Here is a 110,955-nt window from a genome sequence, read left to right as displayed (position 1 = left end):
GGGCTCGGCCCTGCTGGTCGTGGCCCTCGGGGCGTGCGGGCTGCTCGTCTGGATGCTCGTGCCGCTGCTCCTCGTGGTCGGCGGGCTCGTGGTCCTCGCCGCGGTCGCGGTCGAGAACCGGTGGGACCTGCGCGACGCCGACCCCGAGGAGGGCCTCGGCTGATCAGCTGAGGATGGCCCGGGTCACCGCGACCTGCTCGGTGAGCACCCCGCTGATCACGGTCTGCGTCTCGTTGATCTTGTCGACGGTGCCGCGGATCTGGTCGATCGAGACGATCACGTCGTCCACCTGGGACTGGATCGCCTGGATCTTCGCCGTGACCTCGGTGGTGGCCTGCGCCGTCTCGTTCGCGAGCTCCTTGACCTCGTTGGCGACGACGGCGAACCCGCGGCCCGCCTCGCCCGCGCGGGCCGCCTCGATGGTCGCGTTGAGCGCCAGGAGGTTGGTCTGCGCGGCGATGGACTGGATGACCTCGACCACCTTGCCGATCTGGACGCTCGACTCGCCGAGCCCCGCGACCTCGCGGTTGGCGTTCTCGGCCAGGCGCTGCCCCTCGGTCGCGACCGTCGTGGCCGAGAGGACGTTGCGCTCGACCTCCTCGATCGAGATGACCAGCTCCTTGCCGGCGGTCTCGAGGCGGTCGGCCGACGCGAACCGCTCGAGGGCCTGTCCCACGAGGAAGGCCGTGTTGCGCAGGGCCTGCTCGCGGCCGTCGGTGAGCGCGATGGTGTGGGTGACGAAGAAGTCCATGGTCCCGACCACCTGCCCGCCCACCACGATGGGCAGGCACACGCCGGACTTGACCCCCGCCCGTCCGGCGGCGGGGGCGCGGACGCAGTCCGTCACGTCGGCGAGGTCCGGCACGAAGAGGAGGTCGCGCGAGCGCCAGGCCCGGCCGGCCAGGCCCACGCCCTCCGCGAAGGAGGCCGTGCGGGTCACGCGGCGGAACTCGTCGCCCGCGTCGCCCGACTCCTGGACGAAGTGCAGCGCGCGGTCCTGGTCAGAGATCGCCCAGTACGAGCCGTAGGCCCAGCCGAACCCGGCGCGGATGGTGTCGAGGGCGGTGCCCAGGGCCTGCTCCCGGGTGCTCGCGGTGCTGAGGCCGCGGAGCACGGCCGCGACGGCGGCGGTGTCCTGGGCGGCCTCGGCCTGGCGCTCGCCGGTGGAGAGGCGCTCGATGGCCTGGGAGACGAGCACGCCGATGCTGCGCAGGGCGTCGAGGCGTGCGGCTGAGGGGTCCAGGGTCTCGGTGGTGAAGAAGTCCATGGTCCCGGCGACGGCGCCGTCCTCGTAGAGGGGGAAGCACACGCCCGAGCGCACGCCGGCACGCTGGGCCGCGGGGGCGCGGACGCAGTCGGTCAGGGTGCCCAGGTCGGCGACGAAGACCAGCTCGCGACGGCGCCAGGCGCGGCCCGACAGGCCGACGCCCTCGGCGAAGGACGCCTCCTGGGTGACGCGGCGGAACTCCGCGCCGGCGTCGCCCGACTCCTGGTCGAAGCGCAGGGTCTTGCCGTCGGCCGAGATCCGCCAGTACGAGCCGTACACCCAGCCGAAGCAGCGGCGGACCGTGCTCAGGGCCGTCGCGACGGCCTCGTCGGCGGTGGTGGTCGAGGCGAGGGCCACGACGACGGCGTTGATCGCCTCGAGGTTCGCGTTCGCCTCGGCGAGGGCGACGGTCTGCGCGGCCTGAGCGGCGGGACGGCGGGAGAACATGGGAGCTCCTGGGGGGGGCGGGGACGTCAGGCAGGGGGGTGACGACGAGCCACGTGGAATCTGGATCGACTCCGGTCTGCGGGAGATGAGGGGTATGTCCGGAGTTCACCCGTGCGGCCCTGCTGCTGGTGCTCGGCCTGGGCTGTCGCGAGGTGCGGCGCTCCGGATGACGCAGCTCGCGGGCGTGGGCCGGGGCCGCCGGAACGACCGTCGGATCCTCCAGGCGAGAGAGGGATTCGCCCATGTCGGTCGCCGAGCGCAGCGCCTAGCGTCGTCCGGGAACGACGCCGGTCGCACCTTCGCAGGCCGGCCCTCGCTGACCACGACTCAAGGGAGCAACGATGCTTCGCAGGTCCCCCCAGCCCCGCCGCTCGAGGAGGGTGGCTGTCGGCGCAGCCGCCGGTGCCCTGGTCCTCGTCCTGGCGGCCTGCTCGTCCGATGATCCATCCGACGGTCCCGCGCAGGAGGACGGGACGTCGTCGGGGGAACCCGTCGAGCTCACCTTCCAGTCCTGGGTGCCCAACATCGACCAGGCGGTCGACGCCTTCAACGCCGCCCACGACGACATCCACGTCGAGCTCGAGACCATCACGGCCGGGCCCGACGGCGGTTACGCGACGATGATCTCGGCCGTCGAGGCGGGCAACGCCGCCGACGTCGCCCAGGTCGGGTACAGCTCGGTCGCGGACTTCCTCCTGGCCGACGCCCTCGAGGACATCACCGAGGACACGGCCGACCACGCCGACACCTTCACCGCGTGGCAGTGGCAGACCGGGGTGTTCGACGAGCGGGTCTACGCCGTGCCGCAGGCCGCGGGTCCGCTGGGCATGTTCTACCGCGAGGACATCTTCACCGAGCTCGGCCTCGAGGCCCCCGAGACCTGGGACCAGTTCTACGATGCCGCCCAGGTCGTCCGTGCCTCCGACCCCGACCGCTACATCGCGGCCTTCGCCTTCAACCAGTCCCCGTGGATGACCGGCCTGGCCCAGCAGTCGGGGGCCCAGTGGTTCACGGTCGAGGGGGACGCCTGGCAGGTCGACCTGACCGACGAGAGCACCACCCGGGTCGCCGAGCTCTGGCAGCGCATGATCGACGAGGACCTCGTCAAGATCGAGGCCGACATGTCGAGCGAGTGGAACGCGGACATCCAGAACGGGAACGTGCTGAGCTGGATCTCGGGCTCCTGGGCCGACGCGATCGTCCGGGGCACCGCCCCGGAGACCGCGGGCTCCTGGGGGGTCGCGCACGTCCCGCAGTGGGAGGAGGGCGGCGAGCTCGTCTCGGCCACCTGGGACGGCGGCTCCTCGAGCGTCGTGCTGCGCGGGACCGAGCACCCGGCCGAGGCCGCCGAGTTCGCGCTGTGGCTCAACAGCGACCCCGAGAGCGTCAGCATCCTCACCAGCGTGGGGGCGGGGTGGCCCGCGATCGCCGACACCTCGCAGATCGACTCGCTGCAGGACGACCCCGAGGTCTTCGACTTCTACGGCGGGCAGAACATCTGGGAGGTCTTCGCCGAGGCCGACGCCGCGGTGGACACGTCCTGGACCTGGCCCCCGCTGGTCTCGACCCTCTACGCGAGCCTGACCGACAACGTCAGCACCGCGGTCGAGGACGGGACCGACCTGACCGAGGCCTACGCGGCGACCGAGGCGGACATGCGCGCCGCCCTCGAGCAGCGCGGCATCAACGTCGCGGACTGAGGATGACCGCTGCACCCGTCGCCCGCCGCCGTGGTCGCGCCCAGCGCCACGGCGGCGCGGCGGTGACCCTCATCGGCCCCTTCGTCCTGTTCTTCCTGGCGTTCTTCGTCGCCCCGATCGGCTACGCCCTCGTGGACAGCTTGTTCACGAGGCGCAGCAGCGGCCTGGGCCTCGGCCCGCCCGAGCGGGTCTTCGTGGCCCTCGACAACTACGTGCAGGCCCTGAGCACCCCGGTGTTCGTCGAGAGCCTGGGCCGGCTGCTGCTCTTCTCGGTGATCCTGGTGCCGATGATGGTCGGCACCGCCCTGGGGCTGGCACTGCTCCTGGAGTCGGGCAAGGCGCGGTTCCCCCGGGTGTTCCGGGTGGTCTTCTTCATGCCCTACGGGGTCCCCGGCGTGATCGCCGCCCTGCTGTGGGGCTTCCTCTACATCCCGGCCACGAGCCCGGTGCTCCAGGGCCTGCGCGGCGTCGGCATCGACCTGACCCCGCTCAGCTCGGACACCGTGCTCTTCGCGATCGCGAACATCGCGCTGTGGGGGTTCGCGGGCTACAACATGCTGATCCTCGTCGCGGCCCTGCAGGCCGTCCCCGCCGAGCTGTACGAGGCCGCCTCGATCGACGGCGCGGGGGAGTGGCAGACCATCTGGCGGATCAAGCTCCCGCTGCTGCGGCCCTCGATCATCCTCGTCACGGTCTTCACGATCATCGGGACCCTGCAGCTCTTCGTCGAGCCGCTCATCCTGCGCCCCCTCACCACGGCCATCAACTCCGACTTCACCCCGAACCTGGCCGCCTACAACCAGGCCTTCTCCTACGGCAACGCGAACCTGGCGGCAGCCATGGCGGTCATCGTCGCGGTGATGGCCTTCGTGGCCTCCTTCGGGTTCCTCCGGCTGGTCAACAGGAAGGGCAACCGAGCATGGTGACCACCCAGGCGCCACGTCCTCCCCAGGCCCCTCGGGACCCGCGGGCCACCCGTGGCCCACGGCGCCCGCGTCCCCCGGCCGGCACCCCGCGCACCGCATGGCTCGGCTCGACCGCGGTGATGGCTGTGCTCATGCTGGCCGCCGTGTACTTCATGCTGCCGATGGTCTGGGTGCTGCTCTCGGCGACCAAGAGCCCGGGGGACCTGTTCTCGACCTTCGGGCTGTGGTTCTCCGACAGCCCCCAGCTGGGGGCCAACCTGAGCCGCCTGATGGGCCAGGACGGCGGGGCCTTCCTGCGGTGGCTCGGCAACAGCCTCGTGTACTCGGGGGTGGGTGCCCTGGTCGCCATGGCGATGAGCGCCGCCTGCGGGTATGCCCTGGCGATCTACCAGTTCCGGGGCAAGGAGCTGCTGTTCGCGACGATCCTGGGCGGGGTGCTGATGCCCGCGACCGTGATCGCCCTGCCGCTGTACTTCCTGCTCAACACGGTCGGCCTCACCGGCACGTACTGGAGCGTGCTGCTGCCCAGCATGGTCAGCCCGTTCGGGGTGTACCTGGGACGCATCTACGCGACCAGCGCGGTGCCCGAGGAGGTGATCGAGGCCGCACGGCTCGACGGCGCCGGGGAGGTCCGCATCTTCCTCACGATCGCGAGCCGCATGATGACCCCGGCCCTGGTCACGATCTTCCTGTTCCAGTTCGTCGCGATCTGGAACAACTACCTGCTGCCCCTGGTGATGCTCAACGACACCCGGACCTTCCCGGTGACCCTGGGCCTGACCCTGTGGAACTCCCAGATCCAGCGGGACCCGAACTTCTACACGCTGGTCGTGACGGGCTCGGCCGTCTCGGCCCTGTTCCTGGTCGGCGTGATGGTCTCGCTCCAGCGCTTCTGGCGTGCTGGACTGACCGCCGGCGCGACGAAGGGGTGAGCATGACCGGCAGCACGCGGTTCCTCGGCTCGGGGCACGAGCCCGGACCGGCCACCACGGGCCTGACCGGGCCGGTCCCCGACCACCTGCCCGGTCGGCTCACGGTCTGCCTGTGGGACTTCTCCTGGTACACCCGCGCCGCGCCCGGCGAGCCCTACCGCGACCTCGACGAGGCCTTCGCCCAGACCGTGCACCGCGGCTACAACGCGGTGCGCATCTGCGCGGCCCCCGTGCTGCTCTTCGGTGACCTCGGTCTCGACGGGCTCGCGACGGACCTGCCGGTCGAGGGCCTGGGCACCTCGCCGGGGTACGGCAGCTACGGCCAGGGCACCCGCTGGTACGACGCCGCGGGGGGATACCGCCTCGACCTGCGGGCCCGCTTCCTCGAGCTGGTGGCCACCGCACGCCGGCACGGCGTCGTCGTGATCCTCGCGAGCTGGGAGTACCAGCAGTCCCCGGCCTTCGCGGCCGACCCCGCGTGGTTCGAGGCCCTCCACGCGGTACCCCTCGAGGAGCGCTACGCGGTGCTGGGCCGGGCCACGAGCCGCATGCTCGAGGTGCTCGCCGAGCACGGCCTGGCCGACGCGGTGGCTTTCACCGAGATCCACAACGAGGTCGACTTCTCCCTGCTGCCGGCCCTCGCCGGGGCCGGGGAGCGGGCCGTCGAGCAGGTCGCGGACGAGCACCCGGGGCAGCTGGTGACGGCGAGCTACGGCAAGCCCCCGCACCTGGACATGGCCGCGGCCAGCCCGACCCTGCAGGTCGCCCAGTTCCACGTGTACGCCTACGGGGTGCTCGACGCCCTGCAGCAGCAGATCGACATCCGCGGGGCGGGGGACGAGGGCTTCCCGAACGCCACGCTGCGCGGACTGCTGCGCCAGGACGCCCCGAGCCTGGCCGAGTACGGCCGGCCCGCGGCGTGGAAGCTCGAGGCCACCGTCGTGACCGACCAGATGGTCTACGGCTACGACTGGATCGACCCGCGACGGTGGGACGGCTGGCTCTACGCCCACTACGGAGAGCACCGGCTCGCGATGCAGCGCGAGATCACCTCCCGCGTCGTCGCGGTCACCGCCTGGGCCCGACGGCGTGGGGTGCCGACCGTGATCGGCGAGGGCTGGGTGGGCTACACCCCGCGCGACGGCCAGTTCGAGGAGGGCCCGGTGGGCACCGACCTCGCCGAGCTCGGGGTCGCCACGGCCCTCGAGCACGGGGTGTGGGGGATGGTCCTCTCCTCCAACGCCGCCCCGCACCACCCGATGTGGGCCGACGTCGCCTGGCAGCAGCGGGTCACCGGGGAGATCCTGCGCGCCTGAGGCGGCAGGTCAGCCCTTGTGGTGGGCGCGGTACTGCGAGGGGCTCTCGCCGTGGGTGCGGCGGAAGAGCCGCGAGAAGTAGAAGGGGTCGGTGTAGCCCACCTCGCGGGCCACGACCCTGACGGCCTGGTCGGTGGTGTCCAGCAGGTGCCGGGCGCGGGCCATGCGCAGGGCCGTGTGGTGGGCGATCACCCCACCGCCGGTCGCGCGGTGGACCAGGGCGCTCAGGTGCGAGGGCGAGACCCCGACCAGGGCCGCGAGGTCCGCGACGGTGATGGGGCTGTCGAGACGCTCCGCCAGGTAGCTCATCGCGCGCTCGAGCGGGTCCCCGCGCACCCCGGTCAGCTGGTCGGTGGCGAGCAGGGTGAGCAGGTTCCACGCCACCCCGGCGGTGCCGAGCAGGCGGGCGGGGGACTGGTCCCGCTCGAGGTTGCTGACGATCTCGTCGAGGAGGGCGACCGCGCGGTCCACGGCACGCAGCGGGATGACCGGGCGCTCCGTCGTCGCCCCCGTGCCGGCCACCAGCTCGCGCAGGTCCGTCCCGCGCAGGTGGCACCACCAGATCGTCCAGGGCTCGATCTCCGAGGCGCCGTAGGCGTGCGGCTCGCCGGCCGGGATCAGCAGGGCGTTCCCCGCCCCGATCCGGTGCCGCGCCCCGCCCAGGTGAGCCCAGCCGGCCCCGGCCATGCACACGATGACGATCGTCTCCTCGGTGCCACGCGGGCGCTCGCGGGCGTGGTCAGCCGCTCGCGGGAACCAGCCGGCGTCGCTCACCACGAGCCGCCGGGTGATGGGCCGGGCCAGGGCCGCCGTCACGAGCGGGCGGGGCACCACGCACAGCCGTTGGTTCTCGAATCCGTCGCGCAGGGCCATGGTCGGGACCGTAGCAGCAGCGGATCGTCCAGGGCGGGTGGATGACCGACCATTCCGCACCGCCGGGCCCGCGCCTAGGTTCGACCTCGTGGACGACAGCGTTGACCTCCTGCCCGACCCTCCTGCCGAGCTGCGCGAGCGCCTGGCCGCGGGGGGCGCGGTGGCCTGGCGCCAGCCGGTCACCCTGCCGACCTACGCCCCGGCCGAGCCCGAGCGCTACCCGATGTTCCTCGAGCGCCGGGTCTACCAGGGGGCCAGCGGCCGGGTGTACCCGCTGCCCTTCGTCGACGGGGTGGCGGACCGCGCCGAGCCCCGCGCCTGGGAGGCCGTCCACCTGGAGAACCGCTGGCTGCGGCTCGTGGTCATGCCCGAGCTCGGCGGGCGGGTGCACGTCGCGTGGGACAAGGCCGCGGGGTACGACCTCTTCTACCGCAACCGCGTGATCAAGCCCGCGCTCGTCGGGCTCGCGGGGCCGTGGATCTCGGGGGGCCTCGAGCTCAACTGGCCCCAGCACCACCGGCCGACCACCTTCCTCCCGGTCGCCACGCAGGTCGAGGAGCACGAGGACGGCGCGGTGACCGTCTGGTGCTCGGACCACGACCCCTTCGCCCGGATGAAGGGCATGCACGGGATCCGGCTGCACCCCGACCTCGCGACCCTCGAGCTCGTGGTCCGGCTGCACAACCGCACCGAGGACGTCCAGACCGTCATGTGGTGGGCCAACGTCGCGGCCCGGGCCCACGACGGCTACCAGTCCTTCTTCCCCACCGACGTGCGGTACGTGGCCGACCACGCCCGCCGCGCCATCACGGCCTTCCCCCGTGCCGACCGGCCGTACTACGGGATCGACTACCCGGCGAGGGTCACCCCGGAGGACCCCGAGGCGGACCGCCTCGACCTGTTCCGGAACATCCCGGTGCCGACCTCTTACATGGTGCTCGAGACCCAGGACGACTTCTTCGGCGGGTACGACCACCACGTCCAGGCGGGGTTCGTGCACTGGGCCGACCGCCGCATCGCCCCCGGCAAGAAGCAGTGGACCTGGGGCAACGCGGGCTTCGGGCAGGCCTGGGACCGTCAGCTGACCGACGAGGACGGTCCCTACGTCGAGCTCATGGCCGGGGTCTTCACCGACAACCAGCCGGACTTCTCGTTCCTGCGGCCCGGGGAGACCAGGACCTTCTCGCAGCACTGGTTCCCGATCCACCGGATCGGGCCCGCGCACCAGGCCACCCGGGAGACGGCGGTCTCCCTCGCGGTGGCCGACGGCGTGGCCCGGGTCGGGGTCGCGAGCGCGCGGGAGCTGCCCGGGGCGACGGTGCGGCTCGAGCGGGCCGGGCGGGAGGAGGCAGCTCCTCCGGGCGCGCGGCCCGAGGTGCTGGCGACGTGGACCGTCGACCTGGCCCCGGGGGACCCGCTGGTCGAGACCTGCTCGGTGCCCAGCGGGTCCACCGCGCGGGACGTGGTCCTCGTCGTCGAGCACGCGGGGCACGAGCTGCTGCGCTGGACCGAGCGCGCGCGCCCCGGTGACCACCCCGAGCCGGCGGCCGCGACCCGGCCGCCCGAGCCCGTCGACGTGCCGAGCCAGGACGAGCTGTACCTGACCGGTGTGCACCTCGAGCAGTACCGCCACCCGACCGTGGACCCGCGGTCCTACTGGCTCGAGGGCCTGCGACGAGACCCGGGGGACGCGCGGATCAACGTCGCCCTCGGCGCGGCCCTGCACCGCGACGGGGACTACGCCGGGGCCCTCGAGCACCTCGACGCCGCCCTCGCCCGGCTCACCGCGCGCAACCCCAACCCGGCCGACGGCGAGGCCTCCTACCGTCGCGGCCTGGCCCTCGCGCGGCTCGACCGGGCGGAGGATGCGTACGACTCCTTCGCCAAGGCCGCGTGGGACGGCCGATGGGCCCACGCCGCGCAGCTGCAGATGGCCTTTCTCGACGCCGGCGCGGGCCGGGACCGCAGGGCCCTCGAGGTGGTCGCGACGGCACGCCGGCTCGACTCCGAGGACCTGCGCGCCCGGGCCCTCGAGGTCGTCCTCCTGCGTCGGCTGGGCCGCGAGGAGGAGGCGGCCGCGCGGCTCGCCGCGACCCTCGCCCTGGACCCCCTCGACCCGTGGAACCGGGACCTCGCCGACCTCGAGCCCTCGGCCGACGCCCGCGTCCTGGTCGACGTCGCCCTCGACCACGCCGCGAGCGGGGAGACCGAGCGGGCGCTGGCCCTGCTGGGCCGGGCCGCCGCGGTCCCGGCGGGGCCTGCGGGGAACGCCGCGCCCTGCGCCCACTACCTCGCGGCCCTGCTCCTGGACCGGGCGGGTCGGGGGGCCGAGGCCGCGGACCGTCGTCGCCTCGCCCGTGAGGTCGAGGACCGCTACGCCTTCCCCGCCGGGCTCGGCGACCACGACGCGCTGCTCGCCGCGGTGCAGGCGGACCCGACCGACCTGCGAGCCCTCGCGCTGCTGGGCATGTGGCTCTACGACCGGCGTCGACCGGTCGAGGCGCTGTGGCGGTTCCGCCAGGCCCTGGAGGGGGCGGCCCTCGCAGGCGGGTCCGGCGACCCGGTGCTGCTGCGCAACGCCGCGGTGGCGCTGGTCAACACCGGCGGGGACGAGGCCGAGGCCGCAGACCTCTACGACCGGGCCGTCGAGCTCGCGCCGCAGGACGCCCGGCTCTGGGTCGAGCGGGACCAGCTGGCCCGGCGTCGCGGGGTAGGGCCCGCCGAGCGGCTCGCCGCGCTCGCCGGGGCGGAGCGCCACCTGGCAGCCCGTGACGACCTGCTCGTCGAGCGGGCCGAGCTGCTCACCGCCGTCGGGCGCGCCCGCGAGGCCCGTGCTCTGGTGACGGGCCGGCCGCTGCACCCCTGGGAGGGCGGCGAGGGCAGGGCGCTGGGGGCCTTCACCCGGGCCTGCCTCGCGATGGCGCGCGCAGGGCTCGAGGTGGGGGACACCGCGCTCGACGACGCCCTCGAGGCTGCCGACGCGGCCCTCGACCCGCCCCTCTCCCTCGGCGAGGCTCGGCACGCCCTGGACTCGGTGGCCGAGGTGCACCTGGTGCGGGGGGACGTGCTCGCCGCTGCCGGGCGGGGCGAGGAGGCACGGGCAGCGTGGCAGGCCGCGAGCCAGGACGTCGCGGCCCCCGACGTCACGCCGTCACGTCAGGCCGACCGGGGTACCTGCTTCGTGGCTGTCGCCGAGGTCCGGCTGGGGGAGGAGGAGCGGGCCGAGCGCGCCTGGGCCGCCGTGCGCGCGCGGGTGGCCCGGCTCGAGGCCGCCCGCCCGACGACGGACTACTTCGCGACCTCGCTGCCCGCGATGCTCCTGTTCGTCACGGACCCGGCCGACGCCGTCGACCACGAGCTCGCCGACCTCCGCTCCCTCCTCGAGCACCGGGCTTGAGGAGGGCGCGGGTCGGCAGGTGGTGCGGCCCGCAGGCTCAGGCGCGCTGGGCCGTGCCGTGCCAGGCGGTCCAGGACTCGGGGGCCAGGGTCACGGTGAGGGAGGGCGTCGTGCCGGCGGCGGGGCTGGGCACCGGGGCCTCGAGCTCGCTCCAGCACCCGGCCGCGACCTTGGCCGCGTGCTCGGGGCCTTCGACCGCGGGCTCGTGGTCGGCGACCATGCGGTACCCGCCTGCGAGGACCACCGACAGGCCCGTGTGGTCCACCGTGACCTCGACCGGCTCGGCCGTGCGGTTGGTGAGGAACAGGGCGAAGGCCCCGGACTCCTCGTCCCAGGTCGAGGCAGCCGTGACCGTCGGGACCTCGCCGTGCCGTGCCGTCGTCGTGGTGGGGGAGTCGACGCGCAGGTCGAGGGCGGTGCCCTGGGCCAGGCGGGCGGTGGTCGCGAAGGGGTGGAAGGTCGGCTGGCGCCAGGCCTCACCGCCGGGCTCGGTCATGATCGGGGCGATGACGTTGACCAGCTGGGCCAAGCAGGCCACGGGCACCCGGTCGGCGTGGTTGAGCAGGGTCACCATGAGGTCGCCGACCACCACGGCGTCGAGCCCCGAGTAGACGTCCTCGATGATGCGCGCGGGAGCCGGGCGCAGCGGGATGTTGGCCTCGCCCTCGAACCGGGTCTGCAGGTACCAGACGTTCCACTCGTCGAAGGAGATGGTGATCTTCTTGTCCGAGCGGCGGCGGGCACCGACCGCGTCGGCCGAGGCGACCACGCGACGGATGAACCGGTCCATCGAGGTGCCCGAGCCGAGGAAGGAGGCGCGGTCGCCGCTGTGCTCCTCGTAGTAGGCGTGCATCGAGATGTGGTCGACCAGGTCGTAGGTGTAGCCCAGGACCGTCTGCTCCCACTCGCCGAAGGTGTCCATGTCCATCGAGGAGGAGCCGCACACGACGAGCTCGATCGAGGGGTCGACCAGCTTCATGGCCTTGCCGGCCTCGGCGGCGAGCTTGCCGTACTCGTGGGCGTCCTTGTGGCCGATCTGCCACGGGCCGTCCATCTCGTTCCCCAGGCACCAGAGCTTGACCCCGTAGGGCTTCTCGCGGCCGTTGGCGATGCGCAGGTCCGCCCAGCGCGAGCCGGCCTCGCCGTTGCAGTACTCCAGCAGGGCCGCGGCCTCGGCCACGCCCCGGGTGCCGAGGTTGACGGCCATCATCGGCTCGATGCCCTCGCGCTCGGCCCACTGCAGGAACTCGTCGGTCCCCACGGTGTTGGGCTCGATGGTCCGCCACGCGAGGTCGATGAAGGGCTTGCGGTCCTCGACCGGCCCGACGGCGTCCTCCCACACGTAGTTGGAGACGAAGTTGCCACCCGGGTAGCGGAGCATGGTCGCGCCGAGCTCGCGGGTGAGGTCGGCGACGTCACGGCGAAAACCGTGCTCGTCGGCCGTGGCGTGGTCAGGCTCGTAGATGCCGGTGTACACCGCCCGACCGAGGTGCTCGACGAAGGACCCGAAGACGCGGCGGTCGACGGGGCCCACGGTGTAGCCGGGGTGGAGCAGGACGCGGGCGTGCGACGTCGTCATCGGTTCCTCGGTGTGCTCAGCAGGATCGGGGTCGTATCGATCTAATGATGGATCTACATCGTTGTCAAACACCGTCGCCCTGTAGGGTTTGCGGCATCCGGAAGGCGCTTTCCGACGTGCCTCGAGACCTCACGACCAAGGACGCGCGTGATCCATCCAGCACAGCCAGCCCCGACCGCCCAGCCAGCACGACCGGCCCCCGCCTCCGGCCGACGCAGGTACGCCGTGGCTGGGACCGGCCACCGGGCGTGGATGTACGTCGACGCGATCCTCGGGGCGCACGCCGAGGTCGCCGAGCTCGTGGCGTGGTGCGAGCCCAACCCGACCCGGGCCGAGTACTACGACACCCAGGTGGCCCAGCGCGGAGGCCCTGACCCGCTGCCGCGCTACCTCCCGGCCGACCTCGAGCGGATGATCGCCGAGCAGAGGGTCGACGTCGTGATCGTCACGGCCCCCGACCACACCCACGCCGACCTGGTCTCCCGGACGCTGGCCGCGGGGGCCGACGCCGTGGTCGAGAAGCCGCTGACCATCGACGCCGACGGCTGCCGCACCATCACCGGCGCGGTGGCGGAGACCGGCCGCGACGTCGTCATGACCTTCAACTACCGGTACGCCCCGCGGAACAGCTCGCTGCGCGAGGTCATCGCCTCGGGGGCCATCGGCACCCCGACCTCGGTGCACTTCGAGTGGGCCCTGGACACCGTCCACGGGGCGGACTACTTCCGCCGCTGGCACCGGCGCAAGGACCTCTCGGGCGGGCTGCTGATCCACAAGTCGAGCCACCACGTCGACCTCGTGAACTGGTGGCTCGACGACGTGCCCGAGCGGGTCTACGCGAGCGGCGCCCTGCGCTTCTACGGCGACGAGGCCGCGGCCTCCCGCGGGATGACCGACCGGCCCGAGCGCGGCACGGGCCACGCCGAGGACCACTGGTGCCTGGACCTCGAGCAGGACCCGCGGCTCAAGGCCCTCTACCTCGACGCCGAGCACCACGACGGCTACCGCCGCGACCAGGACGTCTTCGGCCCCGGCATCACCATCGAGGACACGATGGCCGTGCTGGTCGACTACCGCGGCGGCGCGACCCTGACCTACTCCCTCAACGCCCACGCGCCCTGGGAGGGGTACAAGGTCACCGTGAACGGCACCGAGGGGCGGGCCGAGCTCGAGGTCGTCGAGCGCGGCTCGGTCGAGTTCGACGAGGAGGGCCGCGCGGTGCTCGACCCGAGCGCGACCCCCGAGGCCTTCGCGGGGGACTCCCTGCGCCCGGTCGGTGACCGGCTGCTGGTGCAGCGGCACTGGGAGCGGGCCACCGAGCACCCCATCCCCGAGGGCATCGGCGGGCACGGTGGCGGGGACGCGATCCTGCTGGCCGACGTCTTCCGCGGGCCGGGGCAGGACCCCCTCGGTCGCCCCGCGGGGTACCTCGACGGTCTGCGCGCGGTCGCCGTGGGCATCGCGGCCAACGAGTCGATGCGGACCCGCCAGGCCGTCGCGATCGCCGACCTCGACCTGGGGGTCGACCTGTGAGCCGTCGTCGGACCCTCATGATCGGGACCGGGGCGATCGCCGGGGCTCACGCCGGCGCGGTCGCCGCCCACGCCGACCGGGCCGTCGTCGGGCACGGGGTGGACCTCGACGCCGGTCGAGCCCAGGGCTTCGCCGAGCAGCACGGGCTCGCGAGCTGGGGCACGGACCTGGCCGCAGCGCTGGCCGGGGGCGAGGACGGGCCGCCCGACCTCGCGCACATCTGCACCCCGCCGGGCTCCCACGTGCCCCTCGCGGTGCAGTGCCTCGAGGCCGGGGTGCCCGTGCTCCTGGAGAAGCCGCCCGCGCTGAGCCTGGCCGAGGTCGACGAGCTGCTCGCGGTGAGCGAGCGCACCGGGGTCGACGTCGCGGTCGTCTTCCAGCACCGCTTCGGGGCGGGGGCCGAGCGCGCGCGCCGCCTCCTGGCCGACGGCGTGCTGGGCCGGCCCCTGGTCGCGACCTGCCACACCCTGTGGTTCCGCGACCCCGAGTACTTCGCCGTCCCGTGGCGGGGCAGGTGGGAGGTCGAGGGCGGTGGCCCGACCATGGGCCACGGCATCCACCAGATCGACCTGTTCCTCGCGCTGCTCGGGCCCTGGGAGGAGGTCAGCGCGATGGCCGGGCGCCAGGCCCGGGACACCGAGACCGAGGACGTCTCGACGGCCCTGGTGCGGTTCGCCGACGGGACCCTCGCGACGATCGTCAACTCCCTCGTCTCGCCCCGGCAGACCTCCTCGCTGCGCATCGACACCGAGCACGCGACCCTCGAGGTCGACCACCTGTACGGCTACACCGACGCCGACTGGACCTTCACCCCGGCCCCCGGCAGCGAGCAGGTGGCCGAGCACTGGGTGCCTGACCCGGACGCCCCGTCCAGCAGCCACACCGGCCAGGTGGGGGTGCTCCTCGACGCCCTCGACGCCGGCACCCCGCTGCCCGTCACCCTGCGCGAGGCCCGGGACACCCTCGAGCTGGTCGCCGCGATCTACGCCTCGGCCTTCACCGGGAGGACCGTGCGACGCGGCGAGATCGGGCCCGGGCACCCGTTCCACTCCAGGATGGACGGCACGGGGGCGCCCTGGATGACGACGACCACCACCACCACCACTGAGGGGGACCACCGATGACCACCGACCACGACGACGCGACCCCGCGGCACCTGACCGTCCGGCACGACCTCGACCGCTCGGTGCAGGTCTCCTGCGACGGGCAGCCGCTGCTCACCTACGTCTACGAGCCCGACGACGTGCAGCTCGAGTCCCCGCGGCCCTACTTCCACCCGTTGCACACCCTCGGCGGGGACCTGGTCAGCCTGTTCCGCCCGCACGACCACGTGTGGCACAAGGGCATCGCGTGGTCCCTGCCGAACGTCGGGCCGCACAACTTCTGGGGCGGGCCCAACTACGTGCACGGGCAGGGCTACGTCCAGCTCGACAACGACGGCTCGATGGACCACGAGCGGTTCACCGCCCTCGAGGTCGACGAGGACGGCGTGCACGTCGCGCACGACCTCGTCTGGCACACCCAGCCCACCGAGGGGCGCGAGGTCGGCACCGCCGTCGTCGTCGAGCAGCGGGCCTTCGGTGTCACGGCCCCGGCCGAGGACGTGTGGGTGCTGACCTTCTCCTCGACCCTGCGCAACGTGAGCGAGGAGGACCTCGACATCGGCTCGCCCACCACCAAGGGCCGCGAGAACGCCGGGTACGGCGGCCTCTTCTGGCGTGGGCCGCGCTCCTTCACCGGCGGCACCATCCTCGCCCCGGGGCACGCGGGCGGTGAGGAGGTGCGCGGGACCAGGGCCGAGTGGATGGGCTTCACCGGGCAGCACGACGAGACCGCCCGGCACTCGACCCTCGTCATGGTCGACGACACGGCCAACCCGCAGCACCCGCCGCAGTGGTTCATGCGCAACGAGTGGTTCGCGGGGGTCAACCCGGCGCCCTTCTTCAGCGAGGAGGTGCCCTTCCCGCCCCAGGCGGAGCTGACGTTCCGGTACGCGGTGGTCATCGCCGACGGCGCGGCCGACCCCGACCGCGGCGAGGAGCTGGCCGGGCTGGGGCGCGCGGCGCTCACGGCATGGTCCGCCGGTCGCGAGGGCTGAGGCGATGGGCGGCACCGGTGCGCCGCTGCCCTTCCCGGGCGGCACCTCGGTCAGCCGGCTGCGGGTGTACGACTGGCCGGCCCCCGACGGCGCCGGGCTGGTCGGCAGCGGGACCCCGCACCTGCACACCGCCTCGAGCGAGGGCTACGTGGTGCTCGGCGGCACCGGGTCCGTGCAGACCCTGAGCGCCGAGGGGTTCACCGAGACGCCGCTCGAGGCCGGGGTCGTGGTGTGGTTCAGCCCCGGGGTGGTGCACCGGCTGGTCAACGACGGCGGGCTGGACCTCGTGGTCGTCATGTCCAACGCGGGGCTGCCCGAGGCGGGGGACGCCGTGCTGACCTTCCCGCCCGCGGTGCTCGCCGACCCTGAGCGCTACCGCGAGGCCGTGACCCTGCCCGTTCAGGACGAGGGCACCGAGGACGACGACGTGGTCGCGGCGGCGGCCCGGGCGCGGCGGGACCTGGCCCTCGAGGGGTACGCGGCCCTGCGCGCGCGGGTCGAGGGCGACGGTGGGGCGGGACTGGCTGAGCTGCACGCGGCCGCAGCCCGGCTCGTGAGCTCCCGGGTGCCGCAGTGGCAGCAGATCGTCCGCGACGGGGTCGAGGCCTCGACCGCGCGGACCGTCGAGGCCCTCGCGGGCCTGGCCGCGGCCGATCCGACGCACCTGGCCGGTGCCGCCATCAGCGCGACCGGACCGCGGCCCGGACCGCGGCGCTACGGCATGTGCGGGCGGCTGCAGACCTGGGAGCTGTAGCGCGGGCACCCGGCAGGTCGTAGCGCTGAGCCGGGTATCGCGCTCGGGGCCTGTGGTGGAGTGGGCGCCATGTCGACCGCGGAACGGTTCCAGGGCGTGCTCGTGGCGCTCGCGGCCGGCGCCGGGCTGCTGCTCGGGTCGGTGTTCCCGGTGGGCGACGCCGCTGGTCGGGTCGTGCTGCCGCTGCTCCTGGCGATGCTGGTCGCGGTCTTCCTCCAGCTCGACGCCGGGGACCTGCGGGACGCCCGCCGTGCGCGGGGGGTGCTCGGCGCGAGCCTCGTGCTCAACTTCGTGCTCACCCCGGCCCTGGCCTGGGCCCTCGGTGCGGGGCTGCTCGGCGGGCAGCCCGACCTGAGGATCGGCCTGCTGCTCCTCCTGGTCACCCCGTGCACCGACTGGTACCTGGTGTTCACGGCCGTGGCCCGCGGGCACGGCGGCATCGCGGCGGCCCTGCTCCCGGTCAACCTCGTGCTGCAGCTGCTGCTGCTCCCGGTCTACGTGCTGCTCCTCGGCGGGGAGGCCGCGATGGTCGATGCGGGGACCCTCGTCGAGGCCGTCCTCGTGGTCCTCGTGGTGCCGCTGGTCCTCGCGATGACGGCGCGGCTGGTCGCGGTGCGGACGCGGGGGGAGGCGTGGCGGGAGCGCGTCGTCGTCGGGCCGGCGAGCAGGGTCGTGCTGCCGCTGCTGTGCCTGGCGGTCCTGGCGATGGTCGCCTCGCAGGCCCGCACGGTGCTCGACCACGGCACCGCGGTGCTGCTCCTGCTGCTGCCCCTCGGGATCTTCTTCGTCCTCGCGCCGCTCGCAGCGCTGGCCGCCGCCCGGCTCCTCCGGCTCCCGGCCGACCAGCGCGTGACCCTCGTGATGACGACCACGGCGCGGAACTCGCCGATCGCGCTCGCGGTCGCGGTGGCGGCCTTCCCGGACCGGCCCCTCATCGCCCTGGCCCTGGTGCTCGGGCCGCTGGTCGAGCTGCCGGTCCTGGCCCTGCTGGCGCAGGTGGTGCGGGCGCCGCAGGGATCGCGGCCACGCTAGCGACGGCCCGGCGGGACTGCGCGACGGCGACCCCCGCGAGGACGATCAGCCCGCCGACGGGCTCGTGCCAGGAGATGCCCTCGCCCAGCACCGCGATCCCGACGACGGCCGCGACCAGCGGGGTCAGGTAGGTGACGGTGCTCGCGGTGCTCGGGCCCGCCTGCTTGATCACGTGGAAGTTGAGGACGAAGGCGAAGCCCGAGCCGACAGCGCCCAGGGCGACCATCGCCCAGACCACGGTCGCGGTGACCGGCGCGTGCGGCGCGACCCCTGCGACGAGCAGCACCGGCACCATGAGCAGGCAGCCCATGGACACCTGCCCCGTCGCGAGGGCCACGGGCCCCTCCCCGGAGCCGGTCAGGTGGCGCCGGGAGTACGGCAGCCCGATGCCGTAGCAGGTCACCGCCCCCAGGCAGGCCAGCACCCCCGACCACTGGCCGGCCGCGAACCCCTCCCAGACACCGAGGACGACGGCCACCCCGAGGAACCCCATCAGCAGACCCAGCACGCGCCGCCGGGTGGGCTGCTCCTCGGGGTAGGCGGCGAGGATCACCGCGAGGGTGGTCAGCGGGGTCGCGGCGTTGATGATGCCCGCGAGGATCGAGGACACGTGCTGCTGCCCGACGGCGAACAGCGTGAACGGCACCGCGTTGAGCACCGCCCCGACGACGAGGAGGTGCCCCCAGGTGCGCCGTCGACGGGGGAGTCGTTGGCGCAGCACCGCCGAGAGCAGGAGCAGGGCCAGGGCGCCCAGGAAGAGCCGGCCGAAGGCCACCTGGACCGGGGTCAGCGAGCGCAGCCCCACCTGGACGAAGGCGAAGGAGCAGCCCCACACCACGGCCAGCACGAGGTACGCCAGCACCCAGGTGGGCGGACGGCGGCTCATGCGGACCGCTCGGCGGGGTGCTCGGCTGCCTCGGTCTCGGCCGCCTCGGTGGCGAGGAGGCGTTGCTTGACCTCGAGGCCCCAGCGGTACCCGCCCAGGCTGCCGTCGCTGCGCACCACCCGGTGGCACGGGATCACCAGGGCGACGGGGTTGGCCCCGCAGGCGCTCGCGACCGCACGGACCGCCGTCGGGGCTCCGATCGCCTCGGCCACCTCGGTGTAGGAGCGCGTCTGGCCCGCGGGGATGCGGCGCAGGGCGTCCCACACCCGGGCCTGGAAGGCCGTGCCGTGCAGGTCGACCGGCAGGTCGGTGCCCGGGCTGTCGCCGCGGGCCAGGGCGCGCAGCCCGTCGGCGAGCTCGGCCAGCCCGGCGTCGTCCTGCTCGAGGTGCGCGGCCGGGAACTCCTGCCGCACCTGCTCGAGGAGGGGGCCGACGTCGGGCCCGATGCGCACGGCTGCGAGCCCGAGGTCCCCCGCGACGGCGAGCACCTGGCCGAGGTCGGTGTCCACGGTCGTCCAGCGCAGGGCCTGGCCCGGGGCCCCCGTGGCGTACTGGCGCGGGTTCATGCCCAGGGTGGGGCTCGCCGTCTCGTAAAAGGAGCGGACCGAGCCGAAGCCCGCCGCGAAGATCGCCTCGGTGACCTGCTCGTGCTCGCGCAGCAGCCGCCGCACCTCGCCCGCACGCACCGCCTGACCGAAGGCCCGCGGGGTCGTGCCTGCGTGGGCGGCGAAGAGGCGGACGAGCTGACGCTCGCTGCACCCCGTGAGCTCGGCGAGCTCGGCCGTGGGCACCGGACCGCCGGCCTCGACCATGGCGCGGCAGGCCCGGACGACGCGGTCCAGGCCGAGGGGTGCGGCGGGGGTCGCGGTCGGGTCGGTGGTCATGGGGTCGAGGCTACGGAGCCGTGGGGGGTGCGGGCACTCCGGTTCCGGCCATCCTGGGGCCAGTTCCGGCCAGGGACGGCGCGCGTCGGGGCGGGCGCGCGCCTAGCATCCCCGGATGACCTTCACCCCGTGGGACGTCCTCGACTGGCGCCGCCAGGTCGCCGACATCTACCGCAGCGTGCGGGAGGCGCCGTCCCCCGCCGTCGGGCACGCACGTTGGGTGTCGGCCCGGGCCACGCTGCTGCTCGAGCACCCCGCCTCCCCGGTGCCGGCCGAGGCCCGGACCTCGTGGGCGGGGCCCGTCGTGGCCGAGTACGACCCGGCGCTGCGGTTCGTGGTGCTCGTCGACCGCGAGGTCGAGCCCGCACGGCGCGAGGTGCCCACCGGGACCGACGGGGTGGTGGGCATGGACCGGGTCGGGCGGGTCGAGCTCGGGGACCTCGGCGGCCTGGACCTGTGGTGGCTCAGCGGGTACGGCGGCGGGCTGTTCCTGCCGGTCAAGGACCCGGCCGAGGGCTCCTACGGTGGCGGGCGGTACCTGCTCGACACCATCAAGGGGGCGGACCTGGGCGGAGGCGCGGGGCGTGGGGATGGCCCGAGCCACGGTGGGCTCGAGAGGGCCGGGGCCGAGCTCGTCGTCGACCTCAACTTCGCCTACCAGCCCTCCTGCGCCTACGACCCTGCGTGGGCCTGCCCCCTCGCCGGCCCCGGCAACACCCTGGCTGCGGGGGTCGAGGCCGGCGAGCGGTACGTCGCGGTCTGAGGCAGCGGCTCAACGAAAGTGCCGGGCGACGACCTCGGCCCCGGTCTTGCCGTACATGCAGTAGTCGTCGTTCTGGGCTGCCTCGTGCGCCGGGTAGAGGTGCGCCGGCCAGTCCCAGAGCGCCACGCCGTCGACCCACGGGGTGCCCAGCGCGGCGGTGAGCATCTCGTCGAGGTAGGCGGCCTGGGCCTCCTGGTCCGGTGCCCCGACGAGGGACCAGTCGTTCGGCCGGTGAGGTGACCCCGTGCGGCTCGGGCAGCCGGCCTCGATGAACAGGAAGGGCCGGTCGTGGCGCGCGACCACCGGGGCGATGCGCGCGAGGTGCTCGGTCCAGGTCCCCGTCGGGTAGTAGCCCGAGGAGCTGATCACGTCGACCGCGTCCCACCAGCGCAGCCGGTCCTCCTGGTACTTGTCGCAGTTGTAGGTGATCGGGCCGCGGTAGACGGCGCGGACCTCGGCGGCCAGCCGACGCCACCGCTCCTCGCAGGCGTCGGCACGGACCATCTCGCACCCGATGCAGAACAGGTCGACGCCGAGCTCCTCGGCCAGCGCCGCGTGGTGCAGGACGTACTCGGCGTACGCGTCGAACCACGCGTCCCAGGTCGGCTCGCCGGGGACGTCCTCCGCGAAGAAGCCGATGTGAGCGCGCCACGTCCCGTCGGCGCAGTTCACCGTGGGCTTGAGGCAGACCCGCAGGCCCAGGGTACGGGCCTGGGTCACGGCGGCCCGGATCTCCTCGTCCGCCAGGGCAGGGGCCTCGCGCCAGTGGATCTCGGTGGACTGCGCGGTGTCCTGGAGCGCCGCGTAGGCCAGCACCACCCAGGTGGGACCGAGCTCGGCCATGGCCGCCATGGAGTCCTGGGCGTCAGGAGTGGTCCAGGTGCCCCGGGTCCCCGTCCACCCCCAGGTGATCGCGTGGAACGGTCCGGGTGGGAGCGGGCGCGGAAGAGTGGTCGTCGTGGTCGGCATGGGGCGGTCCTCTCGGGGGGTGCGGGTCTGTTCTGCCGGTGGGTCGTCGAGCGGCTCGGACTAGGGTGTGGGAGCCCCGCAGCCGGGGGGGCGCGGACGTGGCGGAGGTGGATCGATGGCTGGACGCCGCGGCGGGTCGAGGCGCCCGACGATCGCCGACATCGCCGCCCGGGCCGGCGTGTCCTCCGGGGCGGTGTCGTACGCGTTGAACGGTCGTCCGGGCGTCTCCGACGACACCCGCGCCCGCATCCTCGAGGTCGCGCGCGAGGCGGGCTGGGTTCCGAGCGCCGCCGCGCGGGCGCTGACGGGCGTGGGCTCGGCGACCGTGGGGCTGGTCATCACGCGAGAGCCCGCCGTCCTGGGGATCGAACCCTTCTTCATGGCCTTCGTCGCGGGTATCGAAGAGGTGCTCTCCGAGCGCGGCTACGCGCTGCTGCTGCAGGTGACGCCCCGGCCAGATCAGGAGGTCCAGACCTACCGCGCGTGGTGGTCGGCCGGGCGGGTCGACGGCATCTTCCTGACCGACCTGCGCTCGCAGGACCGTCGGCTCCCCCTCCTGGGGGAGATCGGTCTGCCGGCAGTCGCCGTCGGGGACCCGTCCGCGGCGGGCGACCTGCCCGCGGTCTGGAGCGACGACGCGCATGCCGCGGTCGAGGCCGTCGAGCGCCTCGCGGCCCTCGGTCACCGCCGGATGGCGCACGTCACCGGTCCCGCTGAGCTCGTGCACACCCAGGTCCGGTCCGCGGCGATGCGCGAGGCCTGCGCCGAGCGTGGTCTCGAGCCGTTGGTCGAGGTGCGCACCGACTACACCCTCGACTCCGGGGCGGGGGCCACGCGTGCGCTCCTCGAGGCCTCGCGGCGCCCGACGGCGATCGTGTTCGACAACGACCTGACCGCGCTCGCGGGGGTCCGCGTGGCCGAGGAGCTCGGGCTGCGGGTGCCCGGGGACGTGTCGGTCATCGCGTGGGACGACTCGCCGCTGTGCCGCCTGACCAACCCGCCCCTGAGTGCGCTCAGCCGGGACGTGTCGGCCTACGGTGCCGCGGCGGCCAGGGTGCTGCTCGACCTGGTGCGTGACGGCGTGGCGGCGTCGGACCGAAGCTCGGTGCCGGCGCTCGTCGACCGCGGGAGCATCGCCCCGCCGCCCATCTGACGGCTCCTCCCGGCGCCCCGCAGGCGGCGCGGGCCGCAGCGCCCGTCGCTGGATCGACCGGATCTGCATCAGTCCTCCTCGACTGTTGACCCTTCGCATCTTAAGCGCTTAAGTTCCTTTTTGTCGCACTCGCGACCCGCCGCAGCGTCGCTGCGGGCGTCGAGACGGAGAAGGAAGAGCCATGCGCAAGCGCACAGCGTCCACCACAGCAGTCACGACCAGCCTCGTCCTCGCCCTGGCCGCGTGCGGCGGGGGTGGCGACGAACCCGGTGCCACCCAGGACGGCGAGATCGCCGGGGACATCACCGTCCTGACGCAACGGACGGACATCGTCGACACCGTCTTCGCCGAGTACAAGGAGGCGTTCGAGGCCGAGTACCCGGACGTCTCGGTGACCTTCGAGGCCATCACGGACTACGAGGGGGAGGTGACGACCCGCATGAGCACGACCGACTACGGCGACGTGCTGCTCATCCCCAACTCGATCAACCCCACCGACCTCCCCGACTTCTTCGAGCCCCTCGGGACCGTCGAGGAGCTCAGCGACACCTACCGGTTCGTCGCGACCGAGCAGGCCTACGGCGGGCAGGTCTACGGGATCGCGATCACGGGGAACGCCCAGGGGATCGTCTACAACAAGGCCGTGTGGGAGGAGGCCGGCGTCACCGAGGTGCCCACCTCGCCCGAGGAGTTCCTCGACGCGCTCGAGGCGGTCCAGGAGGGCACCGACGCGATCCCGCTCTACACGAACTACGCCGACGGCTGGCCCCTGACCCAGTGGGAGGGGCACCGGGGCACCGTGACGGCCGATCCCGAGGCCGCCAACGCCCTGGCCCACACCGATGCGCCCTGGGCCGAGGGCGAGGAGCACTTCGTGATCGACTCCCTGCTCTTCGACGCGGTGGAGGCCGGGTACACCGAGCCCGACCCCGTCACCACGAACTGGGAGGAGAGCAAGGGCCTGCTCGGCCGCGGCGAGGTCTCGGCGATGGTCCTGGGCTCGTGGGCGATCGTCCAGATGCAGGCGGCCGCCGAGAACCCGGACGACATCGGCTACCTGCCCTTCCCGTACCAGGTCGACGGGACCTTCCACGTGAACACGGGCGGGGACTACAAGAACGGCATCAACGTCAGCTCGGAGAACAAGGCTGCCGCTCGAGCCTGGATCGACTGGTTCGCGGACGAGTCCGGGTACGCGACCGACGAGGGTGGCCTGTCCCCGCGTCTCGACGGTCCCGACCCGGACACCCTGAGCGACTTCGAAGGGCTCGACCTCGAGTACATCGAGCTCGCCCCGGCCCCCGACGGCGAGGAGGGCCTGGTCAACGAGATCGACTCGCAGGCGCAGATCGGGTTCTGGTCACCCGACTACCGGCAGCGGATCGTCGACGCCGCCCGTGGTGCCTCCGGGGAGTCGAAGGAGGAGATCTTCGCCGACCTCAACGACCGGTGGGCCGCGGCCCGGGCTGCCGTCGCCGACTGAACCGGTGTGGTGCGCCTGCCGCGGGCGACACCGCGGTGGGCGCACCCGACCGCGGGACGAGACCCGTCCCGCCGCGCTCGGAGGAGATCCTCATGACCGGTCTGGCCACAGATGCACCTGCTGCTGCAGGTCCCCGCCGGCGCCTGGCGTCCCCCGGGGAGCCGAGCCCGCGCCGTCGTCGGCGCGGCAGCGCCACCCCCTACGTGTTCCTGCTCGTCCCGCTGGCTCTGCTGATCACGTTCACGTACGTGCCCGTGGTCAACATGGTGCTGTACTCGTTCACCGACTGGAACGGGATCAGCCGCACCAAGGAGCCCGTGGGACTCGACAACTACGTCGCGATCTTCGCGCGCCCCGAGTACTTCCGGGTGTTCTTCGTCAGCCTCTACTACTTCGCGGCCTCGTTCGTGCAGATGGCCCTGGCCCTCTACTTCGCCACGATCCTCAGCTTCAGCACGAGGTTCCGAAACCTGTTCAAGGGCATCCTCTTCTTCCCCTACCTGATCAACGGGGTGGCCATCGGCTTCACCTTCGTCTACTTCTTCCGGCCCGGGGGGACGCTGGACACGACCCTCGTGGCCCTCGGTCTGGAGGGACTGACGCAGCAGTGGCTCGGTGACCCGAGCATCGTCAACATCTCCCTCGCGAGCACGTCGGTGTGGCGGTACATGGGGCTGAACTTCGTGCTCTTCCTCGGTGCGATCCAGTCGATCAACCCGAGCCTGTACGAGGCCGCAGAGCTCGACGGCGCGAACCGCTGGCACCAGTTCCGGTGGATCATCCTGCCGTCGATCCAGCCCATCGTGAGCCTCTCGTTCATCCTCGCGATCTCGGGAGCTCTGGCGGTCTTCGAGATCCCGTTCATCATGACCGGCGGTGCCAACGGGTCGACGACCTTCGTCATCCAGACCGTGACGACGGCCTTCGAGTTCCGCCGCGTGGGACTCGCCTCCGCGATGGCGGTCGTGCTGCTCCTCTTCGTCCTGCTCATCACGTGGATCCAACGACGGATCGTTCCCGACGAGAGGGTCAACCTCACATGAAGCGCGTCGCGGCCAGCACCGCCAAGTACACCTCGCTCGTCGTCGCGAGCATCGTGACCCTGCTGCCCCTGGTCGTCATCCTCATGGCGTCCCTCAAGAGCCGCGAGGAGTTCCAGACCTCGGGGCTGTTCGACCTGCCGAGGTCGTTCCAGCTCGACAACTACGTGACGGCGTTCACCAGCGGCCGCATGGCCCTGGGGTTCATGAACACGATGATCATCCTTGCGGTCGCCATCACGGGCACGGTCCTGATCGGGGCGATGACGGCCTACGCCATCGACCGGTTCGAGTTCCGGCTCAAGAAGGCAGTCGTCGTGGCGTTCCTCGTCGCGGTGCTCGTGCCAGGGGTGACGACCCAGGTGGCGACGTTCCAGATCGTCAGCGGCCTCGGTCTCTACAACACCCGCTGGGCCGCGATCGCCCTCTTCCTCGGTACGGACATCGTCTCGATCTACATCTTCCTGCAGTTCGTCCGGGCGATCCCCAAGGAGCTCGACGAGGCGGCGAAGCTCGAGGGTGCCAGCCACCTGCGCATCTTCCGCAGCGTGATCCTGCCCCTGCTGAAGCCCGCGATCGCGACGGTCGTGATCATCAAGGGCTTCGCCTCGTACAACGAGTTCTACATCCCGTTCCTCTACATGCCGTCGCGGGACCTGCCCGTGCTGTCCACCTCGCTGTTCCGCTTCACGGGGCCGTTCGGGGCCCAGTGGGAGGTCATCGCCGCGGGAGTCGTGATCGTCATCATCCCGACGCTGCTGATCTTCGTCGTCCTGCAGCGCTACATCTACAACGGATTCACCTCAGGAGCCACCAAGTGACGCACCATCCCACCGTCCTCGACACCGCTGCCGGCCAGGCGGTGCGCCGCGAGGACCTGACGAGCTGGCGGCTCAGGCTCGGCAGCGAACGGTCCGCGGCGCCCCCCAAGGTGCTCGACCGTCTGGTGGCCGGGTTCGAGGTCCAGGTCCCGGAGAGCGTGCTCGCCTGCCTGGTCCGCCACGGGGTCCTCGACGACGTGACGGTCGACGGGACCGAGGAGGACGTCGCGTGGGCAGCCGACTGCTCGTGGTCCTACCGCACGGCGGTGCAGCGGCACGGCGACGACGCGCACGTCCGGTTGATCCTCGAGGGGGTCGACACGGTGGCGACCGTCCGGGTGGACGGCCAGGAGGTGCTCCGCACCGACGACATGTTCCATCGCTGGGTCGTAGACCTCGGCGTCGACGACTCCGCAGGCGTCTGGGAGGTCGAGGTGCTTGTCCACCCGGTGCTGCCGGTGGCCCGGGCGGCCGAGGCCCAGCGGCCGTTGCCCCGGGCGGACATCTACGAGCTGCCCTACAACCAGGTGCGGAAGATGGCCTGCTCCTTCGGGTGGGACTGGGGCCCCGTGACGGTCACCGCGGGGCTCTGGCGGCCCGTGGTGGTGGAACGCTCCCTCGCGGGACGCCTCGACCGGGTGCTCCTCTCCCCGGGGTGGGACGGCCAGGCCCTGCTGCGCGGGTCGGTCCGCGCGGACGGTGCGGTCGCCCGAGCGCGGCTGCGGGTGAGCACGGTCGGCGCCGATCCTGCCGTCCTGGCGGAGGTGATCGCGGAGGTCGTCGACGGTGAGGCGTCGTTCGATGCCGTGGTGCCCGGGGCCGAGCGGTGGGACGTCGTCGGGCACGGGGTCCAGGTGCTTCACGAGGTCGAGGTCGAGGCGGTCACGGCGGACGGAGCCGTCCTCGATCGTGAGGTCCGTCGGGTGGGCTTCCGTGACGCGGAGCTGCGGCAGGAGCCCGACGCCCACGGGCGGAGCTTCGAGATGCTCGTCAACGGCCAGCGGGTCTGGGCACGAGGGTTCAACTGGATCCCCGCTGACGTCGCTCCCGAGCGCCTGGCCCGCCGCCACGTCCGCGCTCTGGTCGAGGACGCTGTCGCTGCCGGCGCGACGATGCTGCGCGTCTGGGGTGGCGGGGTGGTCGAGTCGGAGGACTTCTACGACGCCTGCGACGAGCTCGGGGTCCTCGTCTGGCAGGACTTCTCCTTCGCCTGCGCGGCCTATCCGGAGGACGACCAGCAGGTCGAGCGCGTTCGCCGGGAGGTGGCCGACGCCGTCCGGCGCGTGGGGCACCGCGCCTCGCTGGTCCTGTGGTGCGGGTGCAACGAGAACCTCTGGGGGCACGAGGACTGGGGCTGGAAGGAGGCCTTGGGGGACGGGCCGTGGGGAGCGCGCCTCTACCACGACGTCATCCCGGCGGTGCTCTCTCGCCTCGACCCGGACCGTGCCTACGTCCCGGGCTCGCCCTTCTCGCCGGCGTCTGGCGCGCACCCCAACGATCCGACCCAGGGCCCGACCCATCACTGGGACACCTGGAACGAGGTGGACTACGCCGCGTTCGAGGGGAAGTCCTCGCGGTTCGCCGCCGAGTTCGGGTGGCAGGCGCCCGCGTCCTGGCCCACGCTCGTCGACGCGCTCGGCGGGGAGCCGACGGGTGCCTCGGACCCGCGTCTGGCTCGGCTGCAGAAGGCGTACCGGGGCATGCAGAGCCTGGCTCGAGGGGTCGCGGAGCACCTGCCGCACCTCCCCGAGGACGGTCGAGGGTGGTACCTCGCGACCCAGCTCGTCCAGGCCCGCGCCGTGCGGGCCTCGATCGGCAGGTTCCGCAGCGTGCACGAGACCTGCTCAGGGGCGCTCTGGTGGCAGCTCGACGACTGCTGGCCGGCGCTCTCCTGGTCGGTGGTCGACGTGGCGGGTCGTCGGAAGCTCGGGTGGTGGGCCTGCGCGGAGGTCATGGCCGCACGCACGGTCCTGCCTACCGCCGACGGGGTGGTCGACGGCCTGACGCTGGTCAACGACCTGCCGGGCCAGTGGTCGGCGCGCGGGTCGCTGCGGGTGCTGACCGAGGGCGGGGAGGTGCTGCTGACCGAGGAGCTCGAGACCGTGGTCCCGCCGGACGGGCACGCGGTGCTGCGACCCTCGGAGCTCCCGGCGGGTGCGGACGTCGTCGTCGTCGACCTGGACGGGCGACGCGCGGCGCGGTGGCTCACCGCGGACGGTGGGCTGACGCACGCCCCGGCGCGGGTCTGCGTCCGTCTCGGTGCGGTCGAGGCGGGGCGCGCGGTCATCGAGGTCGAGGCCGTCGACCTGGTACGCGACCTGGTGCTGCTCGCGGAGACGGCCCCTCAGCTGCGAGAGTCCCGCGTCGACCGGCAGCTCGTGCTGCTCCTGCCCGGGGAACGGGTGGTCTTCACGGTCACCGGGCCGGGCGTGGCCGAGCTGGCGCCGGACGCGTGGCCCGAGCTGCTCGGGGCCGGCGTCGAGCTCACGGTGCTCCCCGGGGCGGAGAGCTAGCCACCCCGGCCCCGGCCCCTGCCCCGGCCCCGTTCGCCTCGCAGCCCGGGCGTCGGCCGGTCCCCTCAGACCGGGGGCGATCAGGGTCACGATGCGACCGAAGTCGACCCCGATGAGCACGGGGCGAGGGGAGGGCGGGGGAGCGGGGTCGATCGAGGTCACGATGTGACCCGTATCGACCCCGTCGTTCGTGGGGAGCTGGACGGGGGGCACGCCGCGGGGGCCGCGTGCTGGTCGGACGTGGCGCTCGGACCGGTCGTCGTCGTAGGCTATGAAACGTTTTAAAGGACTCGACGAGGAGTATCGATGACGACGACGGCTGGCGGCTTCACCCTTCCCGGTGAGGCCGGGCACGAGGACCTCACCCTGGCCCTCGCGGAGCGGTGGGGGGCCGACGTCATCCGGGACTCGGACGGCACGAGCCTCTCGCGGGAGATCCTCGACTCGGGGCACGGCATCTACTCGACCCTGTGCCTCATCCGTGAGGACAACGACTGGGCCAAGGCCAACCCGGACAAGCTGCAGCAGAACTTCCTCATGACCACCCCGGTCACGGCCACCGGCCCCGAGGTCACCATCGAGCTGCTCGCGGGCTACTCGCGGGACCAGTTCGTGGTCAACGACTGGGACGGGCTCGAGTTCTGGCAGGTCTTCGACCGCACCACGGGGCTCGAGGTGCCGCGCGAGCGGTGGGAGCTCGTCGAGGGCGGGCGCGTGGTGGTGCGCGGGGTCGAGCCGTGGCACAGCTACACGGTGAACTTCCTGGTCACACGGATCTGGGAAGAGATCTCGATGTACAACCACGTGACCAACGACTGGGGGGACCGCGAGCACCTGCGGGCCGTCGAGCCGCGCCACCCCGAGGTCCGCGAGCACCTGCTGGCCTGGCTCGAGCAGTGGTGCGTGGACCACCCCGACACCACGGTGGTGCGGTTCACCTCGTTGTTCTACAACTTCGCCTGGTTCTGGGGGGACGACCCTGCCCTGCCGCACGTCTACGCCGACTGGGGCTCCTACGACTTCACCGTCAACCCGATCGCGCTGCGCGAGTTCACCGCCGCCACGGGCATGACCATCACCTCGGAGGACTTCGTCAACGCGGGGCGCTACACCTCGACCCACAACCCGCCGTCCGAGGTCTACCGCGCCTGGATGGCCTTCACCCAGGACTTCGTCCTCGAGCTCGGCAAGGCCTGCGTCGACGTCGTGCACCGGCACGGCAAGAAGGCCTACGTCTTCTACGACGACTCCTGGGTCGGCCTCGAGCCCTACTCGGGGCGCTTCACCGAGTACGGCTTCGACGGGCTGATCAAGGCCGTGTTCTCCGGCTACGAGGCGCGCCTGTGCGCCGGGGCCGACGTCCCGACCCACGAGCTGCGCCTGCACCCGTACCTGTTCCCGATCGACCTCGAGGGCAAGCCCACCTTCGCCGAGGGCGGGGACCCGACGTCGGACGCCCGCGCGTACTGGACCACCCTGCGCCGGGCCCTGCTCCGCGCCCCGATCGACCGCATCGGCCTGGGCGGCTACCTCAGCCTGACCGAGCCCTTCGGCGACTTCCAGGACTACATCGCCCAGGTCGCCGACGAGCACCGCCTCATCCGCCAGCTGCACGCCGACGGCGCCCCGCACACCTCGCCCGTGCGGGTCGGCGTCCTGACCGCCTGGGGCTCGCTGCGAACCTGGACCACCTCGGGCCACCTGCACGAGAACCCCGAGCTCACGCTGCTGCACGTGCTGGAGTCCCTCGCCGGGCTGCCCCTGCAGGTCACCTTCCACTCCCTGGCCGAGGTCGCCGCGGGCGGGGTCCCCGAGGACGTCGACGTGCTCATCAACGCCGGGGACGCCGGCTCGGCCTGGTCCGGGGGAGAGGCGTGGGCGAACCCTGCGCTGGTCACCGCCGTCACGGCCTTCGTCGCGCGGGGCGGCGGGCTCGTGGGTCTCGGACAGCCCTCGGCCACGACCTTCTCGACGCGGTTCTTCCAGCTCGCCGACGTCCTCGGCGTCGACCAGGACACCGGCGACCGCATCCGCCTGATGCGCCGCACCTTCGACCTCGCCGAGGGCCACGCGGTCCTCGCCCACGGGGCCGACGACGCCGGGCTCGGCGTGCAGCCCGGGGTGTTCCTGACCCGCAGCGACGCCACGGTCCTCGCGGCCGACGGCGGCACCCCGGTCGCGACGGCGGCCTCCTTCGGCGCGGGCCGGGCCGTCTACCTGGCCGACCACCGGCACGGTGCCGGCGCGACCCGCCGTCTGGAGAACGCGATCCTCTGGGCCGCGGGGGCCGAGCGCACCGGCTGGTGGTCGACGGACCCGCGGGCCGAGGTCGCGGCCTTCCCGGCCTCGGGGCGGCTCGTCGTCGTCTCGACCACCGACGAGGCGATCACCACGACCGTGCACGGCGGGACCGACCGCGAGGTCAGCCTCGAGCCGGGCGGGATGGTCGTGCTGAAGATGTGAGCCTCGTCGGCACCGTGATCTCTCCGGTCGGCCCGGCCGACGGCCAGGTCACGAGAGGGGTGCTGTCCCCAGTGCGCCGTAGGCAGCGACGAAGGCGCCTGCGACGGCAGCGGTCCCGACCACGGTGAGCACCACCAGGACGGCGCCGCGGATGCGCCGCAGCAGCATCCCCACGAGGAGTCCGAGCCCGATCACCCCGATCAGGATCCAGTAGACGGGGCTCGTCGTGTCCGCGACGGCGGTCAGCCCGAAGACGGCCTCGCCGAGACCGATCCCCGCCAGCAGCGCTGTGCCTGCGGCGGCCCGCCACCCGGACTCTGCCCGCAACCAGCTCGTCGCCACCCCGATGAAGGGACCGACCACGACACCCACCACCACGAACAGCGTCGGGTCGTAGTACAGGCCCTGCATCTGGGCCGAGACGGAGTACCCCACGGTCAGCAGGGCGAAGCTCGCGACCCCGAGCACCGCCGAGAGTGCTGTGGACACCCGGGCCCACGCCAGCAGGAGCACGGTCACGAGGGTCCAGCCGGACGCGGAGTTCGCGAAGGAGGTCAGGGCGCCGGGAAGGAGCCCTTGGGCGAAGAAGGTCGCCATCCCGCCCAGAAAGCTCGCAACGACGACCACGGCGACGCGCGCCCACGTCCCTGACAGCCGCTCAGTCCGTGTCACGGCGCGAGCATAGGCGCTCGCCGCCCCCGAGGCCCTCGACCACCGTGGGTTCCGAGAGTCGGCGGCGTCCCCAGACGCGCCCTCGTCCGTCGGCGGCCGGTGCCTCGAGGCTCCTGGTGCCGGCGCGGTGCCGCTGGCCCTCTGGTACCGGTGACCGGTACTCGAGGTGGAGGCGAGGGGAGCGCGCGGTGGCGATGCTGATCCTGTGATCTTGCTCAGCGACCCCAGGGTCTCCGCCGTTCCTGTCCTCGAGTGTGCCGAGCCGTTGGTGGAGCTGGGACCCGAGTTCGGACCGGCCGGTGCGCTGGTCCGTTCCGGGGTCGCCGACCGGCTGGCCGCTGCGCGAGCAGCGCTGCCGGCCGGGCTGGCCCTCCGCGTCCAGGAGGGCCACCGGCCGGTGGCCGAGCAGCGCGCCATCATCGCGACCTACGCTGCCGAGGTCGCGGTGGCCCACCCCGGTGCGTCAGCCGCCGAGCACGAGCGGCTGGTCAGCCGGTTCGTGGCCCCCGTGGCTGTGGCACCGCACGTCGCGGGAGCGGCCGTGGACCTCACCCTGACCCGGCCCGGGGGCGCCGACCTGGACATGGGCACACCCATCGACGCGACGCCGGAGGCCTCCGGTGGCCGGTGCTACACCGCCAGCCGCGAGATCGGGACCCCGGCGAGGATGCTGCGCGAGGTCCTCGGACGGGTGCTGGGTGACGCCGGCCTGGTCAACTACCCCACGGAGTGGTGGCACTGGAGCTACGGCGACCGGTACTGGGCGCTGATGACCGGCGCGCCAGCCGCCCGGTACGGCCCGGTCGCCGCCGCCGGGTCGTCGGTCGGGACCGCGCCGTCGGTCGGCGCCGCAGCGATGTCCGGGGTGGACAGGTGACCCGCCCAGCCACGCTCCCGGTACCGGTCACCGACCGCGGCGAGCACGGTGCTGATGCTGCCGAGCTGCGCGTCGATCTGGACTCCGTGGCGGCGAACTGCCGGGTGCTGGCCGCGCAGGTGCGCGGGGACCTGATGGCCGTGGTCAAGGCCGACGGGTTCGGGCACGGCGCGGTCGACGTCGCGCGGACCGCGCTGGCCTCGGGCGCCACGTGGCTGGGCGTCACCGCACTGAGCGAGGCGTTGACGCTGCGCGACGCCGGGCTTCGCGCACCGGTGCTGAGCTGGCTGAACCCGGTCGGCGCGGACTTCGGTGCGGGGGTCCGGGCGGGGGTGGACCTGGCGGTGCCCTCGGTCGCCCATCTCGCTGCCGTGGCCGGTGCCGCGGGCGACGGGCGGTCAGCGCCGGCGCGGGTCCACCTGCACCTGGACACCGGGCTGGCCCGCGACGGTGCGGCACCCGAGGAGTGGCCCGCCCTGTGCCGGGCGGCCCGGTCGGCCGAGCTCGACGGCCGGGTGCAGGTGGTCGGCGTGATGGGGCACCTGGCCCTGGCCGACCTCGGCGGGCCCGCGCCCAACGCGGCGGGCCGGGCGGCCTTCGACCACGGTCTCGACGTGGCCCGGGCGGCAGGCCTACGGCCTCGGCACCGGCATCTCGCCGCCACGGCCGCCACGCTCACCGACCCGGCCGCGCACCACACCATGGTCCGGGTCGGTGCGGGACTGGTGGGCATCGACCCGTCGGGCTCGACAGCCCTGCACCCGGCGCTGACACTCACCGCTCCGGTGGTCTCGGTCCGGCAGGTGCCGGCCGGGACCGGCGTGGGTTACGGGCACGCGTGGACGAGCTCGCGCGCGACGACCCTGGCGCTGCTCCCCGTCGGCTACGCCGACGGACTCCCGCGGGCGGCCACCGGCCGCAGCGAGGTGCTGCTCGGGGGGCGACGGCACCCTGTGGTCGGGCGCATCTCCATGGATCAGCTGGTCGTCGACCTCGGCCCCGGCTCCCCGGTCCGCCCGGGCGACACGGCGACCGTGGTCGGCACCGGGGACGACGGGGCGCCCACCGCCGCCGAGTGGGCCCGCTGGGCCCAGGCCCTGGAGCACGAGGTCGTCACGGGGCTGGGCTCGGCCCCCCCGCGCGTCCGCCGTCGCGTCACCACCCACCCCACCTGGAGCCCGTCATGACCCCCACCACCTCCCCCCGGGTCGCCGTCGTGGGCGGCGGTACCAGCAGCGAGCACGAGGTCTCCCTCGCCTCCGCGGCCGCCGCCGCGGACGCCCTCCGTGGCGGCGCGTGGGACCTCGTCCCCCTCACCATCGCGCGTGACGGCACCTGGTACTCGGGTGCCTCCGCCGCAGACGGGCACCCGCTCGATCTCGCCGACGCGGTCGGCATCCTGGGCGGCTGCGACGTGGTGCTGCCGCTGGTGCACGGCCGCGGAGGTGAGGACGGCACCCTGGCCGCTCTGTGCGACCTCGTCCGGGTCCCCCACGTCGGGTCGGGCGTCGGTGCGGGGGCGGTGGCGATGGACAAGTGGACCACCAAGCTGGTCGCGGGCGCTCTCGGGCTCCGCGTGGCCCCGGGCAGGATGCTGACCCGCGCCGACCAGGCCCCTGACCGTCTGACCTCGCCGGTCGTGGTCAAGCCCGTCTCGGCCGGATCGAGCCACGGCGTCACCCTGGTGCGTCGTCGTGAGGATCTTGATGGCGCGCTGGCGGCTGCCTTCGCCCTCGACGACCGCGTGCTGGTGGAGGATCTCGTCGTCGGCCGGGAGGTCGACGTCGCCGTCCTGGGGCGCCCCGACGGGGCTCGGGTCGTGGCGCCGGCCCTGGAGATCGTCTGCGACGGGGTCTTCGACGCCGGCACCAAGTACGGCGGTCATGCCGACTTCCGGGTGCCCGCCATCCTCGACGCCCGGCAGCGGACCGAGCTGGAGGACGCCGCGGTCCGGGTCTACGACGCTCTGGGGTGCCGAGGCGTCGCGCGGATCGACTTCTTCCTCACCGCGACGGGCCCGGTGCTCAACGAGGTCAACACGATCCCGGGGTTCACCCCCGCCTCCCAGGTGCCCCGCATGTTCGCCGCCGCCGGCACCAGCTACGCCCGGCTGCTCACCATGCTGCTGGAGGACGCGCTGCTCGAGGCCGGTCGGCCCGTCGCCGTGCTGCAGAGATGACCGCCACGACGGTCCAGCACGCGCGGATCGACGGCCTGGACCTCGTCCGCGGCCTCGCGGTGGCCCTGGTCATGGCCCGGCACGCGCTGCCCGACGTCGCCCCCGGGGCCGGGGTGGTGGGCGTGGTGGCCTTCTTCACCCTGTCCGGGTACCTGATCACGGGCCTGCTGGTCCAGGAGCACACCCGGTACGGCCGGGTCGACCTGCGCCGGTTCTACCGTCGGCGGGTGCGGCGCCTGGTCCCGCCCCTCGTGGTGCTCCTGGTGGCCTACGCGCTGGTCACCGCCACGCTGGACCCGCTCGACGACCGGGCGAGCCTGCTGCGCGACCTGGCGGTGGCCGCCACGTGGACGGGGAACCTGCCCCACCTGGTGCCCGGTGGTGCGACGTTCCACCTGTGGACGCTGGCCACCGAGGAGCAGTTCTACCTGGTGTGGCCTGCGCTGCTGGTGTTCTGCCTGAGGGCCGGCCGGCCCCCTCTGGCGGTGGGGACGGCGACGGTGGTCACCGTGGCCGCGTTGCTGGCCACCGTCTGGTGGTCTGCCGATGCGCCGGAGATCGCCTACGCCCTGCCCACCAGCTGGGCGCCTGCGTTCGTGATCGGTGCGACCGCCCGGCTGCTGGCGCCTAAGGTGCACCTGGGGGTACCTGCAGCTGCCGCGGCCACGGCCGGGTTGCTGCTCCTGGCCGTGGTTCCCTTGCGCGGACACCCGTGGACCTATCTCGCGGCGGGTCCGGCGATCGCCGGGTTGACCGCGGTCCTGGTCCTGGCAGCGGTGCACTGGAGGGAGGTGACGGGATGGCCCCTGAGGTGGCTGGTCGCGCTCGGCACCGTCTCCTACGCCGCCTACCTGTGGAACTACCCGCTGACCCTGTGGCTGCGTCCCCTCCCCTTCGGCCCGGCGCTGGCGGTGCTGGCCACGGTCGTCATGGCGGCCCTGAGCTGGCACCTGGTGGAGCGGCCGTTGGCAGCGCGCTGGGCGAGAACCAGCCGGTGAGCGGGTGGGCGCGGGCGCGACGGTCGCTGGCCGACGTGGGCCCGGACGTCGCCCCGGCGCTGGTCGTCACCACGGTGGGGCTGCTGGAGGTGCGCTCCGCGGCTGCGGAGGCGCCGGGGGCCGTCGGCGAGCTGGTCGTGCTGGTCATGGCGACGGCAGTGGCCGTGGGGCTGTGGCGACGGGCGCCGACGGCGGCGCTGGCCGTGGTCTGGGTGACGGTCCTGGCACAGGTGGCCGCGGACATGCCGCCGCTGCTCACCCAGGCATCGGTGGCCCTGGTCGCGTACGGGACGGCGCGCTGGGGCCGGCACGCCGTTCTCGTGGCCGCCGGGGTCTCCCTCCCGCTGGCCGTCCTGGCCGGGCTCGTGGTCCTGCAGTCGGGGCTCTACCTCCCTGCGGCCACGGGGACCGTGGGCCAGCTCGCGGTCCCCCTCGGCCAGGTGGTCCACACCCTCGAGGTCGACGCCGTCGGCGTGACGACGGTGCTGCTGGCCACCACCGGGCTGCTGGTCATCGGCCTGCCCTGGGGTGCCGGCGTCATCGTGCGCAGCCTGGTGCGGGCGCGCCGCTCCCAGGAGACGGCCCGGGCCGCGGCGACCCGAGAGGCCGAGACCGCGGAGGTCGCGCTGCTGCGCAGCCAGCAGGCGCAGCTGGCCGCCGACGTGCACGACGTGGTGGGCCACTCCCTGGCGGTGATCCTCGCCCAGGCGGAGTCCGGCCAGTACCTGCCCGACGACGACCCGGCGCGGCTCAAGCGGACCCTGTCGGTCATCGCGACCTCCGCCCGGGCGTCCCTGGTGGACGTGCGCGACGTCCTGCGCGTCGTCCACGACCCCGCGACCGGACCGGGGAGGGCGCATGCCGGCGCTCTGGACGAGCTGGTCACCGGTGTGAGGCGCAGCGGACACCCGGTGGTCCTCGCTGAGACCGGACGGCCCCGACCGATGGCCCCGGACGTGGCCGATGTCGCCTACCGGGTCCTGCAGGAGATGCTGACCAACGCGCTGCGGCACGGACGTCCAGGTACTCCCCTCCAGGTGCACCGCGCCTGGGGCGACGAGCTGCAGATGGCGGTCACGAACCAGCGTCCGTCCTCGGAGCCGACGGACCCGGATCCTCCGGCACCGGCTCCCGGCAGCGGCCAGGGCCTGCCGGGGATGCGGAGACGTCTGGCCTCGGTCGGCGGTCGGCTGGACGTCGCAGCCAGTGCCACCACGTGGACCACCACTGCTCACCTGCCGGTCCGCGAGTGACCGGGGGAGCAGGCGGCGTCCCCTCGGACGCCCCGTCGTCGATCAAGGTGCTGCTCGTCGACGACCAGGAGCTGTTCCGCGAGGGCGTGCGCGTCATCGTCGACGCCCAGCCCGGCATGCACGTCGTCGGCGCGGCAGCCGACGGGCACCAGGCCGTCCGGATGGCCGCCGAGCTGCACCCCGACGTGGTCCTGATGGACCTCCAGATGCCGGTGGTCGACGGCGTGGAGGCCACCCGGAGGTTGTTGGCACCGGATCTGGTCGGGGGCAGGGCTGCCCCGCTCCGGGTCGTGGTGCTGACCACCTTCGACCTCGACGACCGCGCGGCCACGGCGATCCGCCACGGGGCCAGCGGGTTCCTGCTGAAGTCCACCACGCCCGTGCAGCTGGCCGACGCGATCCGCACGGTGCACGCCGGCAACGCCGTCCTGGCCCCCAACGACCTCATCGCCCTGCTCGACAGTCACCGCGCCCCCCGTGACGAGCTCCCCCTCAGCTACCAGCGGCTCACGGAGAAGGAGCGCGACGTCCTCGTCGCGGTGGCGCGCGGCCTGTCCAACGCCGAGATGGCCCACGAGTTCTTCCTCGCCGAGTCCACGATCAAGACCCACGTCGGTGCGGTGCTCCGCAAGCTGGGCCTCCGCGACCGGGTTCAGGTGGTCGTCTTCGCCCATCGCCACGGCCTCACCTGACACGGAGCACCGGTCAGGCGGGATGGTCGTCCTGGAGATGTGAGCGCGGGGCGGGCCTGAACCGTGCGCCATGAGACGGGCATGAGGGTCCTCTCATCAGGCATGCACTCGCGCCGTGGCCTTGCGACGGTGGAGTCAGACGCGGGATCCCCACACCCCGCGAACGAGCCGGTGACCGCACCTCGATGCTGGAGAGTGCGAGAACGGGAGCCTCCCGAGCCGGCGAGGAGGACGAACCCCATGCGCACCATGCGACGCCCCGCACTTCTGCTGCTCGCCCCGGCCACCGCCCTCGCGCTCACCGGCTGCACGCCGGGCGCCGAGGACACCGACCTGGGTGACGCCCCGGTCGTGGGCAGCCCTGCGACGGAGGAGCCCGAGGGGGCTGACCCCGAGGGCGCGGACGAGGCCACGCAGGCCGACGGCGACGGGGCTGCCGCCTCCGGGGACGGGGAGTGGCTCGAGGTCCGCGACGGGACCTGGACGGTCGGTGAGGCCGGCGAGGTGGAGTTCCGCGTGGCCGACGGCGCCCTGGAGCTGGTCGACGTGCGCCCGGCCGACGGCTGGACGGTCACCGACGAGGAGGTCTCGACGGACGAGATCGAGATCGACCTCGAGCAGGGCGAGGTGGAGTACCACGTCGAGATCCAGCTCGAGGGTGGCACCCTCACGATCGAGATCGACCAGGACATCGACCCCGCTGAGCCTGGCCGGTATGAGGTCGGGGTGGCCGGTGAGGTCGAGTGGGCCGTGTCCGCGGACGGTGGGCTCGAGCTGGTCGAGGTCGTCGCCCACGAGGGGTGGACGGTCGTCGAGCAGGAGGCGGATCGCGACGACATCGACGTCGAGCTCCGCAACGGTCCGGCGACGTGGCAGTACGACGTCGACCTCGACTCCGACGGGTCGACCGAGGTCGGCGTCGACTACGAGATCCAGGGCCCGTTCGAGGGCTGAGCGGTTCGACGTGGCACGGCCCGGTGAGCAGGACGCTCACCGCGCCGTTCGCCGGTCATCGCAGGACGGTCAGGTCCCTGACCGTCGGAGGCCCCTGGTCACCTCGTCAGCTGGAGGAGCATCTCGACGGTCCCGGTGTCCTCGACCTTGACGAAGCCGAGGTCAGGGGCCTCGACGCCGTAGTCGGCGAAGGTGACGGGGATGGTGCCGGAGACCTCGACGCCGCTCGCGGTGGTCTGGGCCTCGAGGTCGACGACGACCGGGGCGGTCTCGCCCGCGATGGTCAGCTCGCCCTCGGCCTGGACGGAGGTGCTGCCGCCGGCGATCGCCGAGATGTCCACCGGCTCGGTGAGGGTGAACGTGGCGGTGGGGAACTCCGCGGTGCGCAGGATGCTGAGGAACTGACCGTCGCGGCTGCTGCTGTCGGTGGTGATGGTCGTCATCGACACGGTGACGTCGGCCGCGGCGAGGTCCGTCCCGTCGATGACGACCTCACCCTCGACGTCCTCGGTGCGGCCCACCACGGTGACGTCCTGCCCGTTGAGCACCTCGTCGACCCGGTACCCCGCCTGAGAGCCCTCGGCGACGGTCCAGGTGCCGGCCAGGTCGCCGGCCTCCGTGGGCGGGGTGGTCTCGTCGGCCGCGGCCGCGGCCTCGTCCGACCCACCGCCGTCTGCGCCGTCCGCGGCGTCGTCCTGCTCGGAGAGGGCGAGCTCTTCGGGGGCGCGGTCGTTCTGGATGCTGGCGTAGATGGCGGTCCCGCCGAGGACCACCCCGGCGATCGCGAGGACGGCGACAAGAGCGATGATCAGCTTCTTCTTCATGGTGGATCCCGTCGTGCGGTGGTGGGGCCGAGCCTGTCGCCCGGGTGGGCTGTCGTGAGGAGAGACGGGGCAGGCTGGTGGAAGGTTCAACGACCCGACGACGGGACCGCGGGGACGTGTCTCTCGCCGCGTAGCGTGGCGCCGTTGAACCTTTCCGGCCCCTGCCTCGTCTCGTCATCGACGGATCCGATGGATGAGGCCGACGAGCGAGGAGCTCTGGGTGCGTAGGCGACGAGCGGGAGCCACCCCGGTCACGGCGTGCTCCGTCGCGGGCTGTGCCTGATGGGCGCCGAGACCGACGCCCTGCTACGGCGCATCCACGACGAGTACGCGGACATGCTCTGGCGCTACGTCGTGCGCATCCCCTACGACGCCGAGCTCGCCCGGGACGTCGTCCAGGAGGCGCTGCTGCGCGCGTGGAAGGACGGGTCGATCCTCGAGAAGCCCGACCCCGTGGTGCGGGCATGGCTGGTGCGGGTGGCGCGCAACCTCGTCCTGGACGACCTGCGCAGCGCCCGTCACCGCAGGGAGGTGGCCGACGGCGTTCTTCCTGATCGCAGGCAGTCCGACGGCGGGCGGTCCGACGGCACCCAGCGGCTCCTCGACGCGTGGCTGGTCACGGACGCCCTGGCGACCCTGACCCGTGAGCACCGCGAGGTGGTGGTGGGTGCCTACTACGGCGGCAAGACCGTCGCCACCCTCGCTGAGGAGCTCGGGATCGCGCCGGGGACGGTCAAGTCACGCATGCACTACGGGATCAGAGCGCTGCGGCTGGCGCTGCAGGAGAGAGGTGTCACCGCATGAGCAACGAGACCGACCCGTTCGCGGACTGGGACGGCGCCTACGTGCTCGGGGCCCTCAGTGCCGGCGACCGCCGTGAGTACGAGCAGCACCTCGCTGTCTGCGACCGCTGCGCACGGGCCGTGGGTGAGCTCGCTGGCCTGCCCGGGGTGCTCGGCCTCGTCCCTGCCGAGGAGGCGATGGCGATCGAGCACGGGCACGCCGAGCCTAAGGCGATAAGCGACGACGGCGGCTCACCCCCGCCCATCTCCCTGCTAGCCCGGCGCGCTCGGGCGGTGCGGACCCGACGTCGGGTGCTGATGAGCGCCGCCGCCGTCGTCCTCCTGCTCGCCGGCGGCTCGGTCGGGAGTCTCCTGACCCAGACCTCCGCCCCGCAGACCCCTCAGGTGGTCGCGGCCGAGGCGGAGCGGGTCCAGCTGGAGCCGGTAGACGCGAGCGGTGTCAGCGCCGACCTGACCATGGAGCAGGCCGCCTGGGGCACGCGGCTCGAGTGGACGTGCAGCTACCCGCCCGGCAAGGCCGTCGACGGCCGCGAGTACGAGCTCACCCTCGTCGACCGCGCCGGGGAGCGCGTCCGGGTCGCGACCTGGACCGGCGGGGCCTACCGCACCGCGTACGGGCTCACCGCGACCACCTCGCTGACCCCGGAGGAGATCGCCGGCATCGAGATGTCCGTCGCGACGATGCTCACCCCGTTGGCCTCGATCACCCGGTAGGTGCCCCTACCCTTCGACCATGGTGGTCAACCGGAGCCGTCGGGCGCGCTACGCCCGGCGCCGCAGCCGTCGGGTGGCCGCCGTCGTGAACGACCTCAGCCCTGAGCAGTGGGAGGCGCTGACGACGGCGTGGGGCGGGTGCGCGTACTGCGGGGCCACCGGGGTGCCGCTGCAGCGCGACTGCGTGCAGCCGATCTCCCGCGGTGGGCGGTACACCCTGGACAACATCGCGCCGGCCTGCGCCTCGTGCAACGCGAGCAAGTGCAACGACGAGGTCACCGGGTGGCTGCGCCGCAAGCGGCTCGACGAGCGGACCTTCCTCGAACGGCACGTCCAGATCCAGGCGGATCTCCGCGTCCGCTACGGCGTCGCCCCCGCCCCCTGAGGTCAGTGCGGCCGCAGCCCGGGAGGACCGGCGCACCGGCCCGGCCCGGGCTTGCCCGCGTGAGGCGGGGGACCGGGCTTGCCCGCGTGCGGGGGCGGGCCGGGCGTGCCCGCGTGGGGCGGCGGACCGACGCAGGGCCGCGGCGTGCCCGGCTCCTCGGGCTCCTCGGTCTCACCGCTGACCGGCGGGAGCAGGATGATCTCCGTCGGGTCGGGGTTCGCCTCGAGGCGCGCCCCGGTGTCCGCCGGGGCCTGGTCCGTCAGCTCGAGCAGCCCGTGCATCTCGACGCTGCCGTCCGCGGCGATCGAGGGGCGCAGGTCGGTGTCCAGGCTGGTGAACCATTCGTCCTGGACGTGGACGCCCTCGCTGTTGCGGCTGGCGTCCCGCACCCCGCCCCCTGCCACGGTGAGGTAGTTCGACGGGTCGGTCCGGATGACGTCCTCCTGGTCGCGCAGGCCGATCTGGTCGGCCTGCTGGGCCACGTAGGACAACACCCCGGTGGCCCGGTAGTGGGTCACCGCCGCGCTGGTGGTCAGCTGCAGGTTGTTCCCGGCTGCCGAGGCGTCCACCAGGCCGCTGAGGTAGGCGGTCACGTCCTGGACCCGGACGTCGGGCCCCGAGTTCGACGTGATGCCCTTGGCGTAGTTGTCGAACGCGACGGAGTTGCGCAGCACGTGCTGGCCGGGCATGTTCTCCCCGCCCAGCTTGAAGCCGTTGCCCTCGCCGATGGTCGTGCGCTCGACGTCGGCCTCGAGCCACCCGTTGCGGTAGGTCACGGAGTCCTCGACGACCACGGCGCCGATGGGCCCCTCGGTGGACTTGGCGTACAGGTCCCACCCGTCGTCGATGTTGTGGAAGGCGATGCAGTACCGGAACACGTTGCCGTCCCCGACGGTCAGCTTGGCCGCGAAGCCGTCGGCGTCGTTGGCCAGGGGGTCGGCGTTGTTGTGGGCCACGCTCGACAGCACCAGGTTGTGCGAGGGCCACATCTCGAAGGGCTCGGTCGCGTTGCCCGAGATCTGCACGCCGGTGTCCCCGTTGTGGTGGGACTCGATGCGCTCGACCACGTTGTGGTTGCCCTGGATGAGCAGCGGCTTCTGGTAGCCCCGGCCCTTCGTGATCTCCAGGTCGTGCAGGTGCCAGTGGTCACCGCGCAGGTGGATGCCGCCGGACACGGACTCTGACAGGTCGAGGGTCGCGCGGCTGCCGGGCTCGGACATGAGGGTGATCGGGGCGTCTGCGGTCCCGTCGTTGCCCCGCCCGATGACGACGGCACGCTCCGGGAGGTAGGTGCCGCCCGCGAGCACGACCTGCTGGCCGGGCTGGGCGAACGCGACGCCCGTGTGCAGGTCGAGCGGGTTGTCGGGGGTCCCGTCGCCGTCGGCCGTGCCCTCGGGCGCCACGTGGATCGCCTGGCCCGGGGTGCCGTACCGCTGCACCTCGACGGTGATGGGGACGGTGAGCGTCTCGTAGGAGCTCAGGTCCTCGTACTCGCCCAGCTGGGTCTGCTCCTCGCGGGGTGCGGGGGTCAGCTCGGCGACCAGCTCGTTGGTGCCGTCCTGCAGCGGGGCGGTCACCACGGCGCGCTCGCCCGGGGTGAGGGTCGCCGTCCCGACGGCCTCGCCGTCACCGTCGCGCAGCACGGCCTCGCCGTGGACGTTCGTGACGAGCGGCACGTCGATCGAGGTGTGCGGGGTGGTGCGGGTGACGTCGGAGACCAGCGACGGGGTGACGTAGGTGATGGGCCGCTCGAGCGGCTCCTCGTCGTCGTCGGGGTGGATGGTCGTGAAGGTGATGTCGCTGGCCGTCACGGCGATCCCGCGCGCGGCGAAGACGCCGACGTAGAGCGCGTCGGGGTCCTGCCGCTCGACCAGGTCCCGCTCGTAGTGGATGACCTCCTGCACCTCGCCGTCGTGCACCCAGGTCGAGTGGTAGCCGGTGTTGGAGCGGCGCAGCGTGTACTCGTAGACGTCGCCGTCGAGGAACTTGGGCGGGTTGAGGTTGGAACCCTCGGTCAGGTCCGCCCGGTAGTCCCAGTCGAAGGGCTGGGACTGGTTCAGGTCGCGGGCCTGGGTCGAGACCGTCGGGGCGGCGGTGTAGCCGTCGACGATCTTGCCGCCGGGGATGCCGTAGCGGTACTCGAGCCCGCCGTCGACCACGCGCTGGTACTTGGCGCTCATGGTCCCGGCCGAGTTGAAGTACCGGGCCGCGCGGTCGTTGGGGATGAAGGTGTCCACGGCGATGAGGCCGAAGCCGGACTGGTTGTCCTTGCCGCTCGCGTCGTCGACCGTGAAGGTGGCCGAGAGCGTGAAGTTCTCGGTCCCGGGGTCGATCTGCGTGTAGTGGTAGAGGAAGCCGTCCTCGGAGTCGGCGATCTTGCCGTTGTTGCCGCGCATGTCGAAGTGCAGCGAGCCGTCCTCGTCCTCGGTCATCGTCCCGCCGCTGCTGACCCCCGCGTGGGCGGTGAGCCAGCGCTCCACGACGTCGGCCACGGTGACCTCGAGCGGTGCCGAGGTGGTCGACTCGTCGCCGCGGGTCGTGGTGACCTGCAGCTCGTAGGTGGTACCGGGGACGAGGCCCTCGATGTCGGCCCTGGTCGTGGTGGTCGACGGTCCGGGGACCCAGTCGGTGGCGCCCAGCTCACGGTGGGAGAGCTGGTAGCCCTCGGCCTCGGGGACCGCGGTCCACTCGGCCGTCACCGTGGCCTGGCCGTCGGCGACCGCCGAGGTCAGCGCCGTGTGGATCTCCGCAGCACCGAGGGGCAGGGTGAAGGGCGGGGTTGCGACCCGCGCGGAGAGCAGGGCGTCCTCCTCGCCGGTGCGGGTCAGGGCGACCTGCACCTCGTAGTCGCCGGTGGCAGCGGGGGTGAGGCTGATGCTGCCCGAGGTGCCGGGGGTCCCGGAGATCGCCGAGGTCACCTCCTCGCCCTGGTCGTCGAGCAGCGTCGCGGTGGCGAGGTCAGCCCCCTCGAACCCCACGACGCCGTCGTATGCCACGACCACGTCACCGCCCGTGACGGTCACGTCGGTCACGACCGGGTCGGCGACGGTCGCCCACGCTGGACGCTCGGGAGCGGCGCCCTCGGCGAGCTCCAGGGCGAAGATGTTGACCCCCGACGACGGCGACGCGACGTAGTAGGTGCCGGCCTCGGGGACGGTCAGGGTCGCCACCGGGATGTCGGTCGGCGCCCCGTAGGCGGGGACCCGGGACAGCTCGGTGCCGTCCATCGCGTACAGGGCCAGGGCGCGGTCGGCGCTCGCGCTCGCGCTGAGCGCGTAGACCGTCACGGTCGCCTCGCTCTGGGTGGTGAGCAGGACCGAGCGACGCTCGGCGGTGCCGGCGCCGTTGAGCTTGAGACGCTGGGTGAAGGACTGGCCGCCGCCGGTGCGGTCCTGCGCGTCGACCTCGACCGCCGCGGTCTCGGTGGCGGTGACGACGAAGCGCCCGACGGCGGTGTCGGTGGTGTAGACCCCGAGGTCCATCTGCGAGGCGTTGAGCACGTGCTCCGAGGGGGCAGTGACCTCGTCGTGCTCGGCGGCTGCCGCTGCGGTCGCGCCGAGACCGGTGGTGGTGAGGGCAGCGGTGGCGAGGGCGGCGATGAGTGGTCGGATCCTGCTCGTCCGTGCGGTGGGCATAGGGCTCCCTAGGCTTCCCCTGGGCCGGTGGCCAGCCTCGCGAGGTACGACGCTGTACTGGAGGACCTGCCGGCCGCGAGAGCACTTTCGGTCGGTGAAACCGGAAAGCGCTTTCAACGTCCGAAAGTAGGTCGGGGTCCGGGTGATGTCAAGAGGTCCACCAGGTCTCGCCGCCCAGGCTGTCGCGTGCGAGGCTGAGCCGCATGACGGCACTCGACAGCGCGCACGTGCTCGTGGTGGGCGCGACGGGTGGCCTGGGTTCGGCGATCAGCCGGAGCCTCGCGGACCGGGGCGCGCGGCTGACGCTGAGCTCACGGTCGACCGACCGGCTCGACGCGCTCGCGGGCGAGCTCGGTGCCGCGGTGCTGGGCACTCACCGCGCCGACATCACGTTCCCCGCGGCCCCCGCCGAGGTGGTCCAGGCGGCGATGGACCAGGGCCAGGTGGACGGCGTCGTCTACGCGGCAGGAGCGGTCGCCTTCGGCCCGGTCGCCGACCTCGACGACGAGGTGCTCGACGCGCTGCTCCTGGTGAACCTCGTGGCCCCGGTGCGCCTGGCCCGAGCGGCCGTCCGTGTGCTGCCCGCCGGCGGGTTCCTGGCGAACCTCAGCGCCGTCGTCGCCGAGCGCCCGACGGCGGGCATGGCCGCCTACTCGGCCACCAAGGCGGGCCTGACCGGGTTCGACGCCGCCCTGGCCCTCGAGCTGCGACGCCAGAAGGTCCGGGTGCTCGACGCCCGCCCGCCGCACACCGAGACCGGGCTCGCCGACCGCCCGCTCGACGGTAGTGCGCCAGCCCTCGGTGCCGGGCTCGAGCCCGAGGCCGTGGCTGAGCGCATCGTCCGGGCGATCGAGCAGGACGACCGGGACCTGCCCGCCGCGGGCTTCGCTGACGCTGGGGCGTAGGGGCGGGTCGAGGGGCCGGCGTCCAGCTCAGGTGCGGAGGTTCCGCAGGATCCCCGGCACGGCGGCCTTCCCGGTGACGGGGCGGAAGGCCTCGGCGGTCGCGCGCAGCTCGGCGACCTCGTCGGCGGTGAGGTCCAGCTCGGCGGCCTCGACGTTGCCCTCGAGCTGCTCGACGCTCGACGCCCCCGGGATGGCCACCACGTTGGGCTGGTGCAGCAACCATGCGAGGGCGACCTGGGCGGGCTTCGCCTGGTGGCGGGACGCGACGTCGCGCAGCACGTCGAAGAGAGGCTTGGCGGCGCGCAGGTTGTCCGGCAGGAACAGCGGGTTGGCCTTGCGGACGGCGCCCGAGGGACGGTTCGACTCGTCGTACTTCGCCGAGAGGAAGCCCATGGCCAGCGGGCTGTAGGCGATGACGACGCGGTCCTTCTCCTGCGCGTAGGGCAGCAGGTCAGCCTCGGGCTCGCGGTCGACGAGGCTGTAGCTCACCTGGTTGCTCAGCACCCGGCGGCCCAGCGCGGCCTCGGCCACCCGCCAGCGGCGCAGGTCGTAGTTGCTCACGCCCACGTCGCGCACCACGCCGTCGTCCTGCAGCGTCTCCATGCCCGCCATGAGGACGGTGTCCGGCGTGACCGGGTTGGCCTGGTGGACCTGGTAGAGGTCGATGCGGTCGATGGCGAGACGGTCCCGGCTGGCGCGGCCGTGCTTCTCGACCAGGCCGGTCGACGGCAGCAGCGGCATGTACTTGGTCGCCACGTACGCCTCGTCGCGGCGACCGGCCAGGGCCTTGCCCACGATGCGTTCGGACTTGCCCGTGCCGTAGATCTCGGCGGTGTCGATCAGCGTGACCCCCAGGTCCAGGGCGCGGTGCACGATCTTCGCCGCGTGGGAGTCGGCGTAGTCGCCGCCGTAGCCCCACTCGCGGGAGCCGAACTGCCAGGTGCCCAGTCCGAGGCGGCTGATGCGGGCGGTGTCGGGGAGCTCGAGGTAGCGCATGGGTTCCATCGTGGGGGCTGGGCGCGTGGCGCGCCTCTGGGCGGCCGGGGATGCCCGTGCATGTCACGCGGCCCCGCCTCAGTCGAGCAACGGCAGCCCGAGGTCGACGGCACAGGGCTCGACGTACGCGTCGTCGTCCGGCGACCGCCACGGGGGACCGGACCTCATGGCGAGGTGCGCGCGGAGCACCAGGTGAGCGCCTGCCGCCGGGCCGATCTGCATGCTCTCGTTGTCGCCGAGGCGTGGGGGCGTCGCCGTGAGCACGCCGAACCCAGCGGCACGACCGCCGTGATCAGGGCGTCAGGTAGGGCCGAGTACCGCGTAGTGCACGTAGACCGCACCGTTGCGGAAGCGCCGCTCGTCCCGCAGCTCGAGGTCGAGCCGCAGCCCCCGCGGCAGCGCTGGCTTGCCACCGCCGACGGTGACGGGGCACAGGAGCAGCACGCACTCGTCGACCAGCCCGTGACGGAACGCCTCGGCCCCGATGGTCGCGCCACCGATGCTCAGGTCCGCGCCGGACGCCTCCTTGAGCCGGCGCACCGCCTCGGGCTCGAACTGCCGCTCGATCCTCGTCCGGGCCGTCGACACGTCGTCGAGCGTCGAGGAGTAGACGACCTTGTCGGCGTCACGCCAGATGCCCGCGTACTCGCGGACGACGGCCGGTTCACCCGCCAACCACTCGTCGTCCTCCCAGACGCGCATCGTCTCGTACATGCGGCGGCCGTAGAGCGAGGTGCCGATGTGACGCTCGTGCTCGTTCCAGAACGCGTGCACGTCCTCGTCGGGCACGGACCAGTCGAACGCGCCGGTCTCGTCCTCGAGGTAGCCGTCGAGAGAGGTGTTGGCTGCATAGATCAGCTTGCCCATGGGTGCCTCCGACGGGACGGGACTCCAGCGTCCAGCGTGACGGCGGCGGCCGCAAGGCCCGGCTGTCGCGTCGGGCTCAGCCCGTCTCAGGCGAGGCGAGCTGCTGCTGGGCGAGGCGCCAGGAGATGCCCAGCGCCGTCCGCGCAAGCCAGCCACGGGTCCTGGGCGCTCGCTCATGCGGACGAGCGGACGCCGCTCCCCGTGGACGAGATCGTCATGACCGCTCAGTCACGCTCGCCACCTGAGACCACCACCAGTCACCCATCAGGGCAGGACTCCTTGCTCAGGGCGTAGGGACGCGGCGGCCGGTGACGCTCGTTCGTGGCAGCCGGCCGGCGCGCGAATGGCCCTCCATGTGGTCTCCAGTGACGATCACCTCGAACTCGAGGTTGAGTCGCATCGGCCTGGTGATGCTCTGTGACCAGGTGACACGTTCACCGCCCGGCCCGGTCTCGACGCGGACGTCGCGAAGCGGTACCTGCTCGTCTCTGCCGGTCGCAACCCCGGTGAGGGTGTCACCGTCGGCGACGAAGTGCATGGTGGCGGTGATGGTGCCGATCGGGGAGCGCATCGCGAGGTCCCAGGTGCCGGGGAGGCTGCTCATGATCATTCGTCTCCTCTCGTGGTGACGGGTGGTTCAGGCAGGTCGTGGCTCAGCGCCGCGTGCCGACCACACGGTCCCGCGGCGCTCGTACTCGAACAGCGTCTCGACGGCGTGCGCGATGCGCGGGCCGTGCGTCCGCTCAAGGAGGTAGAGGGCGAGGTCGAGTCCCGACGTGACACCGCCAGCCGTGACGAGGTCGCCGTCGTCGACGACGCGGGCGCGTACCACTGTTGTCCCGGTCGCCTCGAGGACGTCGTTGCCCATGGTGTGCGTCACAGCGGTGCGACCCTCGAGGAGGCCTGCCATCGCGAGGGCGAGGCCGCCGCCGCAGACCGTCGCGACGATCGTCTCCGGCGCCGCGAAGGCTCGTCGCACGAGGTCTGGCAGGGCGGTCGAGGCGAGGCCCGCGAGGATCACGGGGATGGTGCGCTCCGCGTCGGGGTCGCCGTTCACGGGACCGGAAGCCCCGGGGACGATCACGACGCCGGGTGCCTCGGGGTCGAGGACGTGCGGGGCCGTCAGCTGAAGCCCGCGCGTTCCGCTCGTCACCTGACCCGGGGTGTCGAGCGCCACGAGCCGAACGTCGATCGCTCCTCCGAGCGCGTCGGACCCGGCGCTCAGCACCTCGAACGGCGCGATGACGTCGAGTGGATCGAAGCCCTCGAAGAGAACGATCTGGGCGATCATGACGGGTCCTTCCTGATGACGTGTCGGCCTGCCACGACGACGCTACGAGGAGCGGAAACTGGCAGCGAGTGGCCGATCCGACAGCATGTGCCATGATCCCGCCATGCACCGTGTCGTCGTCCTCGCCCCGCAGGACGTCATCGCGTTCGACCTCGCCACCCCGGTCGAGACCCTCGGGCGGGTAGTCGACGGCACCGGAACCCCGCTCTACCGCGTGCGCATCGCCGGACCGGATGCGACGGTGCGGTCGGGCCCGATCGACATCGTGGTTCCGTATCCCCTGGCAGAGATCGAGGACGCTGACACGATCGTCGTCCCCGGGCGGAACGACCCGACAGCGCCCCTCGACGACCAGGTCCGCGATGCCCTCCGGCATGCCGCACAACGGGGCGCCCGCATCGCGTCGATCTGCGTCGGTGCCCTCGACCTCGCCCAGACCGGGCTGCTCGACGGCCTCCGCGCGACCACCCACTGGCGTGCGGTCGCGCTGCTCCGAGCACGACATCCTCGCGTCGAGGTCGCTCCCGAGGCGCTCTACGTCGACAACGGGCAGCTCCTCTGCTCGGCGGGCGCTGCTGCCGGCATCGACCTGTGTCTGCATCTCGTGGACCGGGACTTCGGCGCCGACATCGCGGCTGACGCAGCCCGCACCGCTGTGGTCCCCCTCACGAGAGAGGCGAGTCAGGCCCAGTACATCAAGAACGACATGCTCGGCGGCACGAGCCTGACCTCCACCCTCGAGTGGATCGAAGCGCACGCGTCCGAGCCGATCACGGTCGCGGACATCGCCGCCGCCGTCCCCGTGAGCACCAGGACGCTCAACAGGCGGTTCCTCGACGAACTAGGGCTTCCGCCATCCCGCTGGCTCATCCGGGCCAGGGTCCGCATCGCGCAAGGGTTGCTCGAGACCACCGACCTACCGATCGACCAGATCGCCTCGCGGTCCGGGCTCGGCTCGCCGTCGAACCTCCGGGCACGGTTCGCCGACATCGTCGGCACGAGCCCCGGCAGGTACCGCAAGGCCCTCACCACCCCGGGGAGTCTGTCCGTGCCCGAATGACGACCGGCTCGCGAGGGAGTCGCGGCGCGCCATGGATCACACGTCGATCCAGTAGCGCCGTACCCGGCCGTCATCGACCTCGATCACCTTCTCCAGGACACCACCGTGTCGTTCGATCGTCCGCACCGATCCCACGTTGTCATCCGCACAGACCAGCAGCACACGGCCCAGACCGGCCGCGCGTGCGTGCGTGAGCACGGCACCGAGCGCCCAGGTGGCGACCCCGCGACCCCGAGCCGAGGGACGGATGCCGTACCCGACGTGTCCCAGGCGCAGCACGACGTCCTCAGGCCCGGTTCGCAGCGCGACACCTCCCAGCACCTCGTCACGATCGACGACCCACCACATCTGAGCATCACGCAGCGACCGGAGCCGACCCACCCACGTGGCGAAGCCTTCGGCACTCACGACGTCATCCTCTGCTCCGACGCCGAACCCGTCCTCGTGGACACCCGGCCCCCACTCCCGGTGGGACGCAAGCCAGGCCGAGTGACGGGTCACGTCGGGCACGACCAGTTCGAGCATCGCTTCACTGTAGGAGACCGGAACGTGCTCCAGGCTGCCTCGAGCAGGTCCTCTGAGGTCCCGCGCCGGACTCGTCCGGTCCCGTGCGGTTGCCGCGAGGGGTCTGCTCCCTTCCGGTGGTGGAGGATGCTCCCGTGAACGACGTGGTGAGGGTTCGGTTCCCCCTGGAGCGGGACGACTTCGGATGGCCCCCCGCTGAGTCGGAAGCGCTGTGGGCTCGCCCTGTCGGGGCGGCAGCCTTCCGCCTCGACAACACCCCGTGGTTCGTCCGGGGGGTTGCGGCCGACGACGTCGTCGAGGCCCGGCCCGATGAGGACGGCGTGCTGTGGTTCGTGCAGCTCCTCGAGCGGGGCGGGCGAGTCGTGGTCCGCGTGATTCCGCGCCACGACGGGCCGCTGCGAGGCGACCGGCAGGCGGTGGTGGATGCCTTCGTCCCGCACGGCGTCTCCGGTGAAGGTATGGCGACCCCGATCAGCATGGTCGCGCTCGACATCGGCCCCGAGGGCCCCCTCGCTGCCATCAAGGGTCTCCTGGACGACGGGGAAGCCGACGGCCGCTGGCACTACGAAGAAGGCTGCGTCACGGAACGCTGGCTGCGCCTCTCCTGATCGGCCGGACACAGCACGATGGCCGCGCCGACGAGTGCCCAACTACTGGCACCGCCTTCTGGGCTGGCGAGGCGGGGAGTGGTCCTGGGAGGACTTTCCACACCGCCCAAGCGACTCAACACCATCGATGCAGTGAGCGCTCGTGCCGCCGTCAGAGAGACCGTGCTTGGTAGCAAGCCTGCCCGCCCCCGCGCAGGTCGTCGGCGCGGTCTCAGTTCCGGCGTCGACCGAAGAAGCGGCGGATGGCGCGGACCACGGCACCGATCACCGTGGGCGGCAGACCCCCGCCGCCCTGCCCGCCCAGGGACTGCCCGCCGAGGAAGCCCGCGTTGGGGTCCGGGCGGCGGTCGAAGCCGTCCCCATCGCCGGGACGTCGGATCGGTGGACCTGGCATGGCAGACCTTCTTCCGGGACGACGGCGACGGCAGGGCTGATGCTACGGACGGTCGCGTGCCGGGTCGACGGGTGTCGATGCGGTGGCGACCCGTCTCTCGTGCCTCAGCGCTGCCCCTCGCCGCCGAGAGCGATGCGGGCGAGCTCCTGCGCGACCTGTGCGGGTGTGCGCTGCTCCGTCGGGACGCGCGCGACCCAGGGTGCGGCCTCGTGGTGGAGGCGGCTGGCGGCCATGGCGCTGCGGCTGAGGTGGGCGATCAGCGCGGAACCGGTCTCGCGCTCGCCCAGGCGCGCTGCGACGACGTCGTCGGGAGCCGTGAGGAGGGCGGCGCGCAGCTCGACGGCCCCACCGAGGGCACGTGTCACCATGGCGTGCTCGAGGACACTCACGGTGTTGACGTAGATGACGCGCCGGTAGCCCACAGCCTCGTAGGTGCGCCAGAGCGCGCGCAGATTGGTCTCGGTCAGCTGGCCGCCGTCGGGGTCGTCGAACGGCTTGGGGTAGGCAGCGCTCAGGTTGTCACCGTCGACCAGGCAGTGCTCTCGCGCCTCCTGCTGCCAGAGCTCGGCGAGGGCGAAGGCCGCGGAGGACTTGCCGACCCCGGAGCGGCCGCCGATGAGCAGGACCTGGGTCGTCGACGAGGGAGAGGGCACGGGACCATCCAGCCATTCCGCGGCACGGGGAGCCAGTGCATTGCGGGTGCTCAGCCCAGGTCGATCGCCGTGTCCTCGTCGCGGTCGCAGGTCAGCACGCCGTCCTGCACGCGTAGTCGCGCGGCCTGGATCACCGACCGGCGCTGGTCGTAGCTGCGGTCCGGGGCGGCGCCGGTGCCGTCGCCGCTGGTCCCGGGGTGGGTGAAGTAGACGACGTACGCGGTCTCGGGGTCGACGACGACGACGTCGGCGTGCAGGCCGATCGTGGCGTCCTCGGGACGGGTGCCGGGCTGGTCGAGGATCAGTCCCTGGCGGGTCCACGTCGTCAGGTCTGCGGACCAGAAGACGCCTTGCCCGCGCCACTCGTCGACGACCATCCAGTACCGCCCGCCGAGCTCGAAGACGTTCGGTCCCTCGTGCGGCCGGTGGGTCAGCACCGGGCCGAGGACGGTCCAGCTGTCGAGGTCGCCCGAGTCGGCGGCCCAGGTGTGGGACTCGTCGGCCTCGTCCTTGTACCAGAGGCGGTAGCCGCCGTCGGGCAGCGGGTGCAGGCAGGCGTCGATCACGTACCTGCTGCTCAAGGGGACCTCGCCGCGGTAGGCCCAGGCCTCGAGGTCGGGGCTCGCGTAGTGCCGGATGACCCGCTCGTGGCCGGCCCACTGCTCGGGGACGCCCTCGATGTGGCTGACGAACATGTGGAACTCGCCGCGCTCGTGGACGATCTCGGGGGCCCAGAAGGTGTCGCGGCGCCCGGGCTCGAGGTCCAGGCCCTCGATCACCCCGCGGTACTCCCAGGTGCGGCCCCGGTCGGTCGAGACCGCGACGCCCAGGTCCGAGCCGTGCACCCAGGCGACCCCGGGCTCCTCGACCCTCGCCCGACGCTGGGTGTAGACCAACCACCACTCCTCCCCGCGGCGGACCAGCACCGGGTCGGTGCCGCCCCCGTGGACCGGGTCGACGAAGAGCGGAGCGTGAATCACGCCGTCGGGCCTGCGGCAGGACGCAGGTCGGTGACCTCGGCCCGCAGATCGCTGCGGAACTGCGCGTCGGCGTCGAGGGACTCGTGGGTGATCGCGCGGCCGTGAGTGGCCGAGGCGTAGATCGCGGTGACCAGCTCGAGGGGGCGGCGGGCGTAGGTGACCAGGTCCGGCATGGGCTCGCCGGCGACCAGGGCGTCGACGACGGCGCGCACCAGGGGCTCGTGCCCGCTCGGCTCGTCCTCGGCGGGGAAGGCCCACGCGGCAGTCTGGTCCTCGCTGACCCCGCGCGCGGGGGTGATCCGCCACGAGTCCCCGCTGTGCCCGTAGAGGTGCTCGACCTCGACGGTCGCGAGCTCGGTGTCGATCCGCACGTAGCTCGTCTCGCGCGGGGCCAGCACGCTCGAGACGGCGGTCGCGATCACCCCGTTGGCGAAGCGGATGGTCGCGGTCGAGGTGTCCTCCATCTCGATGTCCCGCGCGAGGCGCCACAGCCGGGCGTCGACCTCGGCCCAGTCGCCCAGCAGGTGGGCGAGCAGGTCCATCTGGTGGATGCCGTGGCCGAGCGTCGTCCCGCCGCCCTCGCCGTCCCAGGTGCCGCGCCAGTCGACCGCGTAGTAGTCGTCCTGCCGCAACCACAGGGTCTGGCACTGGGCGAGCAGCGGCCGTCCGAGGGCCCCGGTGTCGAGCAGGTGCTTGACGTGGGCCGCGGCCGTTCCGGTGCGCTGCTGGAAGACGATCGCGAAGGCCAGCCCTGCGGCGTCGGCGGCGGACTGCATGTCGTCGAGCTCGTCGAGGGACAGGGCCGGGGGCTTCTCGCACAGCACGTGCACCCCGGCCGCGTAGGCGTCGAGGGTCTGCTCGCGGTGCAGGTCCGGCGGGGTGCAGAGGATGACCAGGTCGAGCTCCTCGGCCGCGAGCAGCTCGGTGTGCGTCGCGTACCGCCCGCGGACCCCGTACGTGTCGGCGAAGGCCTCGCGGCGCTCGGTGCTGCGGTTGCTCACCGCGACCAGCTCGACCCGCGGGTCGGCCGCGACGGCCTGGGCGTGCAGGTGCGCGACGGCACCGGTTCCGACGATCGCGGCCTTGAGGGTCACGGGGGGCTCCTTCGCTCCAGGGAGGGGTCCGGCTCGTGCTGCTGGGCCGACGCTAGCGCGGGGAACGGGTGCCTGTAAAACGATTCAATCCGAGGGGCGCGCGAGCGCGGCGGTCGGGTCGACCAGGGGTCAGCGAGCCCCGCCGGAGGACGCCCGCACCACGAGCTCGGGCTGGAACTCGATGCGCTGCGGCGCGGCCATGCCCGGCCCGGCGGCCTTGAGCAGCAGGTCGGCCGCGACCTCGCCGAGCTGACGGGTGGGCTGGCGTACCGAGGTCAACGGCGTCATGAGCATCGACGCGAAGTTCACGTCGTCGTACCCGACCACGGCCATGTCCTCCGGGATCGCCAGGCCGTGCGAGCGCAGGGCCCGCATCGCGCCCAGGGCGGTCAGGTCGTTGACGCAGAACAGGGCCGACGGCGCGGTCCCCGCCGCGAGCAGCTCGGTCACCCCGGCCTCGCCCCCCTCGGCGTTCAGCGAGGAGACCGTGATCTCGACCATCGCCTCGTCGGGGTCCAGCCCCGCGGCCTCGAGGGCCCGGACCATGCCTGCGCGCCGGTCCACGCACTGGGCGATGCTCTGCGGCCCGTTGATGAAGGCGATGCGGCGGTGGCTGAGGCTGAGCAGGTGCTCGACGGCCATGGCGGCCCCCGCGACGTCGTCCACCGCGACCGAGGAGAGCTCCTCGGCGGGGGAGGTGCGGTCCAGCAGCACCACGCCCACCCCCCGGCGCGACAGCTCGAGCAGCGGCTCGAGGTCGGTGCTGGCGGGGGTCACCAGCATGCCCAGCACCCCGTGCTCCTCGAAGAGCCGCAGGTAGCGGGCCTCGCGCTCGGGGTCCTCGTCGGAGCTCGCGAGCATCAAGGTGTGGTCGGCCTGGGCGAGGCGGTCCTCGATGCCCCGGGCGACCTCGGTGAAGAACGGGTTGGCGATGTCCAGCAGGATCGCGCCCACGGTCGTGATGGTCCCGGCGCGCAGCTGACGCGCCGAGCCGTTGGGCACGAAGGACAGGTGCTCGATCGCCGCGAGCACCTTGGCCCGCGTGGTGGGGGAGACGCGGTCGGGGCGGTTGAGCACGTTCGAGACCGTCCCGAGGGAGACCCCGGCCTCCTGCGCGACGTCGCTGATGCTCGCGCGCCGGGGACCGCGCTGGGGTGCGCGTCCTGCTGTGGTGACCACCGGTTTCCCTTCGCTGCGCGACCGGCGTTGACGCCCGCCGAACCGCCTCCTAGGTTCATTCTGCCTGTGAACCGATTCAACGACGACACGGCGCGCGCGGGGGACCGTGGCGCGGCAGGAGGACCCGTGGCCCGAGTCTGCTTCATCTCCCGCATCCGCCCCGACCAGATCGAGACCTACCGCGCCCGGCACGCCGAGGTGTGGCCCGAGATGCTCGACGCCCTGCACGAGACCGGCTGGCGGGACTACACCCTGCACCTGGCCCCTGACGGGCTGCTCGTCGGGGTGGTCGAGGTCGACGACTTCGACGCAGCCCGCGAGGCCATGGCCGCCCGCGAGGTCAACGCCCGGTGGCAGGCCGAGATGGCTGAGCTCTTCGGCAGCGACGGCCCGCCCGACGAGGGCTTCGTCCAGCTCGAGACCGTCTTCGACATGGACGCCCAGCGCGCAGCCCTCGGCCGAGGGTGAGCGCGCCACCCGCCACCCGCCACCCGCTGAGATGTCACTTCTTGCCGCATGGGTATCGGGCCGTATCGCCAAGAAGTGACATCTCGACGCTGGGCAGGGGGTGGCGCGGGGGCGGCCTGCCAGTGCGGGTCGGGACCCAGGTGCGCTGCGGGCAGTGGTTGACCGGGGTTCTGGGGCGGGGGTAGCGTGCCGTCTGAAACGTTTCACAGGGCCGTGGGACGTCAACCAAAGGTGATGTGAGGGACAACAACGTGAGCACGGGGACGACGACGTCGGGCACTGCGGACCGGCGAGCAGCGGCGCTGGGGGCGCTCGCACAGCAGACCATCGAGCTGCCTAGCTGGGCCTTCGGGAACTCGGGCACCAGGTTCAAGGTCTTCGCCCAGGAGGGCGTGCCGCGGGACCCGTTCGAGAAGGTGGCCGACGCCGCCCAGGTGCACCGGTACACCGGTGTCGCCCCCCGGGTCTCCCTGCACATCCCGTGGGACAAGACCGAGGACTACGCCAAGCTCTCGGCCCACGCCGCCGAGCAGGGAGTGACGATCGGCGCGATCAACTCCAACCTCTTCCAGGACGACGACTACATGCTCGGGTCGCTCACGCACCCCGACGCCCGCGTCCGCGCCAAGGCCGTGGCCCACCACCTCGAGTGCATCGACGTGATGCGCGCCACCGGGTCCACCGACCTCAAGATCTGGCTGCCCGACGGCCTCAACTACCCGGGCCAGGACAACCTGCGCGCCCGCCAGGACCGCCTCGCGGAAGGGCTCGCCGAGGTCTACGCGGGCCTGGACCCCGAGCACCGCATCATCCTCGAGTACAAGTTCTTCGAGCCGGCCTTCTACTCGATGGACGTGCCCGACTGGGGCACGTCGCTGCTGCACTGCCTGGCGCTGGGCGAGCAGGCCATGGTGGTCCTGGACACCGGCCACCACGCGCCGGGCACCAACATCGAGTTCATCGTGGCCCAGCTGCTGCGTGCCGGACGCCTAGGGGCCTTCGACTTCAACTCGCGGTTCTACGCCGACGACGACCTCATGGTCGGCTCGGCCGACCCCTTCCAGCTGTTCCGGATCATGCACGAGATCGTCAGCTCCGGTGCCCTGGCCCCCGACTCGGGGGTCAACTTCATGCTCGACCAGTGCCACAACATCGAGCCCAAGATCCCCGGGCAGATCCGGTCCGTCATGAACGTCCAGGAGGCCACCGCCAAGGCCCTCCTCGTGGACGCCGACGCCCTGCACGCGGCCCAGCAGTCCGGGGACGTGCTGGGTGCGAACGGCCTGCTCATGGATGCCTACAACACCGACGTCCGCCCTCTCCTCGCCGAGCTGCGCGAGTCCCAGGGCCTGGACGCCGACCCGATGCGCGCCTACGGCGCCTCGGGCTACGCCGAGAAGATCAAGGCCGAGCGCGTCGGTGGCGCGCAGGCCGGATGGGGAGCCTGAACCGATGAGTCAGCAGAGCGCGACATCTGCCACCAACCCGGCCGCCGCGGACCTCGTCGGGCGGTCCAACCGCCTCGGCCAGGACCCGCGCAACACCAACTACGCCGGGGGCAACACCTCGGCCAAGGGCACCGAGATCGACCCGGTCACCGGTCAGCCCGTCGAGCTGCTCTGGGTCAAGGGCTCGGGCGGTGACCTGGGCACCCTGACCGAGAAGAACCTGGCCGTGCTGCGCCTGGACCGCATGCGCGCCCTGGTCGACGTGTACCCGGGGGTGGACCGCGAGGACGAGATGGTCGCGGCCTTCGACTACTGCCTGCACGGCAAGGGCGGCGCCGCCCCGAGCATCGACACCGCGATGCACGGCCTGGTCGACGCCCCGCACGTGGACCACCTGCACCCCGACTCGGGCATCGCGATCGCCACCGCGGCCGACGGCGAGGCGCTCACGCGCGAGTGCTTCGGCGACCGCGTGGTGTGGGTGCCGTGGCGCCGCCCCGGGTTCCAGCTCGGGCTGGACATCGCCGAGATCAAGAAGGCCAACCCGCAGGCCATCGGCTGCATCCTCGGTGGGCACGGCATCACCGCCTGGGGCAGCACGAGTGACGAGGCCGAGCAGCGCTCCCTGGACATCATCCGCACCGCCGAGGCCTTCATCGCCCGCCGCACCGAGGAGCTCGCCACCGCGGGCAAGCACCCGTTCGGCGCCGTCGTCCCGGGTCGTGAGGCCCTCGCCGAGAGCGAGCGTCAGGCCAAGGCCGCAGCGCTGGCCCCGACCGTCCGCGGCATCGCGAGCGCCGACAAGCCCCAGGTCGGTCACTTCACCGACGACGACGTCGTCCTGGACTTCCTGGCCCGCGAGAGCCTGGGCCGTCTGGCCGAGCTCGGGACCTCCTGCCCGGACCACTTCCTGCGGACCAAGGTCAAGCCGCTCGTGGTGGACCTGCCCGCGGACGCCGAGGTCGAGGCCGTGGTCGAGCGCCTCGCCGAGCTGCACGCCGCCTACCGCGAGGACTACGCGGGCTACTACGACCGCAACAAGACCCCCGACTCCCCGGCCATGCGCGGGGCAGACCCCGCGATCGTGCTGGTGCCCGGGGTCGGCATGTTCTCCTTCGGCAAGGACAAGCAGACCGCCCGCGTCGCGTCGGAGTTCTACATCAACGCGATCAACGTGATGCGCGGGGCCGAGGCGATCAGCACCTACGCGCCGATCGACGAGGCGGAGAAGTTCCGCATCGAGTACTGGGCCCTCGAGGAGGCCAAGCTCCAGCGGATGCCGGCCCCCAAGCCCCTGGCCACCCGCGTCGCCCTGGTGACCGGGGCCGGCTCGGGGATCGGCAGGGCCATCGCCGAGCGCCTCGCGGCCGAGGGCGCCTGCGTGGTCGTCGCCGACATGAACATGGAGGGAGCGCAGGAGGTCGCTGCCCAGCTGGGCGGGCCCGACAAGGCCGTCGCGGTGCACGCGGACGTGACCGACGAGGCCGCCGTGAGCGCCATGATCGACGCCGCGGTCCTGGCCTTCGGTGGCCTCGACCTGGTGGTCAACAACGCCGGACTCTCCATCTCCAAGCCGCTGCTCGAGACCACGGCCAAGGACTGGGACCTGCAGCACGACGTCATGGCCCGCGGGTCCTTCCTGGTGGCCCGTGAGGCTGCCCGCGCGATGATCGCCCAGAAGCTCGGTGGGGACATCGTCTACATCGCCTCGAAGAACTCCCTGTTCGCCGGACCCAACAACATCGCCTACTCGGCCACCAAGGCCGACCAGGCCCACCAGGTCCGCTTGCTCGCGGCCGAGCTCGGGGCCCACGGCATCCGCGTCAACGGGGTCAACCCCGACGGGGTGGTGCGCGGCTCGGGCATCTTCGCCGGCGGCTGGGGCGCGCAGCGCGCCAAGACCTACGGCGTGCCCGAGGAGGAGCTGGGTGCCTACTACGCCCAGCGGACCCTGCTCAAGCGTGAGGTGCTGCCCGAGCACGTCGCCGCGGCGGTCTTCGCGCTGACCGGCCCCGACCTCGTCCAGACGACGGGGCTGCACGTCCCGGTCGACTCGGGCGTGGCCGCGGCCTTCCTGCGGTAGGCGGGCGGCGTGGGTACCTTCGCGGCGGTCGACCTCGGGGCGTCCAGCGGCCGGGTGGTCGTGGGGCGGGTGCTCGGCGCGGCCGGTGAGCAGCGCGTCGAGCTGCACGAGGTCAACCGCTTCCCCAACGGCCCGGTCGCGCTCTACTCGGGGGCCGTGGGGGAGCGTCGGCTGCACTGGGACGTCCTGGCCCTGTACCGCGGCATCCTCGACGGGCTGCGTGCCGCGACCCGGGAGGCCGGGCGCCTCGACGCGGTCGGCATCGACTCGTGGGCCGTGGACTACGGCCTGCTCGACGCCGACGGCGTGCTCCTCGGCAACCCCGTCAACTACCGCGACGGCCGCACCGCCGGGATGTCCGAGCGGGCCTTCGCCGTCGTGCCCGCGACCGAGCTGTACGCGCGGACCGGTCTGCAGGTGCAGCCCTTCAACACCGTGTTCCAGCTGCTCGCCGAGCAGGGTGGTGCCCAGCTGGACGCCGCCCGGCAGCTGCTGCTGATCCCCGACCTGCTCGGCTACTGGCTGACCGGCAGCCGAGGGGCTGAGGTCACCAACGCCTCGACCACGGGTCTGCTCGACGCGACCACCCGCACCTGGACCGTCGACCTCGCCGAGCGTCTGGGCATCGACCCCGGGCTGCTGCCCGCTCTGCGTGAGCCGGGCGAGGCCCTCGGCCCCGTGCTGCCTGCCGTCCGCGAGGAGATCGGCCACCACGCGGAGCTGCCCGTCGTCGCGGTCGGCTCCCACGACACGGCCTCGGCCGTGGTCGGCGTCCCGGCCGAGCAGCCGGACTTCGCGTACGTCTCCTGCGGGACGTGGTCCCTGGTCGGGCTCGAGCTCGACCGGCCGGTCCTCACCGAGGCCAGCCGGGCCGCGAACTTCACCAACGAGCTCGGCGTCGACGGCACGGTGCGGTACCTGCGCAACGTCATGGGCCTGTGGGTGCTGCAGGAGTCCATCCGCACCTGGAGCCAGGCCGGGCTGCCCGCGGACCTCGCCGACCTCCTGGCTGCCGCCGCTGAGGTCCCCGCCCTGACGACCGTCGTGGACCTGAACGCCGCCGCGTTCCTGCCGCCGGGGGACATGCCCGCCCGGATCGCCGCCGCCGCGACCCGCACGGGCCAGACCCCGCCGCAGTCCCAGGCCGAGACCGTGCGCTGCATCCTCGACTCCCTGGCCCTGGCCTACCGCGGGGCCGTGCGCGAGGCGACGACCCTGGCCGGGAAGGACGTCGGCGTCGTGCACGTGGTCGGGGGCGGTGCGCGCAACGAGCTGCTCTGCCAGCTCACGGCCGACGCGACCGGACTCCCCGTGATCGCGGGCCCTGTCGAGGCTGCGGCCCTGGGCAGCGTGCTGGTCCAGGCCCGCGCCGTCGGGGTGCTCAGCGGTGGGCTCGCCGAGCTACGCGCCGTCGGCGCCCGAGGTCAGGAGCTGCGCCGTCACACCCCGGGACGCCTCGTGCCCGACGACGCCCAGTGGGTCGCCGCCGAGCGCCGGCTCGGGCTCGCCGCTCCGTGATCGACGAAGACCTGGAAGTCAGGTGCTCAGCGCCGGTGCGGGGAGCGGCGGGTGTGGCGGGGCGTGATGCGAACGGGTCGCGGCGGGGTGCGCTCCACGATCCGAGCCGCCGTGGCCAGGACGACGGCGTCCTCGACCAGGCCTGCGCGCAGGTCGGGCTGGAGCCACTCAGGTCCCTCCTCGGCCGCCCACCGGCGCCACTCGACCCCCGCGTAGGAGCCGGCCCAGGCCCCCGCCGCGCCGGCCACCGAGGCGAGCACGGCCTTGGCCGCCGAGCGTCCCTCGCTCAGGGCGAGGCCGAGGCCTCCGAGGGCCCCGCTCGCGACGCGGGCCCCGAGCACCGGGGCGTCGGTGCGGCTCGGGATGCCCGGCATCTTGTCCCCGACCAGCTCCCCGAGCACCGCGAGGCGCACCGACCCGCGCAGCAGCGCAGGGCCGACACCGCGGCGCCCGCGGGTCGCGGCGAGCACCGGGACGGCCACCCCGAGCGAGGACCGGCCGCCGACGGCCAGCCCGAGGACGGTGGATCTCATCAGTGTTCCCATGGGACGGGTCTACCTGGTCGTCGGGGTTCCGGCCATCGGGGCGGGCCGGAGGGGCGCCGGTGACTCCGGAGGAGCAGGGGACCCTCGTCCCCTCGCGCCCGGGTGCACGCACGCGAGAGGGTGTGGACGTCCAGAGGAGAGGTGGTCGTGTGGGCAAGGCACGGATCGGTGACGTCGCGGCGCTCGCGGGTGTCTCCGTCGCGACCGTCTCGAACGTCCTCAACCGACCCGAGAAGGTCACCCCACCGTTGGTCGACCGGGTTCGCGCCGCGATCGACGAGCTCCAGTACGTCCCGCACATGCCGGCCCGTCAGCTGCGCAGCGGGCGCAGCGCGACCATCGGCATCAGCGTCCTCAACGCCGCGAACCCCTTCTTCGGCGAGATCGTCTCGGCGGCCGAGCTCGCCGCCGTCGGGCGGGACCTGTCCGTCATGGTCGGCAGCAGCCACGAGTCGCCTACCTCGCAGGACAAGTACCTCGACGTGTTCGAGCAGTTCCGCTTCGCCGGGATCATCGTCACCCCCGTCTCGCAGGACCTCGAGCGCCTCCGGCGCCTGCACGCCCGCGGCATCCCCGTGGTGCTCGTCGACCAGGAGGACCCGACGCGGGTGCTGCCGTCGGTCTCGGGGGACCACCTCGCGGGCGGTCGGCTCGGAGGCGAGCACCTCGTCGCGGCGGGCTGCACACGGGTGACCTTCGTGGCCGGGCCGCTCGCCGTCCCGCAGATCGCCGAGAGGCTCCAGGGGTGCGAGGAGGCGGTCGGAGACCATGCGGGCGTCGAGCTCACGGTGCACTCGGGGCCCGGCATGGACATCGACCTCGGCCGCGTCGCCGGGGAGGAGATCCTCCGCCTGCCCGCGTCCCGGCGGCCCGACGGCGTCTTCGCGGCCAACGACATGCAGGCCATCGGCATCATGCAGGCCTTCCTCGCGGCCGGTCTGCGGGTGCCCGAGGACGTGCGGATGCTCGGGTACGACGACATCGCCTTCGCCGCGGTCGCTGCCGTCCCGCTGACGTCGATCCGGCAGCCGAGCCGTGAGATCGGCAGGACGGCGGCGACGCTGCTGATGGACCCGGCCGCCGCCCAGGACGTGCCCGCAGCACGGGTCCGGTACACCCCCGAGCTCGTGGTGCGGGAGAGCACCGCCGGGGCCGGGGTTGCGCGGGTCGGTTCTCCCCTCCCGGCTGGCTGACCGGCGTCGACCGTGGTGCGTCAGGCCTCGTCGCGCATCATCCGCGTGTCTGGTCGGGACGGGGAGCCTGCGGGGGCGGCTGCCACTCGTCCTCGTCGCTGATCGCCCGCGTGATGCGTCGACTGATCTCACGCAGCTGCCGCGCCTGAGCCCGGGTCAGCCGGTCGAGGACGAGCCGACGCACCGTGCGTGTGTGCCCCGGGGTGGCCTCGCCGACCTTGCGCTGCCCTTGCTCGGTGAGGACGGCCAGGGTGTACCGGCCGTCGGTGGGGTCGGGGGTGCGTCGCGCCCACCCCTTCGACTCGAGGCGCGACGTCGCTCGGGACAGCCGAGACAGCGAGCTGTTCGCATAGCCGGCCAGGACGCTCATGCGGAGCGTGTGGTCCGGAGCGTTCGCGAGCGCGAACAGGACCCCGTACTCGAAGTGGGTCAGCTCTGCGTCGCGCTGCAGCTGGGCGTCGAGCGCCGGCGGCAGCCACTCCAGGACCGTGGCGAGGGCGGCCCAGGTCTCGAGGTCCTCACCGCTGAGCCCTGCGGAGGTGTGCGGGTCTGGCATGACGACAGAGTACGTGCACGGACACCCCGGTGGTGCAACTTTTACTTGACAGGGAAAGTGAAGCCACGTAGCTTTCACTTGCTTGAGCAAGTGAAGGATGCCGCTGCCTGCGGTGTCTCCTGACGGATGGGACGGGGAGAGATGGATCTGCAGCTGTCGGGCAAGACCGCCTTCGTGAGTGGTTCGACGCAAGGGATCGGCTACGCGATCGCCGAGGCTCTCCTGGCCGAGGGAGCATCGGTGATCATCAACGGGCGAGACGAGGGCCGGCTCCGCGCTGCCACGGACCGCTTGACCGCCGCCGTCCCGGGCGCAGTCGTGACGGGGCTGGTCGCCGACTTCGAGGACCCAGCCCAGGTGCGAGGCCTCCTGGACGCGCTGGGTGACCTCGACATCCTGGTCAACAACGTCGGCCTGTTCGAGGTCAAGCCCTTCGCGGAGATCTCTGACGAGGACTGGCAGCGCTACTTCGAGGTCAACGTCATGAGCGGCGTCCGGCTCTCGCGGCACGTGCTCGACCAGATGCTCGCCAAGAACTGGGGGCGGATCATCTTCGTCGGCAGCGAGTCAGGCGTGAACGTCCCCGCCGACATGGCCCACTACGGCCTGAGCAAGGCGGCGATGCTCGCCCTGAGCAACGGTCTGGCAAAGCTCACCCGGGGCACCGAGGTGACGGTCAACACGATCCTTGGTGGGCCGACGTACTCCGACGGGGTGGCTCAGGCCGTGAACGAGATCTCACGGGCGCAGGGGGTCTCGGAGGACGAGATGAAGGCTGCCATCGTGGCCGGGAACCAGACCTCCCTGCTGCAGCGGTTCATCGAACCCGCTGAGATCGCCCACCTCGCGCTCTACCTCGCGAGCCCGCTCTCGTCGGCGACGAACGGCGCGGCGATGCGAGCTGACGGCGGGGTCCTCACGGCGACGACCTGAGGCTCCGCGGCGTCCCTCGGGGGAGGCCTCGATACTCGTCGCTGCTGTCATGAGCCAGCGCCACGCTCCAGGACGGGCACGGCCAGCAGTATCCAGGCGGCTAGGGCCATCCCCGTGGTGGCGACCGGGTAGGCATGGGCGAACGTGAACGCCTCAGGCCAGCGGCGCCGGTAGTCCTTGGCGCGTCCCAGCAGACTGGTGGTCTCCCAGGCGGTGGGGATCCCGGCATCGCTCCAGAGCTCTTCGAGTCGACGTCGGCCTTCTGGTCCTGCGGCGCGCGGACTGCCTCCCGCGACGATCCGCAGGAGAACGGCACCATCCCGGCTGAGCACGAAGGCGAGGAGCGGTGGGCCCCAGAACCCGTTGCGGCCGTAGTCGACATGCGCCAGCAGCACCTGGCTGATCTCGTCGACGCGCAGCTCTCCTGGCACGCCGATGCGCGACCGCCACACCACACGGGTGCCGTCGATCCGGACCTTCCGGACCCCCGCGCGGGCAGCGCGCTGCGGGCGGGCACCGTGGCGTCGATGTGAGGGTCGTTCTCCGACGACGAGCATCTCGAGCAGGTCAGCGATCCCTCGTGGGCTCCACCAGCGGGGATGGGTTTGGGTGTCGACCACACCGCTGTTGTCGGCGCCTGCGCCTCCGACCTTGAGTGCCTACAGCCCCGACCTGCACCACCGCGGCCGGGAGCCTTGGCTGGCGCCTCCTGCCTCAACGCAGGAGAGCGAGATCCCGTCGGATGTAGCGCAGGTGCGCCCACTCCTCCTCCAGGATCACGCGGATGCAGTCGCCGACGGTGGGGTGCCAGTCACCACCGCCCCACGGGTTGTCGCGTTCCTCCGCCAGCAGCTCCGGCGTGACGGTCGCCAGGACGTCGGTCACCAGCTGCTGCCGCTCGGCGCGTACGGCGAGGATCTCCTCGTAGGGCGGTGGGTCCACGCGGAAGATCGACATGTCGAAGCCCATCTGCTCGGCCCCGGTGAAGATCTGCCCGATCTCGTGGAACGGCTGCTCCACCTGCAGGACACCGCCGCGGAGCCAGGCGTCGGTCGCGAGGATCAGGTGCCGGAGGGTCTGGGCCATGGACCACTCGTCCTCGACGTGGGCGTCCACCAGCTCGAGCGGCGTGTCCGCCACCGTCGTCTGCCACGCGGACTGCACGGCGACCCATCCCTCGCGCAGGCCTTCGGGCGTCTGAGCCTTCTGCAGCTCACGGCCCGGGAACTGCCGGTTGAGCTCGGCCTCCACGAGGGGCACCACGTCGACCCCGTTGACGACGAGGCTGCCGAAGAGGAGGTCGTGGCTGTCGATGTCGAGCCCGTCGACGTCGACGCCGCGCATCGTCACGCCGGTGAGGTCGGAGAACCGCAGGGTCGCGCCCTTGAAGCTGGCCCTGACGAAGGACGCACCCTCGAACTCCTTCGTACCCGAGTAGGTCGCCATCGATCCATCATCACACCGCGTCCGGGGCGTGTCAGGACCGACAGGGGCTTTAGAGGTGGAGGAGCCGACGCACGGTGTTCAGGTTCCGGGTGGTGCCCGACACCTCGAGCGCGCGACCGATCGCGGCGTCGTTCATCTGCGGCCGTCCTGCCCCGTTTGCGTAGCGGATGTGGAGCTCTGATCCGATGACCTCCCACCTGTCTGAACCGGTCTCGTAGGTGCGGGCCTTCGCGACGGCCTCGGCGGTCGGCGCTCGCATCAGGAAGGTGATGTGGGAGTAGCGCGCTTCGACGACCTCGAACGGGTGCGCCTGAAGCGCTGCGGCGACCTCGGGGTGCGAGCGGGAGATGACCTCGCGAAAGAACCCGAAGTGCTGCTGGATCTGTGTCTCGAGTGCTCGGTCGAAACCAGGTGGTGCGTCGCAGACCATGTTGCCCGAGGCGATGTAGGTGCGTACGTCGCGCGCTCCGAGGCTCTCGGCGATCCTCCGCAGCTCTGCCATCGGCAGCGTCGAACCTCGTCCGAGATTGATGGCCCTGATGAGGTGGATGCGACGCTCGAGTCCCGGCGCGCTATCCGTCGTCGGCGTACCCATCGCTCACCGCCTCGGGCAGGACATCCGCGGATGCTTTCAGCGGAGCAGGAGGTTGAGGAGCACGGTCAGCACGATCGAGGCGACGACGGAGACCAGAAGCATCACCAGGCAGCCCTTGCCGCCGCCGAGGGGTCTGACCTCGACGTCGCGTCCGATTCTCACGGTAGGCGCCTCAGTTCGGGTGATCGTCGTCGGGCTCGCGGGCGCCGCCGAACTCTGCTCAGCAGTCGTCGTCGCGTCTGGCGACCATACGGTCGACCTGGGGAGGCCGCGCGTCGAGCCGTTATCCCCTTGCTGGGGCCAGTCCGCTTCGTCAGGCTCGGCCCATGACCTCCAGTGATCTGTGGGACGCCGAGACCGCGATGCGCTACGACGACCCGTCGTCGCCGATGTTCAGCTCCGAGGTCCTCGCCCCCACGGTGGACTTCCTCGCCGAGCTCGCGGGGGACGGCCCGGCGCTGGAGCTCGCCATAGGGACCGGCAGAGTGGCCGTTCCGCTGTCCGAGCGCGGGGTGCCTGTCACCGGCATCGAACTCTCTCCGCCGATGGTCGAGCAGCTGCGTCGCAAGGCGTCTGCCGCCGAGATCCCGGTCATCCTCGGCGACATGGCCAGCACCCGCGTCGAGGGCACCTTCTCGCTCGTGTACCTCGTCTTCAACACCCTCGGAAACCTGCGCACGCAGGACGAGCAGGTCGCGTGCTTCCGCAACGCTGCGCGCCACCTCTCCCCAGACGGGCACTTCGTGATCGAGCTGGGGGTGCCCGGCATCCGGCGCTTCCCGCCCGGCCAGACCGCCGTGCCCTTCGAGGTGACCGACCGCCACACCGGTCTCGACACCTTCGACATGGCAACCCAACAGGGCACCTCGCACCACTACTCACGGGAGGACGACGGGACCTACCGGTACTCGACGAGCAACTTCCGGTTCGTCTGGCCTGCCGAGTGCGATCTCATGGCCAAGCTCGCCGGGCTCGAGCCGGCAGGGCGCTGGGCGGACTGGAACCGGTCCCCGTTCACGTCCGAGAGCACCAGCCACATCTCCGCATGGAGTCTGCCCGCATAGCTGAGAACGGCACGAGCGAGCGAGCCGTCGACCGCTCACCGCCGTACCGGAGAGTGCTGTTCAGGTGCTCCGATCTGCCGGAGGATCTCGTCTGCGACGCGCGCGACGGGGCGAGTGGCGTCGATGACCACGCCGGTCCTCGGGATGTCCTCCTTCGTGCGATGCAGCTCGAGGATGGCGTCCTGCTCCTCCGGCCTCCCGCCGGGCTCGTCCTCCGGCCGCGCCGTGAGCCGTCGCTCCAGGGTGTCCGCATCCACCTCGAGGACGAAGACGCCGTCGAAGAGCTCGATGAACCTGGCGAAGTTCCGTGACCCGCCGCAGAAGAAGGTCATCGGGTAGCTCTGGTCGGCTGTGAGGGCTTTCACAGCCTCGACGTCCCAGAGGTGGTTCTCGTGCGCTGCGGTGTCCGTCGGCTCGCCGGTCTCGGGATCGCCCTGGTAGGCCAGGACGCGGTCGCCGTGGATGGCGTGGTGGCCACGCCGTTGGAGCTCGTCGCAGAGGGTCGTCTTCCCTGAGCCGGAGACCCCCTCGACGAGGTAGTTCCTGACGCCCATCGCCGAAGCCTAACGAGCGTCGCGCTTCCTGAGTACGGCTCCCTGGTCGGCCGAACGATGGTCATGCTGCGCGACGGGACGACCGACGATGAGATCGCGGTCGTTTCGGCACGGGCCTTCAGCAGCGAGAAGCCTCCATCTCAGATGCGCGGCCCACGGCAGGAGCGTGTGGCCAGCGGGCACGATCACACGATCAGGCGAGTGCGACGCGGTCGGGGTCGACGGCTCCTGCGGGCCCCGCGGTCTCTGTGGAGTCGACGATCCACAACGGTTCCACCAGTCGGCTGGCGACGAGGCGACCCACCCCGCGATCCATTCCGGTGAGCGACACTCGAAGATCGCGGCCGACATCGCCCGCGGGTCCGGCGACGTGCGATCGGTGAAGTCCCCCCTCCCACTCAACGGGACTGACGTCCACGGGGTAGATGTTCGTCAGCGGTGCCGACGAACCGTCGCAGTGCAGGTGGTCGTCGAGGTGGATGAAGCGAGGATCACCATCGAGGACTTCTCGCACGCTGTCGTAGAGATGCGGGTCAGTGCTCACGACGATCACGGAGCGGGGCACGATCGAAGGCCACCGACGCGTACGTCCGCGGCATGACCAGGTGCCACCGGATTCGAGAGGATCGGACAATGGACGATGCGACAGGGCTTGCAGCGGCGATCCGACCGTTGACGCCTCTGCGTGTGCAGCAGGTGGAGTACAACGCCCCGATGCTCACCGTCGTCGGAGGCGGATGGTCGGTCGCGCTCACCGGCGAGTGGACTTGGTACCGGGGTGATCAGGTTGTGGCGGCCTGGGGTGACGCGAGCGCCGAGGACGCCGTCTGGGACCTGTGCGGGCTGGACCTGCTCGACGTCGTGTTTCCGGATCTAGGTTTCGCCGGCGACTGCGTTTTCGTCCTATCGGACGGTCGGATCGAGGCCCGCTCGGATCGGACTGGGTTCGAGACGTGGGCCTTCGAGCACGAAGCCCTCGACACGGTCTTCATCGGTCTGTGAGGCGAAACCAACTCGAGTCTCCCGCGATGCGACACTCACGCGCGTGAACAACCTGCTGGGCCTCCTCGCGGTGAAGGAGAGCGAGGGCGTCGTGGCGCTCGTTCCGACGGTTGACGGCGCATCGTTGATCGACATGGTGGAGGCCTACGAGTCGCTACAAGGTTTCGCGCCTGCCGGAGGCTACGCCGGTCTGCTCCCCGCTGGAGATCTCAACGACTACTACCGCGGCGTCAGAGCGCGGCACTGGCCTCGCTCCAAGCGGCTGTGGCTGCTCGGATGCGACTGCGGCGAGGTCGGGTGCTGGCCACTCGAGGCCGAAGTGGTCTTGGCCGAGAACTCGGTCACCTGGTCCGGCTTTGCCCAGCCTCACCGCCCGGAGTGGGCGTACACGGGGTTCGGGCCCTTCGTCTTCGACCGGCGTCAGTACGAGGACGCCGTTGCCGCTGCGTCGGCCATCGTCACCTCGTGAGCATCGCCGACGCGGGGCACGGTTGGCGGCATGGCCGGATATCGGCTACCCGGAGTCGCCGTCATCGGAGGCCCGCTGGGACGTACTCGGCCCCCTGCGAACGCGAGAGCCACCCCGCCGTAGGCGCCAGCAGCAGTCCGCCCGTCCGGCTGAGCGCACGCCACAACCGGTGCCACGGCAGCCTCCCGGGGGCGCCCCCAGCGGGCGCCAACGCGGCCGCTGAAGGACCGGTCAACGGCCCTCACCCCGTCGCTGACCGACCCGAAGCCGCCGCACCGCGACGAGCACGATTTCCCAGAATCCGAGCGCCAGGGCGAAGGCCAGACCCGTCAGCGCGTAGGCGGCGGCCCGGTTCTCCTGCACGATCGACGGATCGGTGACCAGCACGACGGCGGTGGTGCCCAGGGCGTAGAGCGCGGCCCTGAGGTGGCGTGACCGCACCTCGCCCGTCGTCTCGGCTCGTGCTCGCGGCCCCTGGCCCCGGCCACTCTTGCCTGGCATGACGCCCCCTCGACGCGTCGGCATCGGACACGACCCACTGTCCCGGCCACCCGCAGTCGCCCGCAACCTGCGACGGGCGTCCCCGATCCCCTCAGCCGATCCAGCCGACGACGAGGTGGCTGAAGAACCCGAACAGCACGCCCCAGGCGACGATCGAGATCCCCATCCACACGTACACGCTGCGGGTCGATGCTCCGATCGCGACCATCGTCGGCCCGGTGAACTGGCTGGGCAGGGCAAGCGGACCGAGCAGCGAGACGCCGGGGACGCCGAACCGCTCCATGTACTTCGCCACCTTCTGCCGGCGCTTGGACGGCGTCGGCGCAGCCGCGCCCTGGCGGCCGTTGACCACGGCAGACCTCGCGCGACCCGCGCCGGCGATGAGCAGGAAGGTCGAGATCGCGTTGCCGACGGAGGCGACGGCGACTGCGACGATCGACTCCATGCCGACGAGGATGCCCATGAAGCTGCCCAGGTAGGACTCGATGAAGGGTATGGCGCTCACCAGGAGGAGCGCGCCGATCTGCTGCCAGGACTCGAGGTTGCCTACGAACTGCAGCAGCTGAAGGAAGAAGTCGCCGATACCATCGAAAAGCACGTTGGATCCTCACTCTCGGACGTGACCGTGACGCCGTCGGTCGAGGGCGTCGCGGAACTGGATGGCTTCAGCCTTCCTCGGCGCGTGCGCGCGCAGGAGTGCCACCAGGTCACCAGCTGGGCATGACACGGCGTCACTGTTGCTCGGCGACGTGGCGGACGGAGGATGGCGGTGCAGACCCGCTCCCAGGCCGCTTCGAAAGGTGCGAGACAGGCGATGACCACACCGGAGGCGCGCCCGCTCACCCGCATGCGCTTCATCACGACCGCCGTGATGGTGGGAACGGTGAGTCTTGTCGGCGGGCTCGCGCTGATCCTCTCGGCCGGGCCCTGGTGGCATCCCGTCGTGGTGGCGCCGAGCTTCGGCCTGGCCGTCTGGCTGGCGAGCAGGTGGCACGACCCTCCCCGCCGCGCGGTGCTGCTCGCCGCTCTGGCACTGGCGCAGGCGACCTGGGTGGCCGCTGTGCTCCTGCGGATCGATGTCCCGGCGGTGGCCCCGGTCGCGATCATCGGCGGCATCGTGGTCGTCTCGTTGACCCGCTCGCGGGCCCCCTGGGCCGTCGCGCTGCTCGCCATGATCGGTGCCACAGGTCTGCTGAGCCTCGTGAACACCCCCGGCTCGACCGTCGGGTACGTGGCAGGAGCCCTCTTCTACGCCACCATCTTCATCGCCACGTTCTGGCTCAACGACATCGCGTGGCGGCTGTTCACCGAGCTCGATGCGATGCGCGCCGCGGAGGCCGAGCTGGCGGTCGTCAAGGAGCGGATGCGGTTCGCCGCTGACCTGCACGACATCCAGGGCCACACCCTGCACGTCATCAAGCTCAAGGCGGCCGTCGCAGCACGCCTCCAGCACGTCGACCCTGAGCGCGTGGCCGCCGAGCTCGCCGAGATCGAACGCCTCACGGGCGAGACCATCGATCAGGCCCAGCACCTGGTCAACTCGACCCGTCAGCTGTCCTTCGCGTCCGAGCTGGCGAACGCGACAGCGCTCCTGACCGCAGCCGGCATGGCCGTCGATGTCGCGGGTGAGGACACGCACCACGAGGCGGACGAGGAGATCTTCGCGCTCGTGCTGCGCGAGGGCACCACCAACATCCTTCGTCACCCGGCGGCACGGAGCGTCACCATCGCGATCACGGATGATGCGCTCACCATCAGCAACGACGGTGCGCCCGCCACCGCTCGGCCCGAACGCGGGCTCGCGGCCCTGCGTGAGCGGGTCGCGCGGTCCGGCGGTGCCCTGAGCGTGTCCCACGACGGCGGCTCGTTCACGCTCAGCCTCGACCTGAGCAGGGCCGCCGCATGACGATCAGCGTCGTGCTGGCCGACGACGAAGGGCTCATCCGCACCGCCCTCGCCACCCTCCTGCCTCTCGAGGGCGACATCGCGGTGGTCGCCGAGGCGGCCGACGGGCACGAGGCGCTCGCCGCCTTCGCGGAGCACCAGCCCGACGTCCTCGTGCTCGACCTGGAGATGCCCGGCCTGGACGGTCTCGACGTCGCCGGGGCTGTGCTCTCCGATCGGCCCGACCAGGCGATCCTCATGCTCACCCGGCACGCCCGGCCCGGCATGCTGCGCAGCGCGCTCCGGCTCGGCGTCCGCGGGTTCCTGGGCAAGCAGTCGGCGCCTGACACCATCGCGGAGGCGATCGCCCACGTCGCCGGAGGTGGGCGCCACGTGGACCCCAGCGTCTCCGCGCAGGCTCTGATCGACGACTGCCCGCTCACCGAGCGCGAGAAGGACGTGCTGCGCGTCGCGAGCGACGGGTACTCGGCCTCCGACATCTCGCGCATCCTCCACCTCGCACCCGGCACGGTGCGCAACTACCTGTCGAGCGCCATCGGCAAGACCCACACGACCACCCGCCACGACGCCGCGCGCTACGCCCGCGAGCAAGGGTGGATCTGAGGGCAGGCGCTCGGCAGGACGTCGGCGCCCGCCCGCCGGACCGCCGACCTCGCCTCCACCACCGAGCAACCCGGGACTGACGTCCCTGGTCCCGCGCCGCTGCTTCGAGGATGCTGGATGAAACGATTCACTCACCCGGGAGAGAGCATGAGCCAGCAGACCGCCACCCGCCCCGGCCTCGCCGACCCGAGGCTCCGCGAGGAGATCCTGTACTACTGCCGCGAGTCGGTGCGCTGCGGCCTCAACTTCAACACCCAGGGCAACATCAGCGTCCGCCTGCCGGGGGTGCTCGACGGCGAGGACGCCGTGGTCATCACCCCGAGCGACGTCCGCTACGACGCGATGCACCCCGAGGACATGCTCGTGGTCGACATGCACGGCACGGTGCTCGAGGGGGACCTGCTGCCCTCGACCGAGCTGCCGGTGCACCTCGAGCACTACCGGCGTCGGCCCGACGCCCAGGCCATCGTGCACACCGAGTCGACCTTCGTGAACGTGCTCGGCGCCCTCGGCCGACGGATCGATCCCGTGCTGCTCAACATGGTGCTCTACGCCAAGGGCCCGGTCCCGATCATGCCCTTCGAGTTCTCGACCAACGCCGACTTCGGTCGACGCAGCGCCGAGCTCATGGGGGACGACGTCAACGCCGTCGTGTGGGCCAACCACGGGCTGCTCGCCGTCGGCGTCTCGCTGAAGCTGGCCTTCAAGGTCGCCGTCGCGGTCGAGGAGAACGCCGAGGTGCTCTTCCAGGCGGAGCGCGCCGGCACCCCGACCGTCCTGGTCTACGACCAGATCGCGATCCCCGAGGGCGCGCGCCTGCCCTGACCTCTGCCAGCGCCCAGGGTGACGCCGCGCCGGGGGTCCTGCGGTCCGGCGCGTCACCTGCCTAGGCTCGAACCATGGAGACCACGGGCACGCTCGACCGGATCGCCTGGCGCGCGTGGGGGGAGCCGGACGCCCCGACGGCGGTGCTGCTGCTGCACGGGGTGACCGACGCGGGGGAGGTGTGGCGCCCCGTCGCCGAGCACCTCGCCCCCCGCGGCGCCTACGTCGTGGCCCCGGACGCACGCGGGCACGGTGGCTCGACCCTGCCCGAGGAGCCCTTCACGATCGCTGCCCTGGCGTCGGACGCCGCGCGCGTGCTGCGGAGGGTGATCGGCCGCCCGGCCCTCGTCGTCGGGCACTCGATGGGTGGGCTCACCGCCCAGGAGCTGACCCTGGCTCACCCAGACCTCGTCACCGGACTCGTCCTGGAGGACCCCGCGTGGGTCTCGGCGTGGCAGGCGGGGGAGCGTGGTATGCCCTCATGGATGCCGCCCGCGCTCGCGGCCTACCGGTCGGCGAGCCAGGAGCAGCTCGTCGCGCAGTCGCGGGCGGACAACCCGGGGTGGGACGAGGCCGTGCACGAGCCGTGGGCCGCCGCCAAGCGCGCACTGGCCCCTGGCCTCACCGACGTCGAGCACCAGTGGGACGCGCGGGACTGGGCCGCGGCGATGGCTGAGGTGCCCCTCCCGGTGACCCTGCTGACGGGGGACGTCGCCCGCGGCGCGATCGTGACCCCGGCCCAGGTCGAACGCGTCGAGGCGCTGCTCGGCCGAGCCCCCGACGGGAACCTCACGCACGTGCCTGTCCCCGGGGTCGGGCACTGCATCCGGTTCGAGGCGCAGGAGCGGGTGCTCGAGGTGCTGGACGAGGTGGTCAGCCGCGCCGCAGATCAGCCCGCAGCAGGTCGGTGAGCTCGGTCCGCTCGATGCACCGGTCCAGCCGGAACGACCGCGCGAGCTCGGCGGCGCCGTCGGCGTCGAGCCCCGTGAAGCAACGGGCGAACTCGTCGACCATCGGCTCGGCGAGCAGCACGTGCCGCACGAGCACCTTCATCCATGGGTGCGGACCCCACGGGAACGGGTCGAAGTCGGGGAACTCGGTGGCGAACAGCCGCTCGATCGGCTCGAGCACGTGCCGGATCTCCGCCTCGCTGCCGCCCCAGGAGTCGGTGCCCAGGCGACGCTTCTTGGCCAGGGCGGGAGCGATGCGCTCGAGGTAGGGGCTGTCCGGTGCGGCGCTGACCAGGCCCTGGGTGCCGATGTCCTTGTAGGTCCACAGGCTCCAGCTCGCGCCGTGCTCGCGGTAGATGTCGAGCTGGTCCTGCAGCAGCCGCAGGGCACCGGCGTCGCGCTCGACGTCGCCGGTGTAGAGCGGCCCGAACTCGCCGACCCAGATCGGTGTGCCGGTCTTGCGCATCACCTCGGTGCGTCGCAGGAACGTCTCGTGCACGACGTCGCGGTCGAAGTGCTTGCCGCGGGTCTCGCCCGGGTAGCGGCTCGGGTTCGCGATGCCCGGCAGGGCGTAGTCGTGCGCGGTCCACACGGCATGGTCGAAGGGTTCGGCGAACATCGAGAAGTCGGTCGAGTAGCGGTTGCCGTCGAGGAAGAGCACGTGGTGGGGGTCGATCGCGCGGATGGCCTTCTCGAGCCGTGCGTAGAACGGTCCGATCACCTCGCCGGTGTGGTCGGCGGGTTCGTTGAGGGGGTTGTACCCGGCGACCCAGGGGTTGTCCTTGTAGCGGTCGGCCAGCACCTCCCACAGGTGGACGACGCGGTCCTGGAAGTGCGGGTGGGTCCAGAAGGTCGCCCAGCCGCTCGGGTTGTCGCTGTGCCAGTGCTGGTTCTGGTAGCCGGGGACCGCGTGCAGGTCGAGGATCGTGTAGATCCCGTGGGCCGCGCAGGCCTCGACAGCCTGGTCCAGGCGCCGCAGCCCTGACTCCTTGATGACGAAGGGAGCGGCGTCGTCCTCGAGATGGAAGTAGGAGAAGGGGACGCGTACGCAGTTCATGCCGAGCGAGGCGAGCAGGGCGGCGTCGGCCTCGGTGAAGAACTCGGTGAGGAAAGCGTCGAAGAAGGCCTCGGCAGCCTCGTCCCCGAGCACCCGGCCCACCGCGCGGCGCATCTGCGACTCGGTCGCGGGGTGGCCGGTGATGAAGTTCTCCATCGTCATCCAGCCGCCGAGCCCGACGCCGCGCAGCAGCACCTCCTGGCCCGAGCCGTCGCGCAGTCGAGGGCCGTCCACGCGGATGCGCGGGTCCATGAGTGCCTCCCCATCGAGGTAACCGGTTACCGCGACCTTAGGTGGGGCGTTGCGTGGTGTCTACCCGGGTCCCGACGGCCGTGACCGTTGCGGTGGCATAGTGACGCCCAGCGTCCGAGGCCGTGGCCCGCCGTGACCTGGCACGGGCGGCGCAGGCCTCATCGAGCACAAGGAGACGACCATGTCCGCGACGATGCGTGACGTCGCGCGCGCCGCCGGGGTCTCGGTCAAGACCGTCTCGAACGTGGTCAACGACTTCCCCCACGTCGCGGCGACCACCCGCTCCCGGGTGCTCGAGGCGATCGAGCACCTCGGCTACCAGATGAACTTCTCGGCCCGGAACCTCAGCCTGGGCCGCACGGGGATGATCACCCTGGCGGTGCCCGAGCTGAGCCTGCCGTACTTCGCGGCACTCTCGGACGAGGTGATCGACGCGGCCTCCGAGCGCGGGTACACGGTCCTGATCGAGCAGACCGGCGGCCAGCGCGAGCGTGAGCTCGAGGTCCTGGTGAGCGCCCGACGCCGGATGACCGACGGGCTGATCTTCTCCCCGCTGGCCCTGCGCGGACCAGACGCCCCCACCCTCGAGGTCGAGTTCCCCGTGGTGCTGCTGGGCGAGCGCTCCCTCCACAGTCGGGTGCCGCACGTCGCGATGGCCAACGTGGACGCGGCGCGGGCGGTCACCGAGCACCTGCTCGCTCTGGGCCGACGCCGGATCGCCCTGGTCGGCACCTTCGACCCGCAGGGGGCAGGCGCCGGGTCGCTGCGGACCCGCGGATTCCTCGAGGCGCTCACGGCTGCCGGGCTCGAGCACCCGCCTGCCCTGGTAGGGCCGGCGGAGGCGTGGACCCGCACCACGGGGGCCGAGGCGATGCGGGGGTTGCTCGACGGGGGCGAGCCCTTCGACGCGGTCTTCGCCCTCAACGACGTCCTGGCCCTCGGTGCGATGCGGGTGCTCTACGAGCGCGACGTCGTCGTGCCCGACGCCGTGGCTGTCGCGGGGTTCGACGACATCGAGGAGGGCAGGTTCGCGCGCCCGAGCCTGACGACCGTCGCCCCGGGCCTCCCGCAGATCGCGCGGACCGCCGTCGAGCTCCTCGTCGAGCGGCTGACCGCCGAGGCCGGGGCCGTGGACGGGCCTGGCCTCGAGGTCGTCGCGGACTTCACGATGCAGCCGCGCGAGTCGACCCTCGGGCGCGCTCCCCGACCGTCGCCCTAGGGGCGAGGCAGTCGCGCACGCGCCGTGCCTTCATCGAGTGGTCACTTCTTGCCACTATCGCTCGCGGTTGTCCGGCAAGAAGTGACCACTCACGCGGCGCGACACCTGGGATGACGGCGAGCGGGCCTGGCCGGGACCGGTGAGGGCGTCCCTTCCCGCAGTGAGCCGGGTGGGTCGCTGACCCCATTGACTGCAGCCGAACCCTCGTGTTCCACTTACACCGGTGTAAACGCCAGTCGGCGCGAGCATCAGGGCGCTTGACCACCACCCACCCAGACGACCGACCTGTGGTGCCGAGGGCCTGTGAATCGATTCACAGGCCCCGCCGAGCTCAGCCGCAACGACGCGGCGGGAAGGAAGACCATGCGATCTGTCCGCAGGACCATCCGGCCGGGAGGCCACTACCCCACGACCCCGGGCCGCGCTGCGCGGCCCCTCGGAGCTGCCGCGCTCGCCACGGCCTTGCTCCTCACCGCGGCCTGCGGGAGCGGCGACGGCGGCGAGGGAGCCCCCGCCGACGACGACGGCGACTCGGCCGCGAGCGACGGCGGCCAGGTGACGCTGCGCTTCTCCTGGTGGGGCAACGACGAGCGCGCCCAGATCACCGACGCCGCGGTCGACGCCTTCGAGGCAGCCAACCCGGGCATCACCGTCGAGACCGAGTCCGTCGACTTCAACGCCTACTTCGACCGGCTGGCCACCTCGGTCGCCGCGGGGGACGAGCCCGACGTCATCACCATGGGCGGCGCCTACCCCCGGGAGTACGGGGGCCGCGGGGTGCTGCTCGACCTCAGCACCGTCTCCGAGGAGCTCGACCTGAGCGCCCTGGACGAGGGGGCCCTGGCCAACGGGTACTTCGACGACACCCAGTTCGGGGTGCCGACCGGGGTCAACACCTTCGGGTTCATCGCCAACCCCGACGTGTTCGCCGAGGCCGGGGTCGACCTGCCCGACGACGAGACGTGGACCTGGGAGGACTTCGTCGACATCGCGAACGAGATCTCCGCCGCGACCCCCGACGACGTCTACGGCACCACCGACCTCACCACGGGTGCGGACATGCTGGACCTCTACACCAACCAGCAGACCGGCCAGGGGCTCTACACCGAGGACGGCGGCATCGCCCTCGAGGCCGACGTGGCCCAGGACTGGTGGGAGATGACCAACGGCCTCATGGAGAGCGGGGCTGCGCCGTCGGCCACGCTGACGGCCGAGCTCGCCGGGCAGCCCGCCCCCGAGCAGTCCCTCATCGGGCAGGGCAAGGCCGCGATGATGCCGGGCTGGTCCAACCTGCTCGCCGCATACAGCACGGCGGCCGGTACGGACATGGTGCCGCTGCTCGCCCCCGGGGAGAGCGGTAACCAGGGGCCGGGCATGTGGCTCCAGGCCTCGCAGCTCTACACGATCAGCGCGAACTCCGATCACCCCGAGGAGGCCGCGCGCCTCGTGGACTTCCTGGTGTCCTCGACCGAGGCGGCGGACAGCATCGGCGCCGACCGCGGCATCCCGGCCAACCCCGAGATCCGTCAGCACCTCATCGACGCCGGCCTGGACCCGGTGCGTGAGGCCGAGTTCGAGTTCATCGAGCGGGTCAGCGGGCACGTCGACGGGGACTTCGTCATCGGCCCGGAGGGGTCCACGGACACCCCGCTCATCCTGACCCGGCTCAACGACTCGGTGCTCTTTGGCCAGATCACCCCGGCCGAGGCCGCCGAGCAGCTGGTCAACGAGATGAACGACGCGGTCTCCTGACCGATCAGCCCGAGCAGGATCTGAGCACGACCCGAGCAGCAGGGAGGCAGGATCGATGACCGTGGACCGCGAGGCCCTCGTCCGCCGGCACGACCCGGTGGCGGACCGGATCGATCCTGCCTCCCCGCTCTCGGTGGGCAACGGCGAGCTCTGCCTGACCGTCGACGTGACGGGCCTGCAGACCTTCCCCGAGCTCTACCCCGTGGCCGACCCCGCCGGAGGGCCGGCGGGCACGCTGCTGGGGACGCAGTCCCAGTGGGGCTGGCACAGCGCACCGGCCCCCGAGGGCGTCGACCTGACCCTGCGCCGCCGCCCCTACCGCACCCCCCGTGGCGAGGTCCTCTACGTCGACGCCGACGCGCTCGCGGGCTCGGACGACACGGCCCTGGACCCGGCGGCCCGGTGGCTGCGCGCGAACCCCCACCGTCTGGACCTGGTGCGCGCCGGGCTGGTGACCTGGCGCGCCGAGGACGGTGGGCGACCCGACGGCGAGGGCGGCACGGCAGGTGTCGTCCGTGGTGGGAGGCGCGCTGCCCGGGCGCCCTCGCCGTCGCAGGTCACCAGCCGCGGTCAGCGGCTCGACCTGTGGACCGGGGTCCTGACCAGCCAGGTCGACGTCGGGCCGTGGGGCCTGGAGGTGACGACCGCCTGCCACCCCGCGCGGGACGTGCTCGCGGTGCGCATCGACGCAGGCCGCGTCGCGCCCGGTGACGGGACGGGTGCGACGCCTGACGGGCAGGACGACGACGCCGGGGTCGGCATCCGTCTGGCCTTCCCCTACGGCTCGACCTCGTGGAGCAACGCCGCCGACTGGGAGCACCCCGAGGAGCACCGCACCGTCCTGGTGCACGAGGGCGACGGCGTGGTCGTCGAGCGGTGGCTGCGCGGGGTCGAGGGCACCGAGGAGCTCACCTACGTGGCCCGCCTGGGCCTGGGGCCGGGGGTCGAGGTCGAGCAGATCGGGCCCCACGAGGTCGTGGTCACGGCCGCGGGCGGGGCCCTGGACCTCACGGTCGAGCTCGCGGCCGACCCCGTCGTCGGCCCGCGTCTCGACGTCGACGCGGTGCTCGAAGCCTCCCGCGCCCACTGGCCGGCCTTCTGGTCGCGGGGCGCGGCCCTGGACCTGTCCGGCAGCACCGACCCGCGGGCGGCCGAGCTCGAGCGTCGGGTGGTCCTCTCGCAGTACCTCACGGCCATCCAGTGCGCGGGCTCCCTGCCTCCGCAGGAGACCGGTCTGACCTGCAACAGCTGGCGGGGGCGCTTCCACCTCGAGATGCACTGGTGGCACGCGGCGCACTTCGCCCTGTGGGGCCGTCCCGACCTGCTCGAGCGCAGCATGGGTTGGTACGTCACGGCGCTGCCCGCCGCCCGCGAGACCGCCCGCATCCAGGGGTACGACGGCGCCCGGTGGCCCAAGCAGATCGCCCCCGACGCGCGCGAGAGCCCCAGCGACATCGGGCCCTTCCTGCTGTGGCAGCAGCCGCACGTGATCCACCTCGCCGAGCTCCTGCGCCGGGCAGGCAGCCCGGAGGCCGAGGAGCGGTACGCCGAGATCGTCGACGCGACCGCCCGGTTCATGGCCGACGTGGCCGAGCCCGGTGCCGACGGCTACGGGCTGGGCCCGCCCCTGGTGCCGGCCCAGGAGTCGTACAACACGGTCCGCGACCGGGCGACCAACCCGCCCTTCGAGCTCGCCGCCTGGGCCTGGGCCCTCGAGGTCGCCCAGCAGTGGCGCGAGCGTGCCGGGCTGCGGCGCGAGCCGCACTGGGACGCCGTCAGGCACCACATGGTCCGGCCGCTCGTGCGGGACGGGAAGTACGAGGCCATCGGCGTCGAGCCGTACACGATCCGCACCGACCACCCGTCGATGGTCTACGGGCTCGGCGTCATCCCGCCGACCGACGTGCTCGACCCCGAGGTGGTCCGCGCGACCCTGCAGGGGGTGCTCGAGGACTGGGACTGGGCCAGCACCTGGGGCTGGGACTACCCGGCCCTGGCCATGACCGCGACCCGGCTCGGTGACGCCACGACCGCCGTCGACGCCCTCCTGCTCGAGGTGCCCAAGAACCAGCACCTGCCCAACGGGCACAACCGCCAGACCGATCACCTGCCGCTGTACCTGCCGGGCAACGGCGGGCTGCTCGCGGCCGTCGCGCTGATGGCGGCGGGGTGGGAGGACGGGCCCGACTCCCCGGGCTTCGGATCGGGGTGGCAGGTGCAGCACGAGGGGTTCGTCCGGGCCCCGGGACGGGCCGCGCGCCCATCAACCACGTGACGACCAGCAGCACGACCCAGGCGAAGGAGCCACGATGACAGTCCCCTCGAGCCCACGGCGCTACGGCGTCGTCGGGACCGGCGCGCGCTCGCAGATGTACGTCGAGGCGATGGTCGGGGAGCACGCCGAGGTGGCCGAGCTGGTCGCGTGGTGCGAGCCCAACCCGGCCCGCATGGACTTCGCCGACCGGCTCGTCACGGCCGCCGGGGCAGACCGTCCCGCGCGATACGCCCCCGCGGACCTCGAGCAGATGATCACCGAGGAGAGGCTCGACGCCGTCGTCGTCACGAGCCCGGACTGGACCCACGCCGAGATGACCTCGCGGGCCCTGCGGGCCGGGGCCGACGTCGTGCTCGAGAAGCCCCTGACCACGGACCTGGAGGGGTGCCGCACCATCCTCGCGGCGGTCGAGGAGACCGGCCGCTCGGTGGTCGTGACGTTCAACTACCGGTACTCCCCGCGCAACGCCGCGCTCAAGGAGGTCATCGCCTCGGGGGAGATCGGCGAGGTGACCTCGGTGCACTTCGAGTGGGTGCTGGACACGATGCACGGCGCGGACTACTTCCGCCGCTGGCACCGCGAGAAGGAGCACTCGGCGGGCCTGGCGGTGCACAAGGCCACTCACCACTTCGACCTCATGAACTGGTGGCTCGACGACGTGCCGGCCTGGGCCTGCGCGAGCGGTGGGCTGCGCTTCTACGGGGACGCCAACGCCCGGGCGCGCGGCCTGGGGGAGCGGCCCGCGCGCGGCACGGTCGACCCGCCCAGCGACGACCCCTTCGCCCTGGACCTCCGTCAGGACCCCAAGCTCAAGGCCCTCTACTGGGACGCCGAGCAGCACGACGGCTACCTGCGCGACCGCGACGTCTTCGCCCCCGGCATCACCATCGAGGACAACCTCTCAGCCCTGGTCGGGTACCGAGGCGGGCCGGTGATGTCCTACTCCCTCAACGCGCACAGCCCCTGGGAGGGGTACCGGGTGTCGGTCAACGGCACGGAGGGTCGGGCCGAGCTCGAGGTGGTCGAGCGGGCCGCGGTCCTCCCCGGCCCCGACGGCCGCCTGGTCCTGGACGCCAGCTCGGTCGAGGACGTCACGGCCGACGACGACGTGCGCCGCCGCGGCGAGCAGCTCACCGTCCAGCGGCACTGGGAGAAGGCGCGCCGGGTGCCGATCACCAACACCGGTGGTGGGCACGGCGGTGGGGATGCTCTGCTGCTGCACGACGTGTTCCGCGGGACGGCTGAGGACCCGTTGGGTCGGCGGGCCGGCTACGACGACGGGCTGCGGTCGGTGGCCGTGGGGATCGCCGTCAACCGCTCCCTCGAGAGCGGAGCGAAGGTCAGCATCGCGGAGTTCGGGCTGCCGATCTGACGGGTGCGCGCGGGAGCTGGTCCCCGCTCGGTGGCTTGTCAGTGCGCGGGTCAGCCCATGCCTTGGTCGACGATGCGCCACGGGGAGTCTCCCGCGTCACGTACCAGGAGGTAGCCCCAGGTGGTGGCCCCCTCGTCCATCGAACCGTCGTCGTGGAGGAGTCGCCACCTCAGGTCGAAGGTGACCGGGACGTTGGCCACCTCGTCGAGCGTCGAGCGGCCCGAGTGCTCGGGAGGCTCCACGTGGTGGTCCCCGACGTCGATGTCCGTCAGCCTCGCGACGTCCTCGCACCACGACGTGGCCTGGTCCCGGGCACCCGCGGCTGTCAGAGCCTCGGCCGTGTCGCAGTCGTGCGCGTTCAGGGCGTCGAGGTACGCCGTCACGACCTGCTCCGGGGTGGCATCGCCCGGGGGTACGGTGACCTCCCCCGTCTGCCGTGGAGGCAGGAGCAGCGCGCCAGCGCCGACGGCAACGGCAAGGGTTGACACAGACCCGACGAGCGCGATCACCCTGCCCGGACGCTTGAGCACGCGAGCAGCCTGGCACCCCGAGCGTCCATCTGTCTGCCTTTTCAGCATCCTCGCGGGGACCTCCGCCGGGACCCGGGGTCGATGAGGATCGTGGAGACGACGACCTCAGCCGCGGCTCGCGACCAGCCCGCCACCGACCCCCGCGAGCACCGTGCCCGTCACGCGGTCCCACCGCCGGCGGACGCGGTCCCGGCGCAGGGCCTCCGAGAGCCGGACCCCAAGGAGCACGACGACGGCCCACGCCACGTCACCCACCGACCTGTGCACCGAGTGCGGCTGCCACCCCCGAGGGCCCACCAGATGATGTCTATCGACCGACGACGGCACGGGGGTCAGACGTCAGCGGGCGGTGCACGGGAGTGGGCTGCCTCGCCACAGTCCCGGGAGTCCTCGACCTACAGGCGCTCGAGCGAGGCGCCGACCAAGACGATCGAGCCCGATCCTGGAGAACCCTGGAGCGGAGGAACGTCCCACGAGATCATGGCGCCGACGTTCCGTTCCACCGGGCTGTCGGGGTCGTACTCGGCCAGGTAGGCATGGGTGCCGCAGCCGATCACGACGCCGGAGGACGAGCGATCGCACTCGAGCGTGAAGCGCGTCAGGTCGGCAGCCGCGAGCGCGGTGAGGAGGTCAGGTCGGACCTCCTCGGGGGGCGCCGAGGTGCGCCAGCAGCGACGGAGCGACTCGTCGAGCTCTGTCGGGCAGAGGATCGGCCGGTACGACTCGGGCATGCTCACGCGCTCCACGGCCTCGACGAGCAGCGGTTCCTGCTCGTTCCAAGCAGCGACGTACTGCGCGTCCTCGTGCCGTTCGTACGCCGCGATGGCGACCTGCATCCCGACGACGAGCGCAGCGCAGCTCCCTATCGCGATGACGACTGCTCTCGTTGCTCGACGCACAGCTTCCTCATCGGCACGAGCGGACCGCCGCTGGAGTCGATCGTGACCCGAGGCGCGGCGTTCCTGAGGGGCGTGTGCGAGGGTGACAGGTACGTCCTCACTGACACCGCCACCGGCGAGGTCCCGGCCACCTCTGATCAGCCTGTGTGCAGCGACACCTTCGCTGAGTCCGCGGCGAGCCGGGCCGCTACGGTGCCGTTCATGACATACGTGAACGTGGGGACGCTCGGGGCCGTACCTGGCAAGCGCGACGAGCTCGTCGAGATCCTGACCCGCCGCAGCGCCGATCTAGAGCAGACCGGCTGCCTGCTCTACGAGGTCGGGGTCGACGTCGATCACCCGGACACGGTGTTCGTCGCCGAGCTGTGGACCTCGGCCGAGGCGCACCAGAGCTCGCTGCAGCTGGAGAGCGTGCAGCGGGCCATCCAGGAGGCTCGCCCGCTGCTGTCCGGCGAGATGGGCGGGTTCCGGTTCGACGTCGTCGGCTCACCCCTCCGGGACTGACTCCGTCGCCCCATGCTGTGTCACCACCGGCTGTGTCACCGCCCTGCTGTGTCACCGCTCACGCCGTGAGCCGCGCCGGGTCCAGCACTGTGCGCCGCAGCAGCTGCGCGTTGAGCGCGACGACGATGGTGGACCCGGACATCATGATCGCCCCGACCGCCGGGGACAGGATGAAGCCGGCGCCCGCGAGCACCCCTGCGGCGAGGGGCACAGCGACCACGTTGTAGCCGGTCGCCCAGGCCAGGTTCTGCCACATCTTGCGGTAGCTGACGCGCGAGAGGGCGATGACGGACAGCACGCCGCGCGGGTCGTCCGACGCGAGGACCACCCCGGCGGACTGGATCGCGACGTCGGTGCCGGCGCCGATGGCGATGCCGACGTCGGCCCGCGCCAGCGCGGGGGCGTCGTTGACGCCGTCGCCGACCATCGCGACCGTGTGTCCGCGTCCCTGGAGCTCGGTGATCTTGGCGTCCTTGTGCTCGGGCAGCACCTGGGCGAAGACCTCGTCGACACCGAGGTCGGCCGCCACGGCGTCCGCCACCTGCTGTGCGTCACCGGTGATCATCGCGACCCGAACCCCTCGTGAGTGCAGAGCCTCCACGGTTCGGCGGGAGTGCTCACGCACCGCGTCCTCCAGGGCGACGGCGCCCAGGACTCGGCCACCGTTCAGCACGTGCAGGACGGACGCCCCGCGCGCCGCCCAGGCGTCGGTCGCGGCACTGACCTCGGCAGGGACCGCCGCGCCGGTCTCGCGCAGGAGGGTCGGCCCGCCGACGGTGACCGTCTGTCCGTCCACCGTGCCCTGCACGCCCCGTCCGGGCAGTGACCGCAGCCCGTGACCCGCCGGGACCTGAGCACCGCCGGACCGGGCCGCGCGCACGAGGGCGCGGGCCACGGGGTGTTCGCTCTCGGCCTCGACCGCAGCGGCCAGGGCGAGCATCTCGTCCTCGCTCACGCCTGGCGCTGTCGCGACGTGGGTCACCGTGTGGCGACCTTGCGTCAAGGTGCCCGTCTTGTCGAAGAGGACCGTGTCGACGTTCCGCATCCGTTCGAGGGCGAGGCGGTCCTTCACGAGCACGCCCGAGCGCGCGGCCCGCTCGGTGGAGATCGCGATCACCAGCGGGATCGCCAGGCCCAGGGCGTGCGGGCAGGCGATCACGAGCACCGTGACCGTGCGGGTCACGGCGTCGTCGGCGCTGCCCAGCAACGTCCAGACGACGGCGGTGGTCAGACCCACGCTGACGGCGAAGAAGAACAGGAAGGACGCGGCGCGGTCGGCCAGGGCCTGAGCCCGCGACGACGACGCCTGGGCCTCGGCCACGAGCCGTTGGATCCCGGCCAGGGCGGTGGCCGCACCCACCGCCGTCACCAGGATCCGGAGCGAGCCGTCGGTCGCGATGCTGCCTCCGACGACCGTGTCGCCCGTCGCGCGCCGGACAGTCCGGGACTCACCCGTGATCATCGACTCGTCGACCCGGGCCGAGCCGTCGACCACCTCACCGTCCACGGGCACGCGTCCGCCTGTCCTGACCAGCACGACATCACCCACGCCGAGGTCGGCGAGGGACACCTCGACGAGGCCGTCGCCGTCGAGTCGCTCGGCGACGTCCGGAAGGAGCGCCGCCAGTGCGTCCAGGGCCCCGGACGCCGCGCCGAGCGCGCGCATCTCGAGCCAGTGGCCCAGCAGCATGACGACGATGAGCAGGGCCAGCTCCCACCAGAAGTCGAGCTCGAACCCGCCGATCCCGAGGGTCGTCGCCCACGACGCCCCGAACGCCACGGTGATGGCGAGGCTGATCAGCAGCATCATCCCTGGGCGGCGACCGCGCGCCTCAGTGATCGCCCCGGTGAGGAACGGCCAACCGCCGTGGAGGAACAGCACCGTCCCGAGGGTGGGGGACACCATCTCCGAGCCGGGGAACGACGGTGGTCTGAAGCCGAGCAGGTTCCCCAGCATCTCGCTGTACACGACGACCGGGACGGCCAGGGCCAGGCTCACCCAGAACCGCGAGCGGAACTGGTCGACCGACCCGGCGTGCCCGGCGTGCCCGGTCACGTGCTGGTGGTCCTCACGCTGAGCCGGGGGCTCCGGATCTCGGTGACCGGGCTGATGCCTCCGGTGGGCGCCTGCCCGCGGCGTCGCCCCCGGGAGGTGGTGCTGCCCGTGGGCCTGCTGCTCCTGCTGGACCATGTCGGCCTCCTGGGGTCGTGGTGTGCACGGGGTGGGCTGCCGCCCTCGCGGCTCACCCCTCGCTCAGGCGAGGCGGCGGGTGCGGCGGCGCCGTACGACCAGCGCCCGCTGCTCGGGGAAGCTCCACCCGAAGCGGATCGCGAGCAGCCGGACCGCCGTGGTGAGGACCACTCCGGCGATCGCAGCATCCACCAGCTCGGCGCCCACCGTGACGAGCAGGACGAGCAGCGCTGCGCCCGCAGCCGCGGCGATGGCGTAGAGCGACCCGACGTGGAGGAGCGCGACGGGGAGGTCGAGGATCACGTCCCGGATCACCGAGCCACCGACCGCCGACATGGCGCCGACGAGCACGGCCGGGACGGGGGGAACGTCGAGCGCGAGGGCTTTCGACGTCCCGATCGCACCGAAGAGTCCGATGGTCAGTGCGTCGAGCGGAAGGATCACGGGTTCGAGGGAGGTGAACAGCCGTTGCAGCCACATCCCGAGCAGGGCGGCCACGGCGGCGACGAGGACGTACCAGGGGCCGAAGATCACCACAGGGGCCTGGCCGAGCAGGATGTCGCGAAGAACGCTGCCGCCGAGCGCGAGCCCGAGCCCCGTGATCACCACGCCGAGCACGTCGATGCGGCGATCCGTGAGCGCGCTGGCGAACAGTGCACCCTGCACGGCACCCAGGCCGACTGCCACCAGCTCGACCCCGAGCGGGATCGCGAACGGCATGATCTGGTGCAGCATGCTTGCTCCCCTCCGGCTGCCGGCGTCGTCCGGCCCCTCCCGCCCCTGAGCGAGGCAGAAGGGGCCGGCGCGATCACACCGGGACTGGTTCAGTGGGACGTCGCGAGCGCGGCCTCGATGATCAGGCGGGCCACGACCTCGGGCTGGGAGACCGTCACCGCGTGCGATGCCTCGATCTCGACGTTGCGCGACCCGGCCCGTTCCCCCATGAACCGCTGGGACTCGGCGGGGACAGCGAGGTCCTGGAGCGTGACCAGGTTCCACGACGGGATGGTCTTCCACGCGCTCCGTGTCGCCTTCGCCTCCAGCGCGTCGGCGATGATGGGTCGCTGCGTGACCGCCATGAGGGCGGCAGCGTCCTGGGGGACGTCGGCGGCGAAGACGTCCCGGAACTTGTCCTGCTGGATGTAGAGGTCGGTCACGTCCTGGCCGTCAGCGGTGGGGAGCGGTACGGCGTTCAGCGCCGGACCGAGCTCACCGCCGGGGAACTTCGCGGCGAGCTCGCCGGTGCTCTCTCCGGCGTCGAGGATGAAGCTGGCCACGTAGACCAGCGCCTTCACCTGGGGATGACCGTCGGCGGCCTCGCTCATCACGCTCCCGCCGTAGGAGTGGCCGGCGATGACGATCGGGCCGCTGACGCTGTTCAGGACGGTGCGGAGGTACTCCGCGTCGGTGTCGAGGCCGCGCAGCGGGTTGGCTGCGGCGATCACGGGGTAGCCCTCGGTCGTGAGCAACGCGATGACGTCGTTCCAGCTGGAGGACTCGGCGAAGGCACCGTGGACGAGGACGACCGTGGGCCGCGTCGGGGTCTCTGGCGTGGTGATGGACATGATGGGTTCCTTTCGAGGTTGCGGCGGCTCGGCCGCCTGGGGGCCCCGCAGCGCGGGGCGATCCGGTCGGCAACGGGTCCCGGTCAGGGACCGATGACCAGCTCGGTGATGACGTCGCCGTCGAGGGTGAAGCGGTAGTCCAGCTCGGCGACACCTCCGGGGAAGTCACCTTCGAGCCGGTTCGTGGCCACCCAGCGCGTGTCGTCGACCTGCCGGGCACCGACCAGCTCGATCGTGTAGCTGAACGGGGCGCCGGCTTCGCGCAGGAAGTCACGGATGGCGCTCGTCCCGCGGAAGGTCTGCCCCTGGTCGACGACGACGGCTCTCGGCCCGAAGGCGCGCAGGGCGGCCTCGACGTCGCGGGCCTCGTGTGCGCTGAGGTAGGCGCGGATCGTGGCCGGGAGCTGGTCCGGCTGGGTGGTGCTGGAGGACATGGGGTCAGCCCCTCTCTGCCGGCCCCGGCGGTACGGGGCACGTCGAGTCACGGCGCGGCCGTCCGTGCCGTGCTTGTCTGCTGCGTCGTGCGAACGATCAGCTGCGGATGAATGCGAGCAGGTCCTGGTTGATGACCGCGGCGTCGATGGTGCACATGCCGTGGGAGAGGCCTGGGTAGACCTTGAGGTGGCCGTCCTCGAGCAGGCGGATCGACAGCTCGGCTGAGTCGCTGATCGGGACGACCTGGTCGTCGTCGCCGTGCATGACCAGCGTGGGCACCCGGATGTGCTTCAGGTCCTCCGTGAAGTCGGTCTCCGAGAACGCCGCGATGCCGTCGTAGTGAGCCTTCGCCCCACCTGTCATGCCTTGGCGCCACCAGTTCCAGATCACTCCCTGGGAGACCTTCGCGCCGGGTCGGTTGAAGCCGTAGAAGGGCCCGGAGGCGATGTCGAGGAAGAACTGGGAACGGTTGGTCGCAACGCCTTCCCGGAAGGTGTCGAACACCTCGATCGGCAGCCCGCCCGGGTTGGCGGCGGTCTGCAGCATCAACGGCGGCACGGCACCGATCAGCACCGCCTTGGCGACCCGGTCGGCGGCGTGTCGAGCGACGTAGCGGGTCACCTCTCCGCCGCCGGTGGAGTGCCCGACGTGCACGACGTCGCGGAGATCGAGATGAGCGACCAGCGCGGCGACGTCCGCGGCGTAGTGGTCCATGTCGTGCCCGTCGGAGGTCTGGGTGGATCGACCGTGCCCGCGTCGGTCGTGGGCGATGACGCGGAAGCCGCGCTCGACGAAGAACATCAGCTGCGCGTCCCAGTCGTCCGAGCTCAGGGGCCAGCCGTGGTGGAACATGATCGGCTGACCCGAGCCCCAGTCCTTGTAGAAGATCGAGATTCCGTCGTCGGTCGTGACGGTCGGCATGGCTGGCCTCCTCGTGTGCTGCCCGTCGGGGCACTGGGTGTTCCACCAGCCTCACCAGGTGTCACCTCAGCAACGTCAGTCAGATGACTGCACATCACCGAGGAGACCGACGCGGTGGATCGATGCCGTCACCGGGCGCTGTCGCTCGTCGGGTCGCTCAGGGCGTCGCGAAGTGCTGCGCGGGCGGTGATGCCGAGCTTGGGGAATGCTCGATAGAGGTGGGCCGAGACGGTGCGAGGGGAGACGTACAGCCGGGTCGCGATCGCGCGGTTGCTCAAGCCGCGTGCCGCCAGGTGCGCGACCTCGAGCTCCTGGGGTGTCAGCGAGGCCACGCCGCCCGCGGAACCGGCGCGGCGGACCGCGCCGGTCGCCCGGAGCTCGGTGGAGGTCCGCTGGGACCACAGCCGCGCTCCGAGACGGTCGAAGCAGTCCCGGGCGGCCTCGAGCTGGATCCGGGCATCGCGGGGACGACGCAGCCTTCGTAGCCGCTCCCCGTAGGCCAGACGGACACGCGCCAGCTCGAAGGGCCACGCCTCCACTCCCGGGAGCGCGAGCACCTCGTCGAAGAGGTCTGCCGCTGCGGCGTCCGGTGCGACCATCGCGTGCGCCGTGGTGCTGATCAGGGCGAATCTCGTGGACAACCTGCCCATGGCGGCGGCGCGCAGCGCTTCGGCGTGGTCGCGGGCCTCGTCGGCTCGGCCGGTGTGCACGGCGGCGTCGACCAGGTCCAGCGCCGACCACAGAGCCTGGGGGTCGTGGGTGTGCAGGGTGCCCGGTCCGCCGACGGTGATGGCGACGGCGTGGACGTACGCCTCCTCGAAGGCTCCGGCACCGAGTGCGGCCTCACCGAGCGCGTGGTGCGCGAAGTCGTCGACGCGACCCAACCGGCGGGGCGCCGCCCATGCGAGCATCGCCTCGCACGCGGCAGCGCACGCCGCGAGGTCCCCGCGGCGGCCGGCGACGAGGGCCACGACGTAGAGGCGGCTCGAGTCGTACAGCCAGTAGCCGAGATCCTCCGCGAGCGCTCCCGCCTCGGCGGCGGTCGTCTCAGCGGCATCCCACCGTCCGGCGTGCAGGTCGTCGAAGGCGATCATGATCAGCGCCATCAGTGCCGACGCGACCGCCCCGCCCTCCCGGCCCTCGATCGCGACGTGGTCCAGTGCACGTCGGCAGCCGGACAACCGGTCGGTGTAGAAGCCGGCGATCGCGGTTCGGATGACTCGTTCCACGTCACGTACGTCGTCGAGCCCGTCGACCTCGCGGTCGAGCTCGTCGAGCGCCCACTGCGGCGTCGTGAGCGGGGCGGCGTGGGCTTCGACGAACATCAGGGCGTCCCTCGGCGCCGTCCCGCCCACGCGGGCGACGAGGTCGTCCAAGCCCTCCCAGTAGTCCACCCGGCCGGCGTAGTGGCACAGGACCACCAGCGTGTAGAGGGCCCGGGAGAGGGCCTCTCGGTCGGGGTCGGTCTCGGCCAGCGCGGACTCGACGGCGATCGTGAGGAGCTGGTACGCCATCTCGACGTCACCGTCGCTGTTGACCAGCATGTAGGCGGTGGCGACCGCTGCATGGAGCGTGGCGGCGAGGGTCGGATCCCCGTCCGTGGCGTCGCGGAGCAGCTGCGACGAGTTCTCGAGCTCGCCTGCGGCGAAGGCCCCGATGAACGCAGCGTGCGCCAGGCGTCGGCTGCGGTCTCTGCGGTCGGGGCTGAGGTCAGCAGCACGCAGCAGGCGGCTGACGCCGCCGACGACGTCTCCGCGCTCGAGAGTGAGATGGGCGCCCCTCTCGACGACCACGGCGACGGTCTCGTCAGGCGCCTCCGCCGCTTCAGCGATGTGGTGCCCTCGTCGCTCGGGCTGGTCCGCGAAGATCTCCGCCAGCCGTTGGTGCGCCTCGCGCCTGTCGTCATGGGTCGAGATCTCGACGAGTGCAGACTTCACGATCGGGTGCCGGAACGAGATCACGCCCGATCGCTCGTCGACCATGACGAGGTGGTCACGTTCCGCCGCGCCGAGATCCGACAGACCTGCCGTCCCGCTGGCCTCGGCCAGGGTCGTCAGGCTGCCCGAGCCGTCGAGCGCGGCGAGGAGCAGCAGGCGGCGGGTCGCCGCGGGCAGGCTCATGATCCGGGTCGCGAAGAGGGTGCGGACCTCGCGGATGGTGGCCGACGCCGAGGGAGGACCCGCACCGCCACCTCGTCCACGGGGATGCCCAGCCGCCGCGGCGAACTCGAGCAACGCCAGGGGGTTGCCCTGCGACTCCCGCGCGACCTCCCTGAGGACCCGCGTCGGCAGGTGGGCGAACTGGCGGGCGAGGAGCTCGATCGCATCGTCGTCGTGCAGCGGTCCCACGCCGAGCTCGGCCCACCCCGTGCGTTCGAAGAACCCACCGGCGCTCGGCCGGGTCGCCCCGAGCAGGCCGATCCTGCTGCCGCCGAGCCGGCGACCGACGAAGCCGATGACCGACGCTGTGGCGCGGTCCAGCCAGTGCATGTCGTCCATGACGAGGAGCAACGGTGTGCCGGTGCTCACCCGGCGGAGGAGCTCCAGCGAGGCGCCCAGCACCGTCAAGCGCTCTGGGGCGGGGCCTGAGCCGATGCCGAGGGCGACCTGCAGCGCCTCCCGGCTCTGGGTGGGGAGCTGCACCAGCTCGTCGGCGAACTGGTCGATGAGCTGGTGCAGCCCGGCGAAGCTCACGTCACTCTCGTACTCGACTCCTCCGCCGCGGACCACCCGCACTCCGCCGACGGCAGCTCGGCGGGCGGCAGCGTCGAGAAGTGCCGACTTGCCCACCCCTGGTTCGCCTGTCAGCAGGAGGGCTTCTCCGTCAGCCTCAGCCCGGACCAGGAACGCGTCGAGGGCAGAAAGCTCGCGTTCGCGACCGAGGAGACGGCACGGGTCGCTGTCCACCTCAGCCATAGGTTCCGCTCCACTGCTCCGCCCGAGTCGCGAAGACGGCACCGGGTTCCGGAGGTCGAGTCCGAGGCTAACGGCTGCCCACCCCCCGGCGCACCCACCGCAGGCGTGCGGCGGACCGGCCACCCGCTACGACCCGCTCGCCGTCACCGACCGCGGCGCCGTCGTCCGGTCCGCCTGCCTCACCTGGCCACGGGTCGAGGGGACACGCCCTAGCCGTTGACCGACCGCAGCACCTCTGCCAGGTCGTCCGGTCGGCTCACCATCGGCCAGTGCCATGTCGGGAGCTCGACGTAGGTCCAGTCGCCCTCGACCATGTGCGCGAACGCCGGTGCGTGGGGTGCCATCTGCTGCAGCTGCTCGAGGCTGAAGCTGCACAGCACGCCCGTCCGTGGCAGCCGCTCCCAGGCGCCGGTGAGCTCGACCGGCTGGGCGGCCGTCAGCCAGGGCTGCGCCTGCGAGCCTTCGACCAGCGTGGCGACCGCGGCGTCGTCGACCTCGGGCACCTCGGCGGCGAGTGCGGCCCAGGGCGGCGGCGGGAGCTTCCAGCCCTCGCCGTGGGTCATGACCAGATTCTCGTTGGCCATGCGCGCGTCGGGTCCCTCGAAGTCGGCCTGCGCCATGCCGTCCGGCAGGGGCCCGGTGTCGACGTAGACCAGGCGCGCCACGCGCTCAGGCACGCGGTCCGCGGCACCGGTGGTCACGAGGGCGCCGTAGCTGTGGCCGACGAGGACGACGTCGTGCAGGTTCTCCTGTTCGAGCAGGTGCACGACCTCGTCGATGTGGGTGCTCAGGTTGGTCTCGGGCGAGGCGAGGTGGGCGCGCTCGCCCATGCCTGCGAGGTCGACGGCGTGCACGACGCGGCCGTGCTCCCTCAACGCGTCCGCGACGGAGCGCCAGACCGATGCGCCGAGCCAGAAGCCGGGGACGAGGACGTAGGTGGTGTTCATGACGACGACGCTAGGCTGGAATGCGGACAGACTCCGCCCGGTATGCGAAGCCAGGATCGGGATTCCTTCCGAGCAGCGTCGAGGAGAGCCATGACCCGCCCGACCGCCCGCGTGCTGGCTCTGCTGGAGCTGCTCCAGACGGGCGGGCAGCGCACCGTCGGCGATCTCGCAGCCCGGCTCGGGGTCGACGAGCGCACCGTCCGGCGCTACGCCGAGCACCTCGCCGACCTCGGGATCCCCGTCCAGGCGCAGCGCGGCAGGTACGGCGGCTACCGGCTGTCCCCGGGTTACAAGCTGCCGCCGCTGATGCTCACCGACGACGAGGCCCTCGCCGTCGTCCTGGGGCTCAGGGCCGCGGAGCGCGCGGGGCTCGCCACGACCGAGCACGCAGCGACGGCGAGCGCGTTGGCCAAGGTGTCACGGGTGCTGCCGCGGGCCCTGGCCCGACGGCTCGACAACCTGCTGTCGACCGCACAGTTCACGACCCCGGTGCGCGCCACGGCTCCCGCGGGCGCCGACGCGCTGCTGAGTCTCGCCTCCGCTGCGCAGGCGCAGCGCACCGTCACGATCGCGTACACCGCCTGGGACGGGCGGGAGTCGCGGCGCGAGCTCGACGTCTACGGCGTGGTCTTCCACTCCGGCCGCTGGTACGTCACCGGGCACGACCACGGCCGTGATGACGTGCGGACCTTCCGCCTGGATCGCATCGCGTCGGTCGAGCAGGGCGACGGCTCGTACGTCGTGCCCGCAGACTTCGACGCCATGACGCAGGTCGTGTCGGGCATCGCGGCGGTCCGGTGGTCGCACGAGGTCTCCGTGGTGCTGCGCACCACCGTGGCGGAGGCGAGCGAGCGGCTGCCCCGGAGCGCGGGGCGGCTGTCCGAGCACGACGACGGCGTGCTCCTCGAGACGCGTGCCGAGCGCCTCGACGGCATGGCCCGCATGCTGGCCGGCCTCGGCTGGGACTTCGAGGTGATCACCCCGGACGCCCTGCGCGAGGAGGTACTCGCCCTGGCCGAGCGGCTGAGAGTCAGCGCGGGGCGCGGCGCGGGCGCCAGGGCGACGGCAGCACCGCAGAGTCCTTGATCGACCCCGCTCGCCCACCCGCGAAGCGACGCGCTACTTCTGGGTGGTCTTGTAGCGCTGGCCATCGGCGTCGTACGTGGTCCAGGCCCCGACCGGCTCGCCGGCATTGAACGTGCCAGATCGCTTGAGCGTTCCGTCAGTGCGGTACCACTCCCAGTAGCCCTCAGGCTGCCCGTTCTCGACCCGGCCCTTGGACCAGACCGTCTGCCCGTTGGCGTGGTACTTGACCGTGACCCCGTCGACGATCTCGGTGGGCTTGCCCTCTCCGGAGCGCCTTGAGGTCATGCCGCGATCCTAGGCTCGACGTCGGTCAGCTGGAAGAGCGCGCTGGGAAGCGGTTGTCGCGGGGCCGACACGTTGCTCGTCGCGGAGCCGTGGACCTCGACCGCAGCGGCCCACATCACCGGTTGCCTCGCTACTCCGCCACCGGGGTGCCCGGCAGAGCCTTGACGAGCATCTGCTGACGGCTCGCCGTGCGGAAGCCGCCGCGCAGGTAGAACTTCTCCGCAGCGCCCTCTCGGGACGTCAAGAGGTAGATCTGCTCGATACCGACAAGGCGCCGCTCCAGAGCCGACAACAGCCCGGAGCCGTAGCCACGGCCCTGTTCTCCCGTTTCGACGCACATCTCGTTCAAGAAGAAGTGGCGACCGGTGAACCACTGCTCAACGTGGCCGAGAGCGAAGCCGCGCAACCGCCCATCGAGTCGAAGGCAGACACCCAGGCTGCCCGGCGTCGCCAGTACGTCCGCCAACCTGCTGCGGGCCGACCTCAGGTCCCACGCGTCGTTCCAGGGCTCCTTGTTGAAGACGGCACGGAACACAGCCGCGGCCTCGTCGAGATCTTCAGTCCTGAAGGCATCGATCATCTCGACATCATCCCCGGTCTTCCGGTTCGGAGGTCAGGAGACGCTGCACCGGCGTCGACCGCTCGTCGGCATGAGCGCGGAGCCGTCTGTCGCCGAGAGCGCCGCCTCTCCTGGCACGACGTTTCGGTTATCGTGCAGAACCGTCGCCGTGTGTGCGGCGCCCGTCGTCACCCCTGCCGGGACGTCGGCTCGACCGGCGTGCCGCACGGCTCGCCATGAAGGAGGTTCCCATGGAGGTGCGCATCGACACCGCCGCCTGCGTCGGGCACGGGGTGTGCGAGGCTCTCGCGCCGCACATCTTCGAGGTCGATGACCAGGACAAGGCCCGCCTCGTCGCCGAGACGCTCGAGGAGGCGGACCGGGGGGACCTCGAGAACGCTGTCAACCAGTGCCCGGAGCAAGCCCTACGCCTGATCGGATGAGCACGGCTGGGCTGGTGGTCGTCGGGGCCGGCCTGGCCGGGGTGCGCGCTGTCGAGGGCGCTCGACGCAGCGGCCACACCGGGGCGGTGACCCTCCTGGGAACCGAGACCGACGCGCCGTACGACCGGCCTCCGCTGTCCAAGGCGTTCCTGACCGAGAGTGCAGCTCTCAAGTACCTGCGCACCGCGGAGAGCCTGCGCGACGAGCTGGACGTCGACCTCCGGCTCGGCGAGACCGTCACCGCGCTGGACCCGGCCACGAGGACCGTGACGGTCGGTGCGCAGGAGCTCCCTTACGCCGGGCTCGTGATCGCCACCGGGTCGACCGCCCGACGGCTCCCCGGGATGCACGGACCAGGTGGCGTGCACACGCTGCGCAGCCACGCTGACGCCGTCGCCCTGCGGTCGGCGGTGCGCCCGGGGAGCCGTGTCGTCGTCATCGGCGCAGGCTTCATCGGCTCTGAGTTCGCCTGCTCCGCGTCGCACCTCGGCGCGCACGTGACCGTGCTCGAGGCTGCCGACGTGCCTCTCGTGCGGGCGGTCGGCACCGCGATGGGCGAGGAGCTCGGTGGTCTGCACGGCCGGCACGGCATCGACGTGCGGTGCGGCGCCGTGGTCGAGGCCGTGATCGGTGAGGACACGGTCGAGGCGGTGCGGCTGGCCGACGGCCAGATGCTGCCAGCGGACGTCGTGCTCGTCGGGGTCGGCGCCGCCCCTGTGACGGAGTGGCTCCGCGGCTCCGGCCTGACGGTCGAGGACGGCGTCGTCTGCGACGCGACGCTCAACGCCGGCGCCCCCGGCGTGTACGCGGCCGGGGACGTCGCCCGGTGGTACAACCCGACGTTCGACCGGTCGATGCGCCTGGAGCACTGGACCTCGGCAGCCGAGCAGGGCGTGATCGCGGGCCGCAACGCCGCCGCAACCGGAGAGCCGGTGACCTGCGAGGTCGTCCCGTACTTCTGGTCGGACTGGGTCACCGACCGCATCCAGTTCGTCGGAGTACCGGACAGCGACGAGGTCGTCACCGTCGCCGGCTCGGCCGAGACCGGCGACCTGCTGGCCCTCTACCGCACCGGTGACCGGGTGACCGGCGCCCTGGGCGTCAACCAGCGCCGAGCCGTCCTGCGCCTACGGGTCATGATCGGTCAGCGCGCGGACTGGCAGGAGGCCGTCGAGCTGGCCCGGTCGACGGCCGTCCGCAGGTCCTGATCGTCGGACTGGCGTTCCCGGGGGCGGGCAGTGCTCGGCGCGGCAGGTCCGGCCGTCGGCTCTATCAACTGCGCCACGTGTCAAGATTGTCCGCGTGATCGATGCGATCTTTCGTGTGGAGTGGGCATTGCCAGCTCCGTGGAGTGCACTCGCGCTCGAGTGCTTGCGGGCGCACCCGGTGGTGCGCTGTGTCTGAGATCAGGAGTTCCGCCCCGACGTCCCGGGAGAAGCGCGACACCGTCGAGTCGCTCGCTGGTTGGGTGCTCCTGATCGGTGGCGTCTGCGCCGCGATCCTGTGGGTGCCCATCGCCCTGTTCCCTGGCGGGTTCATCATGATTGACGCACCGCCGCCCGACGAAGCCCTCCGCGTCGGCGTGTGGTCAGGGACGGCCGCCAGTTCGCTGCTCCTGCTTGCCGCGACAGGGGTGGTGCTTGGGGTCGGCGTATTGCTTCGCGGACGGGCTGGGTTGAATCGGGGACTGGCGTGGGTCGGGTTCGGCGTCGCCGGTGTGGCGGCACTGACTCAGCAGGTGTGGCTCCTCGGTGCAGGAGCGCTCGTCGCGCTCGCACTGGTGGTCGTCGTCTTGCGGCGCCTGGACGCCACAGGTGCCAGCCCACGCGCCTGAGGCAGATCCGGCGGCTTGGCTGCAGGTGTCCCGAACTCCCCTCTGAGACGATCATCGCCTTGGATCAGGCGCCCGGAGAAGCGGGTCAGGCTCCGACGGCGATGGGTGATCGCGGCAGTCGCGACTGACGTTCCGTCGGGTGTCACCGTGTGCTGGCGCGAGGGGGCCCGATCAGCCCAGGGCGAGGATCTCCTCGTCCCCGAGCAGCAGCAGGTTCCCGCCCCTGTGGTCGAGGCGCCAGTAGGAGCCGGTGATGCCGGTGATGGGGATGCGCCAGGCCTCGGCCCCGGTCAGCAGGTCGAGCGCGACGAGCTCGGGGACCGCCCCGTCCAGCGACTGCACCAGCACGACGTCGCCGTCGGTGGCGGCGGTGTCGTTCCAGACGAAGATCTCCTCCGCGTGCCACCGCTCCTCGCCGTCGTGGACGTCGATCGCGAGCACGCCGGCGGAACCCACGAGGACCATGACGTCCTCGAGGACAAACGCCGGCGTGGCGTTCGCCGCGCTCCACCGGGTCTGCCCGGTCTCCGGGTCGATGCCGGCCACCCGGCCATCGGGGCGGAACACGGTGAGGACACCGGCATCGGAACCGTCCGTCTGCCACGAGAACCTCGGGATGCCGTCGGTCGCGAACCTCAGCGAACCGTCGGCATCGAGCACCCGCCCGGTCTCCGACCACCCGCCGTCCGGCGACGTCTCGAGCCGCACCTCGACGCTGCCGCCGTCAGGCAACGGCCAGACATTGACGTTGGGGCTCGTGGCTTCGAGAGGCGGGACGGTCACCTGCTCGCCGGTGGCCAGGTCCAGGGCGATCGCGTCGGTGAGCCTGACCGCCCCGTCGGCGACGCCATAGCTCAGCTGGACGGGTGAGCCCGGGATTCCCTCGTCAGGCTCATCCGCCCCCGCGTCGACGGAGCTCAGGACCACACCGTTCGGCACGAACCCGGGGGCACTGCGGTAGCTCCACACCTCTCCCGCCCGGGGATCCCAACGACGTACGCCCAGGGCCGCCGACGAGTCGACGAAGGTGACCAGCAGGTCGCCGTCCACCATGTCGCTCACCACCAGTGAGCCGTCCACGACCAGGTTCGAGATCTCGGTGCCCGTCGCGACCTCGATGAAGTCGATGGGTACCGCGACACCCTCCGCGGGAGTGCGCTCCTGGTAGACGTCGATCGGGTAGCAGTACACGATGTCGGCGGTGAGTTGCTCGACGCGCGCCTCCCGGTAGTCCAGGAGCGCGGAGCAGGTGCTGTTGGCTCCGGCGCCGTCGTGGGTCCACGCCTCAGCACCCGTTGCAGGATCGAGTGCGCGAACGCCGCCCTCGGAACCCGCGAGCACGAACAGCTCGTCGGTGTGAGCGAGGGTCCACCCGCCCGCCGAACGCCACACCTCCTCCAGCGGTCCCTCGACGGGCGGCAGCACCCATCCCAGCTCCGCCAGCTCGACCCTCCGAGCGGCGTTCTGGCGGGCGTCGACAACCATCGCCGTGACGATCGTCCCCACCAGGATCACCGCGAGCCCGACCCGCCGGAGCCGCCGCGCCCGCCCGGTCTCCCGAGTGTCGCCACCGCCGCCGTCGCCCACGCCGTTCACCTCATGGTCGGCGTCGGCCTCTACCAGCTCGACCTGGACAACCCCACCGCCCGGGTCCCGCCTGCGCATGGGCCGACCCTAAGCGGCGCGCGCCCTGAGCGGTAGGCGGGCCTGGGAGCAAGACAAGCGCTCATCGGCCCGACCGCGCACCTGGCCGGGCGCCGACTTGTGCTCCTCGGCGTCGTTGTCGATGGCTCCGTGGTGTGGATCGCTAGGACTGGGCGGAGACGTGGCGGTGACCCTACGCGTCGGTCAGCGGCGTGACCGGGCGCGGATGATCGCCGACTTGGCCTTCGATGGAGCGCCCTGAGCTACACGGCGTCGGCCGGTGTCAGGGTCCACGTCCCGCCCTTGGCGACGGCGAGCACTTGGTCGTCGGGACGGAAGAGCCACCAGTTGTCGAGCAGATCGTCCTCGCTCGCCCGCGACGTCAGACCGAAGGTCCGCAGGTGCACGTCCGAGAACGAGAAGACCGTGTCCAGCGCAGGGCCCGTGGCGGTGATCGATGTGAGCTCCCGCCCGTCGATGACGGCTAACGCATCAGCGATGAGCTCTCCGGTGTCCTCGCAGCCCGCGAGCACGGTGCTCGCGTCTTCGATGCGCCACGCGGCCATCTGGACCCACAGATGCCACGCGCCACGGTCGACGCGACCCGAAGCATCGAGCCGCGGATCGCCGAAGTCGAACGCGAGGAAGCTCCCGTGCCCCTGACGCGGGTTCCACACGGGCAGCCCCACGAGATCCGCCAGGTGTTCGGCAAAGGGGCCTCTCGCCCCGCGGTCGTGATGTGCCACGACGCAAGGGTGGCAGAGAGCCGGCCAGGCAGAAGGAGTCACGCACAGTCGGCACGGGCATGCCGCCCCCCGGTGACCTGCCCCTGACGGGCTCCCGGTCGCTGAGCGGGTGCAGCGAGTGCGCGCGAGAGCCCGGTCGCCGGCATGACCGCGTGCCGTCCCTACCCCAGCAGCGCCGCGACCACCACGAGCACAGGCACCGCGAGCAGCGTCGTGACCAGCCCGGCGTCGCGGGCCACGGGGATGCCCTTGCCGTAGCGCAGCGCATAGACCAGGACGTTCTGCGCGGTGGGCAGGGCGGCCATCGTGACGACCGTCAGCAGCGCCGTCCGGTCGAGCCCCAACCCGAGACCGATCGCGGCCGCCAACGCGGGGTGCACCACGGACCGCAGGACCGCGACGAGGGCCAGGTCCCGGGTCCAGAGGCGTCCGGTTCCCGGGCGCGGTGCCGCGAGGGACATGCCCAAGGTGATCAGCGCGAGAGGCGCGGCGGCGGCTCCCACGAGGCGGAAGGGCTCGTAGACCACCTCGGGCAGGTCCCAGGGCAGCACGGCGAGGCTCAGGCCGGTCAGGGAGCCGATGATGATCGGGTTGCGCAGCGGGCGGAGCGCGGCCTCGCGCAGGCGCGCTGCGAGGGGCATCGAGGTGTCGGCGCTCGCGTCGAGGACGAGGAAGGCCACGGGGGCGAGCACCAGCTGCTGGAAGAGCAGGGTCGGGACCACGGCGACCGCTCCGCCTAGCAGGTACACCGCGACGGGGATGCCCAGGTTGGCGGCGTTGAGATAGCTCGAGGCGAGCATCCCGACCATGGCGTCGGTCGCCCGCCGTCGCCACACGAACCGCAGCACCACCACTGCCGTCAACGCGACCGTCCCGGTGCTCAGGGCCGTGACGACGGCGACCGTGGAGACCAGCAGGTGCAGGTCGGCGTGGGCGATCGTGACCATGAGCAGCGACGGGGCCGCGACGGTGAACACGACCCGGGCGAGCGCGGCCTCCGCCGCAGGCCCCAGGGTGCCGCGTCGGCCCAGGATCCATCCCATCGCGGCGATAGCCGCGAGGGTCCCCAGGGCGGCGGTGACGGCACCCATCAGCGACGATGATCCGGGCTCGTCCGGCGCATCCGGGTCACGGGAGGAATCGGCACAGATCGATGATCCCGGACGTCGGCGCGGGCAGCCCGGGCCGGGTGGGCCGTCCAGGGGACCGGTGATGGGATGACCTCGGGCCCCACCACAGCGGCCGGGGCGCGATGAGGGACCAAGGTCCGGGGCGCGCGCGGCGCGTCGTTGCCTAGCGTGGCGGGATCGGCGCGGCGTTGCGCGAGGGACTCCACCCGGTGAGGGTGGCTCGTCGGTCCCGCCGTTCGGTCGAGGCCGGCGGGGCGGACGCTGACGGGCCGGGCCGGGGGAGTCGGCGCCCCTGGCCCGACCACCGTCGTACCCCAGGCCGACGGCGTCCCGGGTGCGGCGGTCTCAGCCCGCGGCTGCCTCGCTCCGCAGCCCCTGCCGCGCGGCCGCGCGGACCGCCTCCGTGATCCGAGCAAGTCGCACCGAGTCCAGGGTCCACGCCTGCCAGTAGAGGTCGACGTCGAGGTGACCCTCCGGCTCGAGCAGGACGAGGGAACCGTCGACGAGGGCCTCACCGAGCTGCAGCTCAGGCAGCATGCCCCAGCCGAGCCCGGCGCGGACCGCGGCGAGGAACCCCTCGCTCGAGGGCACCGTGTGCCGCGGCGGCAGGGGGTCGGCGCCGCGGTCCCGCAGGAACCGGTGCTGCAGGTCGTCCTTGGCGTTGAACTGCACCACGGGCATCGCCGCCCAGTCAGGGCTGCCTCCGGCGAGGAAGCGGTCGCGTAGTGCGGGGGTGGCGACGGGCACGTAGCGCATGGCTCCCAGGTGCTCGACCCGGCACCCACCGACGGCGGCGGGGTCAGAGGTGATGGCCCCGATGACCGCGCCCTGGCGCAGCAGGTGGCTGCTGTGGTCCTGGTCCTCGACGTGCAGGTCGAGGGTGGTGTCGGTCCAGGTGGCGGCGTCCCGGAGGAAGGGGGCGAGCCAGGTGGCCAGGGAGTCCGCGTTGACGGCGACCGGGGTGACGGTCATCGAGGTGCCGTCCGAGCCCAGCAGGCTGCGGGTCTCGGCCTCGAGGAGCTGAACCTGGCGGGCCATCCGCAGCAGCACCGCCCCCGCTGCGGTCGGCGAGCAGGGGGTGCCGCGGCGCACCACCACCTGCCCGAGCGCGCTCTCGAGAGCCTTGATCCGCTGGCTGACGGCCGAGGGGCTGACCCCGAGCTCGTAGGCAGCGGCCTCGAAGGTGCCCTCGTCGATGATCGCCGTGAGGGCCCGCAGGTGCTCGAGGTTCATGAAGCAAGGCTAATGGGCGCGAAGAATCAGTCGTTTGTCTACACCAAAGCCCGTGGCTAGCGTCGCGGTCATGGGGAGCATCTGGGCCACCGGCCTCACGACGGGACTCGCGCTCATCGTCGCGATCGGCGCGCAGAACGCCTTCGTGCTGCGCCAGGGCATCCGGCGTGAGCACGTGGGCGCCGTCGTCCTCATCTGCACGGCCAGCGACGTGCTCCTCATCCTGCTCGGTACCGCGGGGATCGGCGTGCTGGTCGACCGGTTCCCCGTGGCCCTCATCGTGCTGCGCTGGGGCGGGGCGGCCTACCTCCTGTGGTGGGCGTTCCGCTCCTTCCGGTCGGCCGCCCGTCCCTCCGCCCTGGCCGAGGTGACGCCGCGGTCGCGCGGCTCCGTGGCTCTCACGGCCGTGGCGCTGACCTACCTCAACCCCCACGTGTACCTCGACACCGTCGTCCTGCTGGGGAGCCTCGCCAACCAGTACGGGCCCGACGCGCGATGGGTGTTCGCCGGGGGCGCCGTCGTCGGCAGCATCCTGTGGTTCTCGGCCCTCGGGTTCGGAGCGCGGGCGCTGGCCCGCCCCCTGGACAACCCGCGAACCTGGCGCATCGTGGACGCCGTGATCGGGGTGATCATGCTCGTGATCGCGGCCTCGCTCGTGTGGGGGTGACGGGCGCTCAGCCCTTCAGCCCCGAGTGCGCCAGCCCCTGGACGAACTGCCGCTGCGCGAAGAGGAACACGAGCAGCACCGGCAGCACCGTGAGGGTCGTCGCCGCGAGCTGCACGTTCCACATGGGCCCGCCGTAGGCGTCGACGTACTGGGTGAGGGCCTGGGGGAGCGTGAAGTTCTCCCGGCTCGAGAGGTACACGATGGGCTCGAGGTACAGGTTCCAGGACTTGAGGAACGTGAAGATCGCGACGGCCGCGACGGCGGGGCTCGCCAGCGGGAAGGCGATCCGCCAGAAGATGCCCCAGCGGCCCAGCCCGTCCATGCGCCCGGCCTCCTCGAGCTCGCGCGGCAGCCCGAGGAAGAACTGCCGCATGATGAAGGTGGCCAGCACGCTCGGAGCCCCGAAGATCGGCACGATCACCAGCGGCCAGTGGGTGTCGATCAGCCCGAGGGAGTTCACCATCCGGAACAGCGGCACGATCGTCACCTCGGAGGGCACCAGCAGCCCGACCAGCACCAGCACGAACAGGGCGTTGGCCCCGGGGAACCGGATCCGGGCGAAGGCGTAGCCGGCCATCGAGGCCACCAGGATCGTGCCGAGGGTGACCGCGACCGCGATGTAGAGGCTGTTCCAGTACTGCTGGGCGAAGGGTTGCAGGCGGAACACGTCCGCGTACGCGGCCCAGGAGACGGTCTCCGGGAAGACCGTCGGCGGGATCCGCAGGATCTCGCTCATGGGCTTGAGGCTCGAGCTCGCCATCCACCACGTGGGGAAGACGAACGGCACCGACAGCACCACGAGCAGGGCGACCAGCAGCCCCCGGGTGGTCCGGCGACGACGGCGCTCGCGGCCCGGCCTCGGCAGCGGGGTCGACGGCGGTGGGCCGCCGGCGTCGCCCGGGAGCGCGTCCCCCGCGGTGGGGGCAACGACCGGGGCGGCGTGCACGTCAGACCTCATCGAAGACCCACCTCTTCCGCGTCTGCCACTGGATCAGGGTGAGAGCCAGGACGATGACGAACAGGAGCACCGAGATCGCACTCGCGTACCCGAAGTCGTTGAACCGGAACGCCTGCTGGTACAGGAAGTAGACGAGCACCGTGGTCGAGTTCCCGGGCCCGCCACCGGTCAGGACGGCGATCTGCGCGAAGACCTCGAGGGACCCGACGATCGTCAGGATCGAGACAAGCAGGATCGTCGGGCTGATCAGCGGCAGGACGATCGAGCGGAACCGCCGCCACGCCCCCGCGCCGTCGATCCGAGCGGCCTCCTGGATCTCCTCGGGCACGCTCTGCAGGGCCGCGAGGAACAGGATCATGTTGAGCCCGACGTTCTTGAACACCTGCACGACGATCACCGCGAGCATCGCGGTGCCCTCGTTGCGCAGCCAGTTCGGTCCCTCGACCCCGAGGCTCGCGAGGAACCCGTTGATCCCGCCGTCGTCCTGCAGCAGGAAGCTCCACACGATGGTCCAGGCCACCAGGGAGACGACGACGGGCGAGAAGAAGAAGGTGCGGAACGTCGTCGTGCCCGGGAGCTTCTGGTTGAGCAGCACCGCGAGCAGCAGCGCCAGGGAGACGTTCAGGACCACCAGGCCGATCGAGAAGACCAGGCTCGCCATGAGCGAGTCACGCAGGGCCGGGTCGCTGAGCATGCGGTCGTAGTTGTCGGCCCCGGCGAAGACGAAGGTGTTCGCCAGGACGTTCCACTCGTGCAGCGAGTACCAGGCGACGGCGATCAGCGGGACCAGGACGAAGGCCACCGCCCCCAGGACCTGCGGCGCGATCATCGCGTAGCCGACCAGGTGGTCGCGGCGGGTGGCCGAGCCACGGCGGCGCAGGGTGCGCTGCCGCGGCTCGGCCGTCGCGAGGGGGGTCGACATCAGTCCGCGAGGACCGGGTCGATCGCTGTGCACACGTCCCCGAGCACCTGCTCGACGTCGGCGTCGGCCGACCACAGCGAGTCGAGCTCGATCCGCACCGCCTCCTGCAGGCGCGCGAAGCTCGGGTGGGCGGGCTTGGTCACGGCGTCCTGGATGCCCTCGACGACCACGGCCTGCAGCTGCTCCTCGCTGAGCAGCGGGTTCGCGGCGCCCAGCACCTCGGAGGTCAGCAGGGACTCGCGCGGCGGCGGGAAGTTCGCCGCGAGCTGCTCGGCGTTCTCCGGGTTGGTGAACCAGGCGAGGAAGTCCGCGGCGACGTCGGGGTTCTCCGCCTGCGCGAAGACGCCGATCCCGGCCTGGCCGATGACGTTCTGGCGCCCCTCGGGCCCTGCCGGCAGCGGCACCACGTCCCAGCCGAAGCTCTCGTCGAGGGAGGAGGCCCGCGAGATCTGCGTGATGGTCATCGCGGCGTCCCCGGCGAAGAAGTCGGCCGTGGTACCCGGGCCGGGCAGGGCGCCGTCGACGAAGGTCGCGTCGTGGATCCAGGTCATCGCCTCGACCATCTCGGGGTCGGTGAAGGTGCACTGGGTGCCGTCCTCGCTCCACGGCGCGGCGCCCCAGCCCTCCCAGATCGTGGAGAGGTTCTCCCACACCTGGTACTCGAAGTCGCGGACCACCAGGCCCTGCTTGCCGGACTCCTCGGCGGTGGCCGCGGCGATCTCGCGGGCGGCCTCGTAGGTCCACTCGTCCGCGGCGACCAGGTCGGCGGGGGAGGGCTGGCCGGCTGCCTCGATCTGGTCGGTGTTGACGAACATCGCGAAGGGGCTGTTCGAGAACGGGTAGGCGAACAGGCCGTCGTCCTGCTGCCACAGGGACAGGGAGGAGTCGAGCAGGTCGTCGTAGTCGTACCCGTCGGCGGCCTGCAGGGTCGGGCCCACGTCCACCAGGGCGCCGCTCTGCACGAACTCCGGGGCGTAGCTCTCGAGGATCCACGCCAGATCCGGTGCGTTGCCCCCGGCCAGGCGGGTGGTCAGCGAGGTCGTGTAGTCCTCGAAGGGGATGGCCTCGAAGGACACCTCGGCCACGAGGTCGGGGTTCTCGGCGACGTAGGCGTCGGCGATCGACTGGAACATGGCCAGCTGGCCCTCGTCGGCGGTCCAGACGGTCATGGTGAGGGAGACGGGCTCGGCGGGGGCCTCGGGCTCGCCCGCGACCTCCTGGTCGCCGGACCCGCAGGCCGTGAGGCCGACGGCGGTGACGGCGGCGAGCCCAGCGGCGAGGCCGCATCGTCGGGTGAGGGGGATCATCAGTGCTCCTTCGAACTGTGATAGGTCGAGCGGGTGGGCGGTGCGTGCGGCAGGCCGTGCGGTCGGGTGTGGGTGCGGTCAGTAGGGGTGGGCTCCGGCGGGCCAGTGCAGCTCGACCCCGGCGGCGGTGAGCTCCTCCTGCAGCTCGGCGAGGAGCTCGGGCTTGGCCCGCACGTCGCGGGGCTGCGCGCCCCGCTCGAGGCAGTACGCGGCGAGGTGCCCGGCGGCCTCGCCGATGTTCCACTCCACCGGGTGCAGGCGGTAGCACCCGTTGGTGATGTGCGTGGTGCCGATGTTCTTGTTCGCGGCGAGCAGGTTGGTGGTGCGCTCGGGGATGAGCGCCCCGAGGGGGATCTCGAAGGGGGTCGAGGGCACGTCGATGTACGTGTCGCCCCCGGTCGAGGGGTGCAGGTCGATGCGGTACATCCCGATGCCGACGCTGTCCTCGTAGCGGGTCGCGCCACGGTCGCCGCGCACCGCGTAGGAGACGTCGTTCTCGGTCACCGTGGTCAGCGCCCGGATGCGGCGGGACTCGCGGTGGTAGGGCGCCTGGGCGAGGCCGTCGGCGGTGCCCATGACGTCGGGCCGCAGGCGCAGGCCCGGGAACCCCGTGCCGCCGTCGGCCCGCGGGGCCTCGGTCTGCATCCAGTACAGCATCGAGAGGCTGAGCTGCTTGGCGTCGTCGATCCGTTCGAGCTCGACCTCGCGGGGCACGTCGAGCACGTGCTCGAGGAAGTAGTCGATGCTCGGCCAGTTGACCAGGCACAGGTCGCTCGGGAACGTCCCGGGGGCGTAGAGGTCCCGCGCGAGGATGCGCCGGAAGGTCCACAGGTTGCCGTCCCCGGGGTTGCGGGACTGGTCGGCCTCGACCGCGAGGGCGTCGTCCCCCGGGTTGGGGGTGAAGGAGCGGACGTCCATCTCCAGGGTGCGGGGGTTGGGGGCGTGCCAGGAGAGCATCGGCTTGCCGTTCCAGGGCCCCGGGGTGAAGGACCGCCAGAAGTCGTACCGCTCGGGCCGGTCGATGGTGTGGTCGCCCTCGGCGTGCTCCAGGACGAAGCACACGCTGAGCGCCTGGACGTTGTCCGGCTGGGCGACGTCAGGGGCGCTCGGCTCCCCGGTGGTGGCCGCGGACTCGAAGCCGGTGACGTACTCGGTGCCGGTCAAGGGGAGCAGCTCCCCGGTCTCGGTCGCGTCCAGCACGTAGGGGGCGGTGACCGTGGTGCGGGAGCCGTCGACGACGGACTCGAGGGTCACCGAGCGGACGACGTCGCCCTCGGTGCGGGCGGCGACCGGACGCACCTGCTCGAGCAGGGTGATGCGCCCGGCGGCCCGCCACGGCGCGAGCATCTCCTCCAGGACCCCGACGGCGACCCGCGGCTCGTGGCACAGCTTGGACACCCAGCCGGCGCCGGGGTTGAGGTCGGTGCGGGCCCGCGCCTGCTCGGTCAGCGGGTAGCGACGGCGGTACACGTCGCGGATCCCCTCACGCAGGGCGCGGTACCGGGCCGTGACGCCGAAGTCCTCGACCCAGGGGTGCTCGTCGGGCGGCACGGCCTGCGAGGTGAGCTGGCCGCCGATCCACGGGAACTCCTCGGTCAGGACGACGCGGGCACCGCGGTCGGCCGCCGCGAGGGCTGCGGCGACACCGCCGAGGCCTGCGCCGACGACGAGGACGTCGGTGGCGACGTCGGTGGGGGTGGTGCTGGGCACGGTGGCTGTCCGTTCTGTCGAGCGCGGGTGGTCAGGGGGTGGTCTGGGCGCGGGACTGCGGAGCGCCCGGGGCGAGGGCGGCGTCATCCCCGGGGGCCGTCCGGTCCCGGGGCGGGGCGACGGTCCTGCCCTCGACGACGGCGCAGTCCAGGAGCTGGTGCTGGTCCTGCTCGGGCAGGTCCTGGTTCGCGATGAGGCGGGAGAGCAGCTGCAGGGCGCGGGCGCCCATCTCCTCGCGGGGGATGGCGAAGCCGGACCACTCCTGCGGGCGGCGCAACCGGCGCTGCGGCTGGCCGAGCAGGAGCAGCGAGACGTCGCCCGGGACGGTCAGGCCGCGCAGCAGCAGCGCGTCGTAGAGCTCCTCGGCGTCGCGCTCGGGGGCGACCACCAGGGCAGTGAGCCCCTGGTCGACGGCGGCCGCCGCCGTGGCGGCAGGGTCCTCCTCGGTGACCAGGCGTGAGCTGAGCCCGGCGTCGTGCATGGTGCTGCGGTAGCCGTCGAGGCGGTCGAGGGTGGGCTGGTCGGTGCCGAGCTCGCCGACGTAGCCGATGCGCTGGTGGCCCAGGGCGATCAGCCGCTCGACGGCGTGCCGGGTGGCGGCCACGTAGTCCGCCCCGACGTAGGGCAGGCGGCCGCCCTCGCTCGTCCGCTTGCCGATGAAGGCGAAGGGGTAGTTGGTGTCGAGCAGGTGCTGGAGCTCGCTGCGGTCCTCGTGCTGGCCCAGCAGCAGGCACCCGTCGGCGATCCCGAGCCGCTGCCACCCGTCGCGGGTGAGCCGGCGTCGTCCGTCGACCACCCGGGCGCTGGTGAACAGCAGGATGTCGATGCCGAGCTGCTCGGCGGCGTGCTCGATGCCCACCAGGAACGGGCCGTAGAAGTCGCGGCCCCCGCCCGGGAAGGTCGCCTCGTAGGTGAAGACGCCGATGATCTGGTTGCGGCCCCCCGCGAGCCGCTGGGCGACCGGGTTGGCCGAGTACCCGGTGATCCGGATCGCGTCGAGCACGCGCTGCCGGGTCTCGGCGGAGATGTGCACTCCCGCGGGCAGCCGGTCGTTCAGGACGAAGGAGACCGTGGCCTGGCTGACCCCGGCCATCGCGGCGACGTCGGCCTGGGTGATGCGGCGCCTGGGCATGTGATCCTCCTCGATCCGTCGTCCTTGACGTGACCGCGAGTCTGCCCGGGCGTGGAGCAGGGGAACAAGGGGATTATGCGCATTATTATCGGGCCTGGCCGAGGGCGCTCAGGCGCGTGGATGGTGGCTGGGAGCGGCGCTCGTGCGCATAATCCCGACGCTCGAGGGGCGGCCGGGCCGGGCACTCGCGAGGTCTGGTGCCTCTACCGGTGACCGCTCCCGCGCGTCCGCACCGTGGCCTGGCCACTCACGCGCCAGCTGAGCGGCGTCCCGGCGGCCACCTGCTCCCAGGCGGTCCACCCGCCGTCGTCGTCCCGGCGTCGCATGAAGCCGCTCGGGGAGTCCACGACACCGGGGAGCTCGGCGACGGCGAGCACCCGGGCGGGACGTCCATCCCGGTGGATCTGCTTCTTGTGGAGGCCCGCGGCCCGGATCCGCCGGTGTGCTTCGGCGGCCGTGGTGGCCAGCACAGCGATCTCCGAGCGCCACGCTGCTGCGTCAGCATCCTCGACCTCGAAGACGTAGACCTGGTCCATCGCGCGAGCATGGCACGAGCTGCCTCGCTCGTGGCGGTGGCGGCTCGATGTCATGCCAGGCGACGACCCCAGCGGACCGACCTGGTCGCCAGCACCATCGACGCCCCGTCCTCCGTCCCCCACACGCTGAGCTCCGATGCGCGGTCTCGCTTCGTGCGGAGGACGGGGAGCCCTTCCGCCGCCAGAGCTACGGCCTCACTGGTGGTCAGCCACTCGACCGGTCCGCCGTAGCCTCGGCTTCCGCAGTCATCCCACGCCAGGGCGGCCCCGTCGGAGACGAGCTGCCGGGCTCGTTCAGGGCTGATCGGTGCCTCGACCTCGTGCCAGGTGCGTCCCGCGGGGTCGGTGAGCCGTGACCCGTCGTCAGCGGGCTCGGCCGGCGGGCGCGGAGCTCGCTTCGCCTCCTCGACGATCTGCGCGAACGAGGGCGTGCGCCGCTGCTTCATCCCCTCAGGGTGACGTGCGGGGCCGTCGGCTGACCAGGTCAATCACCCGGATGCGGGCGGGTGCCACGACATCGCCCGTGCTACCGACCGCACTCCCCGCTAGATCAAGCCGGTCCGACGGAGCGCGTCCTCGACCGCCGGGCGGTAGTGCTCATCGAGGGCGAGCAGCGGCCGGGGCAGGCAGGGCGCGTCGACGAGTCCGAGCGCCTCGGCCGCCGCCGCCATGACCCGCAGGCTCCCGTGCTCCTTGAAGAGCGACCAGATCGGATCAAGGGTCGACGAGTGCTGGTGGGCTGCATCGGCGTCACCTGCCGCCGCAGCGTCGGCGAGCGCGCGTGCGGTCCGGGGGAAGAGTCCAGCGAGGACCGAGTACCAGGCGTGGCAGCCGCTCGTCAGGGCTTCCGCAGCCGCCCAGTCGCCGCTGACTCCGATGGTCGCGTCCGCCGGCAGGAGCTCGCGGAGGTGAGCCACGCGGTCGGCCGCGGTCCCCGGGGCCGGTGGGGGGATCTTCACGCCGGCGATGCTGGGTAGCTGCGCGATGCGTGCGTACAGCTCGTCGGTGAAGGTGAAAGCCGTCGTCGAGGGGTTCTCGTACACCACGACCGGGACCGACGAGCTCGACGCGACATCGGCGTAGAGACCGAACACCTCCTCCTGGCGCAGCCGGTGGTACGAGACCGGCGCCACCAGCAGCGCCGAGGCGCCAGCTGCCTGCGCGTCCTCGACGTACGTCAGGACATCTCGGGTCCGCAGCGCACCGACCCCAGCGATCACCGGCATCTCACCGGCTGCGCTGACAGCGGCATCGATGGCGGCCCGGCGTTCGTCGCGAGACAAGTAGGCGCAGACGCCGGTCGACCCGAGGACGCCCACCGAGTCGACGCCCCCTGCCACGAGCCTCGACACCAGCGTCGCCAGTGCCGCGTCGTCGACCGACTCGTCCCTCATCGGCGTCAACGGGAAGGCGCACAAGCCTGGCTGGATCATCACGCTCACCATGGTGCCGGGTCCGTGCCGGCAGGGTCGAGTCGTCTAGCGCGACCCGCCCGGCAGGCGGTTGCCCGTCCGTGAGAGATGCGAGGGTTGCTCGGGCAGGGCGTCGAAGAGCTCGAGCGTCTGGACGAGAGGACCAAGCGTTGTCGCCGCTGAGGTGCGCGCTGCTGCCCGATCCGTGGCTGGCGGGTGGTGCTCGTACGCATCAACCGATGGATGCGGTTGGACGCGAGAGGGCCCCTTGAGAGTGTCGTCGGTCATCTGGGTTGTGGATGGTCTCGCGCGGATAGCTGGCCTCGGGTTGGTGCCTGTTCTGCATCGGGTCGTGCGATCGCGACGTGCCCATCCTCGAACTGCCTCGCAAGGACCCCACGGAGCCGCTCTCTGTGGGTCAAGCGGCCGTCCTGGTCTGGTCGGGCTGGCGGGATGGGGGCCGGGGTCACCGCCAGGCGGACGCGCTCGCCA

At 72.2% G+C, this 110,955-nt stretch carries 109 protein-coding genes (2 of these 109 running past the window's edge); 54 read left to right on the top strand and 55 right to left on the bottom strand.

The features are described from left to right. On the top strand, positions 1 to 163 hold the 3' portion of the coding sequence (locus J4G33_RS12435; RefSeq protein WP_307793879.1) for a hypothetical protein. 470 nt of this gene lie to the left of the window's left edge; only the last 163 of its 633 coding nucleotides appear in the window; its start codon lies beyond the left edge, outside the window; its stop codon occupies positions 161 to 163. Here the strand turns inward: J4G33_RS12435 and J4G33_RS17545 are convergent, their stop codons facing one another. Beyond that, positions 164 to 1,714 (bottom strand): GAF domain-containing protein, encoded by a 1,551-nt coding sequence (locus J4G33_RS17545; RefSeq protein ID WP_208056286.1) that lies wholly within the window; start codon positions 1,712 to 1,714, stop codon positions 164 to 166. Between the two features lie 380 nt (positions 1,715 to 2,094). Between J4G33_RS17545 and J4G33_RS12425 the strand changes: the two genes are divergently transcribed. From J4G33_RS12425 to J4G33_RS12410, 4 genes are read left to right on the top strand one after another with little or no spacing between them, the layout of a single operon-like run. After that, positions 2,095 to 3,414 carry an ABC transporter substrate-binding protein gene (locus tag J4G33_RS12425; protein WP_208056285.1) on the top strand — a complete coding sequence of 440 codons (1,320 nt, stop codon included), beginning with the start codon at positions 2,095 to 2,097 and terminating at the stop codon, positions 3,412 to 3,414. Positions 3,415 to 3,416: 2 nt separating this feature from the next. Continuing rightward, entirely contained in the window at positions 3,417 to 4,340 is a 924-nt protein-coding gene (locus J4G33_RS12420) for a carbohydrate ABC transporter permease (RefSeq protein ID WP_208056284.1), read from the top strand. Beyond that, positions 4,337 to 5,272, top strand: coding sequence for a carbohydrate ABC transporter permease (locus J4G33_RS12415; protein WP_372435065.1), 936 nt, complete (start codon positions 4,337 to 4,339; stop codon positions 5,270 to 5,272). Before J4G33_RS12420 ends, J4G33_RS12415 begins: the two co-directional genes overlap by 4 nt. A gap of 2 nt (positions 5,273 to 5,274) precedes the next feature. Continuing rightward, entirely contained in the window at positions 5,275 to 6,588 is a 1,314-nt protein-coding gene (locus tag J4G33_RS12410) for a cellulase-like family protein (RefSeq protein ID WP_208056282.1), read from the top strand. 9 nt (positions 6,589 to 6,597) lie between these two features. Here the strand turns inward: J4G33_RS12410 and J4G33_RS12405 are convergent, their stop codons facing one another. After that, on the bottom strand, positions 6,598 to 7,461 hold the full coding sequence (locus tag J4G33_RS12405; RefSeq protein WP_208056281.1) for an AraC family transcriptional regulator: 864 nt from the start codon (positions 7,459 to 7,461) through the stop codon (positions 6,598 to 6,600). 88 nt (positions 7,462 to 7,549) lie between these two features. Here J4G33_RS12405 and J4G33_RS17630 point away from each other — a divergent pair, with 88 nt between their 5' ends. Continuing rightward, entirely contained in the window at positions 7,550 to 10,858 is a 3,309-nt protein-coding gene (locus tag J4G33_RS17630) for a DUF5107 domain-containing protein (protein WP_208056280.1), read from the top strand. A 37-nt stretch (positions 10,859 to 10,895) separates the two neighbouring features. Here J4G33_RS17630 and arfA read toward each other — a convergent pair whose 3' ends face one another. Beyond that, entirely contained in the window at positions 10,896 to 12,437 is a 1,542-nt protein-coding gene (arfA, locus tag J4G33_RS12395; protein WP_208056279.1) for an arabinosylfuranosidase ArfA, read from the bottom strand. Between the two features lie 225 nt (positions 12,438 to 12,662). On the opposite strand from arfA, the gene J4G33_RS12390 reads away from it, so the two are divergent. The 5 genes from J4G33_RS12390 (at position 12,663) to J4G33_RS12370 (ending at position 17,854) form a co-directional block, all read left to right on the top strand. Further along, positions 12,663 to 13,970, top strand: coding sequence for a Gfo/Idh/MocA family protein (locus tag J4G33_RS12390; protein ID WP_307793878.1), 1,308 nt, complete (start codon positions 12,663 to 12,665; stop codon positions 13,968 to 13,970). After that, positions 13,967 to 15,094, top strand: a complete 1,128-nt coding sequence (locus J4G33_RS12385) for a Gfo/Idh/MocA family protein (protein ID WP_307793877.1) — start codon at positions 13,967 to 13,969, stop codon at positions 15,092 to 15,094. The genes J4G33_RS12390 and J4G33_RS12385 overlap by 4 nt, the downstream gene beginning before the upstream one ends. After that, entirely contained in the window at positions 15,091 to 16,068 is a 978-nt protein-coding gene (locus J4G33_RS12380; RefSeq protein WP_208056278.1) for a DUF6807 domain-containing protein, read from the top strand. The genes J4G33_RS12385 and J4G33_RS12380 overlap by 4 nt, the downstream gene beginning before the upstream one ends. Before the next feature lie 4 nt (positions 16,069 to 16,072). Beyond that, positions 16,073 to 16,822 (top strand): cupin domain-containing protein, encoded by a 750-nt coding sequence (locus J4G33_RS12375; RefSeq protein ID WP_208056277.1) that lies wholly within the window; start codon positions 16,073 to 16,075, stop codon positions 16,820 to 16,822. A 69-nt stretch (positions 16,823 to 16,891) separates the two neighbouring features. Continuing rightward, positions 16,892 to 17,854 (top strand): arsenic resistance protein, encoded by a 963-nt coding sequence (locus tag J4G33_RS12370; RefSeq protein WP_208056276.1) that lies wholly within the window; start codon positions 16,892 to 16,894, stop codon positions 17,852 to 17,854. Here the strand turns inward: J4G33_RS12370 and J4G33_RS12365 are convergent. Together J4G33_RS12365 and J4G33_RS12360 are read right to left on the bottom strand one after the other, a co-directional pair. Continuing rightward, on the bottom strand, positions 17,754 to 18,740 hold the full coding sequence (locus J4G33_RS12365) for a DMT family transporter (RefSeq protein WP_208056275.1): 987 nt from the start codon (positions 18,738 to 18,740) through the stop codon (positions 17,754 to 17,756). The two genes, J4G33_RS12370 and J4G33_RS12365, sit on opposite strands and share 101 nt — an antisense overlap. Next, a complete protein-coding gene (locus J4G33_RS12360) occupies positions 18,737 to 19,624 on the bottom strand; it encodes a methylated-DNA--[protein]-cysteine S-methyltransferase (protein ID WP_208056274.1) in 888 nt (295 codons plus the stop codon). The genes J4G33_RS12365 and J4G33_RS12360 overlap by 4 nt, the downstream gene beginning before the upstream one ends. Before the next feature lie 115 nt (positions 19,625 to 19,739). Between J4G33_RS12360 and J4G33_RS12355 the strand changes: the two genes are divergently transcribed. Next, complete coding sequence (locus J4G33_RS12355) at positions 19,740 to 20,387, top strand: DUF1684 domain-containing protein (protein WP_208056273.1); 648 nt, start codon at positions 19,740 to 19,742, stop codon at positions 20,385 to 20,387. A gap of 9 nt (positions 20,388 to 20,396) precedes the next feature. On the opposite strand, the gene J4G33_RS12350 is transcribed toward J4G33_RS12355, so the two are convergent. After that, positions 20,397 to 21,356 carry a glycoside hydrolase family 113 gene (locus J4G33_RS12350; RefSeq protein ID WP_208056272.1) on the bottom strand — a complete coding sequence of 320 codons (960 nt, stop codon included), beginning with the start codon at positions 21,354 to 21,356 and terminating at the stop codon, positions 20,397 to 20,399. 115 nt (positions 21,357 to 21,471) lie between these two features. On the opposite strand from J4G33_RS12350, the gene J4G33_RS12345 reads away from it, so the two are divergent. The 6 genes from J4G33_RS12345 (at position 21,472) to gnpA (ending at position 30,829) form a co-directional block, all read left to right on the top strand. Beyond that, entirely contained in the window at positions 21,472 to 22,509 is a 1,038-nt protein-coding gene (locus J4G33_RS12345) for a LacI family DNA-binding transcriptional regulator (protein WP_208056271.1), read from the top strand. A gap of 181 nt (positions 22,510 to 22,690) precedes the next feature. Beyond that, positions 22,691 to 23,992, top strand: a complete 1,302-nt coding sequence (locus J4G33_RS12340) for an ABC transporter substrate-binding protein (protein WP_208056270.1) — start codon at positions 22,691 to 22,693, stop codon at positions 23,990 to 23,992. 92 nt (positions 23,993 to 24,084) lie between these two features. Next, positions 24,085 to 25,035, top strand: coding sequence for a carbohydrate ABC transporter permease (locus tag J4G33_RS12335; protein WP_208056269.1), 951 nt, complete (start codon positions 24,085 to 24,087; stop codon positions 25,033 to 25,035). Continuing rightward, positions 25,032 to 25,853: a carbohydrate ABC transporter permease gene (locus tag J4G33_RS12330; RefSeq protein WP_208056268.1), complete on the top strand. Its 822-nt coding sequence runs from the start codon at positions 25,032 to 25,034 to the stop codon at positions 25,851 to 25,853. The genes J4G33_RS12335 and J4G33_RS12330 overlap by 4 nt, the downstream gene beginning before the upstream one ends. Continuing rightward, positions 25,850 to 28,366 carry a glycoside hydrolase family 2 protein gene (locus J4G33_RS12325; RefSeq protein WP_208056267.1) on the top strand — a complete coding sequence of 839 codons (2,517 nt, stop codon included), beginning with the start codon at positions 25,850 to 25,852 and terminating at the stop codon, positions 28,364 to 28,366. Before J4G33_RS12330 ends, J4G33_RS12325 begins: the two co-directional genes overlap by 4 nt. Positions 28,367 to 28,672: 306 nt before the next feature. Further along, positions 28,673 to 30,829, top strand: coding sequence for a 1,3-beta-galactosyl-N-acetylhexosamine phosphorylase (gene gnpA / locus J4G33_RS12320; RefSeq protein ID WP_208056266.1), 2,157 nt, complete (start codon positions 28,673 to 28,675; stop codon positions 30,827 to 30,829). 48 nt (positions 30,830 to 30,877) lie between these two features. Here gnpA and J4G33_RS12315 read toward each other — a convergent pair whose 3' ends face one another. Then, entirely contained in the window at positions 30,878 to 31,501 is a 624-nt protein-coding gene (locus J4G33_RS12315) for a DUF6518 family protein (RefSeq protein ID WP_208056265.1), read from the bottom strand. Positions 31,502 to 31,706: 205 nt separating this feature from the next. Between J4G33_RS12315 and J4G33_RS12310 the strand changes: the two genes are divergently transcribed. The 7 genes from J4G33_RS12310 (at position 31,707) to J4G33_RS12280 (ending at position 38,454) form a co-directional block, all read left to right on the top strand. Then, positions 31,707 to 32,378: a M15 family metallopeptidase gene (locus tag J4G33_RS12310; protein ID WP_208056264.1), complete on the top strand. Its 672-nt coding sequence runs from the start codon at positions 31,707 to 31,709 to the stop codon at positions 32,376 to 32,378. Next, positions 32,375 to 33,565 (top strand): alanine racemase, encoded by a 1,191-nt coding sequence (gene alr, locus J4G33_RS12305; RefSeq protein ID WP_307793876.1) that lies wholly within the window; start codon positions 32,375 to 32,377, stop codon positions 33,563 to 33,565. The genes J4G33_RS12310 and alr overlap by 4 nt, the downstream gene beginning before the upstream one ends. Then, entirely contained in the window at positions 33,562 to 34,557 is a 996-nt protein-coding gene (locus J4G33_RS12300; RefSeq protein ID WP_208056263.1) for a D-alanine--D-alanine ligase family protein, read from the top strand. Before alr ends, J4G33_RS12300 begins: the two co-directional genes overlap by 4 nt. Beyond that, positions 34,554 to 35,555: an acyltransferase family protein gene (locus tag J4G33_RS12295; protein ID WP_208056262.1), complete on the top strand. Its 1,002-nt coding sequence runs from the start codon at positions 34,554 to 34,556 to the stop codon at positions 35,553 to 35,555. The genes J4G33_RS12300 and J4G33_RS12295 overlap by 4 nt, the downstream gene beginning before the upstream one ends. Beyond that, positions 35,552 to 36,808: a sensor histidine kinase gene (locus J4G33_RS12290; protein WP_208056261.1), complete on the top strand. Its 1,257-nt coding sequence runs from the start codon at positions 35,552 to 35,554 to the stop codon at positions 36,806 to 36,808. The genes J4G33_RS12295 and J4G33_RS12290 overlap by 4 nt, the downstream gene beginning before the upstream one ends. Further along, positions 36,805 to 37,500, top strand: coding sequence for a response regulator (locus J4G33_RS12285; protein WP_208056260.1), 696 nt, complete (start codon positions 36,805 to 36,807; stop codon positions 37,498 to 37,500). Before J4G33_RS12290 ends, J4G33_RS12285 begins: the two co-directional genes overlap by 4 nt. Before the next feature lie 240 nt (positions 37,501 to 37,740). Further along, positions 37,741 to 38,454, top strand: a complete 714-nt coding sequence (locus tag J4G33_RS12280; protein WP_208056259.1) for a hypothetical protein — start codon at positions 37,741 to 37,743, stop codon at positions 38,452 to 38,454. Between the two features lie 98 nt (positions 38,455 to 38,552). Here the strand turns inward: J4G33_RS12280 and J4G33_RS12275 are convergent, their stop codons facing one another. Then, positions 38,553 to 39,278: a YceI family protein gene (locus J4G33_RS12275; protein WP_208056258.1), complete on the bottom strand. Its 726-nt coding sequence runs from the start codon at positions 39,276 to 39,278 to the stop codon at positions 38,553 to 38,555. A 282-nt stretch (positions 39,279 to 39,560) separates the two neighbouring features. Here J4G33_RS12275 and J4G33_RS12270 point away from each other — a divergent pair, with 282 nt between their 5' ends. From J4G33_RS12270 to J4G33_RS12260, 3 genes are read left to right on the top strand one after another with little or no spacing between them, the layout of a single operon-like run. Next, complete coding sequence (locus tag J4G33_RS12270; protein WP_208056257.1) at positions 39,561 to 40,082, top strand: sigma-70 family RNA polymerase sigma factor; 522 nt, start codon at positions 39,561 to 39,563, stop codon at positions 40,080 to 40,082. Then, the gene (locus tag J4G33_RS12265; RefSeq protein ID WP_208056256.1) at positions 40,079 to 40,795 is read left to right on the top strand and encodes an anti-sigma factor; all 717 of its coding nucleotides are present in this window, start codon (positions 40,079 to 40,081) and stop codon (positions 40,793 to 40,795) included. The genes J4G33_RS12270 and J4G33_RS12265 overlap by 4 nt, the downstream gene beginning before the upstream one ends. 19 nt (positions 40,796 to 40,814) lie before the next feature. Continuing rightward, positions 40,815 to 41,180 carry an HNH endonuclease gene (locus J4G33_RS12260; protein ID WP_208056255.1) on the top strand — a complete coding sequence of 122 codons (366 nt, stop codon included), beginning with the start codon at positions 40,815 to 40,817 and terminating at the stop codon, positions 41,178 to 41,180. 2 nt (positions 41,181 to 41,182) lie between these two features. Here J4G33_RS12260 and J4G33_RS12255 read toward each other — a convergent pair whose 3' ends face one another. Beyond that, positions 41,183 to 44,815, bottom strand: coding sequence for a right-handed parallel beta-helix repeat-containing protein (locus J4G33_RS12255; protein WP_208056254.1), 3,633 nt, complete (start codon positions 44,813 to 44,815; stop codon positions 41,183 to 41,185). Between the two features lie 203 nt (positions 44,816 to 45,018). Here J4G33_RS12255 and J4G33_RS12250 point away from each other — a divergent pair, with 203 nt between their 5' ends. Then, the gene (locus J4G33_RS12250) at positions 45,019 to 45,720 is read left to right on the top strand and encodes an SDR family NAD(P)-dependent oxidoreductase (RefSeq protein WP_208056253.1); all 702 of its coding nucleotides are present in this window, start codon (positions 45,019 to 45,021) and stop codon (positions 45,718 to 45,720) included. A gap of 27 nt (positions 45,721 to 45,747) precedes the next feature. On the opposite strand, the gene J4G33_RS12245 is transcribed toward J4G33_RS12250, so the two are convergent. The 5 genes from J4G33_RS12245 to J4G33_RS12225 form a co-directional block, all read right to left on the bottom strand. After that, positions 45,748 to 46,716, bottom strand: coding sequence for an aldo/keto reductase (locus tag J4G33_RS12245; protein ID WP_208056252.1), 969 nt, complete (start codon positions 46,714 to 46,716; stop codon positions 45,748 to 45,750). Between the two features lie 78 nt (positions 46,717 to 46,794). Then, entirely contained in the window at positions 46,795 to 46,938 is a 144-nt protein-coding gene (locus J4G33_RS12240; protein WP_208056251.1) for a hypothetical protein, read from the bottom strand. A 78-nt stretch (positions 46,939 to 47,016) separates the two neighbouring features. After that, the gene (locus J4G33_RS12235; protein ID WP_208056250.1) at positions 47,017 to 47,583 is read right to left on the bottom strand and encodes a dihydrofolate reductase family protein; all 567 of its coding nucleotides are present in this window, start codon (positions 47,581 to 47,583) and stop codon (positions 47,017 to 47,019) included. Between the two features lie 283 nt (positions 47,584 to 47,866). Next, entirely contained in the window at positions 47,867 to 48,193 is a 327-nt protein-coding gene (locus tag J4G33_RS12230; protein WP_243759037.1) for a hypothetical protein, read from the bottom strand. A 27-nt stretch (positions 48,194 to 48,220) separates the two neighbouring features. Then, positions 48,221 to 48,874, bottom strand: a complete 654-nt coding sequence (locus tag J4G33_RS12225) for a DJ-1/PfpI family protein (protein WP_208056249.1) — start codon at positions 48,872 to 48,874, stop codon at positions 48,221 to 48,223. Between the two features lie 103 nt (positions 48,875 to 48,977). Here J4G33_RS12225 and J4G33_RS12220 point away from each other — a divergent pair, with 103 nt between their 5' ends. After that, positions 48,978 to 49,934, top strand: a complete 957-nt coding sequence (locus tag J4G33_RS12220) for a GlxA family transcriptional regulator (RefSeq protein WP_208056248.1) — start codon at positions 48,978 to 48,980, stop codon at positions 49,932 to 49,934. A 36-nt stretch (positions 49,935 to 49,970) separates the two neighbouring features. On the opposite strand, the gene J4G33_RS12215 is transcribed toward J4G33_RS12220, so the two are convergent. After that, a complete protein-coding gene (locus J4G33_RS12215) occupies positions 49,971 to 50,459 on the bottom strand; it encodes a GNAT family N-acetyltransferase (protein ID WP_208056247.1) in 489 nt (162 codons plus the stop codon). A 134-nt stretch (positions 50,460 to 50,593) separates the two neighbouring features. Here J4G33_RS12215 and J4G33_RS12210 point away from each other — a divergent pair, with 134 nt between their 5' ends. Then, positions 50,594 to 51,067 carry a DUF4265 domain-containing protein gene (locus J4G33_RS12210; protein WP_208056246.1) on the top strand — a complete coding sequence of 158 codons (474 nt, stop codon included), beginning with the start codon at positions 50,594 to 50,596 and terminating at the stop codon, positions 51,065 to 51,067. Between the two features lie 211 nt (positions 51,068 to 51,278). On the opposite strand, the gene J4G33_RS12205 is transcribed toward J4G33_RS12210, so the two are convergent. The 5 genes from J4G33_RS12205 to J4G33_RS12185 all read right to left on the bottom strand — a co-directional run bounded on the left by J4G33_RS12205 (position 51,279) and on the right by J4G33_RS12185 (position 55,367). After that, positions 51,279 to 51,461 (bottom strand): hypothetical protein, encoded by a 183-nt coding sequence (locus J4G33_RS12205; protein WP_208056245.1) that lies wholly within the window; start codon positions 51,459 to 51,461, stop codon positions 51,279 to 51,281. 104 nt (positions 51,462 to 51,565) lie between these two features. After that, positions 51,566 to 52,114 (bottom strand): hypothetical protein, encoded by a 549-nt coding sequence (locus tag J4G33_RS12200; RefSeq protein ID WP_208056244.1) that lies wholly within the window; start codon positions 52,112 to 52,114, stop codon positions 51,566 to 51,568. 50 nt (positions 52,115 to 52,164) lie between these two features. Beyond that, a complete protein-coding gene (locus tag J4G33_RS12195; RefSeq protein ID WP_307793875.1) occupies positions 52,165 to 53,094 on the bottom strand; it encodes a glycoside hydrolase family protein in 930 nt (309 codons plus the stop codon). Continuing rightward, positions 53,091 to 54,188: a Gfo/Idh/MocA family protein gene (locus tag J4G33_RS12190; protein WP_307793874.1), complete on the bottom strand. Its 1,098-nt coding sequence runs from the start codon at positions 54,186 to 54,188 to the stop codon at positions 53,091 to 53,093. The genes J4G33_RS12195 and J4G33_RS12190 overlap by 4 nt, the downstream gene beginning before the upstream one ends. A 129-nt stretch (positions 54,189 to 54,317) precedes the next feature. After that, the gene (locus J4G33_RS12185; protein WP_208056243.1) at positions 54,318 to 55,367 is read right to left on the bottom strand and encodes a LacI family DNA-binding transcriptional regulator; all 1,050 of its coding nucleotides are present in this window, start codon (positions 55,365 to 55,367) and stop codon (positions 54,318 to 54,320) included. Between the two features lie 126 nt (positions 55,368 to 55,493). Between J4G33_RS12185 and J4G33_RS12180 the strand changes: the two genes are divergently transcribed. The 4 genes from J4G33_RS12180 (at position 55,494) to J4G33_RS12165 (ending at position 60,884) form a co-directional block, all read left to right on the top strand. Then, positions 55,494 to 55,835 carry an L-rhamnose mutarotase gene (locus J4G33_RS12180; protein WP_208056242.1) on the top strand — a complete coding sequence of 114 codons (342 nt, stop codon included), beginning with the start codon at positions 55,494 to 55,496 and terminating at the stop codon, positions 55,833 to 55,835. Positions 55,836 to 56,086: 251 nt separating this feature from the next. After that, on the top strand, positions 56,087 to 57,283 hold the full coding sequence (gene rhaI / locus J4G33_RS12175; protein WP_372435064.1) for an L-rhamnose isomerase: 1,197 nt from the start codon (positions 56,087 to 56,089) through the stop codon (positions 57,281 to 57,283). 4 nt (positions 57,284 to 57,287) lie between these two features. Then, positions 57,288 to 59,366: a bifunctional aldolase/short-chain dehydrogenase gene (locus tag J4G33_RS12170; RefSeq protein WP_208056241.1), complete on the top strand. Its 2,079-nt coding sequence runs from the start codon at positions 57,288 to 57,290 to the stop codon at positions 59,364 to 59,366. A gap of 9 nt (positions 59,367 to 59,375) precedes the next feature. Then, entirely contained in the window at positions 59,376 to 60,884 is a 1,509-nt protein-coding gene (locus tag J4G33_RS12165) for a rhamnulokinase (protein ID WP_208056240.1), read from the top strand. Positions 60,885 to 60,910: 26 nt separating this feature from the next. On the opposite strand, the gene J4G33_RS12160 is transcribed toward J4G33_RS12165, so the two are convergent. Beyond that, entirely contained in the window at positions 60,911 to 61,417 is a 507-nt protein-coding gene (locus J4G33_RS12160; protein ID WP_208056239.1) for a hypothetical protein, read from the bottom strand. Positions 61,418 to 61,578: 161 nt separating this feature from the next. Between J4G33_RS12160 and J4G33_RS12155 the strand changes: the two genes are divergently transcribed. Then, positions 61,579 to 62,622 carry a LacI family DNA-binding transcriptional regulator gene (locus J4G33_RS12155; RefSeq protein ID WP_208056238.1) on the top strand — a complete coding sequence of 348 codons (1,044 nt, stop codon included), beginning with the start codon at positions 61,579 to 61,581 and terminating at the stop codon, positions 62,620 to 62,622. Between the two features lie 37 nt (positions 62,623 to 62,659). On the opposite strand, the gene J4G33_RS12150 is transcribed toward J4G33_RS12155, so the two are convergent. Beyond that, complete coding sequence (locus J4G33_RS12150) at positions 62,660 to 63,178, bottom strand: MarR family winged helix-turn-helix transcriptional regulator (RefSeq protein ID WP_208056237.1); 519 nt, start codon at positions 63,176 to 63,178, stop codon at positions 62,660 to 62,662. 141 nt (positions 63,179 to 63,319) lie between these two features. On the opposite strand from J4G33_RS12150, the gene J4G33_RS12145 reads away from it, so the two are divergent. Continuing rightward, positions 63,320 to 64,111 carry an SDR family NAD(P)-dependent oxidoreductase gene (locus J4G33_RS12145; RefSeq protein ID WP_208056236.1) on the top strand — a complete coding sequence of 264 codons (792 nt, stop codon included), beginning with the start codon at positions 63,320 to 63,322 and terminating at the stop codon, positions 64,109 to 64,111. 47 nt (positions 64,112 to 64,158) lie between these two features. Here J4G33_RS12145 and J4G33_RS12140 read toward each other — a convergent pair whose 3' ends face one another. The 4 genes from J4G33_RS12140 to J4G33_RS17530 all read right to left on the bottom strand — a co-directional run bounded on the left by J4G33_RS12140 (position 64,159) and on the right by J4G33_RS17530 (position 66,314). Beyond that, on the bottom strand, positions 64,159 to 64,731 hold the full coding sequence (locus J4G33_RS12140) for a hypothetical protein (protein ID WP_208056235.1): 573 nt from the start codon (positions 64,729 to 64,731) through the stop codon (positions 64,159 to 64,161). Positions 64,732 to 64,825: 94 nt separating this feature from the next. Further along, a complete protein-coding gene (locus tag J4G33_RS12135) occupies positions 64,826 to 65,557 on the bottom strand; it encodes a DinB family protein (RefSeq protein ID WP_208056234.1) in 732 nt (243 codons plus the stop codon). A gap of 49 nt (positions 65,558 to 65,606) precedes the next feature. Next, positions 65,607 to 66,152 (bottom strand): DUF1697 domain-containing protein, encoded by a 546-nt coding sequence (locus J4G33_RS12130; protein WP_208056233.1) that lies wholly within the window; start codon positions 66,150 to 66,152, stop codon positions 65,607 to 65,609. A gap of 36 nt (positions 66,153 to 66,188) precedes the next feature. After that, positions 66,189 to 66,314, bottom strand: coding sequence for a hypothetical protein (locus J4G33_RS17530; RefSeq protein ID WP_256436130.1), 126 nt, complete (start codon positions 66,312 to 66,314; stop codon positions 66,189 to 66,191). 164 nt (positions 66,315 to 66,478) lie between these two features. On the opposite strand from J4G33_RS17530, the gene J4G33_RS12125 reads away from it, so the two are divergent. Continuing rightward, on the top strand, positions 66,479 to 67,216 hold the full coding sequence (locus J4G33_RS12125; protein WP_208056232.1) for a class I SAM-dependent DNA methyltransferase: 738 nt from the start codon (positions 66,479 to 66,481) through the stop codon (positions 67,214 to 67,216). A gap of 35 nt (positions 67,217 to 67,251) precedes the next feature. Here J4G33_RS12125 and J4G33_RS12120 read toward each other — a convergent pair whose 3' ends face one another. Beyond that, positions 67,252 to 67,770, bottom strand: coding sequence for an AAA family ATPase (locus tag J4G33_RS12120; protein WP_208056231.1), 519 nt, complete (start codon positions 67,768 to 67,770; stop codon positions 67,252 to 67,254). A 193-nt stretch (positions 67,771 to 67,963) separates the two neighbouring features. Then, entirely contained in the window at positions 67,964 to 68,314 is a 351-nt protein-coding gene (locus tag J4G33_RS12115; protein ID WP_208056230.1) for a hypothetical protein, read from the bottom strand. An 89-nt stretch (positions 68,315 to 68,403) separates the two neighbouring features. Between J4G33_RS12115 and J4G33_RS12110 the strand changes: the two genes are divergently transcribed. Together J4G33_RS12110 and J4G33_RS12105 are read left to right on the top strand one after the other, a co-directional pair. Next, positions 68,404 to 68,772: a hypothetical protein gene (locus J4G33_RS12110; RefSeq protein ID WP_208056229.1), complete on the top strand. Its 369-nt coding sequence runs from the start codon at positions 68,404 to 68,406 to the stop codon at positions 68,770 to 68,772. Positions 68,773 to 68,815: 43 nt separating this feature from the next. After that, positions 68,816 to 69,241 (top strand): hypothetical protein, encoded by a 426-nt coding sequence (locus J4G33_RS12105; protein ID WP_208056228.1) that lies wholly within the window; start codon positions 68,816 to 68,818, stop codon positions 69,239 to 69,241. 231 nt (positions 69,242 to 69,472) lie between these two features. On the opposite strand, the gene J4G33_RS12100 is transcribed toward J4G33_RS12105, so the two are convergent. Beyond that, positions 69,473 to 69,742, bottom strand: a complete 270-nt coding sequence (locus tag J4G33_RS12100) for a hypothetical protein (protein WP_208056227.1) — start codon at positions 69,740 to 69,742, stop codon at positions 69,473 to 69,475. Positions 69,743 to 69,833: 91 nt separating this feature from the next. Next, entirely contained in the window at positions 69,834 to 70,340 is a 507-nt protein-coding gene (locus J4G33_RS12095; protein ID WP_307793873.1) for a hypothetical protein, read from the bottom strand. A gap of 216 nt (positions 70,341 to 70,556) precedes the next feature. Between J4G33_RS12095 and J4G33_RS12090 the strand changes: the two genes are divergently transcribed. The 4 genes from J4G33_RS12090 to J4G33_RS12075 all read left to right on the top strand — a co-directional run bounded on the left by J4G33_RS12090 (position 70,557) and on the right by J4G33_RS12075 (position 73,986). Continuing rightward, the gene (locus J4G33_RS12090) at positions 70,557 to 71,648 is read left to right on the top strand and encodes a sensor histidine kinase (RefSeq protein WP_208056226.1); all 1,092 of its coding nucleotides are present in this window, start codon (positions 70,557 to 70,559) and stop codon (positions 71,646 to 71,648) included. Next, positions 71,645 to 72,250 (top strand): response regulator transcription factor, encoded by a 606-nt coding sequence (locus J4G33_RS12085; RefSeq protein WP_208056225.1) that lies wholly within the window; start codon positions 71,645 to 71,647, stop codon positions 72,248 to 72,250. Before J4G33_RS12090 ends, J4G33_RS12085 begins: the two co-directional genes overlap by 4 nt. 147 nt (positions 72,251 to 72,397) lie before the next feature. Continuing rightward, entirely contained in the window at positions 72,398 to 73,075 is a 678-nt protein-coding gene (locus J4G33_RS12080; RefSeq protein ID WP_208056224.1) for a class II aldolase/adducin family protein, read from the top strand. 74 nt (positions 73,076 to 73,149) lie between these two features. Further along, positions 73,150 to 73,986 (top strand): alpha/beta fold hydrolase, encoded by an 837-nt coding sequence (locus tag J4G33_RS12075; RefSeq protein WP_208056223.1) that lies wholly within the window; start codon positions 73,150 to 73,152, stop codon positions 73,984 to 73,986. Here the strand turns inward: J4G33_RS12075 and J4G33_RS12070 are convergent. Further along, entirely contained in the window at positions 73,949 to 75,334 is a 1,386-nt protein-coding gene (locus J4G33_RS12070; RefSeq protein ID WP_208056222.1) for a glycoside hydrolase family 5 protein, read from the bottom strand. The two genes, J4G33_RS12075 and J4G33_RS12070, sit on opposite strands and share 38 nt — an antisense overlap. Positions 75,335 to 75,515: 181 nt before the next feature. Here J4G33_RS12070 and J4G33_RS12065 point away from each other — a divergent pair, with 181 nt between their 5' ends. The 4 genes from J4G33_RS12065 (at position 75,516) to J4G33_RS12050 (ending at position 81,952) form a co-directional block, all read left to right on the top strand. After that, positions 75,516 to 76,553, top strand: a complete 1,038-nt coding sequence (locus J4G33_RS12065) for a LacI family DNA-binding transcriptional regulator (RefSeq protein ID WP_208056221.1) — start codon at positions 75,516 to 75,518, stop codon at positions 76,551 to 76,553. Between the two features lie 363 nt (positions 76,554 to 76,916). After that, positions 76,917 to 78,305: an ABC transporter substrate-binding protein gene (locus J4G33_RS12060; RefSeq protein ID WP_208056220.1), complete on the top strand. Its 1,389-nt coding sequence runs from the start codon at positions 76,917 to 76,919 to the stop codon at positions 78,303 to 78,305. Between the two features lie 55 nt (positions 78,306 to 78,360). Then, on the top strand, positions 78,361 to 80,580 hold the full coding sequence (locus J4G33_RS12055) for a hypothetical protein (RefSeq protein ID WP_208056219.1): 2,220 nt from the start codon (positions 78,361 to 78,363) through the stop codon (positions 80,578 to 80,580). A 34-nt stretch (positions 80,581 to 80,614) separates the two neighbouring features. Beyond that, positions 80,615 to 81,952: a Gfo/Idh/MocA family oxidoreductase gene (locus tag J4G33_RS12050; RefSeq protein WP_208056218.1), complete on the top strand. Its 1,338-nt coding sequence runs from the start codon at positions 80,615 to 80,617 to the stop codon at positions 81,950 to 81,952. A 50-nt stretch (positions 81,953 to 82,002) separates the two neighbouring features. On the opposite strand, the gene J4G33_RS17850 is transcribed toward J4G33_RS12050, so the two are convergent. From J4G33_RS17850 to J4G33_RS12035, 3 genes are all read right to left on the bottom strand, one after another. Then, on the bottom strand, positions 82,003 to 82,335 hold the full coding sequence (locus tag J4G33_RS17850) for a DUF4829 domain-containing protein (protein ID WP_208056217.1): 333 nt from the start codon (positions 82,333 to 82,335) through the stop codon (positions 82,003 to 82,005). A gap of 252 nt (positions 82,336 to 82,587) precedes the next feature. Next, positions 82,588 to 82,779 carry a hypothetical protein gene (locus J4G33_RS12040; RefSeq protein ID WP_208056216.1) on the bottom strand — a complete coding sequence of 64 codons (192 nt, stop codon included), beginning with the start codon at positions 82,777 to 82,779 and terminating at the stop codon, positions 82,588 to 82,590. A 98-nt stretch (positions 82,780 to 82,877) separates the two neighbouring features. Further along, positions 82,878 to 83,318 (bottom strand): hypothetical protein, encoded by a 441-nt coding sequence (locus J4G33_RS12035; RefSeq protein ID WP_208056215.1) that lies wholly within the window; start codon positions 83,316 to 83,318, stop codon positions 82,878 to 82,880. Positions 83,319 to 83,582: 264 nt separating this feature from the next. Here J4G33_RS12035 and J4G33_RS12030 point away from each other — a divergent pair, with 264 nt between their 5' ends. Further along, a complete protein-coding gene (locus J4G33_RS12030) occupies positions 83,583 to 83,885 on the top strand; it encodes a putative quinol monooxygenase (RefSeq protein WP_208056214.1) in 303 nt (100 codons plus the stop codon). Positions 83,886 to 83,943: 58 nt separating this feature from the next. Here the strand turns inward: J4G33_RS12030 and J4G33_RS12025 are convergent, their stop codons facing one another. From J4G33_RS12025 to J4G33_RS11995, 7 genes are all read right to left on the bottom strand, one after another. Then, complete coding sequence (locus tag J4G33_RS12025) at positions 83,944 to 86,076, bottom strand: heavy metal translocating P-type ATPase (protein ID WP_208056213.1); 2,133 nt, start codon at positions 86,074 to 86,076, stop codon at positions 83,944 to 83,946. Positions 86,077 to 86,139: 63 nt separating this feature from the next. Further along, positions 86,140 to 86,811: a trimeric intracellular cation channel family protein gene (locus J4G33_RS12020; protein ID WP_208056212.1), complete on the bottom strand. Its 672-nt coding sequence runs from the start codon at positions 86,809 to 86,811 to the stop codon at positions 86,140 to 86,142. 89 nt (positions 86,812 to 86,900) lie between these two features. Next, positions 86,901 to 87,641 (bottom strand): alpha/beta fold hydrolase, encoded by a 741-nt coding sequence (locus J4G33_RS12015; protein WP_208056211.1) that lies wholly within the window; start codon positions 87,639 to 87,641, stop codon positions 86,901 to 86,903. An 83-nt stretch (positions 87,642 to 87,724) separates the two neighbouring features. Then, positions 87,725 to 88,075, bottom strand: coding sequence for a nuclear transport factor 2 family protein (locus tag J4G33_RS12010; RefSeq protein ID WP_208056210.1), 351 nt, complete (start codon positions 88,073 to 88,075; stop codon positions 87,725 to 87,727). 97 nt (positions 88,076 to 88,172) lie between these two features. After that, positions 88,173 to 88,997 carry an alpha/beta fold hydrolase gene (locus tag J4G33_RS12005; protein ID WP_208056209.1) on the bottom strand — a complete coding sequence of 275 codons (825 nt, stop codon included), beginning with the start codon at positions 88,995 to 88,997 and terminating at the stop codon, positions 88,173 to 88,175. Positions 88,998 to 89,125: 128 nt separating this feature from the next. Then, positions 89,126 to 91,912: an AAA family ATPase gene (locus J4G33_RS12000; protein ID WP_208056208.1), complete on the bottom strand. Its 2,787-nt coding sequence runs from the start codon at positions 91,910 to 91,912 to the stop codon at positions 89,126 to 89,128. Between the two features lie 209 nt (positions 91,913 to 92,121). Further along, the gene (locus J4G33_RS11995) at positions 92,122 to 92,859 is read right to left on the bottom strand and encodes an alpha/beta fold hydrolase (protein WP_208056207.1); all 738 of its coding nucleotides are present in this window, start codon (positions 92,857 to 92,859) and stop codon (positions 92,122 to 92,124) included. 90 nt (positions 92,860 to 92,949) lie between these two features. Between J4G33_RS11995 and J4G33_RS11990 the strand changes: the two genes are divergently transcribed. Then, entirely contained in the window at positions 92,950 to 93,945 is a 996-nt protein-coding gene (locus J4G33_RS11990) for a helix-turn-helix transcriptional regulator (RefSeq protein WP_208056206.1), read from the top strand. Positions 93,946 to 93,978: 33 nt separating this feature from the next. Here J4G33_RS11990 and J4G33_RS11985 read toward each other — a convergent pair whose 3' ends face one another. After that, positions 93,979 to 94,230: a toxin-antitoxin system YwqK family antitoxin gene (locus tag J4G33_RS11985; RefSeq protein ID WP_208056205.1), complete on the bottom strand. Its 252-nt coding sequence runs from the start codon at positions 94,228 to 94,230 to the stop codon at positions 93,979 to 93,981. Between the two features lie 130 nt (positions 94,231 to 94,360). Beyond that, on the bottom strand, positions 94,361 to 94,810 hold the full coding sequence (locus J4G33_RS11980; RefSeq protein WP_208056204.1) for a GNAT family N-acetyltransferase: 450 nt from the start codon (positions 94,808 to 94,810) through the stop codon (positions 94,361 to 94,363). 230 nt (positions 94,811 to 95,040) lie between these two features. On the opposite strand from J4G33_RS11980, the gene J4G33_RS11975 reads away from it, so the two are divergent. The 3 genes from J4G33_RS11975 (at position 95,041) to J4G33_RS11965 (ending at position 97,066) form a co-directional block, all read left to right on the top strand. Then, positions 95,041 to 95,232: a ferredoxin gene (locus J4G33_RS11975; protein WP_208056203.1), complete on the top strand. Its 192-nt coding sequence runs from the start codon at positions 95,041 to 95,043 to the stop codon at positions 95,230 to 95,232. Beyond that, on the top strand, positions 95,229 to 96,440 hold the full coding sequence (locus J4G33_RS11970) for an NAD(P)/FAD-dependent oxidoreductase (RefSeq protein ID WP_208056202.1): 1,212 nt from the start codon (positions 95,229 to 95,231) through the stop codon (positions 96,438 to 96,440). The genes J4G33_RS11975 and J4G33_RS11970 overlap by 4 nt, the downstream gene beginning before the upstream one ends. 188 nt (positions 96,441 to 96,628) lie before the next feature. Continuing rightward, on the top strand, positions 96,629 to 97,066 hold the full coding sequence (locus tag J4G33_RS11965) for a hypothetical protein (protein WP_208056201.1): 438 nt from the start codon (positions 96,629 to 96,631) through the stop codon (positions 97,064 to 97,066). A gap of 171 nt (positions 97,067 to 97,237) precedes the next feature. Here the strand turns inward: J4G33_RS11965 and J4G33_RS11960 are convergent, their stop codons facing one another. The 4 genes from J4G33_RS11960 to J4G33_RS11945 all read right to left on the bottom strand — a co-directional run bounded on the left by J4G33_RS11960 (position 97,238) and on the right by J4G33_RS11945 (position 101,819). Further along, entirely contained in the window at positions 97,238 to 98,731 is a 1,494-nt protein-coding gene (locus tag J4G33_RS11960) for an outer membrane protein assembly factor BamB family protein (protein ID WP_208056200.1), read from the bottom strand. Positions 98,732 to 98,973: 242 nt separating this feature from the next. Beyond that, the gene (locus J4G33_RS11955) at positions 98,974 to 99,498 is read right to left on the bottom strand and encodes a hypothetical protein (RefSeq protein ID WP_208056199.1); all 525 of its coding nucleotides are present in this window, start codon (positions 99,496 to 99,498) and stop codon (positions 98,974 to 98,976) included. Between the two features lie 119 nt (positions 99,499 to 99,617). Beyond that, positions 99,618 to 100,547: an AEC family transporter gene (locus tag J4G33_RS11950; RefSeq protein ID WP_208056198.1), complete on the bottom strand. Its 930-nt coding sequence runs from the start codon at positions 100,545 to 100,547 to the stop codon at positions 99,618 to 99,620. Between the two features lie 384 nt (positions 100,548 to 100,931). After that, entirely contained in the window at positions 100,932 to 101,819 is an 888-nt protein-coding gene (locus J4G33_RS11945) for a LysR family transcriptional regulator ArgP (protein ID WP_208056197.1), read from the bottom strand. A 70-nt stretch (positions 101,820 to 101,889) separates the two neighbouring features. Between J4G33_RS11945 and J4G33_RS11940 the strand changes: the two genes are divergently transcribed. Beyond that, positions 101,890 to 102,486 carry a LysE/ArgO family amino acid transporter gene (locus J4G33_RS11940; RefSeq protein ID WP_208056196.1) on the top strand — a complete coding sequence of 199 codons (597 nt, stop codon included), beginning with the start codon at positions 101,890 to 101,892 and terminating at the stop codon, positions 102,484 to 102,486. A 7-nt stretch (positions 102,487 to 102,493) separates the two neighbouring features. On the opposite strand, the gene J4G33_RS11935 is transcribed toward J4G33_RS11940, so the two are convergent. From J4G33_RS11935 to J4G33_RS11900, 8 genes are all read right to left on the bottom strand, one after another. Continuing rightward, positions 102,494 to 103,444, bottom strand: a complete 951-nt coding sequence (locus J4G33_RS11935; RefSeq protein ID WP_208056195.1) for a carbohydrate ABC transporter permease — start codon at positions 103,442 to 103,444, stop codon at positions 102,494 to 102,496. Beyond that, positions 103,434 to 104,366: a carbohydrate ABC transporter permease gene (locus tag J4G33_RS11930; RefSeq protein WP_208056194.1), complete on the bottom strand. Its 933-nt coding sequence runs from the start codon at positions 104,364 to 104,366 to the stop codon at positions 103,434 to 103,436. The genes J4G33_RS11935 and J4G33_RS11930 overlap by 11 nt, the downstream gene beginning before the upstream one ends. After that, entirely contained in the window at positions 104,366 to 105,673 is a 1,308-nt protein-coding gene (locus J4G33_RS11925; RefSeq protein ID WP_208056193.1) for an ABC transporter substrate-binding protein, read from the bottom strand. The genes J4G33_RS11930 and J4G33_RS11925 overlap by 1 nt, the downstream gene beginning before the upstream one ends. Positions 105,674 to 105,751: 78 nt before the next feature. After that, complete coding sequence (locus J4G33_RS11920) at positions 105,752 to 107,383, bottom strand: FAD-dependent oxidoreductase (RefSeq protein WP_307793871.1); 1,632 nt, start codon at positions 107,381 to 107,383, stop codon at positions 105,752 to 105,754. A gap of 31 nt (positions 107,384 to 107,414) precedes the next feature. Then, positions 107,415 to 108,515 carry a LacI family DNA-binding transcriptional regulator gene (locus tag J4G33_RS11915; RefSeq protein WP_208056191.1) on the bottom strand — a complete coding sequence of 367 codons (1,101 nt, stop codon included), beginning with the start codon at positions 108,513 to 108,515 and terminating at the stop codon, positions 107,415 to 107,417. A 203-nt stretch (positions 108,516 to 108,718) separates the two neighbouring features. Beyond that, positions 108,719 to 109,051, bottom strand: coding sequence for a hypothetical protein (locus J4G33_RS11910; RefSeq protein WP_208056190.1), 333 nt, complete (start codon positions 109,049 to 109,051; stop codon positions 108,719 to 108,721). 545 nt (positions 109,052 to 109,596) lie between these two features. Beyond that, positions 109,597 to 110,484, bottom strand: coding sequence for a dihydrodipicolinate synthase family protein (locus tag J4G33_RS11905; protein WP_243759047.1), 888 nt, complete (start codon positions 110,482 to 110,484; stop codon positions 109,597 to 109,599). A 263-nt stretch (positions 110,485 to 110,747) separates the two neighbouring features. Beyond that, positions 110,748 to 110,955: the final stretch of a cytochrome b gene (locus tag J4G33_RS11900; RefSeq protein ID WP_307793870.1), read on the bottom strand. 1,379 nt of this gene lie beyond the right edge of the window; 208 of the gene's 1,587 nt are visible here — the last part of the coding sequence; its start codon lies off the right edge, out of view; the stop codon is at positions 110,748 to 110,750.

The sequence above is a fragment of the Actinotalea soli genome (genome assembly GCF_017565425.1).
GTDB lineage: Bacteria > Actinomycetota > Actinomycetes > Actinomycetales > Cellulomonadaceae > Actinotalea > Actinotalea soli.
The sequence above is the reverse complement of the archived record's forward strand: the minus strand, read 5'-3'. Positions and strand labels throughout refer to the sequence as shown.

What these genes read in the sequence shown, in the direction of transcription:
- J4G33_RS12060 (WP_208056220.1), top strand. Translation starts at nt 76,917, where the DNA reads ATGCGATCTGTCCGCAGGACCATCCGGCCGGGAGGCCACTACCCCACG.
- J4G33_RS11930 (WP_208056194.1), bottom strand. Translation starts at nt 104,366, where the DNA reads ATGTCGACCCCCCTCGCGACGGCCGAGCCGCGGCAGCGCACCCTGCGC.
- J4G33_RS12065 (WP_208056221.1), top strand. Translation starts at nt 75,516, where the DNA reads ATGTCCGCGACGATGCGTGACGTCGCGCGCGCCGCCGGGGTCTCGGTC.
- J4G33_RS12130 (WP_208056233.1), bottom strand. Translation starts at nt 66,152, where the DNA reads ATGGGTACGCCGACGACGGATAGCGCGCCGGGACTCGAGCGTCGCATC.
- J4G33_RS12055 (WP_208056219.1), top strand. Translation starts at nt 78,361, where the DNA reads ATGACCGTGGACCGCGAGGCCCTCGTCCGCCGGCACGACCCGGTGGCG.
- J4G33_RS12255 (WP_208056254.1), bottom strand. Translation starts at nt 44,815, where the DNA reads ATGCCCACCGCACGGACGAGCAGGATCCGACCACTCATCGCCGCCCTC.
- J4G33_RS12405 (WP_208056281.1), bottom strand. Translation starts at nt 7,461, where the DNA reads ATGGCCCTGCGCGACGGATTCGAGAACCAACGGCTGTGCGTGGTGCCC.
- J4G33_RS12100 (WP_208056227.1), bottom strand. Translation starts at nt 69,742, where the DNA reads ATGCCAGGCAAGAGTGGCCGGGGCCAGGGGCCGCGAGCACGAGCCGAG.
- J4G33_RS12270 (WP_208056257.1), top strand. Translation starts at nt 39,561, where the DNA reads ATGGGCGCCGAGACCGACGCCCTGCTACGGCGCATCCACGACGAGTAC.
- J4G33_RS12240 (WP_208056251.1), bottom strand. Translation starts at nt 46,938, where the DNA reads ATGCAGATCGGCCCGGCGGCAGGCGCTCACCTGGTGCTCCGCGCGCAC.
- J4G33_RS12380 (WP_208056278.1), top strand. Translation starts at nt 15,091, where the DNA reads ATGACCACCGACCACGACGACGCGACCCCGCGGCACCTGACCGTCCGG.
- J4G33_RS12345 (WP_208056271.1), top strand. Translation starts at nt 21,472, where the DNA reads ATGGCTGGACGCCGCGGCGGGTCGAGGCGCCCGACGATCGCCGACATC.
- J4G33_RS11960 (WP_208056200.1), bottom strand. Translation starts at nt 98,731, where the DNA reads ATGCGCAGGCGGGACCCGGGCGGTGGGGTTGTCCAGGTCGAGCTGGTA.
- J4G33_RS12230 (WP_243759037.1), bottom strand. Translation starts at nt 48,193, where the DNA reads ATGATCATGAGCAGCCTCCCCGGCACCTGGGACCTCGCGATGCGCTCC.
- J4G33_RS12035 (WP_208056215.1), bottom strand. Translation starts at nt 83,318, where the DNA reads ATGCAGGTCGCCATCGCGGCGTACGAACGGCACGAGGACGCGCAGTAC.
- J4G33_RS12370 (WP_208056276.1), top strand. Translation starts at nt 16,892, where the DNA reads ATGTCGACCGCGGAACGGTTCCAGGGCGTGCTCGTGGCGCTCGCGGCC.
- J4G33_RS12080 (WP_208056224.1), top strand. Translation starts at nt 72,398, where the DNA reads ATGAGCCAGCAGACCGCCACCCGCCCCGGCCTCGCCGACCCGAGGCTC.
- J4G33_RS12030 (WP_208056214.1), top strand. Translation starts at nt 83,583, where the DNA reads ATGACATACGTGAACGTGGGGACGCTCGGGGCCGTACCTGGCAAGCGC.
- J4G33_RS12145 (WP_208056236.1), top strand. Translation starts at nt 63,320, where the DNA reads ATGGATCTGCAGCTGTCGGGCAAGACCGCCTTCGTGAGTGGTTCGACG.
- J4G33_RS11995 (WP_208056207.1), bottom strand. Translation starts at nt 92,859, where the DNA reads ATGAACACCACCTACGTCCTCGTCCCCGGCTTCTGGCTCGGCGCATCG.
- J4G33_RS12245 (WP_208056252.1), bottom strand. Translation starts at nt 46,716, where the DNA reads ATGCGCTACCTCGAGCTCCCCGACACCGCCCGCATCAGCCGCCTCGGA.
- J4G33_RS11910 (WP_208056190.1), bottom strand. Translation starts at nt 109,051, where the DNA reads ATGGACCAGGTCTACGTCTTCGAGGTCGAGGATGCTGACGCAGCAGCG.
- J4G33_RS11935 (WP_208056195.1), bottom strand. Translation starts at nt 103,444, where the DNA reads ATGAGGTCTGACGTGCACGCCGCCCCGGTCGTTGCCCCCACCGCGGGG.
- J4G33_RS12085 (WP_208056225.1), top strand. Translation starts at nt 71,645, where the DNA reads ATGACGATCAGCGTCGTGCTGGCCGACGACGAAGGGCTCATCCGCACC.
- J4G33_RS12090 (WP_208056226.1), top strand. Translation starts at nt 70,557, where the DNA reads ATGACCACACCGGAGGCGCGCCCGCTCACCCGCATGCGCTTCATCACG.
- J4G33_RS12280 (WP_208056259.1), top strand. Translation starts at nt 37,741, where the DNA reads ATGCGCACCATGCGACGCCCCGCACTTCTGCTGCTCGCCCCGGCCACC.
- J4G33_RS12260 (WP_208056255.1), top strand. Translation starts at nt 40,815, where the DNA reads ATGGTGGTCAACCGGAGCCGTCGGGCGCGCTACGCCCGGCGCCGCAGC.
- J4G33_RS12025 (WP_208056213.1), bottom strand. Translation starts at nt 86,076, where the DNA reads ATGGTCCAGCAGGAGCAGCAGGCCCACGGGCAGCACCACCTCCCGGGG.
- J4G33_RS11915 (WP_208056191.1), bottom strand. Translation starts at nt 108,515, where the DNA reads ATGCCCAGGCGCCGCATCACCCAGGCCGACGTCGCCGCGATGGCCGGG.
- J4G33_RS11980 (WP_208056204.1), bottom strand. Translation starts at nt 94,810, where the DNA reads ATGATCGATGCCTTCAGGACTGAAGATCTCGACGAGGCCGCGGCTGTG.
- J4G33_RS12225 (WP_208056249.1), bottom strand. Translation starts at nt 48,874, where the DNA reads ATGATCGCCCAGATCGTTCTCTTCGAGGGCTTCGATCCACTCGACGTC.
- J4G33_RS12125 (WP_208056232.1), top strand. Translation starts at nt 66,479, where the DNA reads ATGACCTCCAGTGATCTGTGGGACGCCGAGACCGCGATGCGCTACGAC.
- J4G33_RS12250 (WP_208056253.1), top strand. Translation starts at nt 45,019, where the DNA reads ATGACGGCACTCGACAGCGCGCACGTGCTCGTGGTGGGCGCGACGGGT.
- J4G33_RS12020 (WP_208056212.1), bottom strand. Translation starts at nt 86,811, where the DNA reads ATGCTGCACCAGATCATGCCGTTCGCGATCCCGCTCGGGGTCGAGCTG.
- J4G33_RS11950 (WP_208056198.1), bottom strand. Translation starts at nt 100,547, where the DNA reads ATGGGTGCCGTCACCGCCGCCCTGGGGACCCTCGCGGCTATCGCCGCG.
- J4G33_RS12205 (WP_208056245.1), bottom strand. Translation starts at nt 51,461, where the DNA reads ATGCCAGGTCCACCGATCCGACGTCCCGGCGATGGGGACGGCTTCGAC.
- J4G33_RS12335 (WP_208056269.1), top strand. Translation starts at nt 24,085, where the DNA reads ATGACCGGTCTGGCCACAGATGCACCTGCTGCTGCAGGTCCCCGCCGG.
- J4G33_RS12135 (WP_208056234.1), bottom strand. Translation starts at nt 65,557, where the DNA reads ATGGCGACCTACTCGGGTACGAAGGAGTTCGAGGGTGCGTCCTTCGTC.
- gnpA (WP_208056266.1), top strand. Translation starts at nt 28,673, where the DNA reads ATGACGACGACGGCTGGCGGCTTCACCCTTCCCGGTGAGGCCGGGCAC.
- J4G33_RS12050 (WP_208056218.1), top strand. Translation starts at nt 80,615, where the DNA reads ATGACAGTCCCCTCGAGCCCACGGCGCTACGGCGTCGTCGGGACCGGC.
- J4G33_RS11945 (WP_208056197.1), bottom strand. Translation starts at nt 101,819, where the DNA reads ATGAACCTCGAGCACCTGCGGGCCCTCACGGCGATCATCGACGAGGGC.
- J4G33_RS12005 (WP_208056209.1), bottom strand. Translation starts at nt 88,997, where the DNA reads ATGCCGACCGTCACGACCGACGACGGAATCTCGATCTTCTACAAGGAC.
- arfA (WP_208056279.1), bottom strand. Translation starts at nt 12,437, where the DNA reads ATGACGACGTCGCACGCCCGCGTCCTGCTCCACCCCGGCTACACCGTG.
- J4G33_RS12170 (WP_208056241.1), top strand. Translation starts at nt 57,288, where the DNA reads ATGAGTCAGCAGAGCGCGACATCTGCCACCAACCCGGCCGCCGCGGAC.
- J4G33_RS12150 (WP_208056237.1), bottom strand. Translation starts at nt 63,178, where the DNA reads ATGCCAGACCCGCACACCTCCGCAGGGCTCAGCGGTGAGGACCTCGAG.
- J4G33_RS12410 (WP_208056282.1), top strand. Translation starts at nt 5,275, where the DNA reads ATGACCGGCAGCACGCGGTTCCTCGGCTCGGGGCACGAGCCCGGACCG.
- J4G33_RS12110 (WP_208056229.1), top strand. Translation starts at nt 68,404, where the DNA reads ATGGACGATGCGACAGGGCTTGCAGCGGCGATCCGACCGTTGACGCCT.
- J4G33_RS12120 (WP_208056231.1), bottom strand. Translation starts at nt 67,770, where the DNA reads ATGGGCGTCAGGAACTACCTCGTCGAGGGGGTCTCCGGCTCAGGGAAG.
- J4G33_RS12340 (WP_208056270.1), top strand. Translation starts at nt 22,691, where the DNA reads ATGCGCAAGCGCACAGCGTCCACCACAGCAGTCACGACCAGCCTCGTC.
- J4G33_RS12215 (WP_208056247.1), bottom strand. Translation starts at nt 50,459, where the DNA reads ATGCTCGAACTGGTCGTGCCCGACGTGACCCGTCACTCGGCCTGGCTT.
- J4G33_RS12355 (WP_208056273.1), top strand. Translation starts at nt 19,740, where the DNA reads ATGACCTTCACCCCGTGGGACGTCCTCGACTGGCGCCGCCAGGTCGCC.
- J4G33_RS12000 (WP_208056208.1), bottom strand. Translation starts at nt 91,912, where the DNA reads ATGGCTGAGGTGGACAGCGACCCGTGCCGTCTCCTCGGTCGCGAACGC.
- J4G33_RS12375 (WP_208056277.1), top strand. Translation starts at nt 16,073, where the DNA reads ATGGGCGGCACCGGTGCGCCGCTGCCCTTCCCGGGCGGCACCTCGGTC.
- J4G33_RS12160 (WP_208056239.1), bottom strand. Translation starts at nt 61,417, where the DNA reads ATGAGATCCACCGTCCTCGGGCTGGCCGTCGGCGGCCGGTCCTCGCTC.
- J4G33_RS12300 (WP_208056263.1), top strand. Translation starts at nt 33,562, where the DNA reads ATGACCCCCACCACCTCCCCCCGGGTCGCCGTCGTGGGCGGCGGTACC.
- J4G33_RS12220 (WP_208056248.1), top strand. Translation starts at nt 48,978, where the DNA reads ATGCACCGTGTCGTCGTCCTCGCCCCGCAGGACGTCATCGCGTTCGAC.
- J4G33_RS12350 (WP_208056272.1), bottom strand. Translation starts at nt 21,356, where the DNA reads ATGCCGACCACGACGACCACTCTTCCGCGCCCGCTCCCACCCGGACCG.
- J4G33_RS12010 (WP_208056210.1), bottom strand. Translation starts at nt 88,075, where the DNA reads ATGTCCTCCAGCACCACCCAGCCGGACCAGCTCCCGGCCACGATCCGC.
- J4G33_RS11970 (WP_208056202.1), top strand. Translation starts at nt 95,229, where the DNA reads ATGAGCACGGCTGGGCTGGTGGTCGTCGGGGCCGGCCTGGCCGGGGTG.
- J4G33_RS12365 (WP_208056275.1), bottom strand. Translation starts at nt 18,740, where the DNA reads ATGAGCCGCCGTCCGCCCACCTGGGTGCTGGCGTACCTCGTGCTGGCC.
- J4G33_RS11940 (WP_208056196.1), top strand. Translation starts at nt 101,890, where the DNA reads ATGGGGAGCATCTGGGCCACCGGCCTCACGACGGGACTCGCGCTCATC.
- J4G33_RS11990 (WP_208056206.1), top strand. Translation starts at nt 92,950, where the DNA reads ATGACCCGCCCGACCGCCCGCGTGCTGGCTCTGCTGGAGCTGCTCCAG.
- J4G33_RS17545 (WP_208056286.1), bottom strand. Translation starts at nt 1,714, where the DNA reads ATGTTCTCCCGCCGTCCCGCCGCTCAGGCCGCGCAGACCGTCGCCCTC.
- J4G33_RS11905 (WP_243759047.1), bottom strand. Translation starts at nt 110,484, where the DNA reads ATGATCCAGCCAGGCTTGTGCGCCTTCCCGTTGACGCCGATGAGGGAC.
- J4G33_RS12075 (WP_208056223.1), top strand. Translation starts at nt 73,150, where the DNA reads ATGGAGACCACGGGCACGCTCGACCGGATCGCCTGGCGCGCGTGGGGG.
- J4G33_RS12265 (WP_208056256.1), top strand. Translation starts at nt 40,079, where the DNA reads ATGAGCAACGAGACCGACCCGTTCGCGGACTGGGACGGCGCCTACGTG.
- J4G33_RS12330 (WP_208056268.1), top strand. Translation starts at nt 25,032, where the DNA reads ATGAAGCGCGTCGCGGCCAGCACCGCCAAGTACACCTCGCTCGTCGTC.
- J4G33_RS12360 (WP_208056274.1), bottom strand. Translation starts at nt 19,624, where the DNA reads ATGACCACCGACCCGACCGCGACCCCCGCCGCACCCCTCGGCCTGGAC.
- J4G33_RS12070 (WP_208056222.1), bottom strand. Translation starts at nt 75,334, where the DNA reads ATGGACCCGCGCATCCGCGTGGACGGCCCTCGACTGCGCGACGGCTCG.
- J4G33_RS11925 (WP_208056193.1), bottom strand. Translation starts at nt 105,673, where the DNA reads ATGATCCCCCTCACCCGACGATGCGGCCTCGCCGCTGGGCTCGCCGCC.
- J4G33_RS12275 (WP_208056258.1), bottom strand. Translation starts at nt 39,278, where the DNA reads ATGAAGAAGAAGCTGATCATCGCTCTTGTCGCCGTCCTCGCGATCGCC.
- J4G33_RS11985 (WP_208056205.1), bottom strand. Translation starts at nt 94,230, where the DNA reads ATGACCTCAAGGCGCTCCGGAGAGGGCAAGCCCACCGAGATCGTCGAC.
- J4G33_RS12015 (WP_208056211.1), bottom strand. Translation starts at nt 87,641, where the DNA reads ATGTCCATCACCACGCCAGAGACCCCGACGCGGCCCACGGTCGTCCTC.
- J4G33_RS12420 (WP_208056284.1), top strand. Translation starts at nt 3,417, where the DNA reads ATGACCGCTGCACCCGTCGCCCGCCGCCGTGGTCGCGCCCAGCGCCAC.
- J4G33_RS12235 (WP_208056250.1), bottom strand. Translation starts at nt 47,583, where the DNA reads ATGGGCAAGCTGATCTATGCAGCCAACACCTCTCTCGACGGCTACCTC.
- J4G33_RS12295 (WP_208056262.1), top strand. Translation starts at nt 34,554, where the DNA reads ATGACCGCCACGACGGTCCAGCACGCGCGGATCGACGGCCTGGACCTC.
- J4G33_RS11975 (WP_208056203.1), top strand. Translation starts at nt 95,041, where the DNA reads ATGGAGGTGCGCATCGACACCGCCGCCTGCGTCGGGCACGGGGTGTGC.